The sequence below is a fragment of the Pseudomonas sp. FW300-N2F2 genome (assembly GCF_017351655.1).
Classification (GTDB): Bacteria; Pseudomonadota; Gammaproteobacteria; order Pseudomonadales; family Pseudomonadaceae; genus Aquipseudomonas; species Aquipseudomonas fluorescens_AA.
Genome location: NZ_JACNDQ010000003.1, coordinates 1,210,632 through 1,322,525, shown reverse-complemented (window position 1 = coordinate 1,322,525; position 111,894 = coordinate 1,210,632). Strand labels below are relative to the sequence as shown.

At 61.5% G+C, this 111,894-nt stretch carries 114 protein-coding genes and 2 tRNA genes (2 of these 116 running past the window's edge); 58 read left to right on the top strand and 58 right to left on the bottom strand.

From position 1 onward, the window contains the following. Positions 1–755 carry the 5' portion of an arginine-ornithine antiporter gene (arcD, locus tag J4E63_RS26600; RefSeq protein ID WP_207283790.1) on the bottom strand. 673 nt of this gene lie to the left of the window's left edge, so 755 of the gene's 1,428 nt are visible here — the first part of the coding sequence; the start codon lies at positions 753–755; the stop codon falls past the left edge of the window. Positions 756–1,146: 391 nt separating this feature from the next. On the opposite strand from arcD (J4E63_RS26600), the gene arcD (J4E63_RS26595) reads away from it, so the two are divergent. The 6 genes from arcD (J4E63_RS26595) (at position 1,147) to J4E63_RS26570 (ending at position 6,856) form a co-directional block, all read left to right on the top strand. Next, positions 1,147–2,574, top strand: coding sequence for an arginine-ornithine antiporter (gene arcD / locus J4E63_RS26595; RefSeq protein ID WP_207283789.1), 1,428 nt, complete (start codon positions 1,147–1,149; stop codon positions 2,572–2,574). 31 nt (positions 2,575–2,605) lie between these two features. Beyond that, a complete protein-coding gene (gene arcA, locus J4E63_RS26590) occupies positions 2,606–3,862 on the top strand; it encodes an arginine deiminase (RefSeq protein ID WP_060738884.1) in 1,257 nt (418 codons plus the stop codon). A 71-nt stretch (positions 3,863–3,933) separates the two neighbouring features. Further along, entirely contained in the window at positions 3,934–4,944 is a 1,011-nt protein-coding gene (locus tag J4E63_RS26585; protein ID WP_092166001.1) for an ornithine carbamoyltransferase, read from the top strand. Positions 4,945–5,092: 148 nt separating this feature from the next. Next, positions 5,093–6,022, top strand: a complete 930-nt coding sequence (arcC, locus tag J4E63_RS26580; RefSeq protein ID WP_207283788.1) for a carbamate kinase — start codon at positions 5,093–5,095, stop codon at positions 6,020–6,022. A 63-nt stretch (positions 6,023–6,085) separates the two neighbouring features. Next, on the top strand, positions 6,086–6,445 hold the full coding sequence (locus tag J4E63_RS26575; protein ID WP_207283787.1) for a DUF5064 family protein: 360 nt from the start codon (positions 6,086–6,088) through the stop codon (positions 6,443–6,445). A 234-nt stretch (positions 6,446–6,679) separates the two neighbouring features. Continuing rightward, the gene (locus tag J4E63_RS26570; protein ID WP_162843733.1) at positions 6,680–6,856 is read left to right on the top strand and encodes a hypothetical protein; all 177 of its coding nucleotides are present in this window, start codon (positions 6,680–6,682) and stop codon (positions 6,854–6,856) included. 7 nt (positions 6,857–6,863) lie between these two features. On the opposite strand, the gene J4E63_RS26565 is transcribed toward J4E63_RS26570, so the two are convergent. Next, the gene (locus tag J4E63_RS26565; protein WP_092203951.1) at positions 6,864–7,757 is read right to left on the bottom strand and encodes a helix-turn-helix domain-containing protein; all 894 of its coding nucleotides are present in this window, start codon (positions 7,755–7,757) and stop codon (positions 6,864–6,866) included. A 175-nt stretch (positions 7,758–7,932) separates the two neighbouring features. On the opposite strand from J4E63_RS26565, the gene pobA reads away from it, so the two are divergent. Together pobA and J4E63_RS26555 are read left to right on the top strand one after the other, a co-directional pair. Continuing rightward, entirely contained in the window at positions 7,933–9,123 is a 1,191-nt protein-coding gene (gene pobA, locus J4E63_RS26560; protein ID WP_207283786.1) for a 4-hydroxybenzoate 3-monooxygenase, read from the top strand. 51 nt (positions 9,124–9,174) lie between these two features. Continuing rightward, positions 9,175–10,710: an MDR family MFS transporter gene (locus J4E63_RS26555; protein ID WP_219738776.1), complete on the top strand. Its 1,536-nt coding sequence runs from the start codon at positions 9,175–9,177 to the stop codon at positions 10,708–10,710. Positions 10,711–10,848: 138 nt separating this feature from the next. Here J4E63_RS26555 and J4E63_RS26550 read toward each other — a convergent pair whose 3' ends face one another. Beyond that, positions 10,849–12,198 carry an MFS transporter gene (locus tag J4E63_RS26550; RefSeq protein WP_207283784.1) on the bottom strand — a complete coding sequence of 450 codons (1,350 nt, stop codon included), beginning with the start codon at positions 12,196–12,198 and terminating at the stop codon, positions 10,849–10,851. A 359-nt stretch (positions 12,199–12,557) separates the two neighbouring features. Here J4E63_RS26550 and J4E63_RS26545 point away from each other — a divergent pair, with 359 nt between their 5' ends. After that, positions 12,558–14,735: a hypothetical protein gene (locus J4E63_RS26545; RefSeq protein ID WP_060738892.1), complete on the top strand. Its 2,178-nt coding sequence runs from the start codon at positions 12,558–12,560 to the stop codon at positions 14,733–14,735. A 287-nt stretch (positions 14,736–15,022) separates the two neighbouring features. On the opposite strand, the gene J4E63_RS26540 is transcribed toward J4E63_RS26545, so the two are convergent. Beyond that, positions 15,023–15,328, bottom strand: a complete 306-nt coding sequence (locus J4E63_RS26540) for a DUF2288 domain-containing protein (protein ID WP_053119051.1) — start codon at positions 15,326–15,328, stop codon at positions 15,023–15,025. Positions 15,329–15,668: 340 nt separating this feature from the next. Here J4E63_RS26540 and J4E63_RS26535 point away from each other — a divergent pair, with 340 nt between their 5' ends. The 9 genes from J4E63_RS26535 to J4E63_RS26495 all read left to right on the top strand — a co-directional run bounded on the left by J4E63_RS26535 (position 15,669) and on the right by J4E63_RS26495 (position 23,376). Then, positions 15,669–16,796 carry a branched-chain amino acid ABC transporter substrate-binding protein gene (locus J4E63_RS26535; RefSeq protein WP_103308796.1) on the top strand — a complete coding sequence of 376 codons (1,128 nt, stop codon included), beginning with the start codon at positions 15,669–15,671 and terminating at the stop codon, positions 16,794–16,796. Between the two features lie 230 nt (positions 16,797–17,026). Then, complete coding sequence (gene livH / locus J4E63_RS26530) at positions 17,027–17,950, top strand: high-affinity branched-chain amino acid ABC transporter permease LivH (protein ID WP_060738894.1); 924 nt, start codon at positions 17,027–17,029, stop codon at positions 17,948–17,950. Continuing rightward, entirely contained in the window at positions 17,947–19,203 is a 1,257-nt protein-coding gene (locus tag J4E63_RS26525) for a high-affinity branched-chain amino acid ABC transporter permease LivM (protein WP_060738895.1), read from the top strand. The genes livH and J4E63_RS26525 overlap by 4 nt, the downstream gene beginning before the upstream one ends. Next, positions 19,200–19,967 (top strand): high-affinity branched-chain amino acid ABC transporter ATP-binding protein LivG, encoded by a 768-nt coding sequence (gene livG, locus J4E63_RS26520; protein WP_060738896.1) that lies wholly within the window; start codon positions 19,200–19,202, stop codon positions 19,965–19,967. Before J4E63_RS26525 ends, livG begins: the two co-directional genes overlap by 4 nt. Then, on the top strand, positions 19,968–20,669 hold the full coding sequence (locus J4E63_RS26515) for an ABC transporter ATP-binding protein (protein WP_003184675.1): 702 nt from the start codon (positions 19,968–19,970) through the stop codon (positions 20,667–20,669). Between the two features lie 275 nt (positions 20,670–20,944). Beyond that, positions 20,945–21,250, top strand: a complete 306-nt coding sequence (locus tag J4E63_RS26510; RefSeq protein ID WP_060738898.1) for a DUF2282 domain-containing protein — start codon at positions 20,945–20,947, stop codon at positions 21,248–21,250. A gap of 25 nt (positions 21,251–21,275) precedes the next feature. Next, the gene (locus J4E63_RS26505) at positions 21,276–22,145 is read left to right on the top strand and encodes a DUF692 domain-containing protein (RefSeq protein ID WP_207283783.1); all 870 of its coding nucleotides are present in this window, start codon (positions 21,276–21,278) and stop codon (positions 22,143–22,145) included. Beyond that, positions 22,142–22,900, top strand: a complete 759-nt coding sequence (locus tag J4E63_RS26500) for a DUF2063 domain-containing protein (protein ID WP_207283782.1) — start codon at positions 22,142–22,144, stop codon at positions 22,898–22,900. The genes J4E63_RS26505 and J4E63_RS26500 overlap by 4 nt, the downstream gene beginning before the upstream one ends. Beyond that, positions 22,897–23,376, top strand: coding sequence for a DoxX family protein (locus J4E63_RS26495; protein WP_060738901.1), 480 nt, complete (start codon positions 22,897–22,899; stop codon positions 23,374–23,376). Before J4E63_RS26500 ends, J4E63_RS26495 begins: the two co-directional genes overlap by 4 nt. A gap of 122 nt (positions 23,377–23,498) precedes the next feature. On the opposite strand, the gene J4E63_RS26490 is transcribed toward J4E63_RS26495, so the two are convergent. Beyond that, positions 23,499–24,413, bottom strand: coding sequence for a LysR family transcriptional regulator (locus tag J4E63_RS26490; RefSeq protein ID WP_072409622.1), 915 nt, complete (start codon positions 24,411–24,413; stop codon positions 23,499–23,501). A 104-nt stretch (positions 24,414–24,517) separates the two neighbouring features. On the opposite strand from J4E63_RS26490, the gene J4E63_RS26485 reads away from it, so the two are divergent. From J4E63_RS26485 to J4E63_RS26475, 3 genes are all read left to right on the top strand, one after another. Further along, complete coding sequence (locus tag J4E63_RS26485) at positions 24,518–25,117, top strand: short chain dehydrogenase (RefSeq protein ID WP_207283781.1); 600 nt, start codon at positions 24,518–24,520, stop codon at positions 25,115–25,117. Between the two features lie 61 nt (positions 25,118–25,178). Then, positions 25,179–25,853, top strand: a complete 675-nt coding sequence (locus J4E63_RS26480; protein WP_092165973.1) for a COG3650 family protein — start codon at positions 25,179–25,181, stop codon at positions 25,851–25,853. A gap of 73 nt (positions 25,854–25,926) precedes the next feature. Then, on the top strand, positions 25,927–27,540 hold the full coding sequence (locus tag J4E63_RS26475; RefSeq protein ID WP_092443776.1) for an NAD(P)/FAD-dependent oxidoreductase: 1,614 nt from the start codon (positions 25,927–25,929) through the stop codon (positions 27,538–27,540). Between the two features lie 167 nt (positions 27,541–27,707). On the opposite strand, the gene J4E63_RS26470 is transcribed toward J4E63_RS26475, so the two are convergent. Next, positions 27,708–28,802, bottom strand: coding sequence for a PLP-dependent cysteine synthase family protein (locus J4E63_RS26470; RefSeq protein WP_207283780.1), 1,095 nt, complete (start codon positions 28,800–28,802; stop codon positions 27,708–27,710). Between the two features lie 269 nt (positions 28,803–29,071). Here J4E63_RS26470 and nhaA point away from each other — a divergent pair, with 269 nt between their 5' ends. Beyond that, positions 29,072–30,259: a Na+/H+ antiporter NhaA gene (nhaA, locus tag J4E63_RS26465; RefSeq protein ID WP_207283779.1), complete on the top strand. Its 1,188-nt coding sequence runs from the start codon at positions 29,072–29,074 to the stop codon at positions 30,257–30,259. A gap of 975 nt (positions 30,260–31,234) precedes the next feature. On the opposite strand, the gene J4E63_RS26460 is transcribed toward nhaA, so the two are convergent. Continuing rightward, entirely contained in the window at positions 31,235–31,699 is a 465-nt protein-coding gene (locus J4E63_RS26460) for a glycine zipper 2TM domain-containing protein (protein ID WP_024776354.1), read from the bottom strand. Between the two features lie 170 nt (positions 31,700–31,869). Between J4E63_RS26460 and J4E63_RS26455 the strand changes: the two genes are divergently transcribed. After that, positions 31,870–32,154, top strand: a complete 285-nt coding sequence (locus tag J4E63_RS26455; RefSeq protein ID WP_207283778.1) for a hypothetical protein — start codon at positions 31,870–31,872, stop codon at positions 32,152–32,154. Here the strand turns inward: J4E63_RS26455 and pdxH are convergent. From pdxH to dinG, 4 genes are all read right to left on the bottom strand, one after another. Next, on the bottom strand, positions 32,102–32,749 hold the full coding sequence (pdxH, locus tag J4E63_RS26450) for a pyridoxamine 5'-phosphate oxidase (protein WP_192262272.1): 648 nt from the start codon (positions 32,747–32,749) through the stop codon (positions 32,102–32,104). The two genes, J4E63_RS26455 and pdxH, sit on opposite strands and share 53 nt — an antisense overlap. A 24-nt stretch (positions 32,750–32,773) precedes the next feature. Continuing rightward, entirely contained in the window at positions 32,774–33,910 is a 1,137-nt protein-coding gene (locus J4E63_RS26445; RefSeq protein WP_207283777.1) for an OmpA family protein, read from the bottom strand. A gap of 116 nt (positions 33,911–34,026) precedes the next feature. Further along, complete coding sequence (locus tag J4E63_RS26440) at positions 34,027–35,172, bottom strand: serine hydrolase domain-containing protein (protein ID WP_060738911.1); 1,146 nt, start codon at positions 35,170–35,172, stop codon at positions 34,027–34,029. A gap of 165 nt (positions 35,173–35,337) precedes the next feature. Further along, positions 35,338–37,482 carry an ATP-dependent DNA helicase DinG gene (gene dinG / locus J4E63_RS26435; protein WP_207283776.1) on the bottom strand — a complete coding sequence of 715 codons (2,145 nt, stop codon included), beginning with the start codon at positions 37,480–37,482 and terminating at the stop codon, positions 35,338–35,340. Between the two features lie 99 nt (positions 37,483–37,581). Here dinG and J4E63_RS26430 point away from each other — a divergent pair, with 99 nt between their 5' ends. Further along, positions 37,582–38,046: a CopD family protein gene (locus tag J4E63_RS26430; protein ID WP_060738913.1), complete on the top strand. Its 465-nt coding sequence runs from the start codon at positions 37,582–37,584 to the stop codon at positions 38,044–38,046. Positions 38,047–38,171: 125 nt separating this feature from the next. Here the strand turns inward: J4E63_RS26430 and J4E63_RS26425 are convergent, their stop codons facing one another. The 4 genes from J4E63_RS26425 to J4E63_RS26410 all read right to left on the bottom strand — a co-directional run bounded on the left by J4E63_RS26425 (position 38,172) and on the right by J4E63_RS26410 (position 40,853). Beyond that, on the bottom strand, positions 38,172–38,930 hold the full coding sequence (locus J4E63_RS26425; protein WP_207283775.1) for a collagen-like protein: 759 nt from the start codon (positions 38,928–38,930) through the stop codon (positions 38,172–38,174). Further along, complete coding sequence (locus tag J4E63_RS26420; protein ID WP_207283774.1) at positions 38,923–39,195, bottom strand: DUF1145 domain-containing protein; 273 nt, start codon at positions 39,193–39,195, stop codon at positions 38,923–38,925. Before J4E63_RS26420 ends, J4E63_RS26425 begins: the two co-directional genes overlap by 8 nt. A 146-nt stretch (positions 39,196–39,341) precedes the next feature. Next, entirely contained in the window at positions 39,342–40,067 is a 726-nt protein-coding gene (locus tag J4E63_RS26415; protein WP_207283773.1) for an OmpA family protein, read from the bottom strand. Between the two features lie 90 nt (positions 40,068–40,157). Beyond that, entirely contained in the window at positions 40,158–40,853 is a 696-nt protein-coding gene (locus J4E63_RS26410; protein ID WP_207283772.1) for an OmpA family protein, read from the bottom strand. Between the two features lie 192 nt (positions 40,854–41,045). On the opposite strand from J4E63_RS26410, the gene J4E63_RS26405 reads away from it, so the two are divergent. From J4E63_RS26405 to J4E63_RS26390, 4 genes are all read left to right on the top strand, one after another. Next, complete coding sequence (locus J4E63_RS26405) at positions 41,046–41,543, top strand: DUF6231 family protein (protein WP_060738918.1); 498 nt, start codon at positions 41,046–41,048, stop codon at positions 41,541–41,543. A gap of 2 nt (positions 41,544–41,545) precedes the next feature. Next, complete coding sequence (locus tag J4E63_RS26400; protein WP_207283771.1) at positions 41,546–42,034, top strand: YchJ family protein; 489 nt, start codon at positions 41,546–41,548, stop codon at positions 42,032–42,034. A 63-nt stretch (positions 42,035–42,097) separates the two neighbouring features. Further along, a complete protein-coding gene (locus J4E63_RS26395; RefSeq protein ID WP_207283770.1) occupies positions 42,098–42,583 on the top strand; it encodes an LEA type 2 family protein in 486 nt (161 codons plus the stop codon). Positions 42,584–42,588: 5 nt separating this feature from the next. Further along, positions 42,589–42,792 (top strand): SEC-C metal-binding domain-containing protein, encoded by a 204-nt coding sequence (locus J4E63_RS26390; protein WP_003198420.1) that lies wholly within the window; start codon positions 42,589–42,591, stop codon positions 42,790–42,792. Positions 42,793–42,924: 132 nt separating this feature from the next. Here J4E63_RS26390 and J4E63_RS26385 read toward each other — a convergent pair whose 3' ends face one another. Beyond that, positions 42,925–43,482 carry a cysteine hydrolase family protein gene (locus tag J4E63_RS26385; protein WP_207283769.1) on the bottom strand — a complete coding sequence of 186 codons (558 nt, stop codon included), beginning with the start codon at positions 43,480–43,482 and terminating at the stop codon, positions 42,925–42,927. Between the two features lie 207 nt (positions 43,483–43,689). Between J4E63_RS26385 and J4E63_RS26380 the strand changes: the two genes are divergently transcribed. From J4E63_RS26380 to pdeM, 11 genes are all read left to right on the top strand, one after another. After that, on the top strand, positions 43,690–46,140 hold the full coding sequence (locus J4E63_RS26380) for a penicillin acylase family protein (protein WP_207283768.1): 2,451 nt from the start codon (positions 43,690–43,692) through the stop codon (positions 46,138–46,140). A 209-nt stretch (positions 46,141–46,349) separates the two neighbouring features. Further along, positions 46,350–47,381 (top strand): ligase-associated DNA damage response exonuclease, encoded by a 1,032-nt coding sequence (locus J4E63_RS26375; RefSeq protein ID WP_207283767.1) that lies wholly within the window; start codon positions 46,350–46,352, stop codon positions 47,379–47,381. Next, positions 47,378–49,069: an ATP-dependent DNA ligase gene (locus J4E63_RS26370; RefSeq protein WP_207283766.1), complete on the top strand. Its 1,692-nt coding sequence runs from the start codon at positions 47,378–47,380 to the stop codon at positions 49,067–49,069. The genes J4E63_RS26375 and J4E63_RS26370 overlap by 4 nt, the downstream gene beginning before the upstream one ends. 472 nt (positions 49,070–49,541) lie before the next feature. Then, on the top strand, positions 49,542–50,690 hold the full coding sequence (locus J4E63_RS26365) for an acyltransferase (protein WP_207283765.1): 1,149 nt from the start codon (positions 49,542–49,544) through the stop codon (positions 50,688–50,690). 329 nt (positions 50,691–51,019) lie between these two features. Further along, positions 51,020–51,802 (top strand): transporter substrate-binding domain-containing protein, encoded by a 783-nt coding sequence (locus tag J4E63_RS26360; protein ID WP_060738925.1) that lies wholly within the window; start codon positions 51,020–51,022, stop codon positions 51,800–51,802. 57 nt (positions 51,803–51,859) lie between these two features. Beyond that, positions 51,860–52,588 (top strand): ABC transporter permease, encoded by a 729-nt coding sequence (locus J4E63_RS26355; protein ID WP_060743074.1) that lies wholly within the window; start codon positions 51,860–51,862, stop codon positions 52,586–52,588. Continuing rightward, complete coding sequence (locus J4E63_RS26350; RefSeq protein WP_207283764.1) at positions 52,585–53,295, top strand: ABC transporter permease; 711 nt, start codon at positions 52,585–52,587, stop codon at positions 53,293–53,295. Before J4E63_RS26355 ends, J4E63_RS26350 begins: the two co-directional genes overlap by 4 nt. Positions 53,296–53,322: 27 nt before the next feature. Further along, positions 53,323–54,441: a succinylglutamate desuccinylase/aspartoacylase family protein gene (locus tag J4E63_RS26345; RefSeq protein WP_072409576.1), complete on the top strand. Its 1,119-nt coding sequence runs from the start codon at positions 53,323–53,325 to the stop codon at positions 54,439–54,441. Positions 54,442–54,454: 13 nt separating this feature from the next. After that, a complete protein-coding gene (locus J4E63_RS26340) occupies positions 54,455–55,219 on the top strand; it encodes an ABC transporter ATP-binding protein (protein WP_207283763.1) in 765 nt (254 codons plus the stop codon). Between the two features lie 220 nt (positions 55,220–55,439). Further along, positions 55,440–57,926, top strand: coding sequence for a ligase-associated DNA damage response DEXH box helicase (locus J4E63_RS26335; RefSeq protein ID WP_207283762.1), 2,487 nt, complete (start codon positions 55,440–55,442; stop codon positions 57,924–57,926). Then, positions 57,926–58,582, top strand: a complete 657-nt coding sequence (gene pdeM, locus J4E63_RS26330) for a ligase-associated DNA damage response endonuclease PdeM (protein ID WP_207283761.1) — start codon at positions 57,926–57,928, stop codon at positions 58,580–58,582. The genes J4E63_RS26335 and pdeM overlap by 1 nt, the downstream gene beginning before the upstream one ends. A 36-nt stretch (positions 58,583–58,618) precedes the next feature. Here pdeM and J4E63_RS26325 read toward each other — a convergent pair whose 3' ends face one another. Together J4E63_RS26325 and dcd are read right to left on the bottom strand one after the other, a co-directional pair. Continuing rightward, the gene (locus J4E63_RS26325; RefSeq protein ID WP_041022879.1) at positions 58,619–58,825 is read right to left on the bottom strand and encodes a hypothetical protein; all 207 of its coding nucleotides are present in this window, start codon (positions 58,823–58,825) and stop codon (positions 58,619–58,621) included. Positions 58,826–58,928: 103 nt separating this feature from the next. Further along, positions 58,929–59,495: a dCTP deaminase gene (gene dcd / locus J4E63_RS26320; protein ID WP_003184751.1), complete on the bottom strand. Its 567-nt coding sequence runs from the start codon at positions 59,493–59,495 to the stop codon at positions 58,929–58,931. A gap of 354 nt (positions 59,496–59,849) precedes the next feature. Here dcd and J4E63_RS26315 point away from each other — a divergent pair, with 354 nt between their 5' ends. Next, complete coding sequence (locus J4E63_RS26315; RefSeq protein WP_002554837.1) at positions 59,850–60,059, top strand: cold-shock protein; 210 nt, start codon at positions 59,850–59,852, stop codon at positions 60,057–60,059. A 193-nt stretch (positions 60,060–60,252) separates the two neighbouring features. Here J4E63_RS26315 and J4E63_RS26310 read toward each other — a convergent pair whose 3' ends face one another. Beyond that, positions 60,253–61,260: a DUF481 domain-containing protein gene (locus J4E63_RS26310; protein WP_207283760.1), complete on the bottom strand. Its 1,008-nt coding sequence runs from the start codon at positions 61,258–61,260 to the stop codon at positions 60,253–60,255. 156 nt (positions 61,261–61,416) lie between these two features. Here J4E63_RS26310 and J4E63_RS26305 point away from each other — a divergent pair, with 156 nt between their 5' ends. From J4E63_RS26305 to J4E63_RS26290, 4 genes are all read left to right on the top strand, one after another. Next, positions 61,417–61,770 carry an MGMT family protein gene (locus tag J4E63_RS26305; RefSeq protein WP_207283759.1) on the top strand — a complete coding sequence of 118 codons (354 nt, stop codon included), beginning with the start codon at positions 61,417–61,419 and terminating at the stop codon, positions 61,768–61,770. Positions 61,771–61,814: 44 nt separating this feature from the next. After that, complete coding sequence (locus tag J4E63_RS26300; protein ID WP_207283758.1) at positions 61,815–63,374, top strand: AmpG family muropeptide MFS transporter; 1,560 nt, start codon at positions 61,815–61,817, stop codon at positions 63,372–63,374. Between the two features lie 128 nt (positions 63,375–63,502). Beyond that, positions 63,503–65,218, top strand: coding sequence for a proline--tRNA ligase (locus J4E63_RS26295; RefSeq protein ID WP_072409562.1), 1,716 nt, complete (start codon positions 63,503–63,505; stop codon positions 65,216–65,218). Between the two features lie 17 nt (positions 65,219–65,235). Next, positions 65,236–66,189 (top strand): hypothetical protein, encoded by a 954-nt coding sequence (locus J4E63_RS26290; protein WP_207283757.1) that lies wholly within the window; start codon positions 65,236–65,238, stop codon positions 66,187–66,189. Positions 66,190–66,372: 183 nt separating this feature from the next. On the opposite strand, the gene dinB is transcribed toward J4E63_RS26290, so the two are convergent. Next, positions 66,373–67,434 (bottom strand): DNA polymerase IV, encoded by a 1,062-nt coding sequence (gene dinB, locus J4E63_RS26285; RefSeq protein ID WP_207283756.1) that lies wholly within the window; start codon positions 67,432–67,434, stop codon positions 66,373–66,375. Between the two features lie 282 nt (positions 67,435–67,716). On the opposite strand from dinB, the gene J4E63_RS26280 reads away from it, so the two are divergent. The 4 genes from J4E63_RS26280 (at position 67,717) to J4E63_RS26265 (ending at position 72,187) form a co-directional block, all read left to right on the top strand. Further along, positions 67,717–67,793 (top strand) — tRNA-Met (locus tag J4E63_RS26280). A gap of 232 nt (positions 67,794–68,025) precedes the next feature. After that, positions 68,026–68,102: transfer RNA gene (locus J4E63_RS26275), tRNA-Met, on the top strand. Positions 68,103–68,255: 153 nt separating this feature from the next. Then, on the top strand, positions 68,256–70,898 hold the full coding sequence (gene mprF, locus J4E63_RS26270; RefSeq protein ID WP_207283755.1) for a bifunctional lysylphosphatidylglycerol flippase/synthetase MprF: 2,643 nt from the start codon (positions 68,256–68,258) through the stop codon (positions 70,896–70,898). Further along, positions 70,898–72,187, top strand: coding sequence for a virulence factor family protein (locus J4E63_RS26265; RefSeq protein ID WP_060738938.1), 1,290 nt, complete (start codon positions 70,898–70,900; stop codon positions 72,185–72,187). The genes mprF and J4E63_RS26265 overlap by 1 nt, the downstream gene beginning before the upstream one ends. A gap of 461 nt (positions 72,188–72,648) precedes the next feature. Here J4E63_RS26265 and J4E63_RS26260 read toward each other — a convergent pair whose 3' ends face one another. Further along, positions 72,649–74,550, bottom strand: coding sequence for a potassium transporter Kup (locus J4E63_RS26260; RefSeq protein WP_192262288.1), 1,902 nt, complete (start codon positions 74,548–74,550; stop codon positions 72,649–72,651). A 275-nt stretch (positions 74,551–74,825) separates the two neighbouring features. Here J4E63_RS26260 and rimO point away from each other — a divergent pair, with 275 nt between their 5' ends. The 5 genes from rimO to tsaA all read left to right on the top strand — a co-directional run bounded on the left by rimO (position 74,826) and on the right by tsaA (position 79,129). Beyond that, positions 74,826–76,166, top strand: coding sequence for a 30S ribosomal protein S12 methylthiotransferase RimO (rimO, locus tag J4E63_RS26255; RefSeq protein WP_003198379.1), 1,341 nt, complete (start codon positions 74,826–74,828; stop codon positions 76,164–76,166). Between the two features lie 237 nt (positions 76,167–76,403). Further along, a complete protein-coding gene (locus J4E63_RS26250; RefSeq protein ID WP_207283754.1) occupies positions 76,404–76,877 on the top strand; it encodes a GNAT family N-acetyltransferase in 474 nt (157 codons plus the stop codon). A gap of 83 nt (positions 76,878–76,960) precedes the next feature. After that, positions 76,961–77,671 (top strand): rRNA pseudouridine synthase, encoded by a 711-nt coding sequence (locus tag J4E63_RS26245; protein ID WP_060738941.1) that lies wholly within the window; start codon positions 76,961–76,963, stop codon positions 77,669–77,671. Positions 77,672–77,730: 59 nt separating this feature from the next. Beyond that, positions 77,731–78,192, top strand: a complete 462-nt coding sequence (locus J4E63_RS26240; RefSeq protein WP_053182473.1) for a DUF1456 family protein — start codon at positions 77,731–77,733, stop codon at positions 78,190–78,192. A gap of 238 nt (positions 78,193–78,430) precedes the next feature. Next, complete coding sequence (tsaA, locus tag J4E63_RS26235) at positions 78,431–79,129, top strand: tRNA (N6-threonylcarbamoyladenosine(37)-N6)-methyltransferase TrmO (RefSeq protein ID WP_207283753.1); 699 nt, start codon at positions 78,431–78,433, stop codon at positions 79,127–79,129. A 203-nt stretch (positions 79,130–79,332) separates the two neighbouring features. Here tsaA and fpr read toward each other — a convergent pair whose 3' ends face one another. After that, positions 79,333–80,112: a ferredoxin-NADP reductase gene (gene fpr, locus J4E63_RS26230; RefSeq protein WP_003184787.1), complete on the bottom strand. Its 780-nt coding sequence runs from the start codon at positions 80,110–80,112 to the stop codon at positions 79,333–79,335. 121 nt (positions 80,113–80,233) lie between these two features. Between fpr and J4E63_RS26225 the strand changes: the two genes are divergently transcribed. Further along, entirely contained in the window at positions 80,234–81,160 is a 927-nt protein-coding gene (locus J4E63_RS26225) for a LysR family transcriptional regulator (protein WP_024617637.1), read from the top strand. 4 nt (positions 81,161–81,164) lie between these two features. Here the strand turns inward: J4E63_RS26225 and J4E63_RS26220 are convergent, their stop codons facing one another. Both J4E63_RS26220 and erdR read right to left on the bottom strand, forming a co-directional pair. Continuing rightward, complete coding sequence (locus tag J4E63_RS26220; RefSeq protein ID WP_053118952.1) at positions 81,165–81,527, bottom strand: diacylglycerol kinase; 363 nt, start codon at positions 81,525–81,527, stop codon at positions 81,165–81,167. A 72-nt stretch (positions 81,528–81,599) separates the two neighbouring features. Further along, the gene (erdR, locus tag J4E63_RS26215; protein ID WP_207283752.1) at positions 81,600–82,253 is read right to left on the bottom strand and encodes a response regulator transcription factor ErdR; all 654 of its coding nucleotides are present in this window, start codon (positions 82,251–82,253) and stop codon (positions 81,600–81,602) included. On the opposite strand from erdR, the gene J4E63_RS26210 reads away from it, so the two are divergent. Continuing rightward, positions 82,246–82,449, top strand: a complete 204-nt coding sequence (locus tag J4E63_RS26210; protein ID WP_207283751.1) for a hypothetical protein — start codon at positions 82,246–82,248, stop codon at positions 82,447–82,449. The genes erdR and J4E63_RS26210 overlap by 8 nt on opposite strands. Positions 82,450–82,464: 15 nt before the next feature. On the opposite strand, the gene J4E63_RS26205 is transcribed toward J4E63_RS26210, so the two are convergent. After that, entirely contained in the window at positions 82,465–83,211 is a 747-nt protein-coding gene (locus J4E63_RS26205; protein WP_207283750.1) for a tRNA-uridine aminocarboxypropyltransferase, read from the bottom strand. A gap of 184 nt (positions 83,212–83,395) precedes the next feature. On the opposite strand from J4E63_RS26205, the gene J4E63_RS26200 reads away from it, so the two are divergent. Continuing rightward, positions 83,396–83,818, top strand: coding sequence for a quorum-sensing-regulated virulence factor family protein (locus J4E63_RS26200; RefSeq protein ID WP_003198359.1), 423 nt, complete (start codon positions 83,396–83,398; stop codon positions 83,816–83,818). On the opposite strand, the gene J4E63_RS26195 is transcribed toward J4E63_RS26200, so the two are convergent. Then, on the bottom strand, positions 83,819–84,013 hold the full coding sequence (locus tag J4E63_RS26195; RefSeq protein WP_003198357.1) for a hypothetical protein: 195 nt from the start codon (positions 84,011–84,013) through the stop codon (positions 83,819–83,821). A 454-nt stretch (positions 84,014–84,467) separates the two neighbouring features. On the opposite strand from J4E63_RS26195, the gene J4E63_RS26190 reads away from it, so the two are divergent. Continuing rightward, positions 84,468–85,586 carry a TIGR00730 family Rossman fold protein gene (locus tag J4E63_RS26190; protein WP_207283749.1) on the top strand — a complete coding sequence of 373 codons (1,119 nt, stop codon included), beginning with the start codon at positions 84,468–84,470 and terminating at the stop codon, positions 85,584–85,586. A gap of 47 nt (positions 85,587–85,633) precedes the next feature. Here the strand turns inward: J4E63_RS26190 and recX are convergent, their stop codons facing one another. From recX to J4E63_RS26165, 5 genes are all read right to left on the bottom strand, one after another. Then, complete coding sequence (gene recX, locus J4E63_RS26185) at positions 85,634–86,101, bottom strand: recombination regulator RecX (RefSeq protein ID WP_053118941.1); 468 nt, start codon at positions 86,099–86,101, stop codon at positions 85,634–85,636. Positions 86,102–86,109: 8 nt separating this feature from the next. Then, the gene (gene recA / locus J4E63_RS26180; protein ID WP_003198351.1) at positions 86,110–87,162 is read right to left on the bottom strand and encodes a recombinase RecA; all 1,053 of its coding nucleotides are present in this window, start codon (positions 87,160–87,162) and stop codon (positions 86,110–86,112) included. An 83-nt stretch (positions 87,163–87,245) separates the two neighbouring features. Continuing rightward, positions 87,246–87,746, bottom strand: coding sequence for a CinA family protein (locus J4E63_RS26175; RefSeq protein WP_103308739.1), 501 nt, complete (start codon positions 87,744–87,746; stop codon positions 87,246–87,248). Positions 87,747–87,817: 71 nt separating this feature from the next. Then, a complete protein-coding gene (locus J4E63_RS26170; protein ID WP_207283748.1) occupies positions 87,818–88,333 on the bottom strand; it encodes a lysis system i-spanin subunit Rz in 516 nt (171 codons plus the stop codon). Beyond that, positions 88,330–88,875 (bottom strand): glycoside hydrolase family 19 protein, encoded by a 546-nt coding sequence (locus J4E63_RS26165; protein WP_207283809.1) that lies wholly within the window; start codon positions 88,873–88,875, stop codon positions 88,330–88,332. Before J4E63_RS26165 ends, J4E63_RS26170 begins: the two co-directional genes overlap by 4 nt. Before the next feature lie 276 nt (positions 88,876–89,151). Here J4E63_RS26165 and J4E63_RS26160 point away from each other — a divergent pair, with 276 nt between their 5' ends. Then, positions 89,152–89,991, top strand: a complete 840-nt coding sequence (locus tag J4E63_RS26160) for a lipopolysaccharide biosynthesis protein (protein ID WP_259334250.1) — start codon at positions 89,152–89,154, stop codon at positions 89,989–89,991. On the opposite strand, the gene J4E63_RS26155 is transcribed toward J4E63_RS26160, so the two are convergent. The 27 genes from J4E63_RS26155 to J4E63_RS26025 form a co-directional block, all read right to left on the bottom strand. Continuing rightward, the gene (locus tag J4E63_RS26155) at positions 89,988–90,434 is read right to left on the bottom strand and encodes a phage tail assembly chaperone (RefSeq protein ID WP_207283747.1); all 447 of its coding nucleotides are present in this window, start codon (positions 90,432–90,434) and stop codon (positions 89,988–89,990) included. The genes J4E63_RS26160 and J4E63_RS26155 overlap by 4 nt on opposite strands. Then, positions 90,435–91,334 carry a phage tail protein gene (locus J4E63_RS26150; RefSeq protein ID WP_207283746.1) on the bottom strand — a complete coding sequence of 300 codons (900 nt, stop codon included), beginning with the start codon at positions 91,332–91,334 and terminating at the stop codon, positions 90,435–90,437. It abuts the gene before it with no gap. A 119-nt stretch (positions 91,335–91,453) separates the two neighbouring features. Continuing rightward, positions 91,454–92,014 carry a tail fiber assembly protein gene (locus J4E63_RS26145; RefSeq protein ID WP_207283745.1) on the bottom strand — a complete coding sequence of 187 codons (561 nt, stop codon included), beginning with the start codon at positions 92,012–92,014 and terminating at the stop codon, positions 91,454–91,456. A gap of 7 nt (positions 92,015–92,021) precedes the next feature. Continuing rightward, complete coding sequence (locus J4E63_RS26140; protein WP_207283744.1) at positions 92,022–93,122, bottom strand: tail fiber protein; 1,101 nt, start codon at positions 93,120–93,122, stop codon at positions 92,022–92,024. Positions 93,123–93,149: 27 nt separating this feature from the next. Further along, positions 93,150–93,659, bottom strand: coding sequence for a phage tail protein (locus J4E63_RS26135; RefSeq protein WP_207283743.1), 510 nt, complete (start codon positions 93,657–93,659; stop codon positions 93,150–93,152). Then, positions 93,656–94,819: a phage tail protein gene (locus tag J4E63_RS26130; protein WP_207283742.1), complete on the bottom strand. Its 1,164-nt coding sequence runs from the start codon at positions 94,817–94,819 to the stop codon at positions 93,656–93,658. Before J4E63_RS26130 ends, J4E63_RS26135 begins: the two co-directional genes overlap by 4 nt. 10 nt (positions 94,820–94,829) lie before the next feature. Then, on the bottom strand, positions 94,830–95,429 hold the full coding sequence (locus J4E63_RS26125; RefSeq protein WP_060738955.1) for a YmfQ family protein: 600 nt from the start codon (positions 95,427–95,429) through the stop codon (positions 94,830–94,832). After that, positions 95,417–96,457 (bottom strand): baseplate J/gp47 family protein, encoded by a 1,041-nt coding sequence (locus J4E63_RS26120; protein WP_207283741.1) that lies wholly within the window; start codon positions 96,455–96,457, stop codon positions 95,417–95,419. Before J4E63_RS26120 ends, J4E63_RS26125 begins: the two co-directional genes overlap by 13 nt. Then, positions 96,447–96,845 (bottom strand): phage GP46 family protein, encoded by a 399-nt coding sequence (locus tag J4E63_RS26115; RefSeq protein WP_072387841.1) that lies wholly within the window; start codon positions 96,843–96,845, stop codon positions 96,447–96,449. Before J4E63_RS26115 ends, J4E63_RS26120 begins: the two co-directional genes overlap by 11 nt. Then, positions 96,845–97,354: a phage baseplate assembly protein V gene (locus J4E63_RS26110; protein WP_072410595.1), complete on the bottom strand. Its 510-nt coding sequence runs from the start codon at positions 97,352–97,354 to the stop codon at positions 96,845–96,847. The genes J4E63_RS26115 and J4E63_RS26110 overlap by 1 nt, the downstream gene beginning before the upstream one ends. 532 nt (positions 97,355–97,886) lie before the next feature. Then, positions 97,887–98,927, bottom strand: coding sequence for a phage baseplate assembly protein (locus J4E63_RS26105; protein ID WP_207283740.1), 1,041 nt, complete (start codon positions 98,925–98,927; stop codon positions 97,887–97,889). 3 nt (positions 98,928–98,930) lie between these two features. Next, positions 98,931–100,169 (bottom strand): DNA circularization protein, encoded by a 1,239-nt coding sequence (locus tag J4E63_RS26100; protein WP_207283739.1) that lies wholly within the window; start codon positions 100,167–100,169, stop codon positions 98,931–98,933. Further along, positions 100,156–101,730 (bottom strand): phage tail protein, encoded by a 1,575-nt coding sequence (locus tag J4E63_RS26095; protein ID WP_207283738.1) that lies wholly within the window; start codon positions 101,728–101,730, stop codon positions 100,156–100,158. Before J4E63_RS26095 ends, J4E63_RS26100 begins: the two co-directional genes overlap by 14 nt. Before the next feature lie 130 nt (positions 101,731–101,860). Beyond that, a complete protein-coding gene (locus J4E63_RS26090; RefSeq protein ID WP_045155211.1) occupies positions 101,861–102,157 on the bottom strand; it encodes a phage tail assembly protein in 297 nt (98 codons plus the stop codon). Then, positions 102,154–102,501, bottom strand: coding sequence for a phage tail tube protein (locus tag J4E63_RS26085; protein ID WP_003198314.1), 348 nt, complete (start codon positions 102,499–102,501; stop codon positions 102,154–102,156). Before J4E63_RS26085 ends, J4E63_RS26090 begins: the two co-directional genes overlap by 4 nt. A gap of 67 nt (positions 102,502–102,568) precedes the next feature. Further along, positions 102,569–104,065 (bottom strand): phage tail sheath subtilisin-like domain-containing protein, encoded by a 1,497-nt coding sequence (locus J4E63_RS26080; RefSeq protein WP_207283737.1) that lies wholly within the window; start codon positions 104,063–104,065, stop codon positions 102,569–102,571. Continuing rightward, positions 104,065–104,247, bottom strand: a complete 183-nt coding sequence (locus J4E63_RS26075; protein ID WP_003198311.1) for a DUF2635 domain-containing protein — start codon at positions 104,245–104,247, stop codon at positions 104,065–104,067. The genes J4E63_RS26080 and J4E63_RS26075 overlap by 1 nt, the downstream gene beginning before the upstream one ends. Beyond that, positions 104,244–104,828 carry a hypothetical protein gene (locus J4E63_RS26070; protein ID WP_092165891.1) on the bottom strand — a complete coding sequence of 195 codons (585 nt, stop codon included), beginning with the start codon at positions 104,826–104,828 and terminating at the stop codon, positions 104,244–104,246. The genes J4E63_RS26075 and J4E63_RS26070 overlap by 4 nt, the downstream gene beginning before the upstream one ends. Positions 104,829–104,961: 133 nt before the next feature. Further along, positions 104,962–105,978, bottom strand: coding sequence for a contractile injection system protein, VgrG/Pvc8 family (locus J4E63_RS26065; protein WP_207283736.1), 1,017 nt, complete (start codon positions 105,976–105,978; stop codon positions 104,962–104,964). 9 nt (positions 105,979–105,987) lie between these two features. Continuing rightward, a complete protein-coding gene (locus J4E63_RS26060; protein ID WP_058542798.1) occupies positions 105,988–106,200 on the bottom strand; it encodes a tail protein X in 213 nt (70 codons plus the stop codon). Further along, the gene (locus J4E63_RS26055) at positions 106,193–106,576 is read right to left on the bottom strand and encodes a phage tail protein (protein WP_207283735.1); all 384 of its coding nucleotides are present in this window, start codon (positions 106,574–106,576) and stop codon (positions 106,193–106,195) included. Before J4E63_RS26055 ends, J4E63_RS26060 begins: the two co-directional genes overlap by 8 nt. Continuing rightward, on the bottom strand, positions 106,576–108,588 hold the full coding sequence (locus J4E63_RS26050) for a phage tail tape measure protein (RefSeq protein WP_259334249.1): 2,013 nt from the start codon (positions 108,586–108,588) through the stop codon (positions 106,576–106,578). Before J4E63_RS26050 ends, J4E63_RS26055 begins: the two co-directional genes overlap by 1 nt. A 179-nt stretch (positions 108,589–108,767) precedes the next feature. Beyond that, entirely contained in the window at positions 108,768–109,343 is a 576-nt protein-coding gene (locus J4E63_RS26045) for a phage tail assembly protein (RefSeq protein ID WP_207283733.1), read from the bottom strand. A gap of 152 nt (positions 109,344–109,495) precedes the next feature. Beyond that, entirely contained in the window at positions 109,496–110,002 is a 507-nt protein-coding gene (locus tag J4E63_RS26040; RefSeq protein ID WP_207283732.1) for a phage major tail tube protein, read from the bottom strand. Next, a complete protein-coding gene (locus tag J4E63_RS26035; protein ID WP_207283731.1) occupies positions 110,002–111,168 on the bottom strand; it encodes a phage tail protein in 1,167 nt (388 codons plus the stop codon). Before J4E63_RS26035 ends, J4E63_RS26040 begins: the two co-directional genes overlap by 1 nt. 2 nt (positions 111,169–111,170) lie before the next feature. Then, positions 111,171–111,380, bottom strand: a complete 210-nt coding sequence (locus J4E63_RS26030) for a hypothetical protein (protein WP_207283730.1) — start codon at positions 111,378–111,380, stop codon at positions 111,171–111,173. A 103-nt stretch (positions 111,381–111,483) separates the two neighbouring features. After that, positions 111,484–111,894, bottom strand: partial view of a phage tail assembly chaperone gene (locus tag J4E63_RS26025; RefSeq protein WP_207283729.1) — the 3' portion only. 18 nt of this gene lie beyond the right edge of the window; 411 of the gene's 429 nt are visible here — the last part of the coding sequence; its start codon lies off the right edge, out of view; it ends in the stop codon at positions 111,484–111,486.

Below are 111,894 nucleotides of genomic sequence, written 5' to 3'. Positions count from 1 at the left end.
GACAACACGTTCACCAGCACCAGCAGCGCCAGGACCCCGAGGAAGCCGATCACCGTCGCCCGTCCGACATCCGCACGTTTTTCCGCCCGTGCCGAATAGACACTGGCGCCTTCGATGCCAATGAACACGAACACCGTGACCAGCATCATGTGGCGCACCTGGTCCATCACGCTGCCCAGGTCCGGGTTCATCTCGCCCCAGATGTCCCGGGTGAACACCTCGACCTTGAACGCCACCGCAGCGATGACAATGAACATCACCAATGGCACCACTTTGGCGATGGTGGTCACCAGGTTGATGAACGCCGCCTCCTTGATGCCGCGCAGCACCAGGAAATGCACCGCCCACAGCAGCAACGATGCACAGGCGATGGCCACCGGCGTGTTGCCTTGGCCGAACACCGGGAAAAAATACCCCAGGGTGCTGAACAGCAATACGAAGTAGCCGACGTTGCCCATCCAGGCACTGATCCAGTAGCCCCACGCGGAAGAGAAGCCCATGTAGTCGCCGAAACCGGCCTTGGCGTAGGCATAGACACCCGAGTCCAGTTCGGGCTTGCGATTGGCCAGGGTCTGAAAGACAAAGGCGAGGGTCAGCATGCCGACAGCGGTAATGGCCCAACCGATCAGCACCGCTCCGACGTCGGCCCGGGCCGCCATGTTCTGCGGCAGGGAAAATATCCCGCCACCGATCATCGATCCCACCACCAGCGCCACCAGCGCACCGAGTCGTAACTTTTCAATCGGCTGCGGCATCTTTCTCGCTCATTAAGTAAATAATGCGACATAACGTTTTTGAATAACGTCACGCGCGCAAAGTCCGAGGAATTATTAATCCGACCATTGTCCAGGACAGCAATAAGAAAGACCACGCCAGACGATTATTTCTGTCATGAAAACAACCTACAAAATAGTTGCGATCCAGTAAAAATCAACTAGCGTGAATAATCCTACGGGATGAAACCCGCCTCGCCACACCTTGCCGAAGCCTCTAAAACGGGACTTCTGGCAACTTATGGACGTGAAGGAAAGCACTCAACTCCTTCATTAACAATGGAATGTTGTCATGCACTGATCCAGATCAGGTATTCAACTTTCAAATCGACTTATTCTGTCGACTCTCTTCTCCTGCATTGGAGTCTCGCAAATGTCTGATACCCCCGGAAAACTTCGACTGGGTGCGCTAGTTGCACTGGTTGTCGGCTCCATGATCGGCGGCGGGATATTTTCCCTGCCACAAAACATGGCCGCCAGCGCCGACGTCGGTGCGGTGCTGATTGGCTGGGCCATTACCGCTGTCGGCATGCTGACCCTCGCTTTTGTCTTTCAGACCCTCGCCAATCGCAAGCCCGACCTGGATGGCGGCGTGTATGCCTACGCCAAGGCCGGGTTCGGCGACTACATGGGTTTCTCGTCGGCCTGGGGCTACTGGATCAGCGCCTGGCTGGGCAACGTCGGCTACTTCGTGTTGTTGTTCAGCACCCTGGGCTACTTCTTCCCGATCTTTGGTGAAGGCAACACCGTTGCCGCGGTGATCGGCGCCTCGGTATTGCTGTGGGCGGTGCATTTCCTGGTGCTGCGCGGCATCAAGGAAGCGGCGTTCATCAACCTGGTGACCACCATCGCCAAGGTCGTGCCGTTGCTGCTGTTCGTGTTGATCGCAGTGTTCGCCTTCAGGCTCGACATCTTCACCGCCGACATCTGGGGCGTGAAAAACCCGGACCTGGGCAGCGTGATGAACCAGGTGCGCAAGATGATGCTGGTCACCGTGTGGGTGTTCATCGGCATCGAGGGCGCCAGCATCTTCTCGGCACGGGCCGAGAAACGCTCCGACGTGGGCAAGGCCACGGTCATCGGCTTCATCACCGTGCTGCTGTTCCTGGTGCTGGTCAACGTGCTGTCACTGGGCATCATGACCCAACCTGAACTGGCCAAGCTGCAGAACCCGTCCATGGCCGCCGTGCTGGAGCATGTCGTGGGCCACTGGGGCGCGGTACTGATCAGCGTCGGCCTGATCATCTCGCTGCTTGGCGCCCTGCTGTCCTGGGTGCTGCTGTGCGCCGAGATCATGTTCGCCGCCGCCAAAGATCACACCATGCCCGAGTTCATGCGCCGGGAGAATGCCAACCACGTACCGGCCAACGCCCTGTGGCTGACCAACGCGATGGTCCAGCTGTTTTTGATCATCACCCTGTTCTCGGCCAGCACTTACCTGTCACTGATCTACCTCGCCACCTCGATGATCCTGGTGCCGTACCTGTGGTCGGCGGCCTACGCCGTGCTGCTGGCGGTGCGCGGCGAGACCTACGAAGGCTTCGCGGCCGAGCGGCGCAAGGATCTGATCATCGGCGCCATCGCCCTGATCTACGCGGTGTGGCTGCTGTATGCCGGCGGGATCAAGTACCTGCTGCTCTCCGCCCTGCTCTATGCCCCCGGCGCGATTCTGTTCGCCAAGGCCAAGCACGAGTTGGGCAAACCGGTTTTCACCTCTGTCGAGAAGCTGATTTTCGCCGCAGTGATCGCAGGCGCCCTGGTGGCCGCCTATGGGCTCTACGACGGCTTCCTGACCTTGTAGCTGGCTGATTGTTTTAACGGGAGGATTTGTAATGACCACGGAAAAAGTGAAGTACGGCGTTCATTCCGAAGCCGGTAAATTACGTAAAGTCATGGTGTGTTCCCCAGGCCTGGCCCATCAACGCTTGACCCCGAACAACTGCGACGAGCTGCTGTTCGACGACGTGATCTGGGTCAACCAGGCCAAGCGCGACCATTTCGATTTCGTCACCAAGATGCGCGAGCGTGGCATCGACGTGCTGGAAATGCACAACCTGCTGACCGACATCGTCGCCATCCCCGAAGCCCTGGACTGGATCCTGCAGCGCAAGATCACCGCCAACTCGGTGGGCCTGGGCCTGGTGAATGAAGTCGGCTCCTGGTTGCGCAGCCTGGAGCCACGCCATATCGCCGAGTTCCTGATTGGCGGCGTCTCGGCCGACGACCTGCCGGACAGCTTCGGTGGCAAGACCATCCAGATGTTCCGCGACTTCCTCGGGCACTCCAGCTTCATCCTGCCGCCGCTGCCCAATACCCAGTTCACCCGCGACACCACCTGCTGGATCTACGGCGGCGTGACCCTGAACCCGATGTACTGGCCGGCGCGGCGCCAGGAAACCCTGCTCGCCAGCGCCATCTATAAATTCCACCCCGAGTTTACCCAGGCTGACTTCCAGATCTGGTACGGCGACCCGGACCAGGAGCATGGCAACGCCACCCTCGAAGGCGGCGACGTGATGCCCATTGGCAACGGCGTAGTGTTGATTGGCATGGGCGAGCGCTCGTCCCGCCAGGCCATCGGCCAACTGGCACTGAACCTGTTCAAGCACAAGGCCGTGGAGCGGGTCATCGTCGCCGGCTTGCCAAAGTCCCGCGCCGCCATGCACCTGGACACCGTCTTCAGTTTCTGCGACCGCGACCTGGTCACGGTTTTCCCGGAAGTGGTGAGCCAGATCGTCGCCTTCTCCCTGCGCCCTGACGAGAGCAAGCCCGGCGGCATCGATGTGCGCCGCGAAGAAGGCAGCTTCCTCGACACCGTGGCCGCTGCCCTCAAGCTGCCGGCCTTGCGCGTGGTGGAAACCGGCGGCAACAGCTTCGCCGCCGAGCGTGAACAATGGGACGACGGCAACAACGTGGTGGCCGTGGAGCCGGGCGTGGTGATCGGCTACGACCGCAACACCTACACCAATACCCTGCTGCGCAAGGCCGGGGTGGAAGTCATCACCATCAGCGCCAGCGAGCTGGGCCGCGGCCGCGGCGGTGGCCACTGCATGACCTGCCCGATCATCCGCGACCCGATCGACTACTGACCTTTGAGCCTGGGCCGGTATCGATCCGATATCCGCCCAGGGGATAACCGAAACCCAAGGAGATCCATATCATGGCTTTCAACATGCGCAACCGCAGCCTGCTGAGCTTGATGCACCACACCAACCGCGAGCTGCACTACCTGCTGGACCTGTCCCGCGACCTCAAGCGCGCCAAGTACACCGGCACAGAACAACCGCACCTCAAGGGCAAGAACATCGCGCTGATCTTCGAGAAAACCTCGACCCGCACCCGCTGCGCCTTCGAAGTCGCAGCCCATGACCAGGGCGCCCACGTCACCTACATCGACCCGGTGTCGTCGCAGATCGGCCACAAGGAAAGCATGAAAGACACCGCCCGGGTCCTGGGGCGGATGTTCGACGCCATCGAGTACCGGGGCTTCGAACAGGAGATCGTCGAGGAGCTGGCCAAGTTCGCCGGCGTGCCGGTGTTCAACGGCCTGACCGCCGAATTCCACCCCACCCAAATGATCGCCGACACCCTGACCATGCGCGAGCACAGCGACAAGCCGTTGCATGACATCAGCTACGCCTACCTGGGCGACGCGCGCTACAACATGGGCAATTCGCTGCTGATGATCGGCGCCAAACTGGGCATGGACGTGCGCATCGGCGCACCGAAAGCCCTGTGGCCGCACCAGGACTTCATCGACCAGTGCCAGGCCTTCGCCGCCGAGAGCGGCGGGCGCATCACCATCACCGAGGATCCGAAAGAAGCGGTCAAGGGCGTGGACTTCATCCACACCGATATCTGGGTGTCCATGGGCGAACCGGTGGAAGCCTGGGATGAACGCATCGAGCAGTTGCTGCCTTACCAGGTCAACGCGCAAATGATGAAAGCCTCGGGCAACCCACGGGTGAAATTCATGCATTGCCTGCCGGCGTTCCACAACAGCGAAACCAAGGTCGGCAAGGACATCGCCGCCCGCTATCCGAACCTGGCCAATGGCGTGGAAGTGACCGAGGAGGTGTTCGAGTCCCCGGCCAACATCGCCTTCGAACAGGCGGAGAATCGCATGCACACCATCAAGGCGATCCTGGTGTCGGCGCTGGCGGATATCTGAAACCAACGCAGTTCCCTTGTGGGAGCGAGCTTGCTCGCGATGGCGCAGGAACAGGCAACATTGATGTCGACTGACACACCGCTATCGCGAGCAAGCTCGCCCCCACAAGGGACCGCGTTGTTCGTCCATTTTTTAGAAGGACAACACCATGCGCATCGTCGTTGCCCTGGGCGGTAACGCCCTCCTGCGTCGGGGTGAACCCCTGACCGCTGCCAACCAACGCAGCAACATCCGCACCGCGACCGAACAGATCGCCAAGATCCACCCCGGCAACCAACTGGTCATCGCCCACGGCAACGGCCCGCAGGTCGGCCTGCTGTCGTTGCAGGCGGCGGCCTACACCGCGGTCACGCCGTATCCGCTGGACGTGCTCGGCGCCGAAACCGAAGGCATGATCGGCTACATCATCGAACAGGAACTGGGCAATCTGCTGGACTTCGAAGTCCCCTTCGCCACGCTGCTGACCCAGGTCGAAGTGGATGGCAACGACCCGGCCTTCCAGAACCCTACCAAACCCATCGGCCCGGTCTACAGCAAAGCGGACGCGGAACGACTCGCTGCCGAGAAAGGCTGGGCCATCGCCCCGGACGGCGACAAGTTCCGCCGTGTGGTCGCCAGCCCACGGCCCAAGCGCATCTTTGAGATCCGCCCGATCAAATGGCTGCTGGAAAAAGGCAGCATCGTGATCTGCGCCGGCGGTGGCGGCATTCCGACGATGTACGACACCGACGGCAAGCTGCAAGGCGTGGAAGCGGTGATCGACAAGGACCTGTGCTCGGCGCTGCTGGCCGAACAGCTGGAAAGCGATCTGCTGGTGATCGCCACCGACGTCAACGCCGCGTTCATCGACTTCGGCAAGCCGACCCAGAAAGCCATCGTCCAGGCCCACCCCGACGAAATGGAAAAGCTCGGCTTCGCCGCCGGCTCCATGGGGCCGAAGGTGCAGGCGGCCTGCGAGTTCGCGCGCAACACGGGCAAGGTCGCGGTGATCGGGTCGCTGTCGGACATCGATGCTATCGTCCAGGGCCAGGCCGGCACTCGCATCAGCACGGCCACAGCGGGCATCACTTATCGATAACAGGAAACTTGCAGGGTGGATCCGGGGTCTGCCCTACACCCATGCCTTCGAGGAGAGTCGTTTATGGCCATGTTCGAACCCGGTCACCTGCACATGGAACGCCATGCGCTGACCAAGGAAGATTTCAACTACAACCTGTGCATCGACTACGAGGTTGCGCAGGACCCCAAGGAAGGCAGCGGCATGTCGTTCCGGGTGCATGGCACGGTGGAGGACAAGTCTCTGGACGAGACCTTCTTCCTGGCCAAGGACCAGGCCTTCGACTTCGCCCGCCACGCCACGCGCATCGCCCAGAAATACGGCCTGCCCAAGACCGCCAGCATCGGCTCGATGCACAAGTACTACGACGAAATGTTCGAAGACGTGCGCAAGCAACTGGACGTCAAGCCGGGCGATCCGATGAAGCCGGAACACCTGGCATAACCCGGCTAAAAGACCACCCCAATCCCCTGTGGGAGCGAGCTTGCTCGCGATAGCGGTAGATCAGCCAACACACATAGTGACTGACCCACCCTCATCGCGAGCAAGCTCGCTCCCACAAGGGCTATCAGTGTTCTGAACAGTGGGTTAAACACACTCACTGTCTGGCTGGCAACCCGCCACGGCTGACCTATGCTGAAAGTAGTACCCCCGGGTATTCGTTCAGAGGTCACCGCCATGAACATCAAAACAAGAAGACGCCTCGCCATTTTCGTCACCTGCGCCGCCACGCTTGCGCTGTATGGCACTGCGGCCTACCGGGTCGAGCAGGCCAGGCAACTGCCCCGTGAATACGCCAGCTGCAACTTCGAACGCTGCATCCCCCACAGCGCAACCCTGAACGCCCTGCGCTGAGGCGTGGTCAGTCGTCCTGTTGATCGGTCTTGAGCCGGTCCCGGAACGCCTTGGGCGAGATGCCGACGCGCCGGCGGAACAGCCGGGTGAAGTTGGTCGGGTCGGAAAAACCGAGCAGTTCGGAAATCTCGTAGATGGTCATGCCGGTGTAGGTCAGCAGGCGCTTGGCTTCCAACAACTGGCGCTCGTGCATGATCTGCAACGCCGGTTGCCCCGCCAGTTCCCGGCAGGTGCCGTTGAGGTGCGACACGGAAATGCCCAGGCGATGGGCCAGGTCTTCGACCTTGACGTGCTCGCGATAGGTTTCTTCCACCAACTGAATGAACCCGTTGAGGTATTCCCGGGCCCGTTGCGGGCGCTGGGCCTGGGTGTGTCGCTGCATCACCTGGCGGCTGACCCAGACCATGATCACGCTGACCAGTGCATGCATCAGCATTTCCCGCGCCGGCTGATGCCCCATGTATTCATTCTGCAGGGCGCTGAACAGGCTGTTGAGGTACTCGGCATTCTCGAGGGCGGGGTAGCTTTCGGCCTGGGCCAGCACATTGACCGAATGCCCCAGTTGCGCTTGCAGGTGCGTGACCAGCGGCGCCGCCAGGGTCACCACGTAACCTTCCACATCCTCGGAAAAACGAAAGCCATGGACCGACAGCGGCGGCAGGATCTGCACGGCCGGCTCGGTGAGCTGCGTGCGCCGGCCTTCGATTTCCAGTTCCGCCTGGCCCTTGAAGACAAACAACAACTGACACAGATCGGCGTGCCGATGGGGTTTGATTTCCCAGTGATGCTCGCGGCTGCGCTTGGAGATGGTTTCGCAGTGCAGCAGGTCCGGGGTCGGCCATTCCTGGCTCTCACCGTAGAGCTTGAACACCGGGATCGAAGGCAGGTCAGGTTTTTTCATAACGTGGATCCGGGCCTGGGGTTGCGGGCGATAATCGCACCAATTGGCAGAAAGTACAGGTATCGGCTCAGTTTTCCCCTTCAACTGACAGGTCCGCAAGCGAAAAATGTAGGCACTCGATTTCTAATAATCAACACCGACCCTGGTCGCGTGCTTCGTGCGAGTCATAAGAACAATGAAAACCCTCAAGACCCAAGTCGCTATTATCGGCGCCGGCCCCTCTGGCCTGCTGCTCGGCCAGTTGCTGCACAACGCCGGCATCGACACTGTCATCCTCGAACGCCAGACCCCGGACTATGTACTGGGCCGCATCCGCGCCGGGGTGCTGGAGCAAGGCATGGTCGAACTGCTGCGCCAGGCTGGCGTCGGCCAACGCATGGACGCCGAAGGCCTGCCCCATGACGGCTTTGAACTGGTGCTCAACGATCGGCGGGTGCACATCGACCTCAAGGGCCTGACTGGCGGTAAAAACGTCATGGTCTACGGCCAGACCGAAGTGACCCGTGACCTGATGGCCGCCCGCGAAGCCGCCGGCGCCCGCACGTTGTACCTGGCCAGCAACGCCCAGCCCCACGACATGCAAACCGAGCACCCTTTCGTGACCTTCGAGCATGAAGGGCAAACCTTGCGCCTGGACTGCGACTACATTGCCGGTTGCGACGGTTTCCACGGTGTGGCGCGACAGTCCATTCCGGCGGAAAAACTCAAGGTCTTCGAGCGCGTCTACCCGTTTGGCTGGCTCGGCGTGCTGGCCGATACCCCGCCGGTTCACGAAGAGTTGGTCTACGCTCGGCACGCCCGCGGTTTTGCCCTGTGCAGCATGCGCTCCAAGACCCGCACCCGTTACTACCTGCAAGTCCCCGCCGAGGAGCAAGTGGCCGACTGGCCGGACGAGCGTTTCTGGCATGAACTGAAAAACCGCCTGCCCACCGACCTGGCCGAAGCCTTGGTGACCGGCCCGTCCATCGAGAAAAGCATCGCGCCGCTGCGCAGCTTCGTGGTCGAGCCGATGCAGTACGGGCGGATGTTCCTGGTGGGCGACGCGGCGCACATCGTCCCACCGACCGGGGCCAAGGGGCTGAACCTGGCCGCCAGCGATGTCAGCACGTTGTTCAACATCCTGCTCAAGGTCTATCGCGACGGCCGTGTGGACTTGCTGGAGCGATATTCGGCCATCTGCCTGCGGCGCGTCTGGAAAGCCGAACGGTTCTCGTGGTGGATGACTTCGATGCTGCACCGCTTCGACGACGATGCCTTCAACCAGCGCATCAGCGAAGCCGAGCTCGAATACTTCCTCGACTCCGAGGCCGGCCGAAAAACCATTGCGGAAAATTACGTCGGACTTCCTTACGAGGCTATCGAATAGCCGCCTACCGACTTAAACTGCGGGCTTCGTCCCATTCGCCTCTTCGGCGCAATGCCCGCAGGTTCTGCCGTGACTCAGCTCAATACACTCCAAGCCCCGAAACCGGCCATCCGCAGCGTGCTGGTGGCCCTGATGCTGGCGATTTTCCTGGGCGCGCTGGACCAGACCATCGTCGCCGTCTCGATGCCGGCCATTTCCGCACAATTTGCCGACGTCAGCCTGCTGGCCTGGGTGATTTCCGGCTACATGGTCGCCATGACCGTAGCGGTGCCCATCTACGGCAAGCTCGGCGACCTCTACGGACGCCGGCCGTTGATGCTGTTCGGCATGGGCCTGTTCACCCTGGCCTCGCTGTTCTGTGGCCTGGCGCAAAACATGGAGCAACTGGTGCTGGCGCGGATCGTCCAGGGCATCGGCGCTGGCGGGATGATTTCGGTGAGCCAGGCGATCATCGGCGACATCATCCCGCCCCGCGAGCGGGGCCGCTACCAAGGGTATTTCAGCAGCATGTACGCGGTAGCCAGCGTGGCCGGGCCGGTGCTCGGTGGCTACATGACCGAATACTTGTCGTGGCGCTGGGTGTTCTGGATCAACCTGCCACTGGGCCTCACGGCCTGGTGGGTGGCCCGACGCACCCTGGTGGGGCTGCCAGTACCGCAACGCACGCCGATCATCGATTACCTGGGCACCGTGTTGCTGATCATTGGCCTGACGGCGTTGCTGCTGGGGATCACCGAGGTCGGCCAGGGCCATGCCTGGCACAGCCGTGAAGTGCTGGGGTTGCTGGGTTGCGCGGGGATAGCCCTGGGGACGTTCGCCTGGTACGAGCGCCGGGCGCGGGAACCGTTGCTGCCGATGCACCTGTTCGCCAACCGCAGCGCGGTGCTGTGCTGGTGCACGGTGTTCTTCACCAGTTTCCAGGCGATTTCCCTGACGGTGCTGGTGCCATTGCGCTTCCAGAGCGTGACCGGCGCCGGTGCCGACAGTGCGGCATTGCACTTGTTGCCGCTGGCGATAGGGCTGCCGATCGGTGCGTATTTCGCCGGCCGCCGGACCTCGGTCACGGGGCGCTACAAGCCGATGATCCTGAGCGGTGCCCTGCTCTTTCCCTTCGCCATCCTCGGCATGGCCTTCACTGCGCCTGACGCGTTCTGGCTCAGCAGCCTGTTCATGCTGCTCAGCGGCATCGCCTCCGGCATGCAGTTCCCCACGTCGCTGGTGGGTTCGCAGAACTCCGTCCACCAACAGGACATCGGCGTCGCCACCAGCACCACCAACCTGTTCCGTTCCCTTGGCGGCGCGGTGGGCGTGGCGTTGATGTCGGCCTTGCTGCTGGCCTTGCTGCAGGACTCAAGCCTGGCCCAACTCGCCGGCGCGTCGCTGATCGGTGAAGGACATGCCGGCAACGTCTTGCTGGACGGCCTCAACGCCGCCCCGGGCGAGGCCCAGAACGCCTTGCGCCAGGCATTGCAGGCGACATTCCGGCATTTGCTGTTGATCAGCGCGGCGGTATCGCTGTTGGGGCTGGCGGCTGCGGTGGCGATGCCCAATCGCTTGCTGCGTGGGCGGGATGAGAAGGCTGGGTAACCTGTAACACACCACCCCGTGGCGAGGGAGCTTGCTCCCGCTGGGCTGCGAAGCGGCCCCACAAATGTTGCGGTCGCTGCGCAACCGGGCGGGAGCAAGCTCCCTCGCCACAAAAGCCATCGTTGCCACACAATCTCTTTAGGCCGTCGCCGCGACACCCTCCGACATCACCTCCGCGCTCATCCCGTCCTTCATCCGCTTGGCATCGCGCACGAAGCAGCGTGACGCCAGGAACAGGAACACCATGGTCAACAGCAGCGCCACCGGGATCAGGTACATCGCATCGTGCAGGCCGATGGCCTTGAATGCTTCGGTCATCTGGTCGACACCCGCGCTGGCCATGGCCGTGCGGGCGAAGTAGTCGGACAAGCCGCCCACCACCACCGGCCCCAGGCCGCCGCCGAGCAAATACAGCCCGGCAAAGTACAACGCCATCGCCGTGGCGCGCAGGCGTGGCTCCACCACGTCCTGGATCGCGGTGTAGACGCAGGTGTAAAAGTTATAGGCAAACAGCCAACCCACGCTGAACACCGCCACGAACACGCCGATTTCAATGCGCCCGGCATGCAGGGCCCACGCCGTGGTGACCGTCGAAATCGCCAGGCTGAACGCTGCAAACAGCAGGCGGCCGTTGGGCACGCGCTGGTGGATCTTGTCCGCGACCCAGCCGCCCAGGGTCAGCCCGAACAACCCCGTCACGCCCACCATGATCCCGGTGGCCACGGCCGCCTCGTGCAGCGGCATCAGGAAATAACGTTGCAGCATTGGCACCAGGAAGGAGTTGCAGGCATAGGTGGCGAAGTTGAAGCACAGCCCTGCCAGCACCAGCCACAGGAAGGTGGGAATCGCCAGCACCCGGCGAACCGGCTTGTCGATCTTTTCCTGGGAGACCTGCACGGTTTCCGCCGCGCCGCGCTTGGGCTCCTTGATGAAAAACATGAACACCGCCAGCACCAGCCCCGGTACCGCCGCGATGAAGAACGGCGCACGCCAGCTGTCGAACGCCTTGACCATCGCGCCAATGGTGAAAAACGCCAACAGCAGGCCCAGGGGCAGGCCGAGCATGAAGATGCCCATCGCCCGAGCCCGACGGTGGGCCGGGAACAGATCGCCAATCAGTGAGTTGGCGGCTGGCGCGTAGCTGGCCTCACCGATACCGACACCCATGCGCACCACCAGGAACGCCCAGAAACTGCCCACCAGGCCGTTCACCGCCGTCAGTCCGCTCCAGGCCGCCAGGCCCCAGCCCATCAACTTGCTGCGCGAACCGGTATCGGCCATGCGCCCCAGCGGCAAGCCGGCAATGGCATAAACGATGGTGAAGGCGGTGCCGATGATGCCGATCTGGAAATCGCTGAGGCTCCACTCCATGCGGATCGGCTCGATGATGATCGCCGGGATGGTGCGGTCGAAGAAATTGAACAGGTTGGCCAGGAACAACAGGAACAGAATGCGCCAGGCATTCGCCGCTTGGGTCGAGTTCTGCATGGGTCCGTCTCTTTTATTGTTATGGGCCAACGGTCCGTGGCCTGGATATGCAATCTAGACAGCGGCACGGGAGCTGTCTCCAATCATTCGCAAGGCTGATACCCGCCCATGGGACGCGGCGTATTTCTTGATGCCGATCAAACTCCTGTAACAATTGCCATCATTTTGCCTTTTGCTGGTTAAAGATCGAAGTCCGGTGGCCGATTCAACGTGATCAGGAAAAGATTATCCCGAGCGCTGCTCAGGCTGCAGCCCTGACCGCTTGGACCGATTTTCGCGTTTATCCAGGCGCGAACTCCCATCCGCGAGCGTTCGATGACCGCATTCGTCGAGCCACCAGTTCAGGCACATGGCGCACAATGACCTCAAAAAAAACAGCCACTGCGGTATCCGATCTGACCTTGAGCCCGGCCGCCAACGGCCCGGAAGTCTCGAAGCCGTCGAGCCCCCCGCGCCCTCTGTCGACCCAGCAGTATCTGTATTTCACCGAAACCAACACCGACCGTATCCTCGATAACCTCGACGGCCTGCGTGACACCGTGTTCCCGCGCCCGCCGCACCTGGTGGACGACGAATACGACCGCGCCCAGCAGGAGTTCCCGTCGGTGTGCCTGATCGGCCTGGGTCGCTGCGGCTCCAACATCGCCCTGGACGTGGCCGAGCTGGTGTACAACGCCCGCAAGTTCTACCTCAACGAATTCAACGCCGAAGACAAAGGCTACAGCGACAAGGGCTACAGCCCCGCACAATGGATTCGCAACAACCTGCGCCTGGGCACCAGCAAGGCCAGCAAGCCGGTGTTCCTGGTAGAGCCGCTGGTGATGCTCGGCGACCTGGACAAGGACATCGCCGGGCGCATCCGTTTCTCGCGCAAGGGCGAAAAAAGCGGTTTCTTGCGCGACTACAGCAAAATGAAAATCATGGACCTGTCGGAAGTCCACGCCGGTGGTGCCGGTAACGCGCCGATCCTGGGCCAGTACCTGGCCAAGATCATCCTGAACAAGGACACCCAGCGCTTCTCCAGCCCCGACTGGAAAATGATCCACTCGTACCTGATCGACAGCTGCGGCATCAAGGCCAACCAGTCGCGCCTGTACTTCTCGATCTTCAGTGCCGGCGGCGGTACCGGCTCGGGCATGGCCTCGGAGTTCGGCCTGGCCCAGCAGTACTCGTACATGAACAAGACGTTCGACACCAAGCCGATGGACGAACACGACAGCAAGAGCGGCCACTCCTTCGTCTTCGAGCCGATCTTCACCAGCGGCATCTGCGTGCTGCCGAACATTTCCGACCACCGCAGCGAAATGTCCGAAGCCTTGCACATCAACGCCGGACGCCTGCTGTGCAAGTACCTGTCGGAAGAATGGGATTTCTCGTACAACTTCGCCAATGAAGACAGCAGCGAAGCCAGCGTGATGGGCCGTATCCGCCCGTGGAACGCGATGATGCTGATCTCCAACGACATCATGCGCTACGCCGAAGAAAGCGATGACGGCAACATCCAGAACATTGATGTCAATGCCATGGAGAAGCACGCCAACCAGTACATCTCCCAGCAGATCTTCAACATCCTGACGGCCCAGGCCGTCACCACCGACTACGACCAGAACTACTTCCGCCGTGCCGGCATCGACATCGGCGAAACCATTCGCCTGGACGCCAACGACCTGTTCATGAGCCTGGCCGGCCCGGTGGCAATCGCCTACGCCGAGTCCGTCGTCCCGGAAACCCCGGTGCCGAGCGGCGACAAGTTCAAGGTGTTCGAGAAAGAGCCGCCGCGCCTGAACATCGACGACCTGTTCTTCCGTTCCATCGACCTGCCGCACTTCAACAAAGTCACCCAGGCCATCGAAGGCATCAGCCTGTTGCCGATCGAATCCAAGCGCTACCGCGCCTCCCTGGAGCAATACAAGAATTCCGGCTACGACGCCGCGGCCCTGCATGACCTGCACTTCTTCAAGAACTGCTCGTCGGTGGTGTCCATCGTCTCCTTGCCCAAGGACTACAAGCTGTCCTACATGGACCTGAACCGGCTCAAGACCCACCTCAACAGCCTGTTCCCCAACACCACGCTCAAGCGTTACGCGTTGGTGATCGGCGCCTCGGCGAACCTGTCGCTGACCACCCTGATCGCCAAGAGCCCGTGCCTGTCGGATGATTTCCTGACCTTGATCGTCGCCTTCATCAAACGCTGCTTCGCCCGCACCCCGTACCGTTTCGACGAAACCCTGGACAACTCGATCCTGGACTTCATCATCAATGAAGACTTCGACGAAGCACGCATCGACGACCTGCTCAACGAATTCGAAAACCCGGCGAAGATCCTCGACACCAACTGGTACGCGATCAAGCCGATGTACGAGAAGAAGTACCGCGAGCTGATCAATGACAAGGATAAGTTCGTCTCGATCAACGACATCCGCCTGTCCCGCGACTGCGTGAAGAAATCCATCAAGTACCTGCGCGAGATCTACCGTCACCGCATTGGCAAGACCAAGGTTATTTCCCTCAATAACCATACTGGCAGGACTTACTGAGGCTGGTGCAGGGACCGCGTCGCCTCGATCGCGAGCAAGCTCGCTCCCACAAGGGTTTGTGTACACAGGCCCACTGTGGGAGCGAGCTTGCTCGCGATAGCGGTCCTGAATCCTGCACCTGAACAACATCCAGAAACAATTGAGCAGCCCAAAGGCTGCTCCATGAACTGTTCCCGTTACGTATACGTCACCCTGCCCTGTGGCGTTTCGCCACGGCAGGGTGCCATCACGCTACTCACCTACACACTTTTTCAAACGCAAAAACACGAACCAACTTGGTGCGCCAATCAATTCGACGCCCTTTCCTGGATCATAATCCACGGCGAAACCACCACCGCCCAAAGCTGCGGATCGCGCTCCAGAAAATCCAGCGCCCGCGTTTCAGACAGCTTGGCGAGCTGGTCGGCGGCCAGCCAGGCGGCGACTTTGGTACCTTCGTCCTGGGCGACGGCCTCGGCGGCGGCGATCAAATCCAGTGCCGGATCGACCCACAATAGGGCACCCTTGGCAAAGAACGGCTCCAGCTCTTTCCAGGTGATGGATGCGGTTTCTCCAAGCAGCTTGGCATAGAGGGTGCTAGGTTCTTGATTCATGGGACCTGTCCGGAAAAGAAATCGGCGCGAATGATAACGTCGGTGGTCTGGCAGAAAAACCCGGTAGCAAATTGCGGTACCGATTGAAAAGCGCAGGAAAGCCAAGGATTGCCGAAACGACCGGACAACCCCCGCCGCTATTCTGTCTTTTTCTTTCAATTAAGCGACACCCCCAGGTTTTGCCCCCAAGCGCCAGCTTCCCTTGCCAACAATGGGCGCTCTACACTGTACCGGTACAGTTGCCGGGGGCATTTTCCGCGAGGGTATCCAAGATATCTGACCCGGTTCTGCTGCTACGGCGCCAGGACTATAAAAACTACAACAGCATGAGTGGAGCACTATGACTAAGGCTACTAAGCAGATTTCCAAACTGTTTGCCGCTATGGTTCTGGCCGGGGTTGCCAGCCATTCGTTTGCCGCCGACACCATCAAGATCGGCATCGCCGGCCCCAAGACCGGCCCTGTAGCCCAATACGGCGACATGCAGTTCAGTGGCGCGAAAATGGCCATCGAACAGATCAACGCCAAGGGCGGCGTCGACGGCAAGCAGCTCGTCGCCGTCGAATACGATGACGCCTGTGATCCAAAACAAGCGGTCGCGGTCGCGAACAAAGTGGTCAACGACGGCGTCAAGTTCGTGGTCGGCCACCTGTGCTCCAGCTCCACCCAGCCAGCTTCCGACATCTACGAAGACGAAGGCGTGGTCATGATCACCCCGGCGGCTACCAGCCCGGACATCACCGCTCGCGGCTACAAGATGATCTTCCGCACCATCGGCCTGGACAGCGCCCAAGGCCCTGCGGCCGGCAACTACATCGCCGACCACGTCAAGCCGAAGATCGTTGCGGTCCTGCACGACAAGCAGCAGTACGGTGAAGGCATCGCCAGCGCCGTGAAGAAAACCCTCGAAGGCAAAGGCGTGAAAGTGGCCGTCTTCGAAGGCGTGAACGCCGGCGACAAAGACTTCTCCTCGATGATCGCCAAGCTCAAGCAAGCCAACGTCGACTTCGTCTACTACGGCGGCTACCACCCGGAGCTGGGCCTGATCCTGCGTCAATCCCAGGAAAAAGGCCTGAAGGCCAAGTTCATGGGTCCGGAAGGCGTGGGTAACGACTCCATCTCGCAAATCGCCAAGGAATCCTCCGAAGGCCTGCTGGTGACCCTGCCGAAATCCTTCGACCAGGATCCGGCCAACGTTGCCCTGGCTGACGCGTTCAAGGCCAAGAAAGAAGACCCGAGCGGTCCGTTCGTGTTCCCGTCCTACTCCGCAGTGACCGTGATCGCTGACGCCATCAAGGCTGCCAAGAGTGAAGACGCAGGCAAAGTGGCTGAAGCCATCCACGCCGGCACCTTCAAGACCCCTACCGGTGACCTGAGCTTTGACGCCAAAGGCGACCTGAAGGACTTCAAGTTCGTGGTCTACGAGTGGCATTTCGGCAAACCTAAAACCGAAGCTTCGCCTCAGTAAGGCCTGGCCTGACTGACTGCCAATAAAGCCCACGGCGTGCCGTGGGCTTTGTTTTAAATGTATTGGGCCGCGCTGGCGTGATCCGCCAGCCTCCCCACCTGAAAATCTCAAAACCGTCATCAGCGGTTCGCTGGCAAACCTCGTGTTCGAAGTGGATGCAGATCCACGGGGCCCGGGCGGGAAAATGACTCCACCAGTGAAATGCGTATCAGGTTTTTAGGAGCGCTGTAATGCCTGACATCTATCACTTCTTCCAGCAGCTGGTTAACGGCCTGACCGTTGGCAGCACGTATGCCCTGATCGCCATCGGCTATACGATGGTCTACGGCATCATTGGAATGATCAACTTCGCCCACGGCGAGGTGTACATGATCGGCTCCTACGTGGCGTTCATCGCTATCGCCGGGCTGAGCATGATGGGACTCGACAGTGTCCCGCTGTTGATGACCGCGGCGTTTCTCGCGAGCATCGTCGTCACCAGCTCCTATGGCTACAGCATCGAACGGATCGCCTACCGCCCCCTGCGCGGCAGCAACCGTCTGATCCCGCTGATCTCCGCCATCGGCATGTCGATCTTCCTGCAGAACACGGTACTGCTTTCGCAAGACTCCAAGGACAAATCCATTCCCAACCTGATCCCGGGCAACTTTGCCATCGGGCCAGGCGGGGCACATGAAGTGCTGATTTCCTACATGCAAATCGTGGTGTTCGTGGTGACCCTGGTCGCCATGCTCGGCCTGACGCTGTTCATCTCCCGTTCCCGCCTCGGCCGCGCCTGCCGCGCCTGTGCCGAGGACATCAAGATGGCCAACCTGCTGGGCATCAACACCAACAACATCATCGCCCTGACCTTCGTCATCGGTGCGGCCCTGGCGGCCATCGCCGCGGTGCTGTTGAGCATGCAATACGGCGTGATCAACCCCAACGCCGGCTTCCTCGTGGGCCTGAAGGCCTTCACCGCCGCGGTACTGGGCGGCATCGGCAGCATCCCCGGGGCGATGCTCGGCGGGTTGGTGCTGGGCGTGGCGGAAGCCTTTGGCGCCGACATCTTCGGCGACCAGTACAAGGACGTCGTGGCGTTCGGCTTGTTGGTTCTGGTTCTGTTATTCCGGCCGACCGGCATCCTGGGCCGCCCGGAGGTTGAGAAAGTATGACTAGGCATCTCAAATCGGCGCTTTTCAGCGCCCTGCTGGTCTGGGCCGTGGCCTACCCGGTACTGGGTCTTAAACTGACCATCGTCGGCATCAACCTGGAAGTGCACGGCACCAGCCCGGCGATCCTGGCGACCATCGCCGTGTGCTCGCTGCTGATGTTCGTGCGCGTGCTGTTCAGCACGCAGATCAGCGCGGCGTGGAAGTCTTCGCCCGGCCTGCCGGTGATCCCGGCCAAGGCCAGCCACTTCCTGACCCTGCCGAGCACCCAGCGCTGGATCGTGCTGGGCCTGATCGTCGTGGCCCTGGTGTGGCCGTTCTTCGGCTCTCGCGGCGCGGTGGACATCGCCACGCTGATCCTGATCTACGTGATGCTGGGCCTGGGCCTGAACATCGTCGTAGGCCTGGCCGGCCTGCTGGACCTGGGTTACGTCGGCTTCTACGCCGTCGGCGCCTACAGCTACGCGCTGCTGTCCCACTACTTCGGCCTGAGCTTCTGGATCTGCCTGCCCATCGCCGGGATGATGGCCGCCACCTTCGGTTTCCTGCTGGGTTTCCCGGTCCTGCGCTTGCGCGGCGACTACCTGGCGATCGTGACCCTGGGTTTTGGCGAGATTATCCGCCTGTTCCTGCGCAACCTGACCGACATCACCGGTGGCCCGAACGGCATCAGCAACATCGAGAAACCGACGTTCTTCGGCCTGACCTTCGAACGTAAAGCCGCCGAAGGCCTGCAGACCTTCCACGAGTACTTCGGCTTGGAATACAACTCGATCAACAAGGTGATCTTCCTCTACCTGGTTGCCCTGTTGCTGGCCCTGGCCGCGCTGTTCGTCATCAACCGCCTGCTGCGCATGCCGATCGGCCGCGCCTGGGAGGCACTGCGTGAAGACGAAATCGCCTGCCGTGCCCTGGGTCTCAACCCAACCGTGATCAAACTGTCGGCCTTTACCCTCGGCGCTGCGTTCGCCGGTTTTGCCGGCAGCTTCTTCGCCGCTCGCCAAGGCCTGGTGACGCCGGAATCCTTCACCTTCATCGAGTCGGCGATCATCCTCGCCATCGTGGTGCTGGGCGGGATGGGCTCGCAGTTGGGCGTGATCCTGGCGGCGATCGTGATGATCCTGCTGCCGGAAATGATGCGTGAATTCAGCGAATACCGCATGTTGATGTTCGGCGCCTTGATGGTGCTGATGATGATCTGGCGTCCTCAAGGTCTGCTGCCTATGCAACGCCCCCACATGGAGCTGCGCAAATGAGCCGCGAGATCCTGAAAGTCGAAAACTTGAGCATGCGCTTCGGCGGTTTGCTGGCGGTCAACGGCGTGGCCCTGACCGTGAAAGAGAAGCAAGTGGTTGCCCTGATCGGGCCGAACGGCGCGGGCAAGACCACCGTGTTCAACTGCCTGACCGGCTTCTACCAGCCCACCGGCGGCACCATCCTGCTGGACGGCGAGCCGATCCAGGGCCTGCCCGGCCACCACATCGCCCGCAAGGGTGTGGTGCGTACCTTCCAGAACGTGCGCCTGTTCAAGGACATGACGGCGGTCGAGAACCTGTTGATCGCCCAGCATCGTCATTTGAATACCAACTTCTTTGCCGGCCTGTTCAAGACCCCAGCGTTCCGCAAAAGCGAACGCGAGGCCATGGAGTACGCCGAGTACTGGCTGGACAAGGTCAACCTCACCGAGTTCGCCAACCGTACCGCCGGCACCCTGGCCTACGGTCAGCAACGGCGCCTGGAAATCGCCCGCTGCATGATGACCCGTCCGCGGATCCTCATGCTCGACGAGCCGGCCGCCGGCCTGAACCCCAAGGAAACCGAAGACCTGAAAGCCCTGATCGGCGTGCTGCGTGAGGAGCACAATGTCACCGTGCTGCTGATCGAGCACGACATGAAGCTGGTCATGAGCATTTCCGACCACATCGTCGTGATCAACCAGGGCACGCCCCTGGCCGACGGTACGCCGGAACAGATCCGCGACAATCCTGAAGTGATCAAAGCCTACCTGGGGGAAGCGTAAATGCTGCAGTTCGAAAACGTTTCCACCTTCTACGGCAAGATCCAGGCCCTGCACAGCGTCAACGTCGAAGTCCGCCAGGGCGAAATCGTCACGCTGATCGGTGCCAACGGTGCCGGCAAATCCACCCTGCTGATGACGCTCTGCGGTTCGCCCCAGGCCCACAGCGGCAGCATCCGCTACATGGGTGAGGAACTGGTGGGCCAGGACTCGGCGCGGATCATGCGCAAGAGCATCGCCGTGGTACCTGAGGGCCGTCGGGTATTTGCCCGACTGACCGTGGAAGAAAACCTCGCCATGGGCGGATTCTTCACCGACAAGGGCGACTATCAGGAACAAATGGACAAGGTCCTGCACCTTTTCCCACGCCTGAAAGAACGCTTTACCCAGCGCGGCGGCACCATGTCCGGCGGCGAACAGCAAATGCTCGCCATCGGCCGTGCGCTGATGAGCAAACCCAAGCTGCTGCTGCTCGACGAGCCTTCCCTGGGCCTGGCACCGATCATCATCCAGCAGATCTTCGACATCATCGAGCAACTGCGCAAGGATGGCGTGACGGTGTTCCTGGTGGAGCAGAACGCCAACCAGGCGCTGAAAATCGCCGACCGGGCGTACGTGCTGGAGAACGGCCGGGTGGTGATGCAAGGCACCGGTGAAGCCCTGCTGACCGACCCGAAAGTGCGCGAGGCGTATCTGGGCGGTTGAGTCTGTCACAGTAAAAGAAACGGCCTTCGGGCCGTTTTTTTTGCCCGGACCGCCCGCAATCCCCTGTGGCGAGGGAGCTTGCTCCCGCTGGGCTGCGCAGCGGCCCCAAGATTTTGCGGTTGCTGCGCAACCGAGCGGGAGCAAGCTCCCTCGCCACGGGTTTTGCAGTGCATAAAAAAATCGAGAGTCCGCTGTAACGCTTTCCCACCTCCCTTCTCTAGTTCAGCAGACCGGCGCTAACGCCGGTTCATTTCCCTGAAGACTGGAGAATCACCATGACTGCTTCGACCCGTACCCTGTCCGCCGCTGCCTTGGTCCTCGCCCTGGGTTCTGCCCTGAGCATGACAGCCGTCCCGACCGTTCACGCAGCCGACGACACCATGGAAAAATGCTTCGGCGTCGCCCTCAAAGGCAAGAACGACTGCGCCGCCGGCGCCGGCACCACCTGCGCCGGCACCGCAAAAATGGACTATCAGGCCAACGCCTGGAAATCGGTCCCGAAAGGCACTTGCACCACCATGGAAAGCAAAACCTCCCCCACCGGTTTCGGCCAGCTCGAAGCGTTCAAAGCCAAGTCCTGATCGCATCTGCCTGAGGCCTGCCACCATGTTGGATACCCTTTCTCTCGCCACCGATAGCCGGTTGCCGCCAAGGGCAGGGCTGGGGCTCAAGAGTGCGCATTTTCGTGAGGTACTCCAGACCCGACCGGACCTGGGTTTCTTCGAGGTGCACGCGGAAAACTACATGGTGGCCGGCGGGCCGCTTCATCACTTCCTGGGGCTGATACGCGAACAATATCCGCTGTCGTTGCACGGCGTCGGCCTGTCGATCGGTGGGGAGGGGCCGCTGGATGTCACGCATGTGCAGCGCCTGGCCGCCTTGATCGAACGCTATCAGCCCCAATCCTTTTCCGAACACCTGGCCTGGTCCAGCCACGGCCCGGTGTTCCTCAATGACTTGCTCCCCCTGGCTTATGACGAAGCAACCCTCGACCGGGTCTGCGAACACGTCGACCAGGTGCAGTCCAGCCTCAAGCGCACGCTGTTACTGGAAAACCCGGCCACCTACCTGACCTTTGAAACCTCGACCTTCGACGAGCCACAGTTCATGAGCGAAGTGATCCGTCGCACCGGCTGCGGCCTGCTGCTGGATGTGAACAACGTCTACGTTTCGTGCATCAACCATTGCCGCGATCCATTGGCCTACCTCGACGCCCTGCCTCTGCATGCGACCGGCGAAATTCACCTGGCCGGCTTCGCCGAAGACTCCGACAGCCTCGGCGAGCGCCTGTTGATAGACGATCACGGCGCACCCGTCGACCACGCGGTCTGGCAACTGTATCTCCAGGCACTGGAGCGGACCGGGCCAGTCGCCACCTTGATCGAGCGCGACAACCACATCCCCGCATGGGAAGTGCTGCTGGCCGAAGCACGCCAGGCCGATCAACTGTTGAGCGCCGCCGGAGCCCGGCAATGAGCAACCAGCACGCATTTGCCGCCGCCCTGCTCGACCCGCGCAAAGCGTGTCCGCCGGGCCTGGTCAGCGCCAATGGGGCGGCCCCGGAAAGCCGTTTCGCGGTGTACCGCAACAACGTGCTCAGCTCATTGATCAATGCCCTGGCCGACAACTACCCGGTGGTGGTGCAACTGGTGGGCGAGGAATTCTTCCGGGCCATGGCCGGGGTCTATGTCCAATCGACGCCGCCGCGCAGCCCGGTGATGAACGACTACGGGGGCGACTTTGCCGAGTTCATCGAACACTTCGAGCCCGCCGCCAGCGTGCCTTACCTGACGGACGTCGCCCGGCTGGAGCGACTGCATGTGCAAGCCTGGCATGCCGCCGACGCCAAGCCCATGGAGCAAGAACGAATCGTGGCAGCGCTGTCGTCCCCAACGCTGACGGGGCACCTGAAGATCGGGCTTCACCCGTCACTGCGGCTGCTGCAATCCCCCTACGCCGTGGTGACGATCTGGGCCGCCCATCAGCACCAGGCGCCCGTACCGTTCGAAACGTTTCCCGCGCAAAACGCCTTGGTGCTGCGCAACGGCCTGGAGGTGGAAGTGTTTGCGATCAGTCGCGCTGCCCATGGGTTCATCGCAGCCCTGCAACAAGGCTTTTCCCTGACGGCTGCCATCGAGGCCTCAATCGATCTTGACCTGGAACACACCCTGGCGGGGCTCATCCGCCACCAGGCCATCACCCATCTCCTAGCCGAACAGGTATCCCCATGAACGCCCTGATTGCCAGTTTCATTCAATGGCTGGAGAAAATCCCCCACAGCCTGATCGCCTTCGTCGCACGCTTCTCGATTGCCGCCGTGTTCTGGAAATCCGGCCAGACCAAAATCGAAGGACTGGCCATCGACCTGTTCGACGGCACCTTCCAGATCGGTCTGCCGCGACTGGCGGACTCGACCATTCCACTGTTCAAAAGCGAATACGCCCTGCCGCTGCTGTCGCCGGAACTGGCCGCGCACCTGGCGGCCACTGCCGAGCATGTCTTCCCGGTGATGATCCTGCTTGGCCTGGCGACACGTTTTTCAGCGCTGGCCTTGCTGGGGATGACCTTGACCATCCAGGTGTTCGTCTACCCGGACGCCTACCCGACCCATGGCACCTGGGCGGCGGTCTTGCTCTACCTGATGGCCCGTGGACCGGGGGTGTTGTCGATCGATCACCTGATAGCCAAGCGTTACGCCCACGGCTGAACACAGATCCCCTGTGGGAGCGAGCTTGCTCGCGATAGCGGTGGGTCAGCTTGCACAAATACCGGATGTACCACCGCCTTCGCGAGCAAGCTCGCTCCCACAAGGGATATCAAATGACCGGGTTATCGCTGTAGCCGATCCAGCGCCTCGCCGCTGCGCTTGAACCAGTCGATCAAATAGTCGGCCAGCACCTGGGTGCGCTTGGGCAGGCCACCCTGGTACGGGTGCACCAGGTACATCGGCATGCGCCGGGTCTGGTAGTCGCGCAGCAGCCAATGCAAGCGTCCGTCAGCCAACTCTTCATGCAGCAGGTACGACGGCAGCCGGGCGATTCCGGCACCGGCCAGGGCGGCTTTTTTCAGCAGGCTGTAGTGATTGCTGGCGAACGGCCCCGACACTCGGACCCGCAACAGTTCGTGTTGTTGGTGGTAAAGCCATTCTTCCCGGCCGCTGTAGTGGCTGTTAAGCAAACAGCGGTGCTCGGCCAGGGCCTGGGGCGTCTCAGGCTCGCCATAGTGTTCGAGGTAGGCCGGGCTGGCGCAGGTCATTTCGTGCCACGCCAACAATGGTCGGGCCACCAGCCGCTCATCGATGGCGGCGTCGGAACGGATCGCCAGGTCGAAACCATCGCGGCTCAAGTCACGGTAACCGTTGTTGAGCTCCAGTTCGATCTGCACGTTGGGATACGTGCGCGCGAACTCCATCAGCAAGCCCTCGAAGAAGGTTTCACCCAACGAAACAGGAACCGTCATACGCACCGGCCCGGAAATGTCATCCTTCAACCGAGCCAATGCCTGACGCGCCCTTTCCACCTGCACCAGTAGCGCCTGGGCCTGAGGCAACAACGCCGCCCCTGCCGCCGTGAGGCTCAAGCGCCGTGTGGTGCGTTGCAGCAACACCACCGAAAACCGACTTTCCAACAGGCTGATGCGCTTGGACAACTGGCCCTTGCTGCACCCCAATTGCTGGGCCGCCAAGGTAAAACTGCCGGCCTCCATCAACACGGCGAACGCCGCCAGGTCATCCATTTCGCTCATTGGATTGTTTCCAAATGAAAACCAAAGGTTGCCTATTAGCACGATTATCACTGGAAAGAACCCCTCTAGACTGAAAACTCGTTCAACCCATTAAGGAACAGCTCATGAAAATCCTCTTGATCGGCGCCAACGGCACCATTGGTTCGGCCATTGATAAAGAACTGTCGCCCCGCCACGAAATCGTTCGGATCGGCCGCCACAGCGGTGAATTGCAGGTGGATATCAGCGACAGCGCCTCGATTCGCGCCCTGTTCGAGAAGACTGGCCGTTTTGACGCCCTGGTCTGCGCCGCCGGCAACGTCACCTTCGCGCCCCTGGCCGACATGACCGAAGACAGCTTTGCCTTGGGCTTGAAAGACAAGCTGATGGGCCAGGTCAACCTGCTGCTGATCGGTCGCGAATTCGCCAATGACGGCGCATCCTTCACCTTCACCACCGGCGTGCTCAGCCACGACCCGATCAAGAGCGGTGCTTCGGCGGCCCTGGTCAACGGCGCCCTGGACAGTTTCGTGCGCGCCGCGGCAATCGAGTTGCCACGGGGCATGCGGGTCAACTCGGTGAGCCCGAACGTGCTGCTGGAAGCCATGGGCAAATACGCGCCTTATTTCCGCGGCTTCAAACCTGTCCCCGCAGTGGATGTGGCATTGGCCTACGCCAAGAGCGTCGAAGGCCTACAAACCGGTCAGACCTTTCACGTGGGCTAACACCCCTTGTGATGCAGGATCAGTCTGAGTAACGTGGCGGCACTTGTCTGGAGACCCAATGATGCGTGCCGCCCGCTCCCTGCTGTTTGTCGCCCTACTGCCGCTGTTCACCGGCTGCCAATTGCTCGACACCCCACGTCAGAGCGCCTCCCACGCCGGCCAGACACGCCTGCAGGGCGAACTCACGGCGGCCGACGGCAAACTGGTGTTCCAGCCATGCCAGGAACAGCGCCGCTACATCGTCAACGACAGCGGTGGCACCAGCGTGCTGCAACAGGCCGCCAGCCTGGCCGATGACCAAGGCAAACTGTTTGCCGATGTACGTGGCCGTATCGTTTCCAGCGCAGCGGCCGGCACCGACAGTCAGTTGGACGTTGAACAGCTGTATCGCCTGGAACGCTCGGGAACGGCTTGCGAAGACGTCGACTTCAAACGAGTGATCCTGCGCGCCGCGGGACACAGCCCTGAATGGACGCTCAAGGCCAGTGGCAAGGGCCTGGTGCTGGACCGCGAAGGCCAGCCGCCGCTGGCGGTGCCTTACGTCGAGGAGCAATTGGGCGATGGCCGCTTCAACTTGGGCACCGAGGCCAACGGCCAGAAAGTCGAGCTGTGGGTCACACCTGCGCGTTGTGTCGACAGTGTCAGCGACAGCGTGCAACACATGAGCGCCGAGTTGCGGGTCAACGGCCAGGTCCAACGCGGCTGCGCCTACTTCGGTGGCGCGCGCGACGACTGATTCACAGCTTTTGGCTTATAATCGCCGGTTCACGCCCTGGTGCAGTTGTGCATCCCGCGAACCGGACCCCGCCATGTTACGAATCACCGAACTCAAGCTGCCAATCGATCACCCCGAAGAGGACCTGCGCCCTGCCATCGTGCAGCGCCTGGGCATCGCCAGCGATGACCTGCTCGACTTCACCCTGTTCAAGCGCAGCTACGATGCGCGCAAGAAATCCTCCGAACTGTGCTTCATCTACACCATCGACCTGACAGTGCGTGATGAAGCCAGCCTGCTGCGCAAGTTCGCCGATGACCGTAACGTCAACGAAGCGCCGGATGTCAGCTACAAAGTGGTGGGCCAGGCACCGGCCGACTTGAGCGAGCGACCGATCGTGGTCGGCTTCGGCCCGTGCGGGATTTTCGCCGCCCTGTTGCTGGCGCAGATGGGTTTCAAGCCGATCATCCTCGAACGTGGCCCGGAAGTGCGCCAGCGCACCAAGGACACCTGGGGCCTGTGGCGCAAAAGTGTGCTCAACCCCGAGTCCAATGTGCAGTTCGGTGAAGGCGGCGCAGGGACGTTTTCCGACGGCAAGCTCTACAGCCAGATCAAGGACCCGAAATTCCTTGGCCGCAAGGTCCTGCACGAATTCGTCAAGGCCGGGGCGCCGGAAGAAATCCTCTACGTCAGCAAGCCGCACATCGGCACGTTCCGCCTGACAGGCGTGGTGGAAACCATGCGTGAGCAGATTCGCGCCCTGGGCGGCGAAGTACGCTTCCAGCAGCGGGTCACCGACGTGCTGATCGAGGACGGCCAACTGGTCGGCGTCGAATTGGCCGGCGGTGAACGCATTCATTCGAAACACGTGATCCTGGCCCTCGGCCACAGCGCCCGGGACACATTCCGTATGCTCCACAGCCGTGGCGTGTATATGGAAGCCAAGCCGTTCTCGGTGGGTTTCCGCATCGAACACCCGCAATCGCTGATCGACAGCGCGCGCCTGGGCAAGTACGCCGGCCATCCGAAACTCGGCGCCGCCGACTACAAACTGGTGCACCACGCCAAGAATGGCCGCTCGGTGTACAGCTTCTGCATGTGCCCGGGCGGCACCGTGGTAGCGGCGACGTCCGAGCCGAACCGCGTCGTCACCAACGGCATGAGCCAGTATTCGCGCAATGAGCGCAACGCCAACTCTGGCATCGTCGTCGGCATTACCCCGGAAGTGGATTATCCGGGTGGCCCGCTGGCCGGCATCGAGTTGCAGGAACGCCTGGAGTCCCACGCGTTCGTACTCGGCGGCAGCAACTACGAGGCCCCGGCGCAACTGGTGGGCGATTTCATCGCCGGCAAGCCGTCTACGGCACTGGGCAGCGTCGAACCTTCCTACAAGCCAGGGGTATCCCTGGGTGATCTGGCCCTGGCCTTGCCGGACTTCGCCATCGAAGCCATCCGCGAAGCCTTGCCGGCGTTCGAGAAACAGATTCGCGGCTACTCGCTGCACGACGCCGTGCTGACCGGCATCGAAACCCGCACCTCATCGCCCCTGCGCATCACCCGCAACGAATCGCTGCAGAGCCTGAACGTCAAAGGCCTGTTCCCGGCGGGTGAAGGCGCCGGTTATGCGGGCGGGATCCTGTCGGCGGGGGTGGATGGGATTCGGATTGCCGAGGCCGTGGCGCGAGATATCCTTGGCCTCGAGGCCTGAGGGGACACTGCTGTTCACTCAAGGCAGCCACAGGCCCAAGTAAACAGCATTACCCTGTGGGAGCGAGCTTGCTCGCGATGGCGGCCTGGCATTCAACACAGATGTTGACTGATCCACCGCTATCGCGAGCAAGCTCGCTCCCACAGGGGATCTCAGGGTTTCAAGATTCAGATATTGGCCCGCAACACACTCTCTGGCAGTGCCTCGCCCCGCTCCACACTCGCCGCCACGATATCCATCAGCCCGCTCAACTCATAGCCTTGGGCCTTGAGCCATGCCGGGTCGTAATAGGTCGTGGCGTAGCGCTCGCCGCCGTCACACAAGATCGCCACGATCGACCCCGACTCCCCCGCATCCGCCATCTGCCGGGCCGCCATGAGTGCGCCGATCAGGTTGGTGCCGCTGGACCCGCCGACCCGTCGTCCCAGACGCTCGGCCAGGTAATGCATGGCCGCCAGCGACAAGGCGTCCGGCACCTTGACCATCGCATCGATGACATTCGGCAGGAACGACGCTTCGACTCGCGGCCGGCCGATACCCTCGATGCGTGAACCGCAATCCAGGCGCAGGCTGGCGTCGCCACTGCGGTAGTAATCGAAGAACACCGAACGCTCGGCGTCGGCACACAGCACGCGGGTGCCGTGCTGGCGGTAACGGACATAGCGTCCCAGGGTGGCCGTGGTGCCGCCGGTGCCGGGGCTGGAGATCAGCCACGTGGGCTCCGGATGCCGCTCGAAGCGCATCTGCTGGAAGATCGATTCGGCAATGTTGTTATTGGCCCGCCAGTCCGTGGCACGCTCGGCATAGGTGAATTGGTCGATGAAATGCCCGTCATGCTCGCGGGCCAAGCGCTCGGATTCGGCGTAGATCTGCGTAGGATCATCCACCAGGTGGCTCTGGCCGCCATAGAAAGCGATCTGTGCGATTTTTTCCCTGGAGGTGGTCGCCGGCATCACCGCAATGAACGGCAGGCCCAGCAACCTGGCGAAGTAAGCCTCGGAAATCGCCGTCGACCCGCTGGAGGCCTCGATCACTGGCGCACCGGGCTTGAGCCAGCCGTTACACAACGCATAGAGAAACAGCGAGCGGGCCAACCGATGCTTGAGGCTGCCGGTGGGATGACTGGACTCATCCTTGAAGTACAGCTCGATGCCCGGCAGGCCAGGCAGCGGCAGCGGAATCAGGTGGGTATCGGCGCTGCGCTGGAAGTCTGCCTCGATGATGCGGATCGCTTCACGGGCCCACTGGCGGTGGTCGTTCATGGTGTGTTTGCTCACTGATCGTGTTCGGCGTGGGGAGATCACGCGGTCGTGCAGGCACGGCTGGAGTTCGGAAAAACCAGACGCCAGCTTAGGAAAAAACCGACATCACGCACAGGTACAGCTAAGGTCCAATATGGTCCGTAACTGCCGACTGCGTGGCGCAGGCCTTGTAACGCCATATAACAAAAAAGAATATAACTTTTGTTTTAACAACTAACAGTACGGGTTAGGGTGTGCCATCTTTTTGATTCGATACATGGAGAGCGATCGTGGCTCTACGCAATTCTCTGACACGTTTTTTTCAACTGGAGGCTGCCAGCGGCCTGCTGCTGATCGCCGCCGCCGTACTGGCCCTGGTCATCAACAACTCACCGCTGTCCTGGTTGTATAACGGCCTGCTCGACACCCCGGTGGTCGCCCAGGTGGGCGCCCTGAAGATCGCCAAACCCCTGCTGCTGTGGATCAACGACGGCCTGATGGCGATGTTCTTCCTGCTTATCGGTCTCGAAGTCAAACGTGAAGTACTCGACGGGCAACTATCAAAGCCGTCGCAAATCGTCTTGCCGGGCGCGGCGGCGATTGGTGGCATGGTGGTGCCGGCGCTGATTTACTGGTTTCTCAACCGCGACAACCCGGCCGCCCTCGCCGGCTGGGCGATTCCGACGGCCACCGACATCGCGTTCGCCCTCGGCGTGCTGGCCTTGCTCGGCAAGCGGGTACCGGTCTCGCTCAAACTGTTCCTGATGACCCTGGCGATCATCGATGACCTGGGCGCCATTATCATCATCGCCATCTTCTATTCCGGCGCCCTGTCGACCTTGTCGCTCATGCTGGCAGCCGCCTGCATCGCCGTGCTGGTGGCGATGAACCGGATGGGCGTGGTCAAGCTCGGGCCCTACATGGTCGTGGGCCTGATCCTCTGGGTCTGCGTGCTCAAGAGCGGTGTCCATGCCACGCTGGCCGGGGTAACCCTGGCGTTCTGCATTCCGCTGCGCACGAAAAACGCCGAGACTTCGCCGCTGCTCTCCTTGGAACATGCCCTGCATCCCTGGGTGGCCTATGGCATCCTGCCGCTGTTCGCCTTCGCCAACGCCGGCCTGTCCCTGAGCGGCGTCACCGTCGAGAGCTTCACCCATCACGTGCCGATGGGCATCGCCATCGGCCTGTTGCTGGGCAAGACCGTCGGCGTCTTCGGCCTGACCTGGCTGGCCGTGAAAATCGGCATCGCCAGCCTGCCCGCCGGCGCCAATTGGGGCCAGGTACTGGGCGTGGCGATCCTGTGCGGGATTGGTTTCACCATGAGCCTGTTCGTCGGCTCCCTGGCGTTCGAACCGGGTGTGAGTGACTACGCTGGCATGGACCGGATGGGGATCCTCACCGGTTCGATCCTGGCGGCGTTGCTGGGTTATGCGGTGACGGCGGCGGCCAGTCGTAATCGGGCTGCGTTGTCTTCCTGACACTTTCCAACACGACAGATCGCTACATCGTTTCGGTGTAGCAATCTGTCTTTAAGTCGAGTCGGGTCCTCGATATCCGTCCCTATCGGTATTTAGGAAAGTAGTAATTAATGAAAAAGTAGAAGTAGAGTTGGTGTGTATATCCGTTTCTGCGGTAACGGCTACTTATGGTTCCGCTCTTACAGCGGGTCACTTTTGGAAAAGCGCCAAAAGTAACCAAAAACGCTTTGCCCCCACCACTCGGTGCCTCGCCTAGGCTCGGCATGCCTGAACGAAGGCATCGCTCCGTGGGCCGCCGCGAAGGGCCATCCATGGCCCAGCGCGGCTAACCCGGCATCCATGCCGGGTTGCCCACTGCGCAATACCTTCGTTCAGCCAGCGTGGTTAATGGGGCGCCGAGATCAACATCTAAAGCAGAGCAAGAGCAAGAGCAAGAGCAAGAGCAAGAGCATCTAAGTTGAATAGCAACTATCGCGAGCAGGCTCGCATCAAGTTCTCAGCAAGCACAAAACTGATATAAAACATAGAACCATTGTGGGAGCGAGCTTGCTCGCGATGACGACAGCAGGTCCAACATCTATGTAACTGAACTACCGCTATCGCGAGCAAGCTCGCTCCCACACTGGGGCTGGGTAAAATCCGGAAGAACCAGGCCGGCTATAAGGCCGCCTCGCTTCGGCTTTTGATCTGGGGCGCCCCGTTAACCACGATGGCCGAACGCAGGCATTGCGCAGTGGGCACCTCGGCATGGATGCCGAGGTAGCCGCGCTGGGCCATGGATGGCCCTTCGCGGCGGCCCACGGAGCAATGCCGGAGTGAGGGCATGCCGAGCCTAGGCGAGGCACCGAGTGGTGGGGCAAGAGCGTTTTGGTTACTTTTGCGCTTTTCAAAAGTGACCCGCTGTAAGAGCGGAACCATAAGTAGCCGTTACCCCAACAACGGATATACACACAACTCTGGAATCCCTCCCGTAAATTAGTGCGATACGCGACTCGTACCACCCACAGTGGAAATACGAACCCGCTCACCCACACGGAACACCTCGTTTTCCTGAACCTGCTGCACATAGGCACGCATGCTGCCGTCATCTTCACGAACGGTAATTTCCACACCCTGGGTGCGGGTCAGGCCTTCTTCAGTGGCGGAACCAATCAGGCCACCCGCCACGGCGCCGATCACGGCAGCGACGATGCTGCCACGGCCACCACCGATGGCGCTGCCACCGACACCACCGACCACAGCACCGGCCGCTCCGCCGATAGGAGTCTTGGTGCCTTCGATCTTGACCGGACGCAGGGATTCGATGGTCCCCATGCGAATCGTCTGCACGCGACGCGCTTCGTCACGGGAGTAGGAGTCACCGGTCAGGCTCGACTGACAGCCAGTGAGCAACATCGCCATCGTGGAAAAAGAAGCAACCAGCAAAACAGACTTACGCATAGCATCAACTCCAAAAGACAGGGATTCATTAAACTCCGCAGCTTGACGCCTGTCACGGCCTCGCCGGGATAAAATTGTTTTCATTCAGGTGGGATACAGGCGCGCCCGAAAAATTCACCAAACAGTAGCGTCAATTTCCAAAACCTGCGTCATCAACCCTGGAATTTTTCATGGATTATTTCATTATCGTCGCCACCACCGTGGCCGGTTTGTACTTCCACTGGTGGCTGTACGTGCGGATCAAACGCTGGGGGGATCGCGATCTGGCGCTTTCACTGGCGGGGCCGGATGGGCAAAAGAAAACCTACATGTTGCAACAATTGGCCCGTGCCCAGGCACAAGGCATCAAGCGCCGTGACCTGCCGCAATGGCTCCAGACCGCCGCGGCAGGTTATCCCGATGCTAAGGCGCCAGACGCTCGCGAGTCCACTGCGCCCCTTGCAGGCGATAGTTGAGGCGATCGTGCAGGCGGCTCGGACGGCCCTGCCAGAACTCGATGCGTTCGGGCAGCAGGCGATAACCGCCCCAATGCTCGGGACAGTGTGGCTGGCTGTCGCTGAAGCGCTGCTCGGTGGCCTTGAGCAGGTCTTCCAGTTCGCCGCGCCCGGCAATCACGCGGCTCTGAGGTGACGCCCAGGCGCCCAAACGGCTGCCCAGCGGGCGAACTTGGTAGTAGGCGTCCGATTCCTGCGCCGTGACCTTCACCACTTTGCCCTCGATGCGCACTTGGCGCTCAAGGGTCGGCCAGAAAAACGTCATGGCCGCAAACGGGTTCGCGGCCAGTTGCTGGCCCTTGGCGCTGTCATAGTTGGTGAAGAACGTGAAACCCTGGGCATCCAAACCCTTGAGCAGCAGGATCCGGCAGTGCGGACGTCCCTGCTCATCCACCGTGGCCAGGGTCATGGCGTTGGCCTCCACCGGGGCCTGTTCGGTCTTTACCGCGTCGGCGAACCATTGGTGGAACAGGGCGAACGGCTCGGCCGGGGCTTGCGCCTCGGTCAAACCGTCGCGGGTGTAGTCGCGGCGCATATCAGCCAGCGCTTGGGTCATGGCGCATTCCTTGTGGTTAGCCCATCACTGCTTGGGGGCATCGGCGGCCGCGACTTTCTTGGTATCGGTGGCGGCTTTGGCCGGTTGGGGCTTCTTCGCTGGGGTAGCGGGCTTGGCCGCGGCCTTCTTTGCAGGCGCCTTGGTCGCGGCTTTTTTGGCCGGTGCTTTCTTGGTCGAGGCTTTGGAGGTCGAGGCCACCGCTTTTTTAGCCGCAGGCGCAGGCGCCGGGGCAGCCGGCTTCACATCCTGGGCCGCAACCATCGTCACTGGGGCCGGGGCCGGCATGTTGTACTTGCTCAGCAGCGCAACCATGGTGTTGGCCGGCGTGACCAGCAATTCCACACGACGATTCAAGGCGCGGCCCTCAACGCTGTCGTTGGCCGCACGTGGCGCCACGGCGCCCATGCCGCGCAGCATCAGGCGATCACGTTGCAGGCCGCTGAGGCGGAAAATCGCCGCCACGGACTGGGCACGCTCCTGGCTGAGCTTGAGATTGGCCGGTGCGGCGCCCGAGGTGTCGGCGTGACCAAGGATCAGCACGGCGGTCTTCGGGTCGGCTTCAAGGATCTTCGCCACGCGGGTGAACGGGCCGAGGGTCACGGGCAGCAACATGGCCGGACGGTCCGGGTTGAAAGAGCCGTCCACGGGCGCGGTGACCACCAGCACATTGTCGCGGCGCTCAAGTTCGAGCTTGCTGTCCTGGATCGCCGTGCGCAGCTTCGGTTCGTAGTCGTCGAGCCAGGCCTGGGTGACTTTCGGATCGGGCATCGGCACCGCCTTGGCGGTTTCCTGGTCCTTGCCGCCGAACGGCCACCACCACTTGCCATTGCTTTCGGCTTCGGCCTTGGCAACAGCTGTCGGCGCCTTGGCCTCAGGCTTGGCTTGCGCTTCTGCCTTTGCTTCGACTTTTCTGGCGGCGTCTGCGGCGGTTTCCTCGGAAGAGAACGGCCACCACCAGTGGCTGGCGCCCTCGGCCTTGGCTTGCGGTGCGACGGCGGCAGGCTTCAGGGGCGCCGCTGGCGCTGTTTCCTTGGCCGCCACCTTGTCGGAAGAGCCGAACGGCCACCAGCCGCCGCTGCCCTCGGCATCATTTTGTGGGGTTTGTGCGCAACCAGTGATAGCGAAGCACAGCGCCAGAGCGAGGGTTTTATTCGATGACATTGGATATCCACAAAATGATCTAAATGAAAAAAAAGGCCATGTTTTGGCCGCATAAACAGACGCTTCGAAACTGAAAAGGACACGAGGTTCCTGTGTCCATGGCCTTCAATGGCGTTTTATAGACAAGCGGCAAGCACCCGCGCAAGATTTTGCGCGCGCGGGTCCATCAACACGTAAGGCCCGAGCGTATTGGTCACGAAACCGAACGCTACGTCATGTTCGGGATCGGCAAACCCGATGGAGCCCCCGGCCCCCGGATGACCGAACGCCCGTGGGCCGAGGCCGTAGGTCGCGTTCGGCACATCCGGCTGGTCGAGCATGCAACCCAGGCCGAAACGGGTCTGGGTCAACAACGTCTTATCCTCGCCAAAGCTGTGCTGGCGAGTCAGTTCGTCGAGCATTTCACCTTCCAGCAGGCTGCCGTCCAGCAGCCCCGCATAGAACCCGGCCAGGCTGCGGGCATTGCCGTGGCCATTGGCCGCCGGTTGCTGCATGCGCCGCCATTCCGGCTTGTTGGTGCTGGTCATGATCGACGGTGGATTGGTAAAGGCCCGGGTGGTCATGGCCGTCGGTTCGCGCATCGTCACCTGCAGCAGGCGCTGGGCCGCCGCATCGCCGACGTTGCCTTTGCCACGGGCGATGTGGGCCACGCGATGGAACTCGTCGTCGGCCAGGCCAACGTGGAAATCCAGGCCCAACGGCTTGGCGACCCGGGCCACGATGGACTCCCCCGGGCCACGCCCATCGGCCCGGCGCAACAGCTCGCCCACCAGCCAGCCGTAAGTGATCGCGGCATAACCGTGGCCTTCGCCCGGCGTCCACCAAGGTGTTTCGGCAGCCAGGGCATCGACCATGGCCTGCCAGTCATAAAGCGCTTCGGGCGGCAGCAATTCATGCAGCGCCGGCAGCCCAGCCTGGTGGCAGAGCAGTTGGCGCAGGGTGATGGATTGCTTGCCGGCCGCAGCAAACTCTGGCCAATAGCGGGCTACCGGGGCGTCCAACTGCAACTTGCCTTCGGCCACCAGTTGCAGGGCGGTAACGGCGGTGAACGTCTTGGTGCAGGAAAACAGATTGGCGATGGTGTCGCTGTGCCAGGCTTCATGGCCATCCTTGTCGGCGGTACCGGCCCACAGGTCGATCACCGTGCGGCCACCCACCTGGATGCACAACGCCGCGCCGCGCTCCTGGGGATCATCGAACAGCGCCGCGAACGCTTCACGCACCGCCTCGAACTGAAGCTCATAATGGCCTTGAATCTGCACCCGCAACTCCCTTGAAACAAAGACTTTTCAGAGTGGCTGGCATTGTTTCAGCCATTGGCGTTTTTGGGAACCGCCATGGGACGGCTGGTTAACCCGAAACCGGTCCCTGTGGCGAGGGAGCAAGCTCCCTCGCCACGACAAGCGCTCATCGCCAGGCCGGCTCCGTCAGGTAATCTCCCGTCGAAACGGCGGCAACGCATTGAGGATCGCCTTGCCATAGCGCTGGGTGACCAGCCGTCGGTCAAGCAAGGTGATGGTGCCGCGATCCTCTTCGGTACGTAGCAAGCGGCCACACGCCTGGACCAGCTTCAGCGAAGCGTCCGGCACGGAGATTTCCATGAACGGGTTGCCACCGCGGGCCTCGATCCACTCGGCCAACGCCGCCTCCACGGGGTCGTCGGGAACCGAGAACGGGATCTTGGCAATCACCACGTGCTCGCAATAGGCTCCGGGCAAGTCCACGCCTTCGGCGAAGCTCGCCAGGCCGAACAGCACGCTGGAGTCCCCACCATCGACCCGCGCCTTGTGCTTGTTCAGTGTTTCCTGCTTCGACAGGTTGCCCTGGATGAACACCTGCTTGCGCCAGTCCCGGTCAAGGCCATCGAACACGTCCTGCATCTGTTTGCGCGAGGAAAACAGCACCAGCGTGCCCCGTGAGCCTTCCACCAGTTCCGGCAGGTCGCGGATGATCGCCGCGGTGTGGGCGGCGGCATCCCGTGGGTCGGCCTTGAGGTCGGGCACCCGCAGCACGCCGGCGTCGGCGTGATGGAAGGGGCTCGGGACCACGGCGGTTACCGCCTTCTTCGGCAGGCCGGCGCGCATGCGGAAGCGGTCGAACGTGCCCAGGGCGGTCAGCGTGGCGGACGTCACCAGCGCGCCATAGGCCACGTTCCACAGGTTGCGCCGCAGCATTTCCGCGGCCAGGATCGGGCTGGCATTGACCTCGATGTCGAACAGCGAACCGCTTTCGGCCAGGGTCAGCCAGCGCGCCATCGGCGGGTTGTCTTCCGGGTCTTCGACGGTGAATGCCGTCCACAGCTCCCAGTTGCCCTGGGATCGGGACAACAGGCTGCCGAACAGCGGGTACCACTCCTCGGCCTGGTTGCTGGCGATACCGATGTTGACCTCGCCGTCCATGCCTTCCTTGAGCAGGTCGGTCAGGCGCGTGAACAGGTCGGTCAGGCGCGCGAAACCTTTCTTGAGCTCGATGCCCATTTCGCGCATGTGTTCAGGAATCACTCCGCCGACGAAGCGATGGCGTGGCCGCTCCCGGCCCTCGACGTCTTCGCCGGGTTTGAAATCGGCCACTTGCTCGCACGCGGTGAACATGAACTGCTGATTCGTCTTGATTTCCCGCGCCAGCTCCGGCACCTGCTCGATGAACTTGCCCAGGTCACCCGGTAACGGATGCTGGGCCAGCAGCTTGGTGAGGTTCTTGGCGGTGGTTTCCAGCCAGTCGGCGGTGGAACGCAGCCGGGTGTAGTGGGCGAAATGGCCGATGGCCTTGTCCGGCAGGTGATGGCCTTCGTCGAACACGTAGATCGTGTCGCGCGGGTCCGGCAGCACCGCACCGCCGCCCAGGGCCAGGTCGGCCAGGACCATGTCGTGGTTGGTGACGATGACGTCGACCTTGCCCATGCCTTCGCGAGCCTTGTAGAAGGCGCACTGGCCGAAGTTCGGGCAATGGCGGTTGGTGCACTGGCTATGGTCGGTCGTCAGGCGGGACCAGTCAGCGTCTTCCAGGGCCGTGGACCAGCTGTCGCGGTCGCCGTCCCATTTATTGCCGGCCAGCTTCTCGATCATGCTGGTGAACAGCTTCTGGCTGGCTTCATCCACCTCGATCCTGAAGCCTTCTTCTTCGAACAACTGGGCCGTGGCAGTCTGCGCGTGGCCTTCCTGGAGCAACATGTCGAGCTTGGACAGGCACATGTAGCGCCCGCGGCCCTTGGCCAGCGCGAACGTGAAGTTCAGCCCACTGTTGCGCATCAGGTCGGGCAGGTCCTTGTAGACGATCTGTTCCTGCAGGGCGATGGTGGCCGTGGCGATCACCAGGCGCTTGCCGGCGGCCTTGGCGGTGGGAATCGCCGCCAGGCTGTAGGCCACGGTCTTGCCAGTACCGGTGCCGGCCTCCACCGCCACCACGGCAGGCTCGCCGCTGCGCCGGCCTTCGTCGTCGGTGTCGATGTCACCCAGGACTTTTGCCACTTCGGCAATCATCAGGCGCTGGCCATATCGCGGCTTGAGGCTCTTGGCTTCGAGAAAACGCGAATAGGCGCCCTGGATCGTGGTTTTGAGTTCGGTGCTGATCATGAATGGTCGGGCGCTAGAAACGCTGGATAAATTTTCAGTGGTTCGGATCGGCGGCTATCATACCCCGCTAATGAATCCTGCGCAGAACGGAGTAACCCAATGACACCCTTTGCCCTTGTCTACACCCTGCATTTACTGGCGGCCCTGGTCTGGGTCGGCGGCATGTTCTTCGCCTGGATGATCCTGCGCCCCGCCGCAATGACGGCGCTTGAGGGCCCTGCCCGGCTCACGCTGTGGGTAGAAGTGTTTCAGCGTTTTTTCGTCTGGGTCTGGGTCGCGGTCGTGCTTTTGCCGATCAGCGGCGTAGGCCTGATCCATCTGCGCTTCGCCGGTTTCGAAACCGCGCCGCGTTATGTGCAGGTGATGATGGGGTTGTACGTGGTGATGACGGCGCTGTTTATCCGCATCCAGGGCTTGCAACTGCCCGCATTGCGTAACGCCGTGACGGCGCAGGACTGGCCGACGGGTGCGGCGGTGCTGGGGAAGATCCGGCGGTTGGTGGGAATCAATCTGTTGATCGGGTTGCTGGTGGTGGCGATTGGCGCGGCGCGGCCGATGTTCTGAAAATCACATAAAACCCTGTGGGAGCGAGCTTGCTCGCGATGGCGGCACGTCGGGCAATACTTGATCGACTGACACAACGCCATCGCGAGCAAGCTCGCTCCCACAGGTTCAGATCAGATTTTTCGTCAGAACCGCTGCACCGTCACCGCCCCCGCCGCTCCGGCAGGCCCTGGCTGGCCATCGGCGCCAGGACGGCCGCTTTTGCCGCCATCGGCGGTATAGACCAGGCAACCCTTGGCCTTGCCCCCCGCCCCGGGCTTGCCGCCGGGTCCGGCAGCGCCACCGGCACCGCCGTCCACCGCCACTTTGATCTGTTCGGCGGGATACTCACGAGGCACTTCGAGGCGCACCAGCGCACCGGCCGCACCCGGTTGCCCATCGCTGCCGTTACTGCCGTCGGCACCGCGACCGGCCGAACCCCAGGTGCAACCCGGCGCCTGGCCATTGGCCCCATCAAGGCCGACGAAACCCGGCGCACCGGTACCGCCCCGGGCGTCCACCGACAACAACGGCGCATTCAACACCTTGAAATGCAGATTGAGATCACGCCCCGGCCGCGCGGCCTTGGTGTAGGTCCCCGGTGCGCCGCGTGAAGTGATCTGGCTGCCCTCGGCCAATTCAGCCTGGGCCACTTTCATTTCCAGTACCTGCTGCGCCGGCACGATGGCGATTCGCGCTTCACGCCCCAGGTGCAACTGGTCGATGGTCAATTCAGTGACATTGGAAGGCACCAGCAGCGTGCCGTAATCGGCCACGACCAGCCGTTCCAGGGTCAGGGAACTGGTGGTATTGGGCAGGCGCATCAACGAATGGCCTTCGACCTGGAGCACCTGGGCCGAAGCCCATGGGCAAACGAGTGCGGCAAGCAGACACAATTTACGCATGGGAAGCCTCTGGCGCGGTCGGGAGGGTTTGCAGGTGGAAGATGCCGAACAGCAGCACTCTGAGGCGATCACGGCCAGGCGCGGGACGGCCACGGAAACTGGCCCGGAACAACAGCAGCTCCAGCAGATGGAGTACCAGCAAAAACCCGCCGGCGACATTGACCAGCAGATGCAGCGGATGAACGAACGGCACCACCAGATTGACCAGCACCACCAGCCAGAACAGCAGGGTCAGCAAGCGCCCCAGCCCCCAAAACACCTTCATACGCCCCCCTGATCGAGCATTATTCTTTGCCCGCACAGTAACGGCTTGCGCGCAGGATAAGCCAGGGGGTCCGGTAAATTTAATCTAACCCGGGCCCTGGCCCACCGGATCGTCCTCCCGACGACCCGGCGGCCCTGGGCCGCGCCTCAGCGCTGGATATGCAATTCAACCCGACGGTTCTGCGCCCGCCCTTCGTCGGTCTCATTGTCGGCCACCGGCTCGCTTTCACCCTTGCCTTCGCTGGTGAGTTTGCCGGGGGCCAGCCCCTGGGTCAGCAAATACTCCACGACGCTGCTGGCCCGACGTTCGGACAGCCCTTGGTTATAGGCATCAGTGCCGACACTGTCGGTGTGGCCCACCACCCGGATGCTGGCGACATTGGCATGGCTGAGTTTGCCCATCAGCCCATCGAGCTGGCTTCGAGCATCTGCGGTGAGGTCGGATTTGTCGAAATCGAACAGCACCTTGCCCGCGTCGTTGAGGGTGATGACCTCGCTCGCCGGTGCTTGCGGCTCGACCGGTGGCGCACTGGCCGGGTATTGCGGCAGCGGGCAACCGTGATGTTCGACAGGGGTATTGGCCGGGGTATCGGGACAACGGTCGCGGCGGTCGAACACGCCGTCGTCGTCTTCATCGCCATCTTGGGCGTAGCAGATCAAGCCACCGCCCAGCAGCCCCAATGCAGCGCCGCCGGCGGCCCAACCACTGCTTTCAATAGCCCCCAACCCGCCGCCGACGAGGCCGCCGATCAGGCTGCAGATTGGCCAGGTGCGTTGATTGAGGGGTGCGCTGCCGTCGCTGTGAGTGGCGCAGCCGGACAACAGACTGCTTGCCAGCAGTACCGGCAAGGCGGCCCTGATTAGAACGTTCATGGTGAAGGCTCCTGTGTCACCGGCCCATACCGGTCACACAGGAGTAAAGACCCGCATCCGCAACTCAACAAGCCGCGGATGACAAGGGTTTCAGCGGTTTATCTTGATTTCCGTGCGGCGGTTCATCGCGCGGCCATCGGCGGTCTTGTTATCGGCCACCGGCTGGCTCTCGCCGGCACCGGACACCGAGACAAAACTGGCCTGCGGCACGCCGTTTTCAACCAGGTATTTCACCACCGAATTGGCCCGTCTCTCCGACAGTTTCTGGTTGTAGGCATCGCTGCCGACGCTGTCGGTGTGGCCGGTGACCCGCAGTTGCGCGGTGGACGTTTCCTGTTTCAGCCGGGTGGCGACCGTGCTCAGGACATCTTTGTCGGCCGGGGTCAGCGTGGCTTTGTTGAATTCAAAGTGCACGTCGCGGATCACGATGGTTTCTTCCTTGACCACGACCGGCTCTTCGACCACTGGCGCCGGGGCGGGTGGCGGGCAACCGTCGGCATCGACCTGCACGCCCTTCGGTGTGCCCGGGCACTTGTCACGGCTGTCCGGCACACCATCGCCGTCTTCGTCGCCGTCGCCATGGGCCCAGCACCAGCCCGCCGCCACGGTGCCGGCCACCAGCGCTCCCGGGCCGATCCAGGAACTGCTTTCGATAGCGCCCAATCCCGCGCCGACGACACCACCAGTGGCCGCACAGATCGGCCAGTCGGTTTTCTGCAAACCTGCGCAACCAGTCAACACACTGGTTAGCAGAACCAGGGGTAACGCTGTCCGAACTATGCTCATTGGGTTTTCTCCTTGAGGGATCGGCTTGTCGCCGATTCAGGGGAGTAAAGACCCGTCTTGGTATCTGCGCCAGCCTGAGCAATCGCGGGTTTTCGCCCCGTGTTTGCGAAGATTCCGCACGTTCAGAGACAAACCGCTCTAGGCCATGCTGTCCGGGCAGGCTATCGTGGTGGTTCTGACTGAGGAACTTCGATGACCGTTGCCATTTCTTCGCGTACCCCCCAGCAAGCCCTGGCGGCCGTGCTTGACCGTTACGCCCCGCAAAAACTGCTGCTGATCGGAGCCAGCGGCTTTCCCGCACTCGAAGCATTCCAGCAGGCCCACCCCGATACCGAAGTGGTCCACGCCGGCCCCGGCGCGCTGCCGGCGGACGTGGCGGCGCGACGTTTTGACCTGGCCCTGGCGCTCGATTGCCTGGAGCATTTGCCCAAGCGCGAGGGTCTGAACCTGTTGGGCGGCATCCGCAATCTCAACGCCAGCCGCATCGCCGTGCTCGCCGACCTCAACGCCTGCGGCTGGCAAGAGACGGACTTTTTTTCCCTGGCCCTGCAAGCCAGTGAGCGATTCCAGCGCGAAGATCAAGTGCTGACCCTGTTCACCTACGATCTGCTTGAATACAAACAGGTCCCCGACTGGCTCAATTCACGTTTTTGGGCCAACCCGGAAAACTTTGGAAAATATTGGTGGTAACCGTGAACACAAGCTCGCACTCGCCCATTTGTCCCTGCGGCAGTGGCAACTCACTGGAGGCCTGCTGCGGCCACTACCACGACGGTCATCCGGCGCCCTGCGCCGAAGCCTTGATGCGCTCGCGCTATAGCGCCTATGTACTGGGCCTGGTCGACTATCTGGTCGCCACTACCCTGCCCGCCCAGCAGCAAGGCCTCGATCGCCAGTCCATCAGCGAGTGGAGCGCCAACAGCACCTGGTTGGGGCTGGACGTAGAGAGCAGCGAAGTGTTCGGCGGTCAACCGGAGCACGCCTTCGTCACGTTCACAGCACGCTGGCACGACGGCCAGGGCGAACACAGCCACCGTGAACAGTCCTCGTTCGTGCAGAACGACGGGCGCTGGTACTTCATCGACCCGACCGTGCCGGTCAAGACCGGACGCAACGACAGCTGTCCGTGCGGCAGCGGGCACAAATTCAAGAAGTGCTGCGCCGGCTACTTCAACCGCTGATTTCAGGAAACGTCCGACGCTCGCCCCAAGGGGCTAGACTGGGGATAAACCAGAGGCACGGACATGACCCCTTCATCATTCTTGCTGCGCATCACCTGCCTGCTGCTGTTCGTTGGGTTCGGCGGCTGTGCATCCTGGCGAGGTGAAGAAGCCCCGGAACCACAGGTGCATCTGGTCAAAGTCGAGGTGGTGCGGGCCCGGCTGGTGGAACAGAGGTTCACGCTGCACTTTCGCGTCGACAACCCCGGCGACAGCGACCTCACCGTTCGCGGCCTGACCTACCGCATCCACCTGGGCGACCTGTTGCTGACCGAAGGCGAGCATGAGCACTGGTTCACCGTGCGCCCCAAGCACAGCGCCTACTTCAAGGTGCCGGTGCGCACCAACCTGTGGCCACAGGTGCGGGAAGTGGTGAAGCTGCTGGAGAAACCCCGGGAACAGATCCCCTATCGCCTGGAAGGTGAGCTGGAAACCGGATTATTCATCGCCCACTACGTGCACCTTGAGCGCAATGGCGTGATAATCGCCGCCGATTTAATTGCGGAGTAACCCCGATGACCCAGCAACCCCACGTCCACGGCCCTGATTGCAACCACGATCACGACCATCATCACGACCACGACCACGGCCACGTCCACGGCCCGAACTGCGGCCACGCCCACCAGGAACCGGTGCGCAACGCCCTGAAGGATGTCGGTCGCAACGACCCTTGCCCATGTGGCAATGGCAAGAAATTCAAGAAGTGCCACGGGGCTTGAGGGGCTGGGCGAAAAAGCTTTTCGCCTGTTAGACCGTCATCGCGAGCAAGCTCGCTCCCACAGGGAAATTGCGCAGAACCCGTGTGGGAGCGAGCTTGCTCGCGATAAGGCCGGCGCTGTAGTACCTATCTATCAGCCCGCCTGCAGAATCCGCTTCACACCGACCACCGTCGCATACTCACCGTGCAAGTTGCCCAGGGACATGGCATGCACTTCGGCTGCCGAACGGGCGTTGCCGAAGTAATCGTTCTTGTCGAAGGTGAAGCAGGCGTCCTCGGCCACCCAGGTATCGAATCCCAGATTGCCGGCTGTACGCGCCGTGGACTCCACCGAGTTGTGCGTCGCCACACCGACGATCACCAGTTGCCTGATTCCGGCTTTGCGCAGGTCTTGCTCCAGGTGGGTGCCACTGAACGCATCCGGCACCTGCTTTTGCACCACCCATTCCCCTGCCTTCGGCTCGAACCGTGGCTGGACCTGCACCCCCGACTGCCCCGGCCAGAACACCGAGTCCGGCGAACGGGACAGATGGTGGACGTGAATCACCGGGCGCGCCGTGTGTCGCCAGAAAGCCAGCAGTTCCAGCATGCGCAACTCTGCCTCGGGGTTGTTGCGAGGGCCGAGCCTGGGGTGAAGGATGCCTTTTTGTTGATCGATAAGGATCAGCGCCGCGTCGTTCTGTAGCTCCATGCCTGTTTCTCTTGCTTGGTCTTTGTATGTTCCACACTTGAGCATCACCCCTTCCAACAGGCAAGCCTTCGAGCAAAAGCGATGACCCGGTCCCGGGCTTTCATCGCCAAATCAACAAATAACCCTCGCCCCCGCTTGCGCGGCCCCCGCCTGCTCACTAACGTAGCGCCTTTATTGGTGCCACCCCCCTCCCGCAGGAGCTTTGCCATGGCCTCGCCAGCCTCTATTTCCTTTATCCCCCGGCTCGGTGTTGCCGCCGCGGTGGCCAGTGTGCTCGGTTTGAGCGGATGCCAGACCTGGAATGCCCAGGACACGGTCCCGCCCACGTCCGGGGTGCAGCCGCTCAAGGGGCTGGCGCAGAATGTCTCGGTCCGCCGCAACGCCACGGGCATGCCGCTGATCGAAAGCAACAGCTTCCATGACGCCTTGTTCACCCTCGGCTACGTCCACGCCAGCGACCGTATCACCCAAATGGTGACCCTGCGCCTGCTGGCCCAAGGACGGTTGGCAGAGATGTCCGGCGCCGAACGGCTGGAGGTGGACCGCTACATGCGCGCCATCAACCTGAAGAAAAACGCCGACGAGCTGTACAAGGCATCTTCGCCACGGCTCAAGCGTTTCTTCGAAGTCTATGCCCGTGGCGTCAACGCCTACCTGTTCCGCTACCGCGACAAGTTGCCGTCGGACCTGGCCGCCACCGGTTACAAACCTGAATACTGGAAACCGGAAGATTCGGCGCTGATGTTCTGCCTGCTGAATTTCAGCCAGTCAGCCAACCTGCCGGAAGAAATCGCCAACCTGATGCTGGCCCAGACCGTCACCACCGACAAACTCGCCTGGCTGAGCCCGTCCTATCCGGACGAGCAACTGCCCGTGGCCGAGGCCGACAAGCTCCAGGGCCTGCGCCTCAATGGCCAGATCCCGGGCCTGAACGAAATCAGCAAGGCCACCCACCAATTGGCCGGCCTGAACCTGTTGGGTGCTGCGTCTTCAAGCAACTGGGCCATCGCGCCACAACGCAGCCGCAGCGGCAAGAGCCTGCTGGCCAGCGACAGCCACGGGCCGCTGGGCATCCCGGGGCTGTGGAGCCCGGTACAGATCCGTGCGCCCAAGTACCAGGCGGCCGGGGTTTCCGTGGCGGGCATCCCGATGATCCTGGCCGGGTTCAACGGCAAAGTGGCCTGGAGCATGACCAGCGTGCTGGGGGACAACCAGGATCTGTTCCTGGAAAAAATCCGCCGCCAGGGCAATGGCCTGTCCTACGAGGTCAACGGCAAATGGCAACCGGCGATCGTGCGCAACGAAACCTACTTCATCAAAGGCCAGCGGCCGATTCGTGAAGCGGTGTTCGAAACCCGCCACGGCCCGTTGCTCAACAGCGCCCAGGGCCTCGCCATGGCCAACGGCTTTGGCCTGGCCTTGCAGACACCGAGCTTCAGCGACGACAAGACCCTGGACGCCTTCTTCGACCTGTCCCGGGCGCAGAACGTCGAGAAAGCGTCCGACGCCAGCCGGGAAATCCGCGCCATGGCCGTGAACCTGGTCTTTGCCGACGCCAGCCATATCGGCTGGCAAGTCACCGGTCGCTACCCGAACCGCCGTGAAGGCGAGGGTCTGTTGCCGTCGCCGGGCTGGGAAGGTCGCTACGATTGGGACGGTTACGCCGACCCGATGCTGCACCCCTACGATCAAGACCCGGCCCAAGGCTGGCTCGGCACGGCCAACCAACGGGTCATTCCCCATGGCTACGGCATGCAACTGTCCAATTCCTGGGCCTCGCCGGAGCGTGGCGAACGCATGGCCGAGCTGGCCGGCGCAGGCAAGCACGACGCCCGCAGCCTGACCGCCATGCAATACGACCAGGCCACGACGTTCGCGGCCAAGCTCAAGCAAGTCTTCGAAGCGCCGGGCATGACCCAGCCGCTCAAACAGGCCATCGAAGCCCTGCCGGTGGCTGACCGGGCCAAGGCTCGCGAGGCCTATACCCGCTTGATGGCATTCGATGGCCGGCTCAGCCCGACCTCCGCCGACGCGGCGATCTATGAGCTGTTCCTTCAGGAAAGCATGAAGCAGATTTTCCTCGACGAGCTGGGCCCGGACAGCAGCCCGGCGTGGCAGGCGCTGGTCGCCAACGGCCAATTGTCCTACTCGGCCCAGGCCGATCATCTGCTGGGGCGTGAAGACAGCCCGTTCTGGGACGATGTGCGCACACCCCAGAAAGAAGACAAGGCCGTTATCCTCGCCCGCAGCCTGGCCGCCACCATCAACGCCGGTGACAGTCAGTTGGGCGGTGACCACAAGGCCTGGCAATGGGGCCAATTGCACCGCTACGCCTGGAAGAACAGCAATGGCCAGATCGTACGTGGCCCGCTGCCGGCCGGTGGCGACGCCACCACGCTCAACACGGCAGCGTTCGCCTGGGGCCAGGATTTCACCACCACCCTGGCGCCGGCCATGCGCTTTATCGTTGACTTCGGCCAGCCCGAACCGTTAATGATCCAGGACGGCGCCGGCCAGTCCGGCAACCCGGTCAGCCCGCACTATGCCAATGGCATCGATCCATGGATCAAGGGGCAGTACCAGAGCCTGCCGTTGCAATCGCAAAACTTCGATCGGGCGTATGGCAAGACGCGGTTGACGTTGGTGCCTGGCAAGTAGCAGCGCCCTTTTTTGCGGGTGCTGCGCACCCGATCGCGAGCAAGCTCGCTCCCACTGGGGCCGGTGTTGATCCGTATTGCGATTCGACACAAAGCCAATGTGGGAGCGAGCTTGCTCGCGATGGCGTCAGTCCATCCCCCACTAAATCCGATAGAACTTCCCCCCTCGCCTGCGCCTCTACCTGACAAGCCCATCGCTCCGGTGATTGCATGGATCTTGTCATTGCCCGCCCCGAAGGCTTGTACTGCCCGCCCGGGGATTTCTACATCGACCCGTGGCGGGCGGTGGAACGCTCGGTCATCACCCACGCCCACGGCGACCATGCCCGCAGCGGCAACCAACACTACCTGGCAGCGGCACCCGGCGAAGGCATCCTGCGATCACGCCTGGGCCAGGACATCAACCTGCAAACGCTGCCCTACGGCGAACGCCTGTCGCACCATGGCGTGACCTTGAGCTTTCACCCCGCCGGCCATGTGCTGGGCTCGGCCCAGGTACGGCTGGAATATCAAGGCGAGGTCTGGGTGGCGTCGGGGGATTACAAAGTCGAGCCTGACGGCACCTGCACCCCGTTCGAACCGGTGAAATGCCATACCTTCATCACGGAATCCACCTTCGGCCTGCCGATCTACCGCTGGCAACCCCAGGTGCAGATTTTCCACGAGATCAACCAGTGGTGGCGCGGAAACATCGCCGTCGGCCGGGCCAGCGTGTTGTTCTGCTATTCCTTCGGCAAGGCCCAGCGGATTCTCCACGGCATCGATGAAAGCCTCGGCCCGATCCTGGCCCATGGGGCGGTGGAACCGCTGAACCGGGTCTACCGCGAGGCCGGGGTTCATCTGCCGCCAACGATCTATGCCGGCGATATCAAGAAGAACGACCCGATCATGGGCCAGGCGCTGGTCATCGCCCCGCCCTCTGCCGGAGGCAGCAGCTGGATGCGCCGCTTCGGCGACTACAGCGACGCCTTCGCCAGCGGCTGGATGCGCCTTCGCGGTACACGTCGGCGGCGCGGCGTGGACCGGGGTTTCGTGCTGTCCGACCACGCCGACTGGCCTGGCCTGCTCTGGGCCATCGAACAGACCGGCGCCGAACGGGTGATGGTCACCCATGGATCAGTCGCCGTACTGGTGCGCCACTTGTGCGAGCAAGGCCTCGATGCCCAAGGGTTCACCACCGAATACGGCGACGACGAAGAAGACCTCGCTACGGCCACCGACAGCGGTGAGGAGGCGCCATGAAAGCCTTCGCCGAGTTGTACGCCGAACTGGACGCCACCACCTCCAGCAATGCCAAGCTCACCGCCATGCAGGACTATTTCAGCAAAGCCCCGCCCCAGGATGCGGCGTGGGCCGTGTATTTCCTTTCCGGCGGGCGTCCACGGCAACTGGTGCCGGTAAAAATCCTGCGGGAGTTGGCGGTCCAGGTATCCGGGTTGTCGCTCTGGCTGTTCGAAGAAAGTTATCAGGCCGTGGGCGACCTGGCCGAAACCATTTCGCTGGTATTACCCGAATCGCCCCACAGCTCCGATGAAGGCCTGGCGCTGTGGATCGAAGAGAAACTGCTGCCGTTGCGCGGTGAGTCGCCCGACGTCCTGGCTGAACGGCTTCCGGCGCTGTGGGCGCAGCTCGACCGGCCGAGCCTGATGCTTTGCATCAAACTCATCACCGGCAGTTTCCGGGTGGGCGTATCCAAACTCCTGGTGACCCGGGCCCTGGCGACCATGGCCGGGCTGGACAGCAAACGGGTGGCCCAACGCCTGGTGGGCTACACCGACCTGTCCCATCGTCCCACGGCCACCAGCTACCTCAAGCTGATCGCGGCCGAGTCCGACGATGAACATGCCCAGCGCGGCGGCCAGCCTTATCCGTTTTTCCTGGCCCATGCGTTGTCTGCGCCGGTGGAGCAATTCGACGCGCTGCTGGGGCCGGCCAGCGACTGGCAGGTGGAATGGAAATGGGACGGCATCCGGTCCCAAGTGATCAAGCGCGACGGCCATTTGTGGGTCTGGTCGCGAGGCGAGGACTTGGTCACTGAACGATTTCCGGAATTGCATTCGCTGGCCCAGGCGTTGCCTGACGGCACGGTGATCGACGGTGAAATTGTGGTCTGGAAAGCCCCCCAGTCGGTCACCGAGGACGCCTCCGACCCGGACGCACCGTTGCAGCCGGCGGTGCAACCCTTCGCCCTGTTGCAGCAACGCATCGGTCGCAAGACCCTGGGCAAGAAAATCCTCGACGACGCCCCCGTGGCGGTGATGGCCTACGACCTGCTGGAATGGCAAGGCGAGGATTGGCGCAGCCGCCCCCAGGCCGAGCGCCGCGAACAATTGGAAGCACTGATCGCCCGTATCCACAGCCCGGTGCTGTTGCCCTCGCCGATCGTCACCGGGCAAGACTGGCTGGACCTCGCCCGGCAGCGCGAAGCCTCTCGCAGCCTCGGTGTCGAGGGCATGATGCTCAAGGCCCGCAACGCGCTGTACGGCGTCGGTCGCACCAAGGACATGGGCGTGTGGTGGAAATGGAAGATCGACCCGTTCAGCGTCGACGCGGTGCTGATCTACGCCCAGCGCGGCCACGGCCGACGCGCCAGCCTCTACAGCGATTACACCTTCGCCGTGTGGGACAACCCGCCAGACAGTCGCGAGCGCACCCTGGTGCCATTCGCCAAGGCCTATTCAGGGCTGACCGATGCAGAAATGCGCCAGGTCGACAGCATCGTGCGCAAGACCACCGTTGAGAAGTTCGGCCCGGTGAGCAGCGTCACCCCCACCCTGGTGTTCGAACTGGGCTTCGAAGGCATCGCCTTGTCCAAACGCCACAAGAGCGGGATCGCCGTGCGCTTTCCACGGATGTTGCGCTGGCGCCAGGACAAGCGCGCCGACGAGGCGGACACACTGGCGACGCTTCAGGATCTGTTGAAATGCTGACCGCCCTCCTCCGGTCAGCGTCAGCTTCGGCCGGCATCAGGACGCTCTCCACGTCAAGGCGAAAATGCTTTCAGCCGGTACTTCAACAATTGAGCACGTCGCGCAAACCATCCCGGGCCGAGTTGAATTAAAGATAGGCAATAAAGTTCTTATTCTTGCGTTTCTAAAAAACTATTGATATCCCGCGCACTGGCAGTTTTTCTGACGCCGTAATTGCGTCACCCGAGCATTCATCACGACAAGAAAAAACCGACTTGCTCTTTTAAAGCGCACTGCTAACGTGACATTAGATCCGTAATTTATTCAAGTGTCGCCAATCGTCCAGATCCTGCGCCAGGCCCATTATGCAACCGTGAAAGGGATGCAATCATTCGGGGAGTGGCAGCACCTTCTCAGGGTGAAGCCGAGCGGGACCGCCCCAATGGCATGCTGACCGAAGTGACATGCCGCCCACACGAATAGGGAGCCTGCCATGCGCGCAGAGAAGCGGTTTCAGTCTCTGGACAGCTTCAGGGGGTTGATGGCCATTTCAGTGATGCTCTATCACTTACGCGTCAGTGGCAGTTTTACCGAATGGTTGTTATTCCGCCATGCCGAAGTATTTGTATCTTTCTTTTTTGTATTGAGTGGCTTTGTCTTGACGCATGCTTATGGCAGCTCGGTACAGTTTAATTTTCGAAAGTTCTTTATCACACGGACCTTTCGCTTGCTTCCCCTGCACCTCTTTATGTTGAGTATTTTTATACTGTTAGAATGCGGGAGATACCTGGCTGCCCAAAAAGGCATGGACTTCAATAACTCACCTTTTACAGGGAAGTTTGCCCCTTCTGAAATCCTGCCGAATGCACTGCTGTTGCAATCCTGGACGCATTTGACTAACCCACTGTCGTTCAACTATCCGTCTTGGAGCATCAGTATCGAGTATTACACCTACATGATCTTCGCCCTGATCCTGGGCATCGCTTTCGGCGTCAGGACGTGGGTATGGGTGGCGGTGGTGTTCGTAGCCCTGGCGTTGATGTATGCAGGCAATACGTTCTTTACCATCGAGTCGCTGCGGGGCCTCGCCTACTTTTTCACCGGCTGCCTGGCTTACGCCGTGTATCTGAGGCTCCCCCACCCCGCCCAGGCTCAAACCTGGTTGCTGACAGCGTTTGAAGTGGTGGCAGTGGTCGTGGCGCTGGTTTTCGTGATCAACGATTTTGCAGCGAAGCCGTTGTGGGCCAGCCCGTTGTTCGGTGCCATCGTGGTGATATTCGCCTTTGATCGCGGCGCTGTGTCGAGGCTGTTGGCGTGTCGCGGCTTCAGTTTTCTCGGAAAATTGTCTTATTCCATCTACCTGACCCACGCAGCCGTTCTGTTTTGCGTAGTGTCGGCGTTCATGGTGGCGAAAAAAATCTCAGGCGTTGACATTGCACCGGTGATCGACGGGACTCGTTATCTGGACCTCGGTAATGTGCCGCTCAATAACCTCATCGCGTTACTGACAGCGGGATCGGTCGTCCTGGTGTCGATGTTCACCTACCGATATGTCGAAATGCCCGGGCAATCCCTTGGTCGAGCGCTTAGCAACACCTCCGCGCGCAGCAGTCCGGCATTGAGACCTGATACTGAGGTTTGAAAAAACGCGATTAAACCCTTCAGGTCGCCACGGCTTTCCTTTGAAGGGCCTGCTCCAGCGCGGTCGGCACACCGATGTTTTGAATAGCGGCCATTCTCCCGTCACATGAGTGTCAGAACGCAGAGTCGGCGCCATCCTGGTGCATCTTTTGAAGCCTGCTCATCCCCGCGCACCATCATGTCCCGTCGGCAGTCACCAAAGTTTTTAAAACACTTGTTCGGCACTCTGGTTCGGAAATTGCTACCTTTATGCCGTCATACCGTTCTCGCCTTCACCGGTAACAATACTTACGCGCCACAAGCGCTCATATTGGTTTTAGGGATTGAATAATGAAAAAAGCACTGCTGACCCTTTCTGCACTGGCGTTGTGCATGGCCGCTGGCGTCGCCACAGCCAAGGAATACAAGGAACTGCGTTTTGGTGTCGACCCTTCCTACGCCCCGTTCGAGTCCAAGGCCGCCGACGGCAGCCTGGTCGGTTTCGACATCGACCTGGGCAATGCGATCTGCGCAGAGCTGAAGGTCAAATGCAAATGGGTCGAAAGCGATTTCGACGGCATGATCCCGGGCCTGAAGGCCAATAAATTCGACGGCGTGATCTCCTCCATGACCGTTACCCCGGCCCGGGAAAAAGTCATCGACTTCTCCAGCGAGCTGTTCTCCGGCCCAACGGCCTATGTCTTCAAGAAGGGCTCGGGCCTGAGCGAAGACGTTGCCTCGCTCAAAGGCAAGACCATCGGCTACGAGCAAGGCACCATCCAGGAAGCCTACGCCAAGGCCGTGCTGGACAAGGCCGGCGTCAAGACCCAGGCCTATCAGAACCAGGACCAGGTTTATGCTGACCTGACCTCCGGCCGCCTCGACGCAGCGATCCAGGACATGCTCCAGGCTGAGCTGGGTTTCCTGAAGTCGCCAAAAGGCGAAGGCTATGAAGTCAGCAAGCCGGTGGATAGCGAACTGCTGCCCGCCAAGACCGCCATCGGTATCAAGAAAGGTAACAGTGAGCTGAAGGCCCTTTTGGATAAAGGTATCAAAGCGTTACACGACGACGGCAAGTACGCCGAGATCCAGAAAAAACACTTTGGCGATCTGAATCTGTACAGCGGCAAATAATGCGCTGCGCCCATCCGGCCTCGGATGGGCGCTTTTTTCCTGCCAAAGGCCTCTTTCATGTTCGAACAACTCCTACAAAATCTGGGGCTCTCCGCCTTCAGCCTGCAGGGCTTCGGCCCGCTGCTGATGCAAGGCACCTGGATGACCATCAAGCTGTCGGCCCTGTCCTTGTTGTTGAGCGTCTTGCTCGGCCTGCTGGGCGCCAGTGCCAAGCTGTCCCGCGTCAAACTGCTGCGAATTCCTGCCCAGCTCTACACCACGCTGATCCGCGGCGTGCCAGACCTGGTGCTGATGCTGCTGATCTTCTACAGCCTGCAAACCTGGCTGACCTCGTTTACCGACTTCATGGAATGGGAATACATCGAGATCGACCCATTCGGCGCCGGGGTGATCACCCTGGGCTTCATCTATGGCGCGTACTTCACCGAAACCTTTCGCGGCGCGATCCTCGCGGTCCCCCGGGGCCAGGTCGAAGCCGCCACGGCCTATGGCCTCAAGCGTGGCCAACGCTTTCGCTTCGTAGTGTTTCCACAAATGATGCGCTTTGCCCTGCCGGGTATCGGCAACAACTGGATGGTGATGCTCAAGGCCACCGCGCTGGTGTCGATCATCGGCCTGGCCGACCTGGTCAAGGCGGCCCAGGATGCGGGCAAGAGCACCTACCAGCTGTTCTACTTCCTGGTGCTGGCGGCATTGATCTATCTGCTGATCACCAGCGCGTCCAATTTCATCCTGCGCTGGCTTGAACGCCGCTACGCCGCCGGAGCCCGGGAGGCGGTGCGATGATCGAACTCCTGCAAGAATACTGGCGACCGTTCCTGTACAGCGACGGCATCAACATCACCGGCCTGGCCATGACCCTGTGGCTGCTCAGCGCCTCGCTGCTGATCGGCTTCGTGGTGTCGATCCCGCTGTCCATCGCCCGGGTTTCGCCCAAGTTCTACGTACGCTGGCCCGTGCAGTTCTACACCTACCTGTTCCGGGGCACGCCGCTCTACATCCAGTTGCTGATCTGCTATACCGGCATCTACAGCATCGCGGCGGTGCGCGCCCAGCCCATGCTCGACAGTTTCTTTCGCGACGCGATGAACTGCACGATCCTGGCCTTCGCCTTGAACACCTGCGCCTACACCACGGAAATTTTCGCCGGGGCAATTCGCAGCATGAACCATGGCGAAGTGGAAGCGGCCAAGGCCTACGGCCTGACTGGCTGGAAACTGTACGCCTACGTGATCATGCCGTCGGCGCTGCGCCGCTCGCTGCCGTACTACAGCAACGAAGTCATCTTGATGCTGCACTCGACGACCGTGGCGTTCACCGCTACCGTTCCAGACGTGCTGAAAGTCGCCCGGGATGCCAACTCGGCGACGTTCCTGACGTTCCAGTCGTTCGGGATCGCCGCGTTGATCTACCTGACCGTCACCTTTGCGCTGGTAGGCCTCTTCCGCCTCGCCGAACGCCGATGGCTGGCCTTCCTCGGGCCGACCCACTAGGGCTTTTGTTCCAGGACACACACGCACATGCGCCACCAGATCCATGACCTGCTGGCCCCGGTACCGGGGACCGCACGCAAGATCCACAGCTTCCACTTCGGCCCGGAAAAAGCCGTCGGCAAAATCTATATCCAGTCGTCCCTGCACGCCGATGAACTGCCGGGCATGCTGGTCGCCTGGCACCTCAAGCAACGCCTGGCCGAGCTCGAGGCGTCGGGCCACCTGCGCCACGAGATCGTGCTGGTGCCGGTCGCCAACCCCATCGGCCTCGAACAAGTGCTGATGGACGTGCCCCTGGGGCGCTACGAAACCGAAAGCGGGCAGAACTTCAACCGCCGCTTCGTCGACCTGAGCGAAGAGATCGGCAACGAAATCCAGGACCTGCTCACCGACGATCCGCAGCACAACCTGATGCTGATCCGCACCAGCCTGCGCGATGCCCTCGCCCGGCAGACCCCAGGCACGCAATTGCAATCCCTGCGCCTGGCCCTGCAACGGCTGGCCTGCGACGCCGACATGGTGCTGGACCTGCATTGCGACTTCGAAGCCGTGGCCCACCTCTACACCACGCCCGAAGCCTGGCCGCAGGTCGAGCCGCTGGCCCGCTACATCGGTGCCGAAGCCAGCCTGCTGGCGACCGATTCGGGCGGCCAGTCGTTCGACGAATGCTTCACCCTGCTCTGGTGGCAACTCAAGGAACGCTTCGGCGAACGCTTCGAGATTCCCCTCGGCAGTTTTTCGGTGACCGTGGAGTTGCGTGGCCAGGGCGACGTCAACCATGGTCTGGCGAGCCTCGACTGCCAGGCCTTGATCGAATACCTGATCCGCTTCGGCGCCATCGACGGCGAACCGATGCCCATGCCCGAATTGCCCTACCCGGCCACGCCGCTGGCCGCGGTCGAGCCGGTCGCCACACCCGTGGGCGGGTTGCTGGTGTACAGCGCCCTGCCCGGCGAATACCTGGAGGCGGGGCAACTGATCGCGGAAGTCATCGACCCGGTCAACGACACCGTCACCCCCGTTCATTGCCGTAACGCCGGGCTGCTGTACGCCCGTTCGCTGCGCCGCATGGCCACGGCCGGCATGGTGATCGCCCATGTCGCCGGCACCGAGGCCTACCGCAGCGGCTACCTACTTTCGCCTTGAGGATGCATGCTCCATGTACAAACTGACCATCGAAGGCCTGCATAAAAGCTATGGCGAACATGAAGTGCTCAAGGGCGTTTCGCTCAAGGCCAAGACCGGCGACGTCATCAGCCTCATCGGCGCCAGCGGCTCGGGCAAAAGTACCTTTCTGCGCTGTATCAACTTCCTGGAACAACCCAATGACGGCGCCATGACCCTGGACGGCCAGCCGATCCAGATGATCAAGGACCGCCACGGCATGCACGTGGCCGACGCCGACGAACTGCAACGCATCCGCACGCGCCTGGCCATGGTGTTCCAGCATTTCAACCTGTGGAGCCACATGACCGTGCTGGAAAACATCACCATGGCGCCGCGCCGGGTGTTGGGGGTGAGCAAGCAGGAAGCCGAAGACCGTGCGCGTCGTTATCTCGACAAGGTCGGCCTGCCCGCGCGGGTTGCCGAGCAGTACCCGGCATTCCTCTCCGGCGGCCAGCAACAGCGCGTGGCCATTGCCCGTGCGCTGGCAATGGAGCCGGAGGTGATGCTGTTCGACGAGCCCACGTCGGCCCTGGACCCGGAGCTGGTGGGCGAAGTGCTGAAGGTAATCCAGGGCCTGGCCGAAGAGGGCCGGACCATGATCATGGTGACCCACGAAATGAGCTTCGCCCGTAAAGTCTCGAACCAGGTGCTGTTCCTGCACCAGGGCCTGGTGGAAGAAGAAGGCGCGCCGGAAGACGTACTGGGCAACCCCAAGAGCGAACGGCTCAAGCAGTTTCTCAGTGGCAACTTGAAATAAACTCCCTGGCAAGCCCCGTGGCGAGGGAGCTTGCTCCTGCTGGGGCGCGAAGCGGCCCCCTGCGGTGTGTCAGTCAGAACCAGAGGGCCGCTTCGCAGCCCAGCGGGAGCAAGCTCCCTCGCCACAAGAGCCTTCCAGCCAGACGATCCCCTTGGGCATAAAACCTTTCATATCCCGCCGTGGTCACTGAAGAAGGACTTCCAGGGCGCACGCGGCAGGCATGGCGACATCCAACAATTTCGCAAACCAGTGGTTCGGCGCCCGCGGCTGGAAGCCGTTCGCCTTTCAGAAGCAGGTATGGGCCGCGGTCAAGCGGGGGCAGTCCGGGCTGTTGCACGCCAGCACCGGCGCCGGCAAGACCTACGCCGTATGGTTCGCCGCCCTCAACCGTTTCGCCCACTCGACACCGCCGCCGGACAAACCGCGTAAACGCAAGCCGCCGGCAGAACCGCTGACCGTCCTGTGGATCACGCCGATGCGCGCATTGGCGGCCGACACCGGCAAAGCCCTCGAAGCGCCCCTGGCAGACCTGCAGGTGCCGTGGAGTGTCGGTCTGCGCACCGGCGACACCAGCGCCAGCGAGCGCGCCCGCCAGGGCCGTCGCCTGCCCACCGCACTGATCACCACGCCCGAAAGCCTGACCCTGATGCTCGCCCGGGCCGATGCGCAAGCTGCCGTTTCGACCCTGCGCATGGTGGTCGTGGATGAATGGCACGAATTGCTCGGCAACAAACGTGGCGTGCAGTTGCAACTGGCCCTGGCGCGCTTGCGGCACTGGCATCCCGAACTCATTGTCTGGGGCGTGTCCGCAACCCTCGGTAACCAAGCCCACGCCGAGCAGGTGTTGATCCCGCAAGACAACGGGATCAGTGTGCAGGGGGCCGACAGCAAGGCGCTGCAGGTCGACACGCTGCTGCCCCCGGCCCTCGAACGTTTCCCGTGGGCTGGGCACATCGGCCTGAAGATGCTGCCCCAGGTCGTTGCTGAAATCGACGCCAGCCGCAGTTGCCTGGTCTTCACCAACACCCGGGCACAGTCGGAAATCTGGTATCAGGCGCTTCTTGAGGCGAGACCCGACTGGGCCGGGCTGATCGCCCTGCATCATAGCTCGCTGTCGCGTGACACCCGGGATTGGGTTGAGCAGGCATTGAAGGACGGCCAGCTCAAAGCGGTGGTCTGCACCTCCAGCCTGGACCTGGGGGTCGACTTCCTGCCGGTGGAACGGGTGCTGCAGATCGGCTCGGCCAAGGGGGTGGCGCGGCTGATGCAACGGGCCGGGCGCTCTGGTCACGCCCCCGGGCGGACCTCACGGGTGACGCTGGTGCCGACCCATAGCCTGGAGTTGATCGAGGCCGCCGCCGCGCAAGACGCCGTGGCCCAGCGGCGCATCGAACCTCGCGAATCGCCGCACAAGCCGCTGGACGTCCTGGTGCAGCACTTGGTGAGCATGGCCCTGGGCGGCGGCTTCGTTCCCGACGAATTGTTCGAGGAGGTGCGGGGTGCCTGGGCCTACCGCGACCTCACCCCGGCCGAATGGGCCTGGGCCCTGGCTTTTGTACGCCACGGCGGTCTGTCATTGACCGCCTACCCCGATTACCGACGGGTCGAACCGGACGAACACGGAGTCTGGCGCGTGCCCGATGCCCGCCTGGCCCGACGTCACCGCATGAGCATCGGTACCATCGTCAGCGATGCCAGCCTGCAATTGAAGTTCTGGAGCAAGGGCGGCGGCGGCAAGACCCTGGGCAGCGTCGAGGAAGGCTTCATCGCTCGCCTGCGACCCGGCGACGGCTTCCTGTTCGCCGGGCGACTGCTGGAATTGGTCCGGGTCGAAGACATGACCGCCTATGTGCGACGCAGCCAGGCCAAGAAGGCCGCTGTGCCACGCTGGAACGGCGGGCGCATGCCACTTTCCAGCGAACTGGCGGCCGCCGTCGTGGCCCGTTTGAGCGAAGCCGCCGCGGGCCGCTTCGAGGGCCCGCAGATGCAAGCCGTGCAGCCCCTGCTGTTGACCCAGCAACGTTGGTCCGGTTTGCCCACGCAGCACACCTTGCTGGCCGAAGCCCTCAAGTCCCGGGAAGGCTGGCATCTGTTCCTGTACCCGTTTGCCGGGCGTCAAGTGCATCTGGGCCTGGCCAGCCTGCTGGCCTGGCGCGTCAGTCGGCAACAGCCGCTGACGTTTTCCATCGCGGTCAATGACTACGGCCTGGAACTGCTCAGCGCCACGGCAGTGGATTGGTCGCACTGCCTGACCCCGAGCCTGCTGAGCGTCGATCACCTGCTGGCCGACGTGCTGGCGAGCCTGAATGCCGGGGAACTGGCCCTGCGGCGCTTTCGCGAAATCGCCCGGATCGCCGGGCTGGTGTTCGCCGGCTACCCCGGTGCGCCGAAAAGCACCCGGCAAGTCCAGGCCTCCAGCGGATTGTTCTTCCAGGTGTTCAAACAATACGACGCCGACAATCTGTTGCTGGCCCAGGCCGGGGAGGAAGTCTTGCGTGAAGAATTGGATATCCGTCGACTGGAGCAGACCTTGCAACGCCTCAATACCCTGAAGCTGGACCTGCACATGATCAAACGCCCCACCCCACTCGGGTTCCCGCTGCTGGTGGAGCGGTTCCGGGAAAGCCTGAGCTCGGAAAAACTCGCCGACCGCATCCGGCGGATGGTCAGTGAGCTGGAAAAGACTGCCGATCGCGGTGACGCCTGATGCCAGCGCCGTATCCTGTCAGCCTGGCCGGCGAAGAACTCTGGTTGCTTGCGGAAAAAGCCTTGTATTGGCCCGCCCAGGAAACCTTGATGGTGGCCGACGTTCATTTCGGCAAGGCCGCCGCTTATCGCCGCCTCGGGCAACCGGTGCCCCACGGCACCACCGCCAGCAACATCGCGGTGCTGGATGCATTACTGGCCAGCCTGGCGTGTCGACAGTTGATCTTTCTCGGAGATTTTCTCCACGGTCCCGGCTCCCATGCGCCCGGCACCTTGAAGGCACTTTCCGATTGGCGTGAGCGACATCCGCACCTAGCCATGACGCTGATTCGTGGCAACCACGACAAACGCGCCGGCGACCCACCTCCAGCGCTGAACATTCGCGTCGTACCGGAGCCGTTGCTACTGGGCCCTTTCGCCGTGCAACACGAGCCTATCCCCCACCCCAGCCGCCATGTGCTGGCCGGCCACGTGCACCCGGTCTACCACCTGAGCGGCAAGGGCCGGCAACGCCTGCGCCTGGCTTGCTTTCGGCTGGGCAGCGAGATCAGCCTGCTACCGGCCTTCGGCGCGTTCACGGGCGGTTATCGAGTCGAGCAAGACAACGATTGCAGGATTTTTGTCATCGGCGATAACGAAATATGGCCCGTCAGCTGAAGCACTCTGCGCTACCGCTGGCGGGCCAGCGCCTCATCAGGCAACAGGCGCAGGAGGCGGCTCGTCCGGCAGAGTGGGCTCGCCGGGTTCGGTAGGCTGTTCGTTGGGCGTATCGGGATCGGGCTGGCCGGGGATGCCGCCTGCCGCTTCGGCAGGATGGGCCAGCAAGGACCAGGCCATGACGCCGATCTGATTGGGCTCAAGCCTTGCCAGTTCGGCACTGATTCGCGGATCGATCTTCATAGAGCAACTCCTGAGCGAAGGCCCGCTGCGCTGACGCACAAAAACGGGCAGTACACGCAATAGAGTGTCTGCCCGCTCAGGAATTCCAAACAGCTCGTCAGATTCAGGTACGCGGCAGCGTCACGCCGCGCTGGCCCTGGTATTTGCCGCCACGATCCTTGTAGGAGACTTCGCATTCTTCATCGGATTCAAGGAACAGCATCTGCGCCACACCCTCGTTGGCGTAGATTTTCGCCGGCAGGGTCGTGGTGTTGGAGAATTCCAGGGTCACGTGGCCTTCCCACTCGGGTTCCAGCGGCGTGACGTTGACGATGATGCCGCAACGGGCGTAGGTGCTCTTGCCCAGGCAGATGGTCAGCACGTTGCGCGGAATGCGGAAGTATTCGACGGTGCGGGCCAGGGCGAAGGAGTTCGGCGGGATGATGCAAACGTCGCTCTTGACGTCGACGAAGCTCTTCTCATCGAAGTTCTTCGGATCGACGGTGGCCGAATTGATGTTGGTGAACACCTTGAATTCGTCGGCGCAGCGCACGTCGTAGCCGTAGCTGGAGACACCGAAGGAGATCAGCCGGTCGGCGCCTTCGCCACGCATCTGGCGCTCGACGAAGGGCTCGATCATGCCGTGCTCTTGCGCCATGCGGCGAATCCACTTGTCCGATTTGATGCTCATGGCGGTTTCCTGAAATAGCGAGGTGGAAAAAATACGTCCGGCATCTTACCGGGGCACGGGGCCGGGTTCAAAGCGCGGCACGCAAATCTCGCCGATCCACCTTGATTTCCGGGTCCTGCCGGCCATCGCCCGCGCCGTCAGTCACCAATTAAGAGAAACCTTCGCAAAGACCATTGGCACATTCTGGAAAAAGGGTTAAGGTGGCGCCACTGTGTTGCTTGTGTCACTGAGAATCTCTACACGATATGTTGAATTTCGATCCAACCATCTACAAGAATTTTTCCTGCTCTTTGCACTCAGTCTCGGCCAGGGTTCTTCCTGAGTCGCAGTTATCTTTGTTCAAGGAGTTACACCATGTCTAATCGCCAAACCGGTACCGTTAAGTGGTTCAACGATGAAAAAGGCTTCGGCTTCATCACCCCACAATCCGGTGACGACCTGTTCGTTCACTTCAAAGCTATCCAATCCGACGGCTTCAAAAGCCTGAAAGAAGGCCAACAGGTTTCTTTCATCGCTACCCGCGGTCAGAAAGGCATGCAAGCTGAAGAAGTTCAAGTTATCTAACTTGCACTTGCTTTAGTAAAAGGCCCCGCCCTCAAAAGCGGGGCTTTTTTGTGCCTGTCAGTTTTTGCCAGCGCACAAAAAAACTGTGGGAGCGAGCTTGCTCGCGATAACGGTGGATCAGCAACATCAACGTTGGCTGACAGACCGCTATCGCGAGCAAGCTCGCTCCCACAGGTGTGTGGGTGAGCCCGAATTACCAGGTCACGCCGAAGCCAGCCGTGTACCGCGTCTTGCTCAAGTCGCTGTCTTCGGTACCCTCGATGACATCTTTCTCAGCCTTGAGATTGAGCGAAGCCCAGTCAGTGACCTTGTAGCGCAGCCCCACTTCAGCGTCGTAGGCGTAATCCGCCACGTCGGACAGGGGTTTGCCCACTTCGCCGTTGGTGAAGAACTCGACGCGCTTGCCGATCAGGTAGCGGTTGTAGTCCCACTTCATGGCCACGGAATAGAAGTTGTCCTTGCCGCCGTCGCGGTACTCGTAATCGGTGCGGTTGAGCAGCGAGCCCAGGGAGAACGCACCCAGCTCGTCGTCCCAGAACTGGTAGCCCGGGCCGGTACCCACCACACGCTGGCGGGCCAGGTCTTCGACTTTGTCACGCTTGTAGTTCAGGCGGCCTTGCCAGAACCATTTATCCGTCAGGAACCGGTCGAGGGAATACTCCAGCCTCCAGTTGTCGGCGGAAACCACGTCATCCTGGAACTCACGGTTGTATTCGCCTTCGGCGGTGTGCCGCCATCTGCCATGGCGCGCCGAAGTCTTGAAGTCGATGTCGTAATCATCGGTATCGTTTTCCGCCCGCTGATAATCCAGCGCGGCATCGATATTGCCTTTCCACACCAGATCCTCGACCACCGGCTTGGGCTTGAGGATCTGCTGGATACTGGCCAGCTCGACGGTCTTGGGCGCGTCACCGTTGGCCAGGGTGACCTTGCCGTCCTCGGCCGCCTGCAGCGCCTTGGCTTTCTCGCCCGTGTAGGCATCCTGCTTGACCAGCAATTGCTGGTCGCTTTCGAGGGTCTTGACCTGTTTCCAATCGATAGGAACCGCGCCAGCGTAATCGGTCTGGATCAGCAATTTGCCGCCATCGAAAACGGTGATTTTACCACTGAGCTTGTCGCCGTTCTTCAACCAGACGGTATCGGCAAGCAAAGGCATGGAGGCGCTGGTGACAGCTAGGCATAGCAGGGTTCTAGACAACATAAGCGATAATGGGCTCAAGTTTTCAGTGAAAAGGCGGCATTATCCCCCAGGATGACACCTCAGCAACGACTGACCTGCATATAGGTGATGAGTTCATTTCTCAACCAGCCTTGTAGGAATTAATCTACAGACGGACATCCTTTTCAGGAACCTTTTATGAGTGACACCCCAGCGGCCACCGAGAATGCCGCGCAAATCCGCCGCACCACCCTTTACCTGACCCTGGCACAAGTGCCGGCCGGCAAGGTGGTCACCTATGGCCAGCTCGCCGAAATGGCCGGCCTGGGGCGTGCGGCGCGCTGGGTCGGGCGAACCCTCAGCCAACTGCCGAGCGACACCAAGCTGCCCTGGCATCGGGTATTGGGTGCCGGTGGTCGGATCAGCCTGCCGGCGGGCAGCGCCTCAGGGGATGAACAGCGTGCACGTCTGCGCCTGGAAGGCATCAGTGTCCTGAACAATCGTGTTGATATTCAGCGCCATGGCTGGCGCCCGGTAGAGCACAGCGGTTAGAGTGCGCGCTTTGTTTTCGCAATTTTTGAGGCAGACTCCAGCCCATGCCCCGTAAAACCTGGCGCGCCGCCCTCGCCGCCTATGCCAGTCCCTCAACGCTCGTGCTGTTGCTGCTTGGCTTCGCCGCCGGCTTGCCATACATGTTGGTGTTTTCCACGCTTTCGGTCTGGTTGCGCGAAGCCGGCGTGGCCCGCGAAACCATCGGCTACGCGAGCCTGATCGGCCTGGCGTACGCCTTTAAATGGGTCTGGTCGCCACTGCTCGACCAATGGCGCCTGCCCCTGCTGGGCAAACTGGGGCGCCGCCGCTCATGGCTGGTGCTCTCCCAGGCCCTGGTGATCCTCGGCCTGATCGGCATGGGTTTCTGTGATCCACAAAAACACCTGTCATGGTTGATCGCCATCGCCGTGATCGTGGCCTTCGCCTCCGCGACGCAGGACATCGCCGTCGACGCCTATCGCCTGGAGATCGCCGACGACACCCGCCAGGCCGCCCTCGCCGCCAGCTACATGTCCGGTTACCGCATCGCCGCGCTACTGGCCACCGCCGGCGCCCTGTTCTTCGCCGAAGGCTTTGGCTCCACCGGTTTCAGCTACAAACACTCGGCCTGGGCCGGTACTTACCTATTGTTCGGCGTGTTGATGGTCCCGGCGCTCCTCACCTCCCTGTTCATGCGCGAGCCGCCGGTGCCGCTGCGCACCCAATTGCAGGCCGGGCGCTACACGTTCGTTCATCAGTTGGCGTCGGTATTCGTGCTGATCGTGCTGCTGGTCTCCGTCCCGGCGATGTTCACCCAGTTGTTCAACACCGACTTCGCCAGCGTGCTGTTCGAGGGCGTCAGCCTGCTCGACCTGCTGCTCGAAGACCGCGCCTTCCTGCGGGCCATCCTCTATACCATCCTGACCGCCCTGTGCCTGTCGACCATGGGCCGGCGCGGACTGGCGCCGGTGCTGACGCCGATCAACGATTTCATCCTGCGTTATCGCTGGCAGGCCCTGTTGCTGCTCGGGCTGATCGCAACCTATCGGATGTCCGACACGGTCATGGGCGTCATGGCCAACGTGTTCTATATCGACCAAGGGTTCACCAAGGACCAGATCGCCAGCGTCAGCAAGATTTTCGGGCTGATCATGACCCTCGTCGGCGCCGGCATGGGCGGCCTGCTGATCGTACGTTTCGGCATCCTGCCCATCCTGTTCATCGGCGGTGTCGCCTCGGCCGCCACCAACATCCTCTTCCTGATGCTGACCGACATGGGCGCCAACCTGAAGATGTTGATTGTCACCATCTCCCTGGACAACTTCAGCTCCGGCCTGGCCACTTCGGCGTTCGTCGCCTACCTGTCGAGCCTGACCAACCTGAAATTCTCCGCCACCCAATACGCCCTGCTCAGCTCGATCATGCTGTTGCTGCCGCGCTTGATCGGTGGTTATTCAGGGGTGATGGTGGAGAAGTTCGGCTACCACAATTTCTTCCTGATCACCGCACTGCTGGGCGTGCCCACCCTACTGCTGATCGCCTTGCACTGGTTCCAGGAGAACCGTCGCCAGGATTCGACACCCACCGAGGAACCGGCGCCCACCCGGCCAGCGGAAGAGTCGTAGGAAACTTCAGCAAACGCCGGGGAAACGGCGTTCGCACCTGGCGACCGGCCACGCGCCTGTACGCCAGGGCATCTCGCCCGTACAATGCTCCGTCACTTCTCGTCATCAGCAACCGACAACGGTCAACCATGCGCACCAGTCAATATTTGCTCGCCACACAGAAAGAAACGCCTTCCGACGCCGTCGTGATCAGCCATCAGCTGATGCTGCGTGCCGGCATGATCCGCAAGCTCGCTTCTGGCCTGTACACCTGGCTGCCGATGGGCCTGCGAGTCATGCGCAAGGTGGAAGCCATCGTTCGTGAAGAGATGGACGCCGCTGGCGCCCTGGAAGTATTGATGCCGGGCACCCAACCAGCCGAGCTGTGGCAGGAATCGGGGCGCTGGGAAGAATACGGTCCTGAGCTGCTGCGCATCAAAGACCGTCACGGTCGCGACTTCTGTGCAGGCCCGACCCACGAAGAAGTGATCACCGACCTGATGCGCAACGAGTTGAGCAGCTACAAGCAACTGCCGATCAACCTGTATCAGATCCAGACCAAGTTCCGTGACGAGATCCGTCCACGCTTCGGCCTGATGCGCGGTCGCGAATTCATCATGAAGGACGCCTACTCGTTCCATGCCGACCTGGCTTCGCTGCAGGTCACCTACGACCGCATGCACCAGGCGTATTGCAACGTGTTCACCCGCCTGGGCCTGAAATTCCGTCCGGTCGAAGCCGACAACGGTTCCATCGGTGGCGCCGGTTCCCACGAGTTCCACGTACTGGCCGAGTCCGGCGAAGACGACATCGTCTTCAGCAACGGCTCCGACTACGCCGCGAACATCGAGAAGGCCGAAGCCGTCCCTCGGGAAACTACCCGCGCCGCGCCGACCGAAGAGCTGCGCCTGGTGGACACGCCGAACGCCAAGACCATTGCCCAGTTGGTGGAAGGCTACAACCTGCCGATCGAGCGCACCATCAAGACCCTGATCGTGCGGGCGGAAGAAGCTGGCAAGCTGATTGCCCTGATCGTCCGTGGCGACCACGAACTGAATGAAATCAAGGCCGCCAACCAGCCAGGCGTCGCCAGCCCACTGGTCATGGCCACCGAAGCCGACCTGCGCGACGCCATTGGCGCCGGTGCCGGTTCCCTCGGCCCGTTGAACCTGCCACTGCCGATCATCATCGACCGTTCGGTAGCATTGATGAGCGACTTCGCCATCGGCGCCAACATCGACGACAAGCACTACTTCGGCGTGAACTGGGAACGCGACCTGCCGGTTCCAACCGTCGCGGACCTGCGCAACGTCGTGGCCGGCGACCCGAGCCCCGATGGCAAGGGCACCCTGGAAATCAAGCGGGGCATCGAAGTTGGGCACATCTTCCAGCTGGGCAACAAGTACAGCAAGGCGATGAAGTGCGAAGTGCTGGGCGAGAACGGCAAGCCGGTCACCCTGGAAATGGGTTGCTACGGCATCGGTGTTTCCCGCGTGGTAGCAGCCGCCATCGAGCAGAACAACGACGAGAAAGGCATCATCTGGAGCGACACACTGGCGCCGTTCCAGGTGGCCCTGGTGCCGCTGCGCTATGAAACCGACCTGGTGCGTGAAGCCACCGACAAGCTCTACGCCGAACTGACGGCCGCCGGCTTCGAAGTGCTGCTGGACGACCGCGACAAGAAAACCAGCCCCGGCATCAAGTTCGCGGACATGGAACTGATCGGCATCCCCCACCGGATCGTCGTCAGTGACCGTGGCCTGGCCGAAGGCAACCTGGAATACAAGAGCCGCACCGAGGCCGAGCCGCAAGCGCTGCCGGTCGCCGACGTGCTGTCGTTCCTCCAGGCCCGTATCCGCCGCTGACACCAGATAGAGACGTCATGTTCAAGCGAAACACCTTAGGCCTCGGTGGCGCCGCCCTGTGCGGCGCCCTGCTGGTCAGCGGCTGTGCCAACCAAATGTCACAACGCAGCGAGCACGAAGAGCGGGTCGAGCGCAAATTGCTCGACCACAGCCTGCAAATCGACGTGGGCGAACCCAAGGTGCTCGACCTGCCGCAGCGTCGGGTGCGCATCAATGAGCAGAAAACCTTCGAAGTCACCGAGTTCGAGGTTACCCGCCATTACGATCGCTACACACCGTACCAACCCTGGCGGGAGATCTACGAGATTCCCCTGGGCGCGGTGGCCGTCGTGGCTGGCATCGGTGCGAACGTGGTCAATGTGTTCGCCCTCGGCAACCTGCCGGACACGGCGACCCGTGACTGGATCAGCTACGGTTTCGCCGGGCTCAACCCGTTCATGAACGTCCCCTCCCATGGTCGCGCCCAGCAGAACCTGGCGGGTATCGACGAAGTCCAGCGCGACAAGCGCACGGAGCACTCGAGCCTGCCCTGGAGCGAACGCCCGGTGGAGGTCAAGGCCGCCCGGCAGACCTTCGAGCTGAGCACTGACCGTAATGGCGTGCTGCGCTTGAACCTGCTGGAAAGCCCGTTCGCCGAGCAGGACCTGAGCCAGTTCGGCAAATTGCAGATCAGCGTGACGGATGCCCAGGACGAAGTGCACACCGACTCATCCCTGAGCATCAGCAGCACCTTGCGCAGCAAACTGGTGGAAGCTCATGCGCTGATCTACGACGACCTGGAAGACGACGAGGTGAGCCAGTGGGTTCATCGGGTCAAGCGCCTGTCGGAGCTGGGACTTGAAGAAGAGGCCAGCGAACTGGAACAGAGCCTGATCGAACTGACGCGCAACGATCCGGAGTTGCAGACCGAGTTCATGAAAGCCCTGACCAAGGATGGCGGGCGGTTGGTGGCGGATCCGGGGGCTCACTGAAATCCCCTTTGCTCCCACTGGACCTGTAGGAGCTGTCGAGCGAAGCGAGGCTGCGATCTTTCCCCAGACACTTGAGTCTCAAGCGAAAGATCAAAAGATCGCAGCCTTCGGCAGCTCCTACAGCCCCAGCGGGAGCAAGCTCCCTCGCCACAAGAGCAAGACAAGGCATTCAGCCAAGCAGCCTCACCGCTCGAACAACTCCAACTGCTCGAACCCTCCCCGCAAATCTTCCAGCCGCACCCCGATCCCCAACAACCGCACCGGCTTGCCGCCCCGGTTGAACGCCTGGGTCAGCAGCAACTGGTAACTGCCCAAGTCCCGTCCTGCCCCGGCCTGCTCCAGTGTGGTCTGGGTGAAGTCGTGGAACTTCACTTTGACGAACGGCTTGCCCGGTCGATAGCTGCTGTCGATCCGCGCCATGCGCCCTTTGAGGGTTTCCATCAGTTCCGGCAGTTTGTCGAGACAACTCACCAGGTCGGGCAAGTCGACGTCGTAGGTGTTTTCGACGCTGATGGACTGCCGTCGGCTGTCGTTGTGCACCAGACGCTCATCGATCCCACGGGCCAGGTTCCAGAGCCGCTCACCGAAACTGCCGAATTCGCGCACCAGCGCCAGCTTGTCCCACTCACGCAACTGCAGACAATCGACGATACCGAGCCGGTTCAGCTTATCGGCGGTGACCTTGCCTACACCGTGGAGCTTGCTGACCGGCAGGGCCGAGACAAAGTCCTCGACCTGGTCCGGGGTGATGACAAACAATCCGTTGGGCTTTTTCCAGTCACTGGCGATCTTGGCCAGGAACTTGTTCGGCGCGACGCCGGCGGACACGGTGATGTGCAACTGGTTGGAAACACGTCGGCGAATGTCCTGGGCGATGCGGGTGGCGCTGCCGCCGAAATGGGCACTGGCAGAGACATCCAAGTAGGCCTCGTCCAGGGACAGCGGCTCGATCAGGTCGGTGTAATCGCTGAAAATCGTATGAATTTCCTTCGACGCTTCCCGATAGGCCTCCATTCGTGGCTTGACAATGGTGAGGTCCGGACAGAGCTTCAAGGCGTGGCCGGAAGACATGGCCGAGCGCACGCCGTAGGCCCGCGCTTCGTAGTTGCAGGTGGCAATCACACCCCGTCGATCCGCCGAGCCCCCCACCGCCATGGGCTTGCCGGCCAGCCGCGGATCATCGCGCATCTCGATAGCGGCATAGAAACAGTCACAGTCGACATGGATGATTTTACGTTGATTCATATAAAAATAGAGCGTGGGACGAATCGGGCCGCCAGTATCGCACCGGCACCTGTATATAGCACCAGTAGTTTGAAAGATCCTTCGTCAGGCTCCGAAAACACCTACACAAATTTAATTCTTCAATCGCAGCGCCCCCTCCAATAGAGCCTCAGCCCTTGCCAGGCCTGCGTCACAGCGTCGTCACAATGCCCACACGCAAGGCTAAGCGCTTGAACCGGAACAGGTTTTTGTGACGCCAGGGTTGACAGTGGCTCGATCCTCTGTAGAATGCCGCCACACAGACGCGGGATGGAGCAGTCTGGTAGCTCGTCGGGCTCATAACCCGAAGGTCGTCGGTTCAAATCCGGCTCCCGCAACCAAACATCAAAAAAGGCTACTCGAAAGAGTGGCCTTTTTTGTGCGTGTTCGTTTTTTGACCACACGATCAGAGACTCGCCGCCTGCGACACCCTACGCACTGCGAGTTGTAGGACAATTTCCCTTTAATTCCGCGCATTTAGGAAGGCAAGGGACGGATCGGCCGTTTATTTTACCCCGGCCTCTTTTAACGGTTGACACTCGGGCGTTCGCCTGTAGAATGCCGCCACACAGACGCGGGATGGAGCAGTCTGGTAGCTCGTCGGGCTCATAACCCGAAGGTCGTCGGTTCAAATCCGGCTCCCGCAACCAAATACCAAGAAAGGCTACTCGAAAGAGTGGCCTTTTTTGTGTCTGGCGAAAAAAGCTCTACATTACAAAGATTTTGTAATTATTTTCCTTCGCGGGGATTGGTAACTTGGCTGGATACCCCCATCCTGTCGCGCATAGCTCAAGAGGTGATTGATGCGCGCCCACTCGTCTGACCCGCAAGACTCCGTTACTGCGACACAACCGATCAAAGCCGAGCGACTGCGCTGGCTGGATCGGGTCAGTCAGTACCGCCAGCCCATTGGCCTCGCGGTCACGCTGCTGCTGTTTGCGATTGCATTGATTGCCTGCCGCCATCTGCTGAGCGAGCTCGATCTATACGCTCTGCACGACTCGATTCTTGAAGTGCCCCGGCCTGCCCTGCTTGGTGCGATCGCCGCCACGGTCGCCGGCTTCATCATTCTTTTGGGCTATGAATGGTCCGCCAGCCGTTACGCCGGTGTGACGCTGCCGCCACAAACCATGGTCCTGGGTGGGTTCACCGCGTTCGCCATCGGTAATGCCATTGGCCTGTCGCTGCTGTCGGGCGGTTCGGTTCGCTACCGCCTGTATGCGCGCCATGGCCTGGGGGCATCGGATGTCGCCCATATGACGCTGTTCGCCAGCCTGTCCCTCGGCTGCGCGTTGCCGCCGTTGGCGGCCCTGGCGACACTCAGCAACCTGCCCGCCGCGTCTGCCGCGCTGCACTTGCCTGCCGCTTTGCTGGGGTCCATTTCCGTGGCGGTGCTGCTGCTCACCAGCGTATTGGCCATCGGCATTTACCGCCGGCGCCTGCCGGAACAGCCGCATCGGGACAGCCTTCTGGTAAAGGCCGGGCGTCGCACGCTGCGCCTGCCGGGCCGACGCCTGACCTTCCTGCAACTGGTGATCACCGCGCTGGATGTCGCCGCGGCCGCCACCGTGTTGTATCTGTTACTGCCCGAGGCGCCGCCGTTCGGCGCTTTCCTGCTGGTGTACCTGCTGGCCCTGGCTGCCGGCGTACTCAGCCATGTACCGGGCGGGGTCGGGGTATTCGAGGCGATCCTGCTGGCCGCGTTTGCCGACAAACTCGGCGCCGCACCGCTGGCCGCCGCGCTGTTGCTGTATCGCTTGATCTACGTGCTGCTACCGATGCTGGTGGCCTGCGTGTTGCTGCTGATCAACGAGGCGCAGCGGCTGTTCCAGACGCGCCAGAGCCTGCGGGCGGCATCGGGTTTCGCCGCGCCGATCCTGGCGGTGCTGGTGTTTCTCTCCGGCGTGGTGCTGCTGTTTTCCGGCGTGACACCGGAAATCGACACCCGCCTGGAGCACATCGGCTTCCTGATCCCCCATCGGCTGGTGGACGCTTCGCACTTCGGCGCCAGCCTGGTGGGCGTGTTGTGCCTGTTGCTCGCCCAAGGCCTGCGCCGTCGCCTGTCGGCCGCCTGGATGCTGACCACGGTTCTGCTCCTGGTGGGCGCCCTGCTCTCGCTGCTCAAGGGCTTCGACTGGGAAGAAGCCACGCTGCTGACTCTGACGGCCACCCTGCTGGCGGTATTCCGGCGCTCCTTTTATCGTCCGAGCCGCCTGACTGAACTGCCGTTTTCCCCGCTGTTCCTGATCGCCAGCCTCTGCGTGCTCGGCGCGTCGATCTGGCTGCTGCTGTTTGCCTATCAGGACGTGCCCTACAGCCACCAACTGTGGTGGCAGTTCACCCTCGATGCCGACGCCCCTCGCGGCCTGCGCTCGCTACTGGGCGCCGCGGTACTGCTGGTGGTGGTATCCCTGACCTGGCTGCTGCGAACCGCGCGTCCGGTGATCCATCTGCCGACGGCAGAGGAACTGGAGCGGGCCAAGACGATTCTCATGACCTCCTCGCAACCCGACGGAGGCCTGGCCCTGACCGGTGACAAGGCGCTGCTGTTCCACCCCAACGACGAGGCGTTCCTGATGTATGCCCGCCGTGGTCGCAGCCTGGTGGCGCTGTATGACCCGATAGGGCCAACCCAGCAACGGGCCGAAATGATCTGGCAGTTCCGCGACCTGTGCGACATCTACCATGCCCGTCCCGTGTTCTATCAGGTGCGCGCCGAAAACCTGCCGTACTACATGGACATCGGCCTGACGGCCATCAAGCTGGGCGAGGAAGCACGGGTCGACCTCAAGCGTTTCGATCTCGAAGCCAAGGGCAAAGAGATGAAGGACTTGCGCTACACCTGGAACCGCGGCACTCGTGACGGCCTGTCGCTGGAGATCCACGAACCGGGCCAGGCGCCGATGGATGAGCTCAAGGTCATCTCCGATGCCTGGCTGACTGGCAAGAACGTGCGGGAAAAAGGTTTCTCCCTGGGGCGTTTCAGCGATGACTACCTCAAGCATTTCCGCATCGCGGTGATTCGTTTCGAGGGCCGGCCGGTGGCGTTCGCCAACCTGTTGGAAACCCACAGCCACGAACTGGCCAGCCTCGACCTGATGCGCGCCCACCCCGAGGCGCCGAAACTGACCATGGAGTTCATGATGGTCGGCCTCATCCAACATTATAAAAACCATGACTACGCCCGCTTCAGCCTCGGCATGGTCCCGCTGTCGGGCCTGCAACCGCGGCGCGGCGCACCACTGACCCAGCGCCTGGGCTCGATGGTGTTCCGCCGTGGCGAGCAGCTCTATAACTTCCAGGGGCTACGCCGCTTCAAAGACAAATTCCAGCCAAACTGGGAACCTCGTTACATGGCCGTGCCCGCCGGACTCGATCCGCTGGTGGCGCTGGCCGATACTGCCGCCCTGATTGCGGGCGGCCTGACTGGACTGGTGAAACGCTGATGATGCAACGCTCCTGGCGATACGTAGTGGCCGCCCTGCTGGTGCTGGCGGTGATTCTCGGTGGCGGTTACTGGTACTGGAACCGCCCGGCCCCGCAACCAACCCTGGAACAACTGGCACCCGCCGATGGCGCAGCGCTGACCCGGGTCACCCCCGGCACCAAGGCACGTGCCCGGGTGCTGGTGGCAGTCAATGAAGACCAGAAGCTCAACGACACGCAATTGACGACCCTCAGCCGCAGTGGCTCGGCGCAGATCGTCCAGGTGATCCTGCCCAAGGATTGCATGTTGCAAGGCCGTGCCCTGCAGGCCGGCCTGAGAGAGCTCCAGGGCCCGGCCACGCTGGTCAGCGGCATCGGCCCTGGCGCTGTGCTGGCCTGGCGTTGGTTGGCTGAACAGAAGGACGACAAGGCCAAGGCCGTTTCAGTGGACCTGGCCCTGGAAAAACCCGGCTGCACCCATCTGCTGCCTAAAAAGGCAGCCCACGGCCATTGGCTGGTGGCTTGGAACGATAACCCTGACGACACCAGCGCCGGTTTCGTACGCGACCAATCGAATGCCGAGACCAGCATCAGCGACTACGACATCAACCTGCCGCAAGTGCTGAACAACGAACTGCGCAAGATCCTGGTGGGCACTGACAAGGCCAAGGGCGGCCTGAGCATCCCGGTAGTGGAAGTCCCGGCCAGCCAGACACGGGACACCGTCACCCTGTTTCTCTCCGGAGATGGCGGCTGGCGCGACCTGGACCGCGACGTGGCCGATGAAATGGCCAAGATCGGCTACCCGGTGGTCGGCATCGACACTCTGCGCTACTACTGGCAACACAAGAGCCCGGAGCAGAGCGCGGCGGACCTGACCGAGCTGATGCAGCACTACCGGCAGATCTGGGGCACCAAGCGCTTCATCCTGACCGGCTACTCCTTCGGCGCCGACGTGTTGCCGGCCATCTACAATCGCCTGCCGGCCACCGAACAACAGCGAGTCGATGCGATCATCCTGCTGGCCTTCGCCCGCACCGGCAGCTTCGAGATCGAAGTCGAAGGCTGGCTCGGCAACGCCGGCACCGAAGCCGCCACCGGCCCGGAAATGGCCAAGCTGCCAGCCGAGAAAGTGGTGTGCATCTACGGCGGTGAAGAAGCCGACGAAAGCGGCTGCACCGACAAGACCGCCGTTGGCGAAGCCATCAAGCTGCCCGGCGGCCATCACTTCGACGAAAACTACCCGGCCCTGGCCAAGCGCCTGATCGATGAGATCAACGAGCGGCAGAACAAGGTCGCCGAACAGTAAGTCGATACACGCCTGACAAAAAGCCCCGGCAGCCTCAAGGTTGCCGGGGCTTTTTTGTACTCGACTGCCCCCCAGTGTGGGAGCTAATACTGTTCATTCAAGAAAAATGATGGACCTGTGGCGAGGGAGCTTGCTCCCGCTCGGCTGCGAAGCAGTCGTAAACCGGCGGGTGCGGTGTATCTGATTCTCCGCATTTGGCAGGTTTTGGGGCCGCTTCGCAGCCCAGCGGGAGCAAGCTCCCTCGCCACAGGCTTGTCGATTGCCTTAAGTGAACAGCATTACCCTGTGGGAGCGAGCTTGCTCGCGATGGCGGTGGCATGTTCAACATCTTTGCAAACTGACACTCCGCTATCGCGAGCAAGCTCGCTCCCACAGGGCTTCATCCTGGCATCAGCCTGTGTGTCGCCCACAAAAAAGCCCCCCGCCGCCGCAAGGCAACGAGGTTTTTTGTTTTCCTGATGCTACATCTCGACCTGCGTCCCCAGTTCAATCACCCGGTTCAACGGCAGATTGAAGAAACGAAGGTTACCGTTGGCATTTTTCAACATGAAGGCGAACAGTATCTCGCGCCAGCGGGCCATGCCCTCAAGCTTGGAGGCGATAACGGTCTCGCGACTGAGGAAGTAGGTAGTGCGCATCGGACTGAAGTCCAGATCATCGAGATGACAGAGCTTGAGCGCCTGCGGAACGTCCGGCTCGTCGGTGAAACCGAAGTGCAGGATGACCCGGAAGAACCCTTCGCCATAGGCATCGACCTCGAAACGCCGCTGCGGTGGCACCCGGGGAATGTCTTCGTACACCACTGTCAGCAGCACCACCTGCTCATGCAGCACCTGGTTGTGCAATAGATTGTGCAACAGCGCGTGAGGCACAGCATCCGAACGCGCGGTCAGGAACACGGCGGTGCCCTGGACCCGGTGCGGCGGCTGCACGCGGATGCTGCTGATGAAGATCGGCAGCGGCAACGCCCCTTCATCCAGGCGCTCCACCAGCAATTGCTTGCCGCGTTTCCAGGTGGTCATCAGCACGAACAAGGCAATACCGGCGATGACCGGGAATGCACCGCCCTGGATGATTTTCGGCACGTTGGCGGCGAAGTACAGGCCGTCCACCAAAAGAAAACCGATTAGTAACGGAACAGCCAACAGCGGCGGCCACTTCCACAACAGCAGTATCACGGCGGACACCAGGATCGTGGTCATCAGCATCGTACCGGTCACGGCCACGCCGTAGGCCGAAGCCAGCGCGCCGGAAGATTCGAAACCCAGCACCAGCAGCACTACACCCACCATCAACGACCAGTTCACCGCACCGATGTAGATCTGGCCCTGCTCGGCGCTGGAGGTGTGCTGAATGTACATGCGCGGGATGTAACCGAGCTGGATCGCCTGGCGCGTCAGGGAGAACGCGCCGGAAATCACCGCTTGCGAGGCGATCACCGTGGCCAGGGTCGACAGGCCCACCAGCGGGAGCAGCGCCCAGCTCGGCGCCAGCAGATAAAACGGGTTGCGCGCCGCTTCCGGGTCGCCCAGCAACAACGCGCCCTGACCGAAGTAATTAAGCACCAGCGCCGGCAACACCAGAATGAACCAGGCACGGGCAATCGGTTTGCGGCCGAAATGGCCCATGTCCGCGTACAGCGCTTCGGCGCCGGTCAGCGCCAGTACCACGGCACCGAGGATCGCCACGCCCATGCCCGGGTGGACGATAAAAAAACGCACGGCCCAGACCGGGTTCACCGCCTGCAACACTTCCGGATGTTGGGCGATGCCGTACACGCCCAGGGCGCCAAGCACCAAGAACCAGGTCACCATGATCGGGCCAAACAGGGTGCCGATCCGTGCAGTGCCGTGGCGCTGGATCAGGAACAGCCCCACCAGCACCACCAGCGACAAGGGCACCACCCAGTGATCGATACCTTCGAACGCCAGGCCAAGGCCTTCAATGGCCGAGAGCACGGAGATCGCTGGCGTGATCATGCTGTCGCCGTAGAACAGCGCCGCGCCGATCAAGCCGCAGATCACCAGGAAGGTCCGCAGTCGCGCTCTTCCCGCCGCGGCTCGCCGCGCCAGGGCGGTGAGCGCCATGATCCCGCCCTCGCCCTGGTTGTCGGCGCGCAGCACGAACATCATGTACTTGATCGACACGACCCAGATCAGCGACCAGAAAATCAGCGACAGAATCCCCAGCACCCCATCGTGATTGACTGGCACGCCATAGGCACCGGAAAACACTTCCTTGAGGGTGTACAACGGGCTCGTACCGATGTCGCCATAAACCACTCCGACCGCCGCGACCAGCATGCTCAGCGGCTTCGCTGCCGAATGCTCGGCACCTGCCACCTGACTACTTGCATGACCCATCCAACACTCCCGTTTCCCAGTCCTGGCTTCTTGAACGAAGCGCTATGTTTTGTTGCGGCAGCATGCGCTGTTTTACGTATTGTTACAGACGTTTTATTGACTGTAGCAATCGCCAGAACGCAAAGGCGCGAAGCATAGCGCAGCACTCGTCGCATTTCCCGGTATAAAGCTGGTCAAGTGCGTCGACCCTGGATAGAATTGCGCACTTTTTGATCAGAGGCGCGCCAGGCGCCCTGTCTCGGCAAGAGACGATCCCCCCTACACCGAGGTTAGACATGTCCACCACTACCGCGCCAGCCAATCCGAAGGTTGGCTTCGTATCCCTGGGTTGCCCGAAGGCTCTGGTCGACTCCGAGCGCATCCTGACCCAGCTGCGCATGGAAGGCTATGACGTCGTGTCCACGTACCAGGACGCCGACGTGGTCGTGGTCAACACCTGCGGCTTCATCGATTCGGCCAAGGCCGAGTCCCTGGAAGTGATCGGCGAAGCCATCAAGGAAAACGGCAAGGTCATCGTCACCGGCTGCATGGGTGTGGAAGAAGGCAACATCCGCAACGTGCACCCAAGCGTGCTGTCCGTGACCGGGCCGCAGCAGTACGAGCAGGTGGTCAACGCCGTGCATGACGTGGTGCCACCGCGCCAGGACCACAACCCACTGATCGACCTGGTGCCGCCACAAGGCATCAAGCTGACCCCGCGCCACTACGCCTACCTGAAGATTTCCGAAGGCTGCAACCACAGCTGCAGTTTCTGCATCATCCCGTCGATGCGCGGCAAGCTGGTGAGCCGTCCGGTGGGCGATGTGCTCGACGAGGCCCAGCGCCTGGTCAAGGCCGGCGTCAAGGAGCTACTGGTGATCTCCCAGGACACCAGCGCCTATGGCGTCGACGTGAAATACCGCACTGGCTTCTGGAATGGCGCGCCGGTGAAAACCCGCATGACCGAACTGTGCGAAGCCCTCAGCACCCTTGGCGTCTGGGTCCGCCTGCATTACGTTTACCCGTACCCGCATGTCGACGAACTGATCCCGCTGATGGCGGCCGGCAAGATCCTGCCGTACCTGGACATCCCGTTCCAGCACGCCAGCCCGAAAGTCCTCAAGGCCATGAAGCGCCCGGCTTTCGAAGACAAGACCCTGGCCCGCATCAAGAACTGGCGCGAAATCTGCCCGGACCTGATCATCCGCTCGACCTTCATCGTCGGCTTCCCCGGCGAAACCGAAGAAGACTTCCAGTACCTCTTGGACTGGCTGACCGAAGCCCAGCTCGACCGCGTTGGCTGCTTCCAGTATTCCCCTGTGGAAGGCGCACCGGCCAACGACCTGGACCTGGACGTGGTACCGGACGACGTCAAGCAGGACCGTTGGGAACGCTTCATGGCGCACCAGCAGGCCATCAGCTCGGCGCGCCTGCAAATGCGCATCGGCCGTGAAATCGAAGTGCTGGTGGATGAAGTGGACGAGCAAGGCGCCGTGGGCCGCTGCTTCTTCGACGCGCCGGAAATCGACGGCAACGTCTTCATCGACAACGGCAGCAACCTCAAGCCAGGGGACAAGGTCTGGTGCAAGGTGACCGACGCCGATGAATATGACTTGTGGGCTGAGCAAATCGGTTGATCTGCCGCGCTTTACAGGCTGCTGCAATACCTGTGGGAGCCGAGCTCGCTCGCGATAGCGGTGCATCAATCAGCATGAATGTTGGCTGACACGACGCTATCGCGAGCAAGCTCGGCTCCCACAAGTTCTTTCATCGCCGAAAAATTGAAAAGCCTCGCCATCCTCACAGGATGCGGGGCTTTTTTACGGCTATCGTATGGAGAAACCCAGCACATCCAGCACAAGGAACAGGCGGACATGCGCCAGCATTCGGTCATCCATACACCGAAACCGAGCGATTACCAGGAACTGACCCAGGTTTGGGAAGCCTCGGTGCGGGCCACCCATGAGTTTCTGCCAGACAGCTACATCGAACTGCTGAAGAACCTGGTGCTCACCCGTTACCTGGATGCGGTGATGCTCATTTGCACCCGGGACGCGCGCCAGCGGATCACCGGTTTCGCCGGTGTCGCGGCTGGCAAGGTCGAGATGCTCTTCATCGACCCGCAACACCGTGGCCAGGGCCTGGGCAAGCTGTTGCTGCGCTATGCCATGGAACACCTGAACGCCGATCAACTGGACGTCAACGAACAGAACCCGCAAGCCTTGGGCTTTTACCTCAAGCAAGGCTTCGAAGTGGTCGGGCGCTCGGCAAAAGATGGCATGAACCAGCCCTACCCACTGCTGCACATGCGCTACAAGCAGCCCGACCTGAAGGCCGGACGCGCCTAAAAGCTGCATGAGGCAAATGGACCCGCGATTAACCGGCCCCAGGCAGGTACAATGCCCACCCTCTTTTTGTTACGGCCCCCGTCATGACTGACCCGATTCGTCTCTCCAAACGCCTCATCGAACTCGTCGGCTGTTCCCGTCGCGAGGCTGAGCTGTTCATCGAGGGCGGCTGGGTCACCGTGGATGGCGAAGTGATCGACGAGCCGCAGTTCAAGGTAACGACCCAGAAGGTCGAACTCGACGCCGAGGCCAAGGCCACCGCGCCAGAGCCGGTGACACTCCTGCTGAACGTCCCGGCGGGCATGGACGTAGACACCGCGATGGCCTCCCTCGGCCCGCAGACCCTGAGCGAAGAACATCGCTTCGGCAAGCGGCCGCTCAAGGGCCATTTCCTGCGCCTGACCGCCAGTGCCGATCTGCAAGCCAACGCCAGCGGGCTGCTGGTGTTCACCCAGGATTGGAAGATCTTGCGCAAACTCACCGCCGACGCCGCCAAGATCGAGCAGGAATACGTGGTGGAAGTCGAAGGCGACATGGTCGCCCATGGCCTCAATCGCCTGAACCATGGCTTGACCTACAAGGGCAAGGAGCTGCCGGCAGTCAAGGCCAGCTGGCAGAACGAGAACCGCCTGCGCTTTGCCATGAAAAACCCGCAGCCCGGCGTAATTGCTCTGTTTTGCCAGGCGGTCGGGCTCAAGGTCGTCGCCATTCGCCGCATCCGCATCGGCGGCGTGTCCATCGGCAAGGTGCCGCTGGGCCAGTGGCGCTACCTGTCTGCCAAAGAGAAATTCTAATTTTTTCCGGCGCCGCACCGAACGCAGGCGCCCACTGCCGATTGATCAGGACTGCACACATGATTCACAACGACGTACTGCGCAGCGTGCGCTACATGCTCGACATCAGCGACAAGAAAGTCATCGAGATCATCAAGCTGGGCGGCCTGGACGTCTCCCTGGCGGACCTGGCGGGCTACCTCAAGAAAGACGAGGAAGAAGGCTTCGTGTTCTGCCCTGACGAGGTCATGGCGCATTTTCTCGATGGCCTGGTGATCTTCAAGCGTGGCAAGGACGAAAGCCGTCCGCCGCAGCCGATCGAAGTGCCGGTGACCAACAACATCATCCTCAAGAAACTGCGGGTGGCCTTCGAGCTGAAGGAAGACGACATGCACGCCATCCTCAAGGCCGCCGAGTTCCCGGTGTCCAAGCCGGAACTGAGCGCGCTGTTCCGCAAGTTCGGCCACACCAACTACCGCCCGTGTGGCGACCAATTGCTGCGCAACTTCCTCAAGGGCCTGACGCTGCGCGTTCGCGGCTGACTTTGAAGGACAGCTGAATCCTGAAAACTTTTGTTTTGAAGAACCGCTGAATCCTGGGGGCTTTTGTGGCGAGGGAGCTTGCTCCCGCTGGACGCGCAGCGTCCCCTCGCGGTGTGTCAGACAACACCGGGGGGCTGCTTCGCAGCCCAGCGGGAGCAGGCTCCCTCGCCACAGAGAACAGTGCCAACCCCGCCCCTCGCGTTATGATGCCCTTTCAACCTCGCCTCGATCCCAACCCATGACCTACAGCGTCTCTCCCATCGGCTTCGTCCGCTCCTGCTTCAAGGAGAAGTTCGCCATCCCCCGCCAACCGCAACTGGCTCCGGCCGCACGCGGTGTGCTGGAACTGGTGGCGCCGTTCGACCAGGGCGAGGCGGTGCAAGGCCTGGAGCAGGTCAGCCATGTCTGGCTGCTGTTCCTGTTCCACCAGGCCCTGGAGGACAAGCCACGCTTGAAAGTGCGACCGCCACGCCTGGGCGGTAACAAGTCCATGGGCGTGTTCGCCACCCGCGCCACCCATCGCCCCAACGGCATTGGCCAGTCGGTCGTGAAGCTGGAACGGGTCGAAGCCGGGCGCCTGTGGCTCTCGGGTATCGATTTGCTGGACGGCACGCCGGTGCTCGACATCAAGCCCTACGTGCCCTACGCCGATATCATCGACTCGGCCTCCAACAGCATCGCCAGCGCCGCGCCTGAGTTGATTGCGGTGCAATGGGCGGACACCGCCCTGGTTCAAGCACACGAGCATGCCAAGCGCCTGGAAGAACCGTTGGTGGAGTTGATTGAACAATGCCTGGCCCAAGACCCACGCCCGGCGTACCAGATTCCCACAGCCGAACGGGAATACGGTGCGCAGTTCTGGGATGTGGACGTTCGCTGGCATTACCCGCAACCGGGGGTGATCCGGGTATTGGAAGTCGTTCCTGCCGTTAAATAAAACCCGGGAACGAAAAAGCCCGCGCGGCCTTTATCAGGCGGCGCGGGCTTTTTTATGCTGTGTCAGTTGGACCGAGTCGCTGCCATCGCGAGCAAGCCCGCTCCCACATTGGGTCTGTTGTGAACAGAGAATCTGTGTTCAATGAACATCCCTTGTGGGAGCGAGCTTGCTCGCGATGGCGATCTATCAGTCACCACAACAGCTTACTTCTCTACAAACGCCCGCTCGATCAGGTAGTCACCCGGCTCGCGCATACGCGGCGAAACGGTCAGGCCGAAGCTGTTGAGCACTTCACTGGTCTCGTCGAGCATGCTCGGGCTGCCGCACAGCATGGCGCGGTCGTCCTGCGGGTTGATCGGTGGCAGGCCGATGTCGCGGAACAGCTTGCCACTGCGCATCAGGTCGGTCAGGCGGCCCTCGTTCTCGAACGGCTCGCGCGTCACGGTAGGGTAGTAGATCAGCTTGTCACGCAGGGCTTCGCCGAAGAACTCGTTCTGCGGCAAGTGCTCGGTGATGAATTCGCGGTAAGCGACTTCATTGACGTAACGCACGCCGTGGCACAGGATCACTTTTTCGAAACGCTCGTAGGTTTCCGGATCCTGGATGACGCTCATGAACGGCGCCAGGCCGGTACCGGTGCTGAGCAGGTACAAATGCTTGCCAGGCTTGAGATCGTCCAGCACCAGGGTGCCGGTGGGTTTCTTGCTGATGATGATCTCGTCGCCTTCCTTCAGGTGCTGCAGCTGGGAAGTCAGCGGACCATCGGGCACCTTGATGCTGAAGAACTCGAGATGCTCTTCCCAGTTCGGGCTGGCAATCGAGTAAGCGCGCATAAGCGGGCGGCCGTTGGGCTGTTGCAGGCCGATCATCACGAACTGACCGTTCTCGAAGCGCAGGCCCGGATCGCGGGTGCACTTGAAGCTGAACAGAGTGTCGTTCCAGTGATGAACACTGAGGACACGCTCGTGGTTCATGTTGCTCATGTACGGGGACTCCTGGGAATGATGCCTGCGCCGATAATCTGCGCAATTGCATCGCATTCTAATGGCGGCGACAATATCTGTTAAATGGATTATTAAGATAAGGGTTATCGGTTATATCGATATGCGATTTACTCTACGTCAACTTCAAGTCTTCGTCGCCGTCGCCCAGCAAGAAAGCGTGTCTCGCGCTGCGGGCCAACTCAACCTGTCGCAGTCGGCGGCCAGCACCTCCATCACCGAACTGGAGCGGCAATCGAGCTGCCAGCTGTTCGACCGTGCCGGCAAACGCCTGAGCCTCAATGCCCTGGGCAAACAGCTGCTGCCCCAGGCAGTGGCGCTGCTGGACCAGGCCAAGGAGATCGAAGACCTGCTCAATGGCAAGTCCGGTTTCGGCTCACTGGCGGTCGGTGCGACGCTGACCATCGGCAATTACCTGGCGACCTTGTTGATCGGCGGGTTCATGCAGCGCCATCCGGAAAGCCAGGTGAAGCTGCACGTGCAGAACACTGCCAATATCGTGCACCAGGTTGCCCACTATGAAATTGATCTGGGTCTAATCGAAGGCGACTGCAGCCATCCGGACATCGAAGTGCAAAGCTGGGTCGAGGACGAACTGGTGGTGTTCTGCGCCCCTCAACACCCACTGGCCAAGCGCGGCCAGGCGACCATGGAAGAATTGACCCATGAAGCCTGGATTCTGCGGGAACAGGGTTCGGGCACGCGACTGACTTTCGACCAGGCCATGCGCCACCACCGCAGCGCATTGAATATCCGCCTGGAGCTGGAACACACCGAAGCGATCAAGCGCGCCGTTGAATCCGGCCTGGGCATTGGCTGCATCTCACGCCTGGCCCTGCGCGACGCCTTCCGCCGCGGCAGCCTCGTCGCGGTGGAAACACCGGACATGGACCTGGCGCGGCAGTTCTATTTCATCTGGCACAAACAGAAGTACCAGACCTCGGCCATGCGCGAATTTCTCGAATTGTGCCGGGCGTTCACCGCCGGGGCCCAGCGCAGCGACGAAATCGTGCTGCCGGCCATTGCCTGAGCCGTTACAGCAGGATCAGGCCCCACACCAACGCGATCATCGTCAGGGCGACGAACTGGGCAGCGCTGCCCATGTCCTTGGCGTTTTTCGACAACGGGTGCAGCTCCAGGGAGATGCGGTCGATGGCCGCCTCCACCGCCGAGTTGAGCAATTCCACGATCAATGCCAGCAGGCACACAGCAATCAGCAGCGCCTGTTCGACACGGCTGACGTTCAGGAAGAACGACAACGGAATCAATACGACGTTGAGCAACACCAACTGACGGAAAGCCGCTTCGCCGACAAAAGCCGCGCGCAGCCCGTCCAAGGAATAGCCGGAGGCGTTGAGGATGCGTTTCAGGCCGGTCTGGCCTTTAAAAGGTGACATAGAGTGAGCAACTGATCGAAAAGGAGTGGAGAAACTAATTCAAACCCGGTCAAAAAAGCGTGAAGCAGCGCATTAAGTCTGCGGCGAAATTGACTCAAGTTGTTGCAGCAGAAGGGCCGCCTGGGTCCGGGTGCGTACGTTCAGTTTACGGAAGATCGCCGTGACGTGGGCCTTGATAGTAGCCTCCGACACGTTCAGTTCATAAGCAATCTGCTTGTTCAGCAGGCCTTCGCAGACCATGGTCAACACTCGAAACTGCTGCGGCGTAAGGCTGGCCAGGCCCGCGCTGGCGGCCTTGGCCTCTTCGGACACGCTCACGGCTTCAAACGCCTGGGGCGGCCAGCAGACATCGCCGTCCAGGACCGCCTTCACGGCCTTTTGAATCATTTCAAGGGAGCTGGACTTGGGGATGAAGCCACTGGCGCCGAACTCCCGGGCCTTGACCATCACTGACGCTTCTTCCTGGGCCGAGACCATGACCACGGGGATCTGCGGGTATTGGCCGCGCAACAGCACCAGCCCTGAAAAACCATAGGCACCGGGCATGTTCAGATCCAGCAGCACCAGGTCCCAATCGGACTTCGCCGTCAACTGGACCTCCAGTTCCGCGATACTGGCCACTTCCGTCAATCGGACATCCGGGCCAAGGCCCAGGGTCACCGCCTGATGCAACGCGCTGCGAAAGAGCGGGTGGTCATCGGCAATCAGGATTTCGTATGTGGCCATTTTTCAAATGATCCTGTTTTTAATGGCAGGCCCGAAGCATTCGCGCCTCGCCAAGACAACTCAAGACATCGCCCTGCGGCGGCATCCACAGGGCACGTGCAACGCCAAACATGACGTTTCAACACGGGCGGCGCCCTGGTCGGCGCCAAGCATGCCCAGCGAAGCCGGGGTGGTCAAGCAGCACGGCCGCCCCTGAGTCCAGTATGGGCCACTATTGAGCCAATACCGTGTGCGGTGTACGAATGAAGGGTCGCAACTCGGCATGGGCCGGGGTCGATACGTTGACCTCCTGCTGGCCCTTGGCGCCCAGGTAATGCTGGCTGAACACATCGAAATAGGCATCCAGGGCCGACGCGGCGTCGCTGTCCCCCGCCAACTCCAGACACAACGCCGCCACTTCCGCAGTGCACAGGTGCTCGCTACGGGTCGAACGACGCAAACGGTAGCGCGACAGTTTGTCGGGCAGCAGGCTCAGGATCGGCAGCCGGTCGAAATACGGGCTTTTACGGAAAATCTTCCGCGCCTCCGTCCAGGTCGCGTCCAGCAGAATGAACAACGGGCGTTTGGACTGATCGAGGTCCACCGTGTGGGTGACCCGCGATGGCTCGACGTATTCACCCGGAAACACCAGGTACGGCTGCCATTGCGGATCGTTCAGCAACGCCAGCAGTTGCTCATCGATCTCCGTGCGCGACCAGATGAAGGCATGGTTGTCGCGCACCACATCGGCGATCAGCCAACCGGTGTTGCTCGGCTTGAACACTTCCTTGTTGGTCATGATCAGGCAGACCCCGGAACGGGTTTCGACGCTCGGACGCCAGGCGCACAGGCAATGGCTCTCGATCACCCGGCAGGCGCTGCAACGGGGGGCGCGCCAGCCTCGGGCCTGGATCGGCTTGATCCCTTCATCGATGCGCTGGTCGCGCAGGCGGGCTACGGCGTTAGGGGCGTGATTCATCGTGGGCGACGCCGACAGACAGGAAAACTCGACACGAACAACACTCGGCAGGGCAATAAAGGCCGGCAGTCTACCAGAGCGCACGAGCCTGTACCGTCCACCCGGGCTCCCCTATAATCCCCGACCACTGAACGCACAGTCATGTGATCGGTCGAACCACCAGTCACTGAACCAGGAGAGTTTCATGCTGCGCCTTATCGTCCCTACCGTTGCCGTTCTGCTGGCGACGTCCTTCAGCGCTCAGGCTGCCTCGCTGAAAGAACTCGAACTGAACAAGATGCTGCAGAACGTTGCCAAGGAAAGTAGCGTCGGTACGCCGCGGGCGATCAACGAAGACATTCTCGACCAGGGGTATACCGTCGAAGGCACCGAGCTGATCAACCACCTCAGCGTGCAAAGCAGCCATGCCCAGAAAATGCGCGCCGATCCGAAGGCCGTGTATTTCCAGCTGGGCTCCACGGTGTGCACCAATCCGGGCTTTCGCAAGTTGATGGCCAAGGGCGCGACAATGCGCTACGAATTCACCGAGGTTAAGACCAACCGCCCGGTCGCGACCGAGCGCTTCCAGGAATCGGATTGCCCGAAACCCGCCAAGACGAAGAAGTAATCAACCCGAGCTTGCGCGCCGCTGCTCATCGTCGGCGCGCAATTCCGCTACCAGCGCCTGCAGGTAGCGCGAGCGCCATGCCCGCCCTCCCAGTCGACGACAGCATTCCTCCTCAAGACTCACTCGATTGGCCTGCGCCGATTCCAACAGCATCAAGTACAACTGCCTGTCGAGCTCCAGAGTCACCCTGGTCATCTCTCCCGCCTCCATGCCCGTCCGCTTCAATCCATCACGTAGCACCAGCCCTGAGCGCCAAATTGCATTGGCACGCTTGTTATCAGTAAATCAGAGCGGCACACACCCGGGCGGCAATCTGACGAGCGGCGCTATATTGAGGTGCACTTATCCAGCGGTTGCCAACGGTCACTTTTGAGCGCCATGATCAGGACAGCAAAGATCGGCTAGATTCAGAAGTATTCTGAGTATTTGCATCGGGCAGAAAGAGGCTGCCCAGCCAACACCTTGGCGTGCTTGTTTTCATCAAAAGGGAAAAACAGAACCCGCTGGATGGCTTGGTCGCCCTGCTGCAGACCGCGTCAAGCCAGGTCAACCTCCAGGCAGCTGCCTGGGCTGACGACGACACACGAAGTGTCGTGGCCCTGATGAATCTCTCATCCGGGCCAGGGTCCTGTTAAGAAGGAGAAGTTGAATGCCTTATAAACCGAATGACCTGCTCAGTCGTCATTTTGAGAACCACGGCCACGACCTCACCCGCAAGGTCGAAGAACAACTCAACCTGGTGTCTCCCAACAGCCCCAACCTCCCCATTTACCGTGACATGATCCTGACAGTGCTGCGCATGGCCCAGGAAGATCACAACCGCTGGAATGCCAAGATCACGTTGCAGACACTGAGGGAATTGGAACACGCCTTCCGTACGCTCGAACAATTCAAGGGCCGGCGCAAGGTCACGGTTTTCGGCTCGGCCCGAACGCCTATCGAACATCCGCTGTACGGCCTGGCCCGAGAGTTGGGCGCTTCGCTGGCCCGCTCGGACATGATGGTCATCACCGGTGCCGGCGGTGGCATCATGGCCGCTGCCCATGAAGGCGCGGGGCGTGACCATAGCCTCGGATTCAATATCACCCTGCCTTTCGAACAGCACGCAAACCCGACCGTTGAAGGCACGTCGAACCTGCTGCCGTTCCACTTCTTCTTCACCCGCAAGCTGTTTTTCGTCAAGGAGGCCGATGCACTGGTGCTCTGCCCTGGCGGTTTCGGCACGCTGGATGAGGCGCTGGAAGTCCTGACGCTGGTCCAGACCGGTAAAAGCCCACTGGTACCGGTGGTCCTGCTGGATGTTCCCGGGGGCAAGTTCTGGCAAAGCGCCCTGGACTTTATCCGCGAGCAGCTGGAAGAAAATCGCTACATCCTGCCCACCGACATGAAGCTCATGCGCCTGGTGTACAACGCCGAAGAGGCCGTGGAGGAGATCAATCAGTTCTACCGCAACTTCCACTCCAGTCGCTGGCTCAAGCATCAGTTCGTGATCCGCATGAATCACAAGCTAAGCGAACAGGCACTGCAGCAGATGCAGGTAGATTTCGCCGACCTGTGCCTGAACGATTGTTTTCATCAACATGACTACAGCGGTGAAGAGCACGACGAGGCCCGGTTCAGTCATCTGACACGTCTGACGTTCACCTTCAACGCCCGCAATCATGGTCGCTTGAGGGAATTGGTGGACTACATCAACCTGCCGGAAAACTGGGCCCAACCCGCCCAAAAGCCCCACCCCCTTACCTGGGAGCCGATCAAGGTAACCTGAGCCCATAAAAAAACGGCCCGCTATCGAAATAGCGGGCCGTTTTCTAATTAATCATCCATGCCGCGACCGCTGAACAAGCGGTTGATCATTTCCATGGAGTAGCCTCGGTACGCCAGGAAACGCCCTTGCTTGGCTCGCTCTCGTGCATCGATGGGCAAATGCCCTGAGAACTTGCGACGCCAGGTGTCCGTCAGTTGCTCCTGCCAATCGATACCGCTTTCGCGCAAGGCGAGTTCGATATCCGGCCGTTGCAAACCGCGCTGGCCCAGCTCCTCACGAATGCGCAAAGGACCGTAGCCGGAGCGGGCGCGATAAGCGACGAAGCTTTCCAGGTAACGGGATTCCGACAGCAGGCCCTCTTCAGTCAAACGGTCGAGGGCCGTGTCGATCAATTCGTCGGGCGCGCCGCGCTGACGCAGTTTACGCGTCAGCTCGACCCGACCGTGCTCGCGCCTGGCGAGCAGGTCCATCGCGGTTCGCCGCACCGCGACGAGGGTATCGAGTACGGCGGTCATCGGATCGATCAGATGTCAGCGTCAGCCAGATCGTCAGCGGTCTCGCGATTAGCCACGGACTTGACGTCTGCAACCGGGCTCAACAGCTTGTCACGCAATTGCTTCTCGAGAGCAGCGGCGACTTCGGGGTTATCCGCCAGGAACTTGGCCGAGTTGGCCTTGCCCTGACCGATCTTGGTACCGTTGTAGGCATACCAGGCGCCCGACTTCTCGACGAAACCGTGCAACACACCCAGGTCGATCATCTCGCCATTGAGGTAGATGCCCTTGCCGTAAAGAATCTGGAACTCGGCCTGACGGAACGGCGAAGCCACCTTGTTCTTCACGACCTTGACGCGGGTTTCGCTACCGACAACCTCATCACCCTCTTTCACCGCGCCAGTACGGCGGATGTCGAGGCGAACCGAGGCGTAGAACTTCAGTGCGTTACCACCGGTGGTGGTTTCCGGGCTGCCGAACATCACGCCGATCTTCATACGGATCTGGTTGATGAAGATCACCAGGCAGTTGGCGTTCTTGATGTTACCGGTGATCTTGCGCAAGGCCTGGGACATCAGGCGAGCCTGGAGGCCCACGTGCATGTCGCCCATTTCACCTTCGATTTCAGCCTTTGGCACCAGTGCCGCCACGGAGTCGACGATGATCACGTCGACCGCGTTGGAACGCACCAGCATGTCGGTGATTTCCAGGGCCTGCTCGCCGGTGTCCGGCTGGGAAACCAGCAGGTCGTCGACGTTGACACCCAGTTTGCCGGCATATTCCGGGTCCAGGGCGTGTTCGGCGTCGACGAAGGCGCAGGTCGCGCCGGCTTTTTGGGCCTGGGCGATCACGGACAGGGTCAGTGTGGTTTTACCGGAAGACTCAGGACCGTAGATTTCAACGATTCGGCCTTTTGGCAGACCGCCGATGCCAAGCGCAATGTCCAGGCCCAGGGAGCCGGTGGAGATGGAAGGAATAGCCTGACGGTCCTGATCGCCCATACGCATTACGGCACCCTTGCCGAATTGACGTTCGATCTGACCCAAGGCCGCAGCCAAGGCTTTCTTCTTGTTGTCGTCCATTAAAGTCCTCACGTAATCAATAAGGCCTGACGGCCAACACCTGTATAAGTAGCCAGTATTATTCCACAGCGATTGAGGATCGCCTACCCCTGATTTGAGATTTCTACAGCGGCATGTTGCAGCAGCCCCTCTAGCGCGGCCTTCACCGTTTGTCGGCGGACCTCGTCGCGGTTGCCTGCAAAGAAGCGCTGCTCGCTGATCAGCGTCTGGCCAACGGCCCAGGCGAGCCATACGGTGCCCACCGGCTTGCTCGGCGAGCCCCCGTCCGGCCCGGCCACCCCGCTGACCGCCACGGCAAAACGCGCCAGGCTTTTGCGCTGGGCGCCTTGTGCCATGGCCTCGACCACCTCGCGGCTGACCGCCCCGACCTTCTCGAACAACTGGGCCGGCACCTCCAGTTGCTGGCTTTTCTGGCGATTGGAATAGGTGACATAACCGGCCTCGAACCAGGCGGAACTCCCCGGAATCCGGGTAATCGCCTCGGCAATCCCGCCGCCCGTACAGGACTCGGCCGTGGTGACGTGGGCATTGAGCAACTGCAGGCGCCTGCCCAATTCAGCGGCCAGTTCGGTAATGTCGTCCATGGTGCTCTCCTGATTCCCCACGATTGAGGCCTACCGTACACGAGCAGTCGACGCTTGCAAGGCTCGCCGGATTACCGACCCAGCGCTCTGATATAGGCTTGACAGGCCTGCAAGGCAATCAGTCCGCGATCACCGGCGTCGGTGATGGCGATAATTCGTTGAGCATGCGCCGGGTCAAGTCGGGCGCGTGGGGCGCCATGATCCAGGCCGCCGGCGCCGGTGGCGGCAGGCACTGCACAACCGGCGGCAACATCGTTGGCGTCGAGGAGGACTGACAGCCGGACATCGGCAGTAGCAAGGCGATCGCGCAGGCGATCCTGGTCACGTTGGGCATCGCTCAAGGCTCGGTAATGGGTTTGTTCACTGGCGGACAGCTGCCGCTCCAGGGCCAGGCGCCTGTCGGCTTCATGCTGCTGCGAAGCGGCCGCTGCGAGGGTCAATTGATTCAGGGTCTCGGCCTGTAGCCTGGCTTGCTCCGCCAAGGTGTTGCCATAGCGCCAGTCCTGGACTTTCCACGTCACACCAGCGGCCGCCAGCGAAAGCGCCAGCCCGATCGCCGGAGCGAACCGTAGCAGGAGCGGGCTCATTCGAGCACCTTCAGCGCTTGTGCATACAGGGCTCGACGATCTGCCGCGCCATTCTGGCCGCCATTGATCCGCTGGGTAATCTTGTCGAAGTGCCCTGCATCAGCCAGGGCATTGAGCCCATTGATCGACCAGAACCAGGCCGCCGAATGTGCAGCCCACTGCGGTTGCTCCAGCAACTCGGGGGCATTGACCAGATCCAGGCCCAGCGCCTCACCACAGGCCTGGTAGTTGGCCCGGCCGGTAATCTGGATCAAACCCCGGCCGCGGTACTTCAGGCCATCGCCATCCGCCTCGGGCGTATTACCCAGGCGCAGGGCCAGCGGGCCGGTGTCATATTTCGACAGGTAGACGGCGTTGCCCAACTCTCGTACATAACGCAACTGGCCAGACTCATGACCAACCTGGGCGAGGAACGCGGCGACACGCTTGGGGCCGACGATCTGGCGGCAGCCCATGGCTGCATTGAGGACAGGTGTAAAAATGCCGGCATTAGCGCCGGCATTGGGGAGGATACGCAGCAGTTGTGCCGGCGTGATGGGCATGGCGTTCTCCTTGACGCGTTTGACGAACATCGTCGAAAAATCCAATCTTAGCGATGGCGATGTTGAACCGGCATTGTATTCAGAGCGAAACTGCACGAAGCCGCGCTGAACAAAAAGCAACAATTTCAGTCGATTAGCAGATCGTAACCACCTGAAACACCTTGAGATATCGAGGGAAACCTGGAAGCCTCCCAGCATCCAACCCTACCCTTCAACGGCAAGGCGGCGTACTCGAATAATCCCTGCACAAACGATGATCTGAACAAGGAAAGACAGATGAACAAGGAAACGTCAAATAGATCGTATAGCAAGGATCCTCCCGCCTCCCTGCCAAGGCGAATCTCACCTGATGAACTGAGAAATACAAAAAACGGCCCCGTCTTTATTATCGCCTCAGGCAATTCGGCGAAGCATTTCCCCATCCATGAGTTTGCAGACATCCCGATGATCACCATGAATGGCGCCATATCGATGTTCGCCGACACCGATATAAAACCGTTCTTCTATGTCTGCTCCGATAATGACTTTCCACGTCAGCAACCCGAGCTGTTTGCCACGGCCATGGCGCTCAGCGAAAACGTTGCCTTATGGGAAGATCAATTCGAAGTCATTGAAACCCAGCCAAGCGGACGCACCCTGAGCCTGAAGAAAGCCCCAAGGGCCTCCTTCCTGACGACGTTGTTTGACAGAGAGGAGTCGCTCGTCCGGAAAACATCTTTCCTGAGCAAACGCAGCAAAGACATCGGCTTCAGCAAAAACATCGCCGCGGGCTGCTTCGATGCGCGAACCGTCATGTACCTGGCCTTGCAGGTCGCCTACCACCTGGGATTCAACAAGGTGTTCCTCGTAGGCTTCGACTTGAACCAGGTCGCAGGCCGATTCTATGAAACGGCCCAAGGCAAACGTTCACCCTGCGGCCTTGACCAGCACTATCACACCCGAATCCTGCCGTCCTTGAAGCTGATGGCGGACTCCGTCATCGACGAGCGCTTCCAGGTCTACAACTTATCCGCCACCTCCCGGGTTCCCACGCAAATCATCCAGAAAATCAGCGTCGATGATGCGAAGCGACTGCTTGCGTCATCCATGCTCAGACCATCGAAAACAGATTGTTAAAGTTGCCCGGCCAGCCAAGGCGGCGCGACCGGGCGATGTTCAACTTCCGGGAAAAACTCATCCTTCGGCCAATCCCTGAGCGCGCGACGGTAAGCTTGGAGCGCTGTGTATTGCGTCTGGTCCAGGGTTGTACCGCCTCCATCGTCCATTTCGTCGCGATCCCGGGCTATCAGGCGGTCGGTGGCCGTAAGCTGGCCGTTGCGCCAGGCGTATTCGTTCGCAGTAGCCTGCTCCACCGTCAGAGGAGGCGGATCCATGAGAATGGGGTAACCGTTGTCTGGGTTGACTGAGATTCTCTTGGGCGAAACAGCCAGTTGTTGAAGCAGCGAGAGCCAATAAGCCCGAGGGATTTCTATGACATCTTCGGGAATGTCTGAAGTATTGATACCCGGAACATAAGCCCCACAGGTACTTGGACTGAACAACACGCTCAATTCGTTCATTCAATAACCCTTCGCGAAATAAGTGACACCCCATCCAGCCGCTACTTGCCCTACATAGTTTCGGACTTTCAGACGTACGCCTTGCCGGGTGGCTGTTCCGCCCACCACGATCACGATGGCTGAATCGCCGCCCGCATGAGTCGCCACTGCCGAGACAAAGGCGTTGGGAAAGGAAATGGGAAAAGTAACGAAGACCTCGCCATTGGCATCGGTCGTACCGAAGCCCCACTGATCGATGTTTCCACTGGCATATTTCTGGTAACCCGGATTACCGAGCTGACCCGAAAACAACGAGGTGTACTTCAGCAGAATGGTGCCGCCGATCAACCGCCATTGGTTGTCCAGTTTGATGAACTCCGCTGTTTCACCCCGCCCCAGATCGATCGGTCCCAATGCCGCACTTGACGGACCTATCGTATCGGCAATCGAGGCCGTCGAAACGGTCACCACGCCGGTCCCCACATTGATAAGGTTGAGCGTAGCCCCATGCATGATTCCGGCAGTATCGGGCAACGTGGCGCTGATCGGCGTCGCACTAGCGAAACTGACGCCACCGCCGATGTGAGCCACTGTCAACGCGGTATTGGTCGCGTATGCAGTAAAGCCGGAATACTGGAGCCCGCTGCGTCTCACGAACTCCGTAGTCGCCACGGATCTGTCGTTGTCGAACTGTGGAGCGGTGGCGAATAACCCGCTGCCTCGCAATGCTGTCAATAACTGATTGTTCAGTTGTTCCGACGGCGTCAACCCGGCGGCTTGTATGACATTAAGCACCTCTTGCGTGACGCCATTCCCCCAACTGGCGGGGATCAATGATCCCGGCGTACCTGCCAGTGGATCCTCATCCACGAACCGGCCATTCACCAGACCCGCACTGGGAACACTTTTTGGATAATCCAAGTTCCTCTCCTTTAAATTTCAAACGGTCGAAAACGGCAATAGAAAGCCTCGCTGTTGACTCGTGCCAACAGCGCCTGGAAAAAAAGAGCGTTTTTTTAGTCGTCCAACCAGTAGTTGGTTTAAACAGCGGACTCAGGCGCGATTGGCCAGGTGATGTCGGTTGGAAAACCGGTTTGATGCTGGATGCGGTTCAATTCGACGCTGTAGAGCTTCCACTCCATCAACATCAGCTGTTCCTGGTCAGTGGCGTCGCCAATGTCTTCGGCGTACTGGAGGGGAGCGATTGTCTGAACCGTGTCCCGCAGCAGTTTGTCGCGCTTGGCTAACCCTTCGCGCTTGAGGTCGGCCAGTTTCAGCGTTTCATCAAAGACCCAGGCGTTATCACGCCATACGTAATAGTTACCGGGCCAGGGCTCGGCGGTGTACATTTCCGGCAATTCGCCGAACTCGTTCCATTGCAAATGAGCGCCGTTGTCCTTGCGATAAACCGCCCCCCGCCAGTCCACCATCTCTCGCGGAACGCCGTTCACCATGACCCATGAATGATGCTCTTGGGCAGCGGGTAATTCGAAGGAAAGCTGGATGCCGTTACTTGGGATTTGAATGCCCATGCCGGGGGTTACGAAAAGTTCTATCGGGCCAGATAGAACACCGGAGCCGTCAAACAGATAAATAAACATAATGGCCTCAGATCAGCTTGATTCGGGCGGGATAGGCGATGTTTCTAGGGCGAGTTTCAGTGCTGAAAATGCCGATGTTGCCTACAAGCTCCCCACTGGAAAAGAAAAGTGGATTGGGATACGTCGTACCGACTATCCCCGTTGCAGGAGCAGCATTAACGTCACGAGTCACGTCCCAAGAGCCATCAGCAATACCAGGCCCCGGACGATTGGCACTACCCGAACTGGTAGGCAAAAAGTGGTTGTGGCTTTCAAGGGCATACATTTGTCTGCTGCCCGCCGAACGATCAATATCCACCCCTCGGGCCTCATCCAACACGCGCAAGAACTCGCCACGAATATCGGGAAGTCGAAAGGTCGTCGCACCATCACCGCTAGTCCACGCACCTTCGTTCCCCGCTCTGGCAGCTTCGGTCACTAGCGCACCGGACGATTGCGCAAAGTCCCACAGCCACGGCCAATCGCTACGCACCAGCAAATTACCGTTAAGCACCGCATACCCACCGGGGATAACCTGGCGTGTGCACTCGAAGGAAATGCGTCCCAGCGCCGTCGAATCAAAGCGATTTACCGGCCACCAGACCCCAGCTTCGTCACTGCGCAAATGCCACCAGTCACCGCTACCCATCAACACCAAGAATGGGTAACCACTGGCTGCCAAGTGAGTGTGAAACCTAATCCTGTCAGTTCCGGCAGCGCGCACCGTCAGGCGGTTACCGCTGTTATCCACACGTCGCACAATCACATCGCGAACACCAAGCGCCGCGTTGGCTGCCGGCAGGGTTACAGTGTTCACACCAGCACTGGCATCGATCAGCACAAGTCCCAACTCCTCGGCAGTCAACACTTTTGAAGCCGACAACCGTGTAATCACCGAACGCATCGGGCTGCTGCGTCCAAGGATGGTTTGCAACGCCTTGATCAACTGCCCGGTATCCGCTTCGGAGGGTGTCATACCGGCCGCCGAGATCACGCCAAGGATTTCCTGGGTGACACTGTTGCCCCAGACCGCCGGAATCAGCGATCCAGGCGTGCCCGCCAGCGGATTTTCGTCCACGAACCGACCGCTCACCAGACCGACGCTGGGAACACTTTTTGGATAATCCATGTTTTGTTTCTCTCTATGAGATGGATATCACGCGCGAAGGCGTAGCGCCCGGATGGCCTCGAGTCCGTCATCAGCGGCTTGGGCGGCAAGATCCGCGTTACCTTTGGCGACGTGCGCGCGAATTTGCGCCTTGGCCTTGAGCCGCAGTTCGCGAAGCGCCAGCAGGTTCGCTTCAAATTCGGCGGCCTTGGCGAGCATCTGATCCGCCGCCTGCCTGGCTGTGCGCCCTTTGACGACCCACGCAGAAACGGCCAACGGGACGGCTTTTTTCGGATACCCCTGATCCTTGAAGGCCCGCGCTTCCAGGGCGGCTTGTTGGTATTCCAGAGCCCGCAACGGATCTCCGGCCATCGTGCGACGGGCGTTGTCGGCAGCGGTATCGACCTTGGCGCACAGGCGTTCGGCATCCTGGCGTAAATGCTCGGCGGCATTCTCTTCGCTAAGTACCCAAGTACCGTCCTCCCAGATATGGGCGGACGAAGGTGCAGGCGGGCGAAGTCCATCTTCGTACTGGTGCAGTTCTTGAATGACTTTCATCGGATCAGCTCCCAGGACAGGTGAACATTGATTGCATTGGTAAAGTTGACGGCGATACCCACGCTGTAATCCGTCAATGCCTGGTGCCCCTTGATCCCCATGCTTAATAGCAACTCATCACTGTCTGCATTGGTTGCGCCGAGTGTGTGCTCGGCCTGGTACGACTGCCAAAGCGAACGCAGCTGTGTATGGTCAAAACTGGCCGTGACCGTGGAGACGCTCACGTCATTGACGACGTTACTGGAGAACAGCACGCACATGGACGGACTGGCGGGGTTTGTCCACCCCCCGGGATTGTTGCCGGGTGTTGTCGCGACGGGAGACAGATAGCTGTAGTTGCCCCCAATCCACCCGGCCTGAACGAACGCCAGCGAAGTCACGGCACTCGGAGAGGGTGTCGGATTCCCCGCCACAAGCCGCGCCGCACGCGCATGCGGATCCAGCGGCAGATACACCACTCCGGTGCCATTCACCGTTTGCGTCCAGGTCAATTGAGCACGGTTGTAAATCGTGCGAATCGTTGGCAAGGAACCCGGCGCCCCAGTCATGACCCAGGCCAGGCACATGTCCAGGGAGGTGGACGCAAACCCGCCGCCGGACGCTCCGTTGACCGTACCCTTCAAGGATTCCGGCAAAATGTCATACAGGCTTCCACGCTGCATATAGAACGTCAGCACACCGCCGATGACCTGTGCTCGTAGAAAATAACTGGCGCTGGGCAACAAATCGGCGCTGCTCCAGCCCGCCGTCACGTAGGTACGTGATCGACCCAACCGTCCACTCACCACCTCTTGTCCGATGCTGATGTACACACCCGCCGGAATCGAGACACGGCCGCCGCTGGTTGACAGTGCCGTTGGCGTTATCGCCAGGCGGGCGTCCGCTGTTGCAATCGTCGGCAGCGGCAAGGCGGTGATCGGAAGCGCGAGGTCCTGGTTCCAGCCCTTGGCGGTGACCGACTGAATCGCCTCGAGCAACTGATCGTTCTGGGTTTCATCTGGCGTCAGATCTCCCGCCTTGATGACATTCACGATTTCCTGTGTCACCCCGTTTCCCCAAGCCGCCGGAATCAACGACCCCGGCGTCCCGGTCAGCGGGTTTTCATCCACGAACTTCCCACTCACCAGCCCGGCGCTGGGCACACTTTTCGGATAATCCATCGTCTACTCCCTAGTCATAATTGATGTGAACCTTGGTATGCGCCGGTGCACTGCGGTGAATCAGGCATTCCAGGGCCGAGCCCGGATTGACGCCAAAACGCTCCCCCCAATAGCTCGCACCAAAACGCCGCCCCAGCAGCAGCCGACCACCGGTATTGAGGGTCCACATGAACTGCGCCTGCCAGGTGCCAAAATGCGCTTCGCCGAACCGTGCGCGGCCCATGCGCGGCGCCTTCAGTTCGGTGATGGTGGCGTTGGGGTAACCCTGGCTCTTGGCGATTTCCACGTAATAGGCAATGGCTTGGCTGCCCACCGCCAACAACCGTCGGCGCACCGCCAGACGGCGATCGTCATACAACGGCGTGGCCCCGAGGCACGGATCCGGCAGGTTCATCACCCGCTCCCAGTCCGGCACCAGCTCACTCACGCCCGCCGGGTCCATCTCGTTGAGCAGGTCGGCGGCACGGGCGTCGAGGCGGGCCAGTTCCTGAGCGATGCCTTGCAGCACGTCGTCCAGTTCCGGCACGCGCTCCGGATCCCACGCCGGGCCGCTGGGCAGCAGGCTGCGCAGTTGGGCCTGGTACTGTTCGGCGGTTCTTATTCCAGCCATGTGCAGCCTCCGAACGTCAGCAACTGGTTGCTGGCGGCGACGACATCGGCGACTGGCGCACTGAGTTTGTGGTCGGTTTCGCCGGTGGCGCTGCTGATGGCTTCAGCGATATGACTTAGCAACAGCGTTTCGCCGAGGCCGGCTTCACGGTTATGCAAGTCGCGCAGTTGGGCCTCGATGGCCGCCCGCACGGCGCTGGTGTCCGGCATGATGCGCAGCCTGTAGTTGACCGGAACCTGCGTCGGCGCCAGCACGTGCAGCTCGGCGGTCACCGGGCGCAAGGGCTCGATGTAGGCCCGCACCTCTTCCAATTGCTCGGCGTTGGGGATCGGTTGTGAGTCGTCGTCCCGCATCACGAACAAGCCGACGGTGCCTGGTCCCAGGTAGCTGCCACGACACCACGCACGGGTGATGCCGGGGCATTCCAGGGCCCAGGTTTCATAGTCCTGGGCCGAACCGCCGTGGGGGATGATGCGATAGGAACGGATCACCCTGGCCCGCAGGGACTCAAGACTTTCCCTGGCAACACCGCCGGTCAGCCCCGGCGCCAGCACGGTGAAGCGATTGCCGATGCCAAGAAGCGGCTGCACCGGTGTCAGCACCAGGCCGGCATCGGCATTGCCCAGGCTACCGGCCTCCAGCGCCGCGACGGTGGCGGTGTTCAGGCCATTGCTGGTGGTGCGGGCGGTGGTCACTTTATAAGTGCGGCCATCGGTCGATTGCAGCAGCGTATCGACATCCAACACGGCACCGGCCGTAGCGCTGAAGCTGACATTGCCGCTGGCCACTTGGGCCGCTTTGCGCGCCTGGTTCAGGCGCAGGGCGGCGATGCGTTCCAGGGTGGACTCATCGGCTTTGTCCGGCAGGATCTGCTCGGCGATCCAGTCCAGGTAGCCATACAGGCCGTAGGCGGCGCCGCCAAGGGTGCGGGCCAGCACTTGGGCATCGGACTGGCGCAGCGAATCGCTGGCCAGGTCGCTTTGGGCGCGTTTGATCAGCACCGGCAGCGAAGGGGTTTCAAACGGCATAGGTCACCTGCCAACTGTTATCGGGGTTGATATCCAGGCGCTCGCCGTCGGCCAGGGTCAGGACCGTGCGCAGGTTCAAGCGCTGGGCGTCGAGGCGTTCGCTGATGATGTCGATGGCGCTGCAGTGGCCGTCATCGATCAGCCATTGCAAGGCTTCGCGGGCATAGAATTCGGCGTCGAGCTGGGTCTGGCGGGTCAGCTTGACCCGGCGCAACAGCCACAGCCGCGAGCCGATGCGGTCGTCGGCAACGGTAGGAAAGGTGTCGCCCCACCAGCCGAAACGTTCGTCATCGTCGACAGCATCGTCGTCAGCGGCGCGGCGCCAGGTGAACAGGCTGATCAGTACCGAGCGGGTCAGCGCGGCGTGCAGGTTCTGGCTGATGAACATCATTGGCCTCCCGCCGGCGCGCCGGTCTGGCCGTTGCCGGCCTGTACGCCGACATGCACATGTTTGATCTGGCTGATGCCGCCGGCGATCTGGTCGCCTTGGGAGACGATCTTGCCGGTGTGGTTGATGACCGGGCTGTCGATGTTCACCGCGCTACTGGCGCGAATGTTCAGGGTTGCAGTCTCGATGTCGATGACACGACCGCGCTTGAAGTGGAGCTTGTCGCCTTCGTCGGTGTAGAGCGCCACTTCGCCGGGGGCCAGGGCCTGGAGACGGAAGCGGCGATCGGCGACCACCAGGACCACGGCATGGGAGCGGTCGCCCCCCAGGAACGTGGCAATGCCCTCGGCACCGGCCAGCGGGTTGCTGGTGAAGCCGTAGGGTTCGAAGTGCTCCATGTCGTCGTTCACTTCGCCGGCGGTGAGGCGCATTTGCAGCGACTGCAGCTTGGTGGCCGAATTGGCGAGCACGACAGTGCCGCGCGCCAGGAGGCGGGTCAGTAGGCTCATTGAGGTTTCCTTGAGAATCGGGGACTTGAACGCGGTGTTCGGATCAACATCTCTGTTGGCTGCACCACCGCCATCGCGAGCAAGCTCGCTCCCACAAGGGATTTGTGGTGGGCGGACACTTTGGGGGCGCTCTCGAAACACTGTGGGAGCGAGCCTGCTCGCGATAGCGGCAGCACATCCAACATCCATGCAAGCTGACCCACCGCCATCGCGAGCAAGCTCGCTCCCACAAGGGATTTGTGGTGGGCGGACACTTTGGGGGCGCTCTCGAAACACTGTGGGAGCGAGCTCGCTCGCGATAGCGGCAGCACATCCAACATCCATGCAAGCTGACCCACCGCCATCGCGAGCAAGCTCGCTCCCACAAGGGACTTGTGGTGGGCGGACACTTTGGGGCGCTCTCGAAACACTGTGGGAGCGAGCTTGCTCGCGATAGCGGTAGCACATCCAACATCCATGCAAGCTGACCCACCGCCATCGCGAGCAAGCTCGCTCCCACAGGGAATCTGTGGTGGGCAGGCATCGGTGGGGTTCAGGGTTTTGGCGGTACCGGGTTGGCGTCGAAGGTATGCGGCGGCGCGACTTGCAGGGTGGTGACGGAGCCTTGTGCCGACAGCGAGTACGTCACTTTGGAAATCAACATGTCACCGTCGAACCCCAGCACCGGGTCGATCACCCGTACCAAGGTGTTGTGCCGCCACAAGTCACCATTGGCCTGGCGCCAGCCTTGCACGCGGTAGGTGGTGGTCAGGGCCTTGCCGGCGCGAATGGCGCTTTCCCAATCGGCCCGTTGCTGGGCCAGTTCGAAGGTCAATTGCGCGCTCTCGCTGATCACCGTCACCCGCTTGCGCTTGAAGCCCAGATCGGTGGCGGTGCCAGAAACTTCACTCACCGCCGCCCCACTCTGCTGATCATTGCCCTTGTGCTGGCCGATGACCCGATATTCGGAGAACACCTGGCTATAGTCCATCGGTGCGTTGCCCGACAGAATGTTCTTGCCCAGCTCCAATACATCACTGGCCCGCCCACCGCTGCCGGGTTTGGCCAGCAACACACGTCCTTGTGCGTCGTCGGTGGAGAACACTCGGAACAACGTCAGCAAACGGTCGATGGATTGAAAGACCGTTTCCCCCGGCACGATGCTGTGTTCGCTCAACCGAGCGGTTTCAGGGATCTCGCTGACGACCCCCACGCCGTATTGCGATGCCAGGGCCTGGACGATGCTCAGCAGCGTTTGCCCGCGCCATTGAGTCGGGCGGTTGATCGCGGCGCAGTCCACCAGGTCCTGGGTCTTGGAGCCACCTTCGATGCTCAGGCTGATCTGTCGACCGTCATAGCTGACCGGTGCCTTGAACACATAACCGCTGAGGACCAGATCGGCACCAATGCGCACCTGGCATTCATCGCCCGGACGGATTGGCACGGCTTGGGTCTGCCCCGGCCATTGCCAAGTGATGTCGAGTTTGAAGGTGCGAAACTGGCGCTCCAGGTCCGCACTGATTTCCACGCTTTTCCAGCCGCCGTAATCCAACCCGCCGACAGTAAGCGAGACAGCGTTGTCGAGCTCGTTCATGGCTTACTCCCCCGAGACTTTCAGGTCATTGGGCGGCAGGAAACCAGGATGGGCGACGCCGTTACGCTGGGTCACCTCCGTCACCCGGGTGGCATCGGCGAATTGCTGATACGCCACCACCAGCGCCGGCAGGCTTTGCTTGAACGACAGGTTGATCAGCCTGACACCCGAAGACGCCACCGCCGTCAGGTGCGCGGCCATTTGCTGGCGCAGGTTGTTCATCGCCTGGTAGTGCTCCGGATCAGCCTTGAGGGAGGCCTGCCAGATGACATCGTTGAGGGCATCGCGCAGGGCCAGCACATCGTCGGCCACCGGTACGTCCCGGCGCTGGACCGGTTGCACGGCCTGTTGCGCCACCGACGGCGTGGCACCCAACGTGACCGCAGGCGCTGCTACCGGCATCGCTGCAATCCATTGCGCGGCCTGCACCAACAGCGTGTCCTGCACCAGGTCGGCCACGGCCTGGGCCGCCGCCGTGGTGTCCTTGCCCGTCGTGAGTTTGGGCGCATCGGCCTTGCGAATGGCCTCCACCTGTTGCGACACGCTGGCAATCACGCCGCGATAGCCGTCACGGGCAAAGTCCTTCAGTTCTCGAATATCGCCCAGCAACCCCTTGAACTCGGCCACCACCTCCTTGGGCAACGCTTTCACCGCCTTGACCAGATCGCTGAGTTGCCGATAGGTCTCGATCAACGGCTTGAGCTCCTGCTCTATCACACCGTAGATATCCTTGAGGCTATTGCGCAGGTCAGCGATGCCGATCCGTGCGGCCTTGATCAAGGTCATGGCGTCTTCGAAGCGCCGCACCGCCGAACCGAGGAAGCTGTCGGCCGAGACCAGCAACAGTTTCTGGCTGTTGATCGTCGCCGAAGGGAATTGCAGCGGCTGGTCGGGGTAGAACTTCAGGGCGAACGTCACCAACCCGCCGTCCTGACGGGTCTGGGTCATGTCGCACTCGCCGACCTTGACCTGCAGGCGCCCCAGCCACGGGTGCACCAGTTCACCGCTGCCCTGCTCCAAGGCCTTGAGCAGCTTGTCGCGCTGCTCCAGGCAATCGGGGCCGACGATGAACGCCGTCAGCTCATGAATCTTCGCCTGCTGGCCGAGCCCCTCGAAAAACGGCTGGTCACGCTGTGGATATTCATGCAACTGGCCTTTGTGGCCGACCGGGGTTTTCGCCTGGTCGACCCAGAACCCGACGCCTCGAAACGACGCCGGCAACAAACGATCACGCCAGCTCATTGGAGCCTCCTGTGGACAGTGAGCGATAGCCGATGCGCGAACTCACCGCCAGGGCCGGTTGATTGGTCTGTGGTGGGTCGGCGCGTAACCCGGCCGGCGCATTTTCGAAACGCACGGTCAGGCCGCCTTCGAGTTGCGTACGATTGTTCGCGGCGCTTTGTTGCACCAGGGCGCTGGAGGTTTGTGGCAAGGTACCCGGCGCCAGCGAGGTCTTCGCCGGAACGTTGGCGGAGGCTGGCGCCAGGCTGGACGACAGGCCCGGAGGCTGCTCGCTGGCCGCGCCAAAAAACGCCGGCGCCAGCTCACCTTTGCCTTCGGCGTTGGTGGCGCGCTGCGCCTCGGTCAAGCCCTCGACCTTAGCGGTGAACGAGGTGATCATCTCGCCGAAGCCGCCGTTGAAAAATGCCTTGATCGGCGCGATCACCGCCTGCAACTCGTTCCACCACTGGCTGAACCACTCGCCCACCGGCCCCCACTGCTTGACGAGACCCTCGATGGGTGACCAGTCGAACAGGCCGCTGAACACCGCCAGCATGATTGACACCTGGTTGCGCACGCCCTCCCAGATCCCGGCGAAGACTTCACCGATCGTGCCCCAGTTGGCCATGATCAGTCCCAACGGCGTCCAGTCGAACAGGCCTTTCAAGGCGTCCATCACCGGCACGGTCAAGGCCCTGAGCAGGTCCCAGATCGCCGCGAACAAACCGGTCAGGGGCGCCCAATTGGCAACGATCAAGCCCAAGGGCGACCAGGCGAACAGCGTCTGCATGAAACCGATGACCGGCGTTGCCGCCGCCACGATCACATTCCAGAGGGCGCCAAAAAAGCTGCTGATCGGCCCCCAGTTGCTGATCACCTGCCCCATCGGGGTAAAGGCGAACATCGTCTTGAAGAACTCGACCATCGGCAGGACAATCGGCGCAAGCCTCTGCCAGAGCCCGGCGAAGAACGCTGAAATCGGCGCCCAGTGGGCAATGATCATCCCTGCCGCCAAGGCGATGCCCATGGCAATCAAACCGATGGGGTTCATCTTCAAGGCCAGGTTCACCACTTCGAACGCCTGGCTCGCGCCGCTGACCGCCATCTGAATCGCGTTGAACGCCACGACACCATTCGCCAGGCCCTGTACCAGTTGCGGGTTGTCCTGCAGCACCTGGGCCACGCCGCTGACCATGGGCTGCAAACTGACCGCCACCGCGTTGACCGCAGGTCCCAAGGCCGAGCCGAACTGCACCGACACGTTACTGATGGAAGTCTTCAATCCATCCAGGTTCTGTGCCGCCATACGGGACGCTTCAGGGGCCTGGCCGGCGCTGGCCGCCGCGCTCGCGGTGCCCGCTTCGTCCTTGAAGGCCAGCGCCGACTTGAGCCCGTCCATAAAGGGCTGGGCCAGGCCGCCGCTGGGCAGCAGACCGGAAATATCCAGGCTGCCCAGGCCCGTGGCGTCGAGGTTCTGCTTGAAACTCGCGACCTTCGCACGAAGGCCGGCGAGCTTGGGTGACAGCTCGTCGATGCCTGTCAGCAGCACCGCCTTTCTCTCTACCTTTTGTGTGTCTGCCATCACTGCACCTGCTGCATCGCATTGATCCGTTGCGCGTGCTCCAAGGACTCGCGGAGCACATCCAGTGGCCTGGCCATCATCTGTTCGGGGTCAACCTTCCAGAACCAGGCCAGGTCATAGGCGGCGGCGATCAGGTCGCCGATGGCTGCGACGCCGCACTCATGAAAAAACTCGCGACGGCCCAGCTCAGGGCGTTGAGGTCAGCCAGGTCCAACTGGTTGACCGACGACGGCGGGATGCCGGCGCACACCGCGATGTATTTGGCCGCGACGTCCATGTCCAGGCTCACCTCCTCGCTCTTGTCGATCTTGTAGGGCAGTGCTTTGATCGCCCGGACCTCTTGCACCGTCGGACGGCGCAGGGTCAGTTCGCTCAGCGGCTCGCCATGGGCCTCGATGGCCACGCGCAGCGTCACGACATCGGTCATTGCCAGGTCCCCTTGATGCCTTCGAATTTCAGTTCGATGGTGGCGTCGTCGCCCTTGGACACCGGCTCTTCCACCAGGTAGGCGCCGGCCAGCACGTAGACCTTGCCGTTGTTGAATTCACAAGTGACGGTCATATCAGTGCCGGCGACCAGTTGCTTGAGCGGGAAGTCCGCGGTGTGCAGGGCCGTCACCTTGAAGGACGGGGCGATGTCGGTTTCCTTGTAGAAACCCGGTACGACGGTTTCGCGTTTGGTGAACATCAGTGGTGCTTCGCAGCCGCCATTGATGGTCAGTTGAGCGCCGTCCACTTTGACGTAGCAGGTGCCCGCAATCAGTTGACCCATGGTGTTTCTCCCTTCAAATAAAAAGCCCACGCAAGGTGGGCTGAATGCATGCGACCGAGTGCAACCGTCAGGCGGCGGCGTCGTATTGCAGGCGGAATTGGTTGAGCAGCGCGAACACCCGCAGGCCGTTGATGTAGTCCGGTGGGAACAGCACATTGACCCGGCTCGGGTCCTGGCTGTCACGCTCCACAACCAGGTGTTCGGCGAACAGCTCGGCGTTTTCCACGTGGCCTTCCAGTTCGAGCTTGGCGTATTGCGCGATCAGCTCGCCGCGGATGGTGCTCGGGGTCACGATGGGCTGGCCGGCGCCGAAACGGGTGCCGTCGGAGGCCAGTTTGTGGCGACCGTACTTGCTGGTGATCACGCTTTGCAGGCGGCGGACGATGAACGCCGACTGGTGCATGGTTTCGCTGTCCAGGTAGGAGTTGTCAGCCTGGCCGAAGGCATTCTTCTGATACGTGGTGATGGAACGCTGGATGCGTACGTAACCACCTTCGTAATACGCCGTGGCGATGCCGTAGTTGAGCAGCGACTGGCGCTCGGTCAGGGTGAAACGCTCGCTGGCCGGTGCCGGGTCCAAGCCTGGCAGGCTGCCGCTCTGGGTCGGACGGCTGGCGTCGGCGGAGATGAACACCGCCGTGCGAGCCGCCAAGGCCGCGGCCTGGACCCAGAACGGTTGCGGTACGCCCAGCTCCAGGGCCTGGAGGGTCATGTGCTGGTCGTTGCGCGCCTGCCCGGCGGCAACCAGGGTGCCAATGGTGCCGCGCTTGGCGCTGTAGACATGGCCGAACAACTGCTTGGCCCAGGACCAGCGGCCGGTGTTGTCGTCCATGACCGCTTGCCAGGTGTTGAGGCTCGCCACGTCGGACCAGGGCATGGCGATGAACTCGAAAGGCTCGTCGCCCAGGGCCGCGACGGCAGCGGTCTGGTCCGGCACGCCGGCGCCACCGGTCATCGCGGTGATGGCGGTGGTCAGTCCCGCCGGGGTGTCTTCGCCATTGCTCTTGCCCAGGCGATTGAACTGCAGGCTGATGTCGTTGCCACTGTCGCCGGTCCATTTGGCGCTGAGGGTCACGACGCCTTCGGCGGCCGCAGCGGTCACCGGCAGGTCGGCGGCGGCGTTGATTTTCAAGGCCAGCGCAGTGGCGGCCTGGGCCGCCGTGGCACCGTTGACGATGGCGGCCTGGACGCGCACACCGCCGACGTACAGGTTGAGCACACCGCTTTCAGTCGCGGTGCCGGTGAAGGTCAGCACGCCCTTGGCAACGGCACCTTCGACGTTGTGCAGCGGCAGGCACCAGATTTCGCCGAGCGGGTCGGTCTTGCGCCAGGTTTCGTACATCGAGGCAAGCATCGAGCCTTGCCCGCCGATGTTCTTGGCCAGCGCGACGCTGGACACCAGCACCAGCTTGCCGACATCGGCCGGAGCGACATTGTCGTTGACCTGGGCGACGATCAACCGGCGCATGGCCGATGACGCGCTATTGGCGGCCGAGTTGTCCATTTCGGCGTAGAACAGCGGAACACGAATGTCCGCGGGAATGTTACTGAATCCGATCGCCATTACTTGGCTCCCTGTGGTTTGGCCGCTTTCACGGCTTTGGTAGTGATATCGCCATCGGCCAGACGTCGACGCCACCAGGCGTTGTCCGGCACTTCACGGCCCTCGAGGGGCAACAGATCGCCCGCTTCCGGGTCCGGTACGGCACGGCCCGGGGCCGGCAGCACGGTGATGCGTTTGCTCATGGGGTTACGTCTCCAGAGAAAGTCAGTTCCACGCGCCCGTCGGGGCCGGGACGTTTCAGGTTGGGGTCCGCCGGGTCGATGGCATCGACCCGCACGGTGGCCCCGGTAAAGGACGACAAGCCGTCCAGTTCACGCTCGTGCCAGCTTTCGGCAGGCTGGCTCGCCAGATTGCGGCCCAGCTGGAACTCGGCGAAAAAGCGCAGCCGGTACGACACCCGGCTGCTGTTGATGGAAACCAGTTCGCTGCCGTCGTACTCGACGCCGGTGTACTCAGCGCCCGGCTTGAACCCCACCAGCGCCCGCCACAGTTCGGCCCGCAGGTCGTGCAACAGATCCAGCGCTTTTGTCGCGTCAGTGGCGTCGAGCACCAGCACGGCATCGAAGCGATCACGCACCGCTTGCAGCGTGACGTTCTGAGCCGCGTTCTTGCTGGCGATGTCGGCGGTGGGCAGGACATAAGCGCAGGGGGTTTGCAGCGGGGTCTCGGCTTGCAGCGTGGCGAGGTCAAAACCTGCGGCCACACGCTGGGCAAGCGTCGGACATTGCTCACGCAACTGCGTGAGGATCGGTGTGATCTTCATGGGGGGGACTCCAGTATCTGAAGGTGCGAGTCTCCCCTGTGGGAGCGGGCTTGCTCGCGAAAGCGGTGGGTCAGGCAGCATTGATGTCGGATGTGCTGGCGTCTTCGCGAGCAAGCTCGCTCCCACAGGGGGGTCAGAGCTTGGCGTCCAGGCAGGTTGCATCAATCAAGCAGCGATAGCTTTTTTCCCGGTCGCCACTGGCGGTGACCTTGTCGATCGACCAGCGACCGCGCATGAAATCCGGCCAGGAGGGATCCAGCAGGACGATGCCCTCGGCAGACAGCCCCGGGTTACCCGGGCACTCGATCGTCACCTTGAGCGCTTCGCGCAGCATCCGACGTACCTCGCCTTCACCGGCGGCGCGGGCATCGGCGGCGCTCTGGAAGCGCTGGCGCAGGGTCTTGAACGGCGCGATGCCGCTCTCCTCGACCTGCAGCTTGCCCGCCGCCGCATCCCACCAGCGGGTCTTGCAGCCTTGGTACTTGGCCCGGGCACCTTCATCCAGCTTGGCCGAAATGAAGGCGTGGTCGCCCGGGCGGTTGTTGGTCGTCACCGACAGTTTCATTTCGGGCAAAACTTTGCCCGACAACGACTTCGCCTGGCCGCGCCGGGCCAGCACATACAGTTCGTTGACCGGCTTGGCGACGGCGTCATACCGGTGGGCCAGACGCGTGAGGAAACCCATGTCGGTTTCATTGGACTGGTCGATGTGCTCGATCTTGATCAGCGACAGGTCCGGCGCCACCCGCGGGGAAAACCCGTGCCTGGAGGTCAACTGACGAAACAGCGCCCCCAGGGTCGTCGGGCCATGGCTGACGGATCGGCGTTGCTTGAACCCGGTCTGGTCCGCCGCGCTGAACGGCGCTGCCATGGCCACCAGCACGAGTTGCAGGGGAAACAGGAGCGGCGTGCGCCGGGTGATGACGAACTCGCCTTTGTCCACCAGACCCGACTCCAGATAGCCGACCCGCAGGCCAATCTTGCCGCCCAGGCTGGGCAACCCTTCAAGCCCGTCCAGGCTGATGGTGAGGGTCAATTGATCGGACTCGATACCCGCCGCATCGACATGCACCCACTTGAGCAGGCGTTCGTTGAGCAGCGCGGCGTTCGCGCCATAAATTTCCACCGCAGGCGTGAAACCCAATGACATGTCGCCTCCTTAATCCCAGGCCGAAACCGGTGGGGTTGCCACGGGCTTGAGGTCCACTTCCGGCAAGACAACCCATACGCCCGCCGGCAATACCGGGCCCCATTCAGCCAACCCCGGATTGAGCAACCAGAGCGCCTCCTCGACGATATCGTCACAACGCTCCAGCTCGCGGTACAGCAGCAGATTCACCGAATCACCGGCGATACTTCGAACCCTACGCATTGGCGAACTCCATCAATTCAACCACCCAGCCGACCACCATCGCCGTGCCGTCATCGATGATTTCGGTCTGGGTTTCCGTGACCTTGTTGATCTGCCACAGGCCCCAGTTGCGGCCAATGCCATCGACCAACGGCAGAGGGATGCGCCGCGCCTGCAATGCGCGCAGCTCATCGAGACGATCCATGGCGGTCGCGTACATCGACTTGCCCGTGATCGTCAGCCCTTGCAGCCCCTGGCCGATCTGGCTGGACTTGGGTTTGCTGGTGAGAATGTCGATGCTTTTCCAGCCACCGTCCGACGTGTGTACCAGCTGGTGGTACGCAAACTTTCTCGACAGCCCAAAGATGAAACTGCCGAGTGCCATTTGTTGACGCATCACGTACCTCCGTCGGTCAAGGCAGCGTCACTGCGCATGGCCAGTGAGCTGGGCATGGTCGTCAAACCAAATTGGCCCGAGAGCTGCTGCACGACCAGGTTGGCCAACTGACTGGCACTGGCCTGGTCCTGGCCGTTGATATAGATATTCGCGGTCATGGTGTTCTGCGCGATGGTGGTCTGGGCATTGGTCAGATCCTTGGCGGCTTGATCCGGAGGGGGGAGTTTGTCGGCGGGCGTGGCGAGTTTGTCACCCAGCCAGGCCCCCGACTCTCCACCGAGCCAGCTTCCTGCCAGTCCGCCAGCGACCGCACCGAGCGCTCCGCCAATAGCGGTGCCGATGACCGGCGCGAAAAAACTGCCCAATGTGGCGCCCGCAGTAGCCCCAGCCGAAGCCCCTGCCCAACCGCCGCCAGCACTGCCCAGGCCAGTCCCGACCTTACGGGCGTCGCCGTCCATGGCGCCGCCAACCACCTCGGGGACCGCGCTTAACGCGAACACGCCAGGTATCCAACGGGTAAGCGAGCGTAACGAGGCTATCGCGCCTCCCGAGGAAAGCGTGGAGCTTCCCACAGCCTCGGCATTCACGACGTTCGCAACGTTCGCAGTCCCCAAGACTCGCTTGGCCGCTTGACTACCCACCTCATCCCCGAGGGCTTTGAGCAGCATGCCCACCAGCGGTTTGATCGCGGCGGCAACCAGCACAATGGCAGCGGTGGCTTTAGGTGAGGACTCAGCCAATTCACTCATGCCATCCGCCAGCGAACCCAGCGCCTGAAGCGAGACATCCTCGACGGGCGCCAGGGCATTGCCCGTGGTCACCGATAGCCGCTCAGCACGCGCACTCAAGACGTTCAACTGACCTTGCCGAGTGTTCGACAGCGCCAACGCGTCCTGCCTCACCGAGCCCCCATTACCCAACTGCGATGTGGCGTACTGGGCTGGGTCTTTCACCTGTCCGAAGGCTTCATTCACATCGGCCAGTTTCTGCGCCATACGCAGCACCGCTTCATCACCGGTGCCAAACAACGTGGAGGCCAGCGCCGAACGCTTCTCGGCAGGTTGCGCGTTCAAAGCCGCCAGCACCGACATCACTGTGCCAGGCGCGGTGTCCTTGTCGCGCAAGCCGCTCGCCACCGCGTTCGGCTCCAGCCCCAACTGCTTCCAGGCCGTTTGTTCGGTGATAGAGGCCTGATCACCCTTGCCCATGGCAGTCGTGAAGGTATTGAGCGCTACGCTGGCTTCAGTTTGTTGCGAACCGGTATTGAGCAATGCCGCCGTCAACGCGGCGGCTTGCGCAGGGACTAGCCCCGCCGCCGTCGCCGCCGCACCGTCACGCTGCAAGACGGCGCCGATGTCACCCGCTTTCGCACCACCGGGAATCTTGCCCAGATGGTTGGAGGCATCCGCCAAGTCAAAGGCTTGAGCACCGCTGAGCTTCATGGAGGTGCGCCAGCCGACCATCATCTCGGCGACCTCCATGGCCGGCAGCCTGAATGCCGAGGCAGCGACGCCCGCATCACTGGCGAAGCGCAGCAGCTCGAACTGTCGATCCGAGGCATTGGGCAGATCGCTACCGATTCCGGCCTTGGCCGCCAGGCTTTCGATCCTCACCAGATCAACCGCTTGGGTCCCCCCTGCCGCCACTAGCGGAGCGATGGCGATCTGCTGAGTGGGCTCAGCCATTTCTTCGATCTGGCGAGGAGTAAACCGGGCAGCCTGCTTCAGATCGGCCATGGCCAAATCCATCGCTATTGCCGGTTTCAGCAGCTCCGGCGGTTCAATACTGCCGCCTGATTTACCCTTTGGCTCATTGGCCGACTCAGCCTTGACTGCGGCTCCCATTGGCCGTTGCGCCGATAGCTTCAAGGTCAATGATTCGATAGCCGTTGTCAGCAGACCGAGCTTGAGCCCGAGCGTTTCCAGCGCCAGATCGAGGCTCGCCAGTTGATCCCTGGCGAACGCGCCTTGCGCCGACACGCCACTGGTGAGGCTGGTATTACCGAACGCCAACCCACTCTCGTTGAAGGCTGCGTATTTGAGCGAATATCTATCGTCCGCCATCCCGCTCTACTCCTGTTTCACGCCAAGGCGAGTGATCGCGATGTCGTAGCGGCGCAAGGCCTTGCCGGCGTCCCACTCCAGGATTTCCGCCTCACTTACCGAGTAAATGAGCGGCACCACATCGAGGATCACTTCGATGTCGCGCTCCGAAAGAAGTCCGCCGGTTTGTTTAAAAAATCGTCGATGCGCACCTGCAACTGGGTCCAGTCGGGCACGGTCAGCCGGTCGAGATCGGGGATCATCAGACCGGTGCAATGGGCGGTGATGAACTCGGCGCGTTCCTTGGCCGTCTTCAGTTTTTTCATCGCCTTGGTGGCACGCAACACTGGCATTTCCAGGGTCAGTGAAGTCATGCTGCGGCCCGCGACGTCGAGCGGTTGCAGCAGCTGTACCTGGTCAGGGTCGACGGGTGCGCCGGCCACCTGTTCCAGGAAGTGGGACGTCGGACGGGTGGACATTTCATGCACGTACTGCGCAATGCTCACGTAGTCCGGGCGCTTGAGCTGGTCGAGTTCCTTGACCGACAGCCCGGTGGCCAGTTTGGCCAGTTCGAAGAACTGATCGTCTTCGTCATCGCCGGCGCGGGCCAGGGCGTCTTTTTGCGCGGCGTAGTACAGCGGCTTGAGTTGGAGTTGCTCGATCTGTGTTTCGTCGTCACCGGCGATCGGCGACAGCAAAACGTGAACGGGAGGCGTCCAGGACATGGAATCAGTTCCTTGATAAATCAGAGGACAACCTGTGGGAGCGAGCTTGCTCGCGATGACGTCGGATCAGTCAGCATCGATGTTGGCTGACACACCGCTATCGCGAGCAAGCTCGCTCCCACAGGGATTGGGTTCAACTGACGGGTATTCGTTTACGGCAACAGCACCGCACGGCGAGCATCGCCGAGGATGTCGACGCCGTTGAGCACGAACTTCTGGGTGCGCACGTCGATATCGATCACCGGGACGCCGTTTTCCAGGCGGTTGTAGGTGCGGCAGGACAGATCGAGGATGGTCTTGGGCTTCTCGTTCATTTTCAGCGTCGTTTCCTCAAGGGACTTCAACTTGCCGCCCACCGTGTGGTAAGTGAACCAGGTGTTGCCGTCCTGGTCCTGGCCGGCTTCACGCACATTCAGCAGAATGTCGTCGCCCACGCTCACGCCCAGCGCCAACATGATTTCCGGACCGAGGCCTTGCAGCGTCAGCTTGGCCGTCAGCGCTTTGCCGGCCTTGGCCATCTCCTCGCCAATGAAGCGGCCGCCACGCATCTCTTCCATCTCGAATTCGATCTTCGGCGGGGTGAACTCTTCCACGGTCGCCGACAACGGCAGGCCCTGCAGGGTGGCCGCGATGGCCTGTCTTACGCGGTTGGTAAACATTAGAGAACGTCCTCCAGGAACTGCTCGATGATTTCATCGCGGGCATTGAGTTGATAAATCATGTGTTCGTTCGGCGCGTAGCGGCCGTAGTCGATGACCACGTACCAGGTGCCGTTCTTGTACTTCTCGACGCTGTTCAATTCCGGGTGCAGGTACACGCTGCCGCCCGGGATGGTTTCGTCGGCGACCAGGGTTTGCAGCCAGTCGTTTATGCGCTTGACCTCCTGGTCCATGAACGACTTGGTCAGGTTCTTGGCCATGGCCTTCTGGCCGGCCTTCACCAGCTTGCGGCTGATGGCATCTTCCAGGCCGACGTAGCTGATGAACTTGCCGGTGATGGAACGGTTGCCCAGCAGCGAGAAGCCGCCGAGGATGGTCCGGGCGTAGTAGCTGACGCCGTAGCGGTTGAGCAGATCGCCTTCGGTGGAGGTGTCGAGGATGTTGTATTCGACGGTGCGGGAAACGTCTTCGGCGTAGGTGACCTGGTTGCCCGGGCTCTCCCATTGCTTGACCTTGGCGAGGGCGGCGATGGCCAGGCTCGACGGCGCCAGGAAGACGTTTTTCTTCGCGGCCTTGGAATACACCGCCGGCATGTTGTGCACCACCAGGCAACGGTCGAAACCAAGGTCCGCGCCGCCCAGTTCCTGGCTGTAGGTCACTTGATCGGCGACCGCGGCGTCCTTGCCATCGAGTACCACACGGGCCTTGATACGCTTGCCGAACGAAGCGAACTCGCTGGCCACGGCCTTGGTACCGGTAAAGCCTGGCGCGCCGATGATGGTCAGGTCTTCAGCGACCCCACTCAACGCGGCCAAGCCCAACTTGCGCCCGGTCTGCGCTTCGATGCCGCCGATCACGTTGTTCTGCGTGTCGGCCAGCGTGGCGCCCTCTTCGACGATAACCACGTACACCGGCACCTTGACTACCTTGAGGATCTGGTAGACGGCGTGGAACAACGTCCCCGCTTCGACACCGGTCGGGTCCAGCTGGGCCTGGGTGGTGAAGCTGTTGATACGGAACGGGGTGTTTTTCGGAATCAGCGGGTTGGCATTCGGCGCGGTGCCGACCAGCCCGATGACGTTGTCACCCAGGCCACCCATGGCCTCGGGAGATTCAGAGGCATTGACGGTAATGCCGTTGTGCTCGAAGTTCAAAACCTCAGCCATGGTTATTCAGCCTTCTTGGTGGCGGCCTTTTTGGCCGGGGTGGATGCAGAGGCCGGTTCACCAGCCTCGGTTTTTTTCAGCTCCAGGCGACCGGCGCTGCGCAAGGCATTGGCCTCGACGTCGAGCAGGTCGAGTTCCTGGCCGGTGGTCGACCAGTGACCACCGCCGATGGGGAATGGGAGGAGTACGGTGTAGGTTTGGCGTGGTGCCATTTTTTGGGTTCTCCAGATACGAAAAAGCCCCTTTTGAGGAAGGGGCTATTGGGTGTTGTCGGGTGTTTGACGGTTAAGAAAACGCCCCGTCGATGCGGGGCGTCTATTGAGTTTGTTTGGCGAGCCATGGTGGTGCGGTCGGCCGAAGCTCAGCACTGGGGAAAGTATCTGTTTGAGGCCAGTCCCGAAGCGCTTGGCGATAGGAGAGCAACTCAGGGAATTGCTCTACATTCAGCGTAGGAGCCAACCCTAAATCCTGTTCTTCACGGTGGCGTGCGACCAACCATTCGGTGCTTCGAATTTCCGAATCACGCCAGTCACGCTCGAATGCGATCATTTGATCAGGCGGTACAACCCGGTCAATCGCCTCTGGCCACCCATCGACAACCGCTATTTCTTTGCCTTGATCAATCTCATCTCTCAAAGCCCGGTAAGCCTCCTGGGTAAGTTCTACACATGCCTTCCCGACCGCATCGCCATAAGGCTCGCCGGGATAAAAGCCGCCCGTTTCGGC

Excerpts from the sequence above, each read along its gene's own strand:
- arcD (WP_207283789.1), top strand. The coding sequence starts at position 1,147 with ATGTCTGATACCCCCGGAAAACTTCGACTGGGTGCGCTAGTTGCACTG.
- arcA (WP_060738884.1), top strand. The coding sequence starts at position 2,606 with ATGACCACGGAAAAAGTGAAGTACGGCGTTCATTCCGAAGCCGGTAAA.
- J4E63_RS26585 (WP_092166001.1), top strand. The coding sequence starts at position 3,934 with ATGGCTTTCAACATGCGCAACCGCAGCCTGCTGAGCTTGATGCACCAC.
- arcC (WP_207283788.1), top strand. The coding sequence starts at position 5,093 with ATGCGCATCGTCGTTGCCCTGGGCGGTAACGCCCTCCTGCGTCGGGGT.
- J4E63_RS26575 (WP_207283787.1), top strand. The coding sequence starts at position 6,086 with ATGGCCATGTTCGAACCCGGTCACCTGCACATGGAACGCCATGCGCTG.
- J4E63_RS26570 (WP_162843733.1), top strand. The coding sequence starts at position 6,680 with ATGAACATCAAAACAAGAAGACGCCTCGCCATTTTCGTCACCTGCGCC.
- J4E63_RS26565 (WP_092203951.1), bottom strand. The coding sequence starts at position 7,757 with ATGAAAAAACCTGACCTGCCTTCGATCCCGGTGTTCAAGCTCTACGGT.
- pobA (WP_207283786.1), top strand. The coding sequence starts at position 7,933 with ATGAAAACCCTCAAGACCCAAGTCGCTATTATCGGCGCCGGCCCCTCT.
- J4E63_RS26555 (WP_219738776.1), top strand. The coding sequence starts at position 9,175 with ATGCCCGCAGGTTCTGCCGTGACTCAGCTCAATACACTCCAAGCCCCG.
- J4E63_RS26550 (WP_207283784.1), bottom strand. The coding sequence starts at position 12,198 with ATGCAGAACTCGACCCAAGCGGCGAATGCCTGGCGCATTCTGTTCCTG.
- J4E63_RS26545 (WP_060738892.1), top strand. The coding sequence starts at position 12,558 with ATGACCTCAAAAAAAACAGCCACTGCGGTATCCGATCTGACCTTGAGC.
- J4E63_RS26540 (WP_053119051.1), bottom strand. The coding sequence starts at position 15,328 with ATGAATCAAGAACCTAGCACCCTCTATGCCAAGCTGCTTGGAGAAACC.
- J4E63_RS26535 (WP_103308796.1), top strand. The coding sequence starts at position 15,669 with ATGACTAAGGCTACTAAGCAGATTTCCAAACTGTTTGCCGCTATGGTT.
- livH (WP_060738894.1), top strand. The coding sequence starts at position 17,027 with ATGCCTGACATCTATCACTTCTTCCAGCAGCTGGTTAACGGCCTGACC.
- J4E63_RS26525 (WP_060738895.1), top strand. The coding sequence starts at position 17,947 with ATGACTAGGCATCTCAAATCGGCGCTTTTCAGCGCCCTGCTGGTCTGG.
- livG (WP_060738896.1), top strand. The coding sequence starts at position 19,200 with ATGAGCCGCGAGATCCTGAAAGTCGAAAACTTGAGCATGCGCTTCGGC.
- J4E63_RS26515 (WP_003184675.1), top strand. The coding sequence starts at position 19,968 with ATGCTGCAGTTCGAAAACGTTTCCACCTTCTACGGCAAGATCCAGGCC.
- J4E63_RS26510 (WP_060738898.1), top strand. The coding sequence starts at position 20,945 with ATGACTGCTTCGACCCGTACCCTGTCCGCCGCTGCCTTGGTCCTCGCC.
- J4E63_RS26505 (WP_207283783.1), top strand. The coding sequence starts at position 21,276 with ATGTTGGATACCCTTTCTCTCGCCACCGATAGCCGGTTGCCGCCAAGG.
- J4E63_RS26500 (WP_207283782.1), top strand. The coding sequence starts at position 22,142 with ATGAGCAACCAGCACGCATTTGCCGCCGCCCTGCTCGACCCGCGCAAA.
- J4E63_RS26495 (WP_060738901.1), top strand. The coding sequence starts at position 22,897 with ATGAACGCCCTGATTGCCAGTTTCATTCAATGGCTGGAGAAAATCCCC.
- J4E63_RS26490 (WP_072409622.1), bottom strand. The coding sequence starts at position 24,413 with ATGAGCGAAATGGATGACCTGGCGGCGTTCGCCGTGTTGATGGAGGCC.
- J4E63_RS26485 (WP_207283781.1), top strand. The coding sequence starts at position 24,518 with ATGAAAATCCTCTTGATCGGCGCCAACGGCACCATTGGTTCGGCCATT.
- J4E63_RS26480 (WP_092165973.1), top strand. The coding sequence starts at position 25,179 with ATGCGTGCCGCCCGCTCCCTGCTGTTTGTCGCCCTACTGCCGCTGTTC.
- J4E63_RS26475 (WP_092443776.1), top strand. The coding sequence starts at position 25,927 with ATGTTACGAATCACCGAACTCAAGCTGCCAATCGATCACCCCGAAGAG.
- J4E63_RS26470 (WP_207283780.1), bottom strand. The coding sequence starts at position 28,802 with ATGAACGACCACCGCCAGTGGGCCCGTGAAGCGATCCGCATCATCGAG.
- J4E63_RS26460 (WP_024776354.1), bottom strand. The coding sequence starts at position 31,699 with ATGCGTAAGTCTGTTTTGCTGGTTGCTTCTTTTTCCACGATGGCGATG.
- J4E63_RS26455 (WP_207283778.1), top strand. The coding sequence starts at position 31,870 with ATGGATTATTTCATTATCGTCGCCACCACCGTGGCCGGTTTGTACTTC.
- pdxH (WP_192262272.1), bottom strand. The coding sequence starts at position 32,749 with ATGACCCAAGCGCTGGCTGATATGCGCCGCGACTACACCCGCGACGGT.
- J4E63_RS26445 (WP_207283777.1), bottom strand. The coding sequence starts at position 33,910 with ATGTCATCGAATAAAACCCTCGCTCTGGCGCTGTGCTTCGCTATCACT.
- dinG (WP_207283776.1), bottom strand. The coding sequence starts at position 37,482 with ATGATCAGCACCGAACTCAAAACCACGATCCAGGGCGCCTATTCGCGT.
- J4E63_RS26430 (WP_060738913.1), top strand. The coding sequence starts at position 37,582 with ATGACACCCTTTGCCCTTGTCTACACCCTGCATTTACTGGCGGCCCTG.
- J4E63_RS26425 (WP_207283775.1), bottom strand. The coding sequence starts at position 38,930 with ATGCGTAAATTGTGTCTGCTTGCCGCACTCGTTTGCCCATGGGCTTCG.
- J4E63_RS26420 (WP_207283774.1), bottom strand. The coding sequence starts at position 39,195 with ATGAAGGTGTTTTGGGGGCTGGGGCGCTTGCTGACCCTGCTGTTCTGG.
- J4E63_RS26415 (WP_207283773.1), bottom strand. The coding sequence starts at position 40,067 with ATGAACGTTCTAATCAGGGCCGCCTTGCCGGTACTGCTGGCAAGCAGT.
- J4E63_RS26410 (WP_207283772.1), bottom strand. The coding sequence starts at position 40,853 with ATGAGCATAGTTCGGACAGCGTTACCCCTGGTTCTGCTAACCAGTGTG.
- J4E63_RS26405 (WP_060738918.1), top strand. The coding sequence starts at position 41,046 with ATGACCGTTGCCATTTCTTCGCGTACCCCCCAGCAAGCCCTGGCGGCC.
- J4E63_RS26395 (WP_207283770.1), top strand. The coding sequence starts at position 42,098 with ATGACCCCTTCATCATTCTTGCTGCGCATCACCTGCCTGCTGCTGTTC.
- J4E63_RS26390 (WP_003198420.1), top strand. The coding sequence starts at position 42,589 with ATGACCCAGCAACCCCACGTCCACGGCCCTGATTGCAACCACGATCAC.
- J4E63_RS26385 (WP_207283769.1), bottom strand. The coding sequence starts at position 43,482 with ATGGAGCTACAGAACGACGCGGCGCTGATCCTTATCGATCAACAAAAA.
- J4E63_RS26380 (WP_207283768.1), top strand. The coding sequence starts at position 43,690 with ATGGCCTCGCCAGCCTCTATTTCCTTTATCCCCCGGCTCGGTGTTGCC.
- J4E63_RS26375 (WP_207283767.1), top strand. The coding sequence starts at position 46,350 with ATGGATCTTGTCATTGCCCGCCCCGAAGGCTTGTACTGCCCGCCCGGG.
- J4E63_RS26370 (WP_207283766.1), top strand. The coding sequence starts at position 47,378 with ATGAAAGCCTTCGCCGAGTTGTACGCCGAACTGGACGCCACCACCTCC.
- J4E63_RS26365 (WP_207283765.1), top strand. The coding sequence starts at position 49,542 with ATGCGCGCAGAGAAGCGGTTTCAGTCTCTGGACAGCTTCAGGGGGTTG.
- J4E63_RS26360 (WP_060738925.1), top strand. The coding sequence starts at position 51,020 with ATGAAAAAAGCACTGCTGACCCTTTCTGCACTGGCGTTGTGCATGGCC.
- J4E63_RS26355 (WP_060743074.1), top strand. The coding sequence starts at position 51,860 with ATGTTCGAACAACTCCTACAAAATCTGGGGCTCTCCGCCTTCAGCCTG.
- J4E63_RS26350 (WP_207283764.1), top strand. The coding sequence starts at position 52,585 with ATGATCGAACTCCTGCAAGAATACTGGCGACCGTTCCTGTACAGCGAC.
- J4E63_RS26345 (WP_072409576.1), top strand. The coding sequence starts at position 53,323 with ATGCGCCACCAGATCCATGACCTGCTGGCCCCGGTACCGGGGACCGCA.
- J4E63_RS26340 (WP_207283763.1), top strand. The coding sequence starts at position 54,455 with ATGTACAAACTGACCATCGAAGGCCTGCATAAAAGCTATGGCGAACAT.
- J4E63_RS26335 (WP_207283762.1), top strand. The coding sequence starts at position 55,440 with ATGGCGACATCCAACAATTTCGCAAACCAGTGGTTCGGCGCCCGCGGC.
- pdeM (WP_207283761.1), top strand. The coding sequence starts at position 57,926 with ATGCCAGCGCCGTATCCTGTCAGCCTGGCCGGCGAAGAACTCTGGTTG.
- J4E63_RS26325 (WP_041022879.1), bottom strand. The coding sequence starts at position 58,825 with ATGAAGATCGATCCGCGAATCAGTGCCGAACTGGCAAGGCTTGAGCCC.
- dcd (WP_003184751.1), bottom strand. The coding sequence starts at position 59,495 with ATGAGCATCAAATCGGACAAGTGGATTCGCCGCATGGCGCAAGAGCAC.
- J4E63_RS26315 (WP_002554837.1), top strand. The coding sequence starts at position 59,850 with ATGTCTAATCGCCAAACCGGTACCGTTAAGTGGTTCAACGATGAAAAA.
- J4E63_RS26310 (WP_207283760.1), bottom strand. The coding sequence starts at position 61,260 with ATGTTGTCTAGAACCCTGCTATGCCTAGCTGTCACCAGCGCCTCCATG.
- J4E63_RS26305 (WP_207283759.1), top strand. The coding sequence starts at position 61,417 with ATGAGTGACACCCCAGCGGCCACCGAGAATGCCGCGCAAATCCGCCGC.
- J4E63_RS26300 (WP_207283758.1), top strand. The coding sequence starts at position 61,815 with ATGCCCCGTAAAACCTGGCGCGCCGCCCTCGCCGCCTATGCCAGTCCC.
- J4E63_RS26295 (WP_072409562.1), top strand. The coding sequence starts at position 63,503 with ATGCGCACCAGTCAATATTTGCTCGCCACACAGAAAGAAACGCCTTCC.
- J4E63_RS26290 (WP_207283757.1), top strand. The coding sequence starts at position 65,236 with ATGTTCAAGCGAAACACCTTAGGCCTCGGTGGCGCCGCCCTGTGCGGC.
- dinB (WP_207283756.1), bottom strand. The coding sequence starts at position 67,434 with ATGAATCAACGTAAAATCATCCATGTCGACTGTGACTGTTTCTATGCC.
- mprF (WP_207283755.1), top strand. The coding sequence starts at position 68,256 with ATGCGCGCCCACTCGTCTGACCCGCAAGACTCCGTTACTGCGACACAA.
- J4E63_RS26265 (WP_060738938.1), top strand. The coding sequence starts at position 70,898 with ATGATGCAACGCTCCTGGCGATACGTAGTGGCCGCCCTGCTGGTGCTG.
- J4E63_RS26260 (WP_192262288.1), bottom strand. The coding sequence starts at position 74,550 with ATGGGTCATGCAAGTAGTCAGGTGGCAGGTGCCGAGCATTCGGCAGCG.
- rimO (WP_003198379.1), top strand. The coding sequence starts at position 74,826 with ATGTCCACCACTACCGCGCCAGCCAATCCGAAGGTTGGCTTCGTATCC.
- J4E63_RS26250 (WP_207283754.1), top strand. The coding sequence starts at position 76,404 with ATGCGCCAGCATTCGGTCATCCATACACCGAAACCGAGCGATTACCAG.
- J4E63_RS26245 (WP_060738941.1), top strand. The coding sequence starts at position 76,961 with ATGACTGACCCGATTCGTCTCTCCAAACGCCTCATCGAACTCGTCGGC.
- J4E63_RS26240 (WP_053182473.1), top strand. The coding sequence starts at position 77,731 with ATGATTCACAACGACGTACTGCGCAGCGTGCGCTACATGCTCGACATC.
- tsaA (WP_207283753.1), top strand. The coding sequence starts at position 78,431 with ATGACCTACAGCGTCTCTCCCATCGGCTTCGTCCGCTCCTGCTTCAAG.
- fpr (WP_003184787.1), bottom strand. The coding sequence starts at position 80,112 with ATGAGCAACATGAACCACGAGCGTGTCCTCAGTGTTCATCACTGGAAC.
- J4E63_RS26225 (WP_024617637.1), top strand. The coding sequence starts at position 80,234 with ATGCGATTTACTCTACGTCAACTTCAAGTCTTCGTCGCCGTCGCCCAG.
- J4E63_RS26220 (WP_053118952.1), bottom strand. The coding sequence starts at position 81,527 with ATGTCACCTTTTAAAGGCCAGACCGGCCTGAAACGCATCCTCAACGCC.
- erdR (WP_207283752.1), bottom strand. The coding sequence starts at position 82,253 with ATGGCCACATACGAAATCCTGATTGCCGATGACCACCCGCTCTTTCGC.
- J4E63_RS26205 (WP_207283750.1), bottom strand. The coding sequence starts at position 83,211 with ATGAATCACGCCCCTAACGCCGTAGCCCGCCTGCGCGACCAGCGCATC.
- J4E63_RS26200 (WP_003198359.1), top strand. The coding sequence starts at position 83,396 with ATGCTGCGCCTTATCGTCCCTACCGTTGCCGTTCTGCTGGCGACGTCC.
- J4E63_RS26195 (WP_003198357.1), bottom strand. The coding sequence starts at position 84,013 with ATGACCAGGGTGACTCTGGAGCTCGACAGGCAGTTGTACTTGATGCTG.
- J4E63_RS26190 (WP_207283749.1), top strand. The coding sequence starts at position 84,468 with ATGCCTTATAAACCGAATGACCTGCTCAGTCGTCATTTTGAGAACCAC.
- recX (WP_053118941.1), bottom strand. The coding sequence starts at position 86,101 with ATGACCGCCGTACTCGATACCCTCGTCGCGGTGCGGCGAACCGCGATG.
- recA (WP_003198351.1), bottom strand. The coding sequence starts at position 87,162 with ATGGACGACAACAAGAAGAAAGCCTTGGCTGCGGCCTTGGGTCAGATC.
- J4E63_RS26175 (WP_103308739.1), bottom strand. The coding sequence starts at position 87,746 with ATGGACGACATTACCGAACTGGCCGCTGAATTGGGCAGGCGCCTGCAG.
- J4E63_RS26170 (WP_207283748.1), bottom strand. The coding sequence starts at position 88,333 with ATGAGCCCGCTCCTGCTACGGTTCGCTCCGGCGATCGGGCTGGCGCTT.
- J4E63_RS26165 (WP_207283809.1), bottom strand. The coding sequence starts at position 88,875 with ATGCCCATCACGCCGGCACAACTGCTGCGTATCCTCCCCAATGCCGGC.
- J4E63_RS26160 (WP_259334250.1), top strand. The coding sequence starts at position 89,152 with ATGAACAAGGAAACGTCAAATAGATCGTATAGCAAGGATCCTCCCGCC.
- J4E63_RS26155 (WP_207283747.1), bottom strand. The coding sequence starts at position 90,434 with ATGAACGAATTGAGCGTGTTGTTCAGTCCAAGTACCTGTGGGGCTTAT.
- J4E63_RS26145 (WP_207283745.1), bottom strand. The coding sequence starts at position 92,014 with ATGTTTATTTATCTGTTTGACGGCTCCGGTGTTCTATCTGGCCCGATA.
- J4E63_RS26140 (WP_207283744.1), bottom strand. The coding sequence starts at position 93,122 with ATGGATTATCCAAAAAGTGTTCCCAGCGTCGGTCTGGTGAGCGGTCGG.
- J4E63_RS26135 (WP_207283743.1), bottom strand. The coding sequence starts at position 93,659 with ATGAAAGTCATTCAAGAACTGCACCAGTACGAAGATGGACTTCGCCCG.
- J4E63_RS26130 (WP_207283742.1), bottom strand. The coding sequence starts at position 94,819 with ATGGATTATCCGAAAAGTGTGCCCAGCGCCGGGCTGGTGAGTGGGAAG.
- J4E63_RS26125 (WP_060738955.1), bottom strand. The coding sequence starts at position 95,429 with ATGGCTGGAATAAGAACCGCCGAACAGTACCAGGCCCAACTGCGCAGC.
- J4E63_RS26120 (WP_207283741.1), bottom strand. The coding sequence starts at position 96,457 with ATGCCGTTTGAAACCCCTTCGCTGCCGGTGCTGATCAAACGCGCCCAA.
- J4E63_RS26115 (WP_072387841.1), bottom strand. The coding sequence starts at position 96,845 with ATGTTCATCAGCCAGAACCTGCACGCCGCGCTGACCCGCTCGGTACTG.
- J4E63_RS26110 (WP_072410595.1), bottom strand. The coding sequence starts at position 97,354 with ATGAGCCTACTGACCCGCCTCCTGGCGCGCGGCACTGTCGTGCTCGCC.
- J4E63_RS26105 (WP_207283740.1), bottom strand. The coding sequence starts at position 98,927 with ATGAACGAGCTCGACAACGCTGTCTCGCTTACTGTCGGCGGGTTGGAT.
- J4E63_RS26100 (WP_207283739.1), bottom strand. The coding sequence starts at position 100,169 with ATGAGCTGGCGTGATCGTTTGTTGCCGGCGTCGTTTCGAGGCGTCGGG.
- J4E63_RS26095 (WP_207283738.1), bottom strand. The coding sequence starts at position 101,730 with ATGGCAGACACACAAAAGGTAGAGAGAAAGGCGGTGCTGCTGACAGGC.
- J4E63_RS26090 (WP_045155211.1), bottom strand. The coding sequence starts at position 102,157 with ATGACCGATGTCGTGACGCTGCGCGTGGCCATCGAGGCCCATGGCGAG.
- J4E63_RS26085 (WP_003198314.1), bottom strand. The coding sequence starts at position 102,501 with ATGGGTCAACTGATTGCGGGCACCTGCTACGTCAAAGTGGACGGCGCT.
- J4E63_RS26080 (WP_207283737.1), bottom strand. The coding sequence starts at position 104,065 with ATGGCGATCGGATTCAGTAACATTCCCGCGGACATTCGTGTTCCGCTG.
- J4E63_RS26075 (WP_003198311.1), bottom strand. The coding sequence starts at position 104,247 with ATGAGCAAACGCATCACCGTGCTGCCGGCCCCGGGCCGTGCCGTACCG.
- J4E63_RS26070 (WP_092165891.1), bottom strand. The coding sequence starts at position 104,828 with ATGAAGATCACACCGATCCTCACGCAGTTGCGTGAGCAATGTCCGACG.
- J4E63_RS26065 (WP_207283736.1), bottom strand. The coding sequence starts at position 105,978 with ATGTCATTGGGTTTCACGCCTGCGGTGGAAATTTATGGCGCGAACGCC.
- J4E63_RS26060 (WP_058542798.1), bottom strand. The coding sequence starts at position 106,200 with ATGCGTAGGGTTCGAAGTATCGCCGGTGATTCGGTGAATCTGCTGCTG.
- J4E63_RS26055 (WP_207283735.1), bottom strand. The coding sequence starts at position 106,576 with ATGCGTCAACAAATGGCACTCGGCAGTTTCATCTTTGGGCTGTCGAGA.
- J4E63_RS26045 (WP_207283733.1), bottom strand. The coding sequence starts at position 109,343 with ATGTCCTGGACGCCTCCCGTTCACGTTTTGCTGTCGCCGATCGCCGGT.
- J4E63_RS26040 (WP_207283732.1), bottom strand. The coding sequence starts at position 110,002 with ATGTTTACCAACCGCGTAAGACAGGCCATCGCGGCCACCCTGCAGGGC.
- J4E63_RS26035 (WP_207283731.1), bottom strand. The coding sequence starts at position 111,168 with ATGGCTGAGGTTTTGAACTTCGAGCACAACGGCATTACCGTCAATGCC.
- J4E63_RS26030 (WP_207283730.1), bottom strand. The coding sequence starts at position 111,380 with ATGGCACCACGCCAAACCTACACCGTACTCCTCCCATTCCCCATCGGC.